Below are 115,343 nucleotides of genomic sequence, written 5' to 3' on the forward strand. Positions count from 1 at the left end.
CAACGGTTACCTGCCGGCCGGCTGGACCTGGGAGCAATACCGCGCCCGCGCCAAGACCGAACCGGCCGCTGTGATCAAGGCCGCCAAGCAATCGATGGCGGTGCACGTCAAAGCCATGCTGGACTTCCAGAGGCAAGGCATCCCGACCTTCGACTACGGCAACAACATCCGCCAGATGGCCCAGGAAGAGGGCGTCGAGAACGCCTTCGACTTCCCGGGCTTCGTGCCGGCCTACATCCGTCCGCTGTTCTGCCGTGGCATCGGCCCGTTCCGCTGGGCGGCGCTGTCGGGTGATCCGCAGGACATCTACAAGACCGACGCCAAGGTCAAGGAACTGATCCCGGACGACGCGCACCTGCACAACTGGTTGGACATGGCGCGCGAGCGCATCAGCTTCCAGGGTCTGCCGGCGCGGATCTGCTGGGTCGGCCTGGGCCAGCGCGCCAAGCTCGGTCTGGCGTTCAACGAAATGGTCCGTCGCGGCGAACTGTCGGCGCCGATCGTGATCGGTCGCGACCACCTCGACTCCGGCTCGGTCTCCAGCCCGAACCGCGAAACCGAATCGATGCAGGACGGCTCCGATGCCGTGTCCGACTGGCCACTGCTCAACGCCCTGCTCAACACCGCCAGCGGCGCGACCTGGGTGTCGCTGCACCACGGCGGCGGCGTCGGCATGGGCTTCTCGCAACACTCGGGCATGGTGATCGTCTGCGACGGTACTGATGAGGCGGCCGAGCGTATCGCTCGCGTGCTGCACAACGACCCGGGCACTGGCGTGATGCGCCACGCCGATGCCGGTTACCAGATCGCCATCGACTGTGCCAAGGAGCAAGGGCTGAACCTGCCGATGATTACTTCGGTTAAAGGAGCCTGAACATGACTGCACTGAACCTGATCCCTGGCCAACTGAGCCTGTCCCAACTGCGTGACGTCTATCAGCATCCGGTCAAGCTGACCCTCGATTACAGCGCTGCTGCACAGATCGAAGCCAGCGTCGCCTGCGTCGAGCAGATCCTCGCCGAGAACCGCACCGCCTACGGCATCAACACCGGTTTCGGCCTGCTGGCCTCGACCCGCATCGCCAGCGAAGACCTGGAAAACCTCCAGCGTTCGCTGGTGCTGTCCCACGCCGCCGGCGTCGGCCAGCCGATCAGCGATGAGCTGGTGCGCCTGATCATGGTGCTCAAGGTCAACAGCCTGAGCCGTGGTTTCTCCGGCATCCGTCGCGTGGTGATCGATGCCCTGATCGCCCTGATCAACGCCGAGGTTTACCCACACATTCCGTTGAAAGGTTCGGTCGGTGCATCCGGCGACCTGGCACCGCTGGCGCACATGTCGCTGGTGCTGCTGGGCGAGGGCAAGGCGCGCTACAAGGGCGAGTGGATGGAAGCGACCGAGGCGCTGAAAGTCGCCGGTCTGACCCCGCTGACGCTGGCGGCGAAAGAAGGTCTGGCGCTGCTCAACGGCACGCAAGTCTCCACCGCATTCGCCCTGCGCGGTCTGTTCGAAGGCGAAGACCTGTTCGCCGGTGCGCTGGCGCTGGGTGGCCTTACAGTTGAAGCGGTGCTTGGTTCGCGCTCGCCATTCGACGCCCGCATCCACGCCGCCCGTGGCCAGAAGGGCCAGATCGACACCGCCGCTGCCTACCGCGATCTGCTTGGCGAGCGCAGCGAAGTCTCCGACTCGCACCAGAACTGCGAAAAGGTTCAGGACCCGTACTCGCTGCGCTGCCAGCCGCAAGTCATGGGTGCGTGCCTGACCCAGTTCCGTCAGGCCGCTGAAGTGCTGGTGGTCGAAGCCAACGCCGTGTCGGATAACCCGTTGGTGTTTGCGGCCGAAGGCGACGTGATTTCCGGCGGCAACTTCCACGCCGAACCAGTCGCTATGGCCGCTGACAACATGGCGTTGGCCATCGCCGAAATCGGCTCCCTGAGCGAGCGTCGCATCTCGCTGATGATGGACAAGCACATGTCGCAACTGCCGCCGTTCCTGGTGGCCAATGGCGGGGTGAACTCCGGTTTCATGATCGCTCAGGTGACGGCAGCGGCCCTCGCCAGCGAGAACAAGGCGCTGGCTCATCCGCACTCGGTGGACAGCCTGCCGACTTCCGCCAACCAGGAAGACCACGTGTCGATGGCCCCGGCTGCCGGCAAGCGTCTGTGGGAAATGGCCGAGAACACTCGCGGGATTCTTGCGGTGGAATGGCTGGCGGCGGTGCAAGGTCTGGATCTGCGCAACGGCCTGAAGACCTCGACCAAACTGGAGAAGGCCCGGGGCATTTTGCGTCGCGAAGTGCCGTTCTACGAGAAGGACCGCTTCTTCGCGCCGGACATCAATGCGGCGAGCGAGCTGCTGGCGTCGCGCACGCTGAATGATCTGGTGCCGGCGAACCTGCTGCCGAGTCTGTAAGTGCCTCATCGCCAACAGGCTGTCTTCCACTCTGCGTGGAGGCCGGCCTGTTGGCGTTTCGATTTTTGCGTCGAATAAAAATAAATAAGGACGAAAAATGCAGCAGTCAGCAAAAGGTTTGAAACGCGGGCTCTCGGCCCGACACATTCGCTTCATGGCCCTGGGATCGGCGATCGGAACCGGGCTGTTCTACGGTTCTGCCTCGGCCATCCAGATGGCCGGCCCAGCGGTTCTGCTCGCTTACCTGATCGGTGGCGCGGCGGTGTTCATGGTCATGCGAGCCCTGGGCGAGATGGCGGTGCACAACCCGGTCGCCGGCTCGTTCGGGCAGTACGCGAGCACCTACCTTGGCCCCATGGCGGGCTTCATTCTCGGTTGGACCTACGCGTTCGAAATGGTCATCGTCGGCATGGCCGATGTGACGGCGTTCGGCATCTACATGGGCTTCTGGTTTCCGGAAGTCTCGCGCTGGATCTGGGTGCTGGGTATCGTTTCGGTGGTCGGCGGGTTGAACCTGTGCAACGTAAAGGTCTTCGGTGAAATGGAGTTCTGGCTGTCGTTGCTCAAGGTGGCGGCCATCGTCGCGATGATCCTCGGCGGCTTCGGCATCATGCTATTCGGCATCAGTACCGCCCCCGGTCAAGCCACCGATATCAGCAACCTGTGGACTCAGGGCGGCTTCATGCCCAACGGCGTGGGCGGCCTGATCGCCTCGTTTGCGGTGGTGATGTTTGCCTTCGGCGGCATCGAAATCATCGGTGTGACCGCCGGTGAAGCCAAGGACCCACATCGTGTGCTGCCCAAGGCGATCAACGCCGTACCGATGCGCATCCTGCTGTTCTATGTGCTGACGATGCTGGTGCTGATGTCGATCTTCCCGTGGCAGCAAATCGGCAGCCAGGGCAGTCCGTTCGTGCAGATCTTCGACCATCTGGGCATCAGCTCGGCGGCCACGATTCTGAACATCGTGGTGATCTCGGCGGCGGTATCGGCCATCAACAGCGACATCTTTGGTGCAGGCCGGATGATGTACGGCCTCGCCCAGCAAGGGCATGCGCCGAAAGGCTTCGCTCGCCTGTCACGCAATGGCGTGCCGTGGCTGACGGTAATCGTGATGAGCTGCGCGCTGTTGCTGGGCGTGTTGCTGAACTACCTGATCCCGGAAAACGTGTTCCTGCTGATCGCTTCCATCGCGACCTTCGCCACGGTGTGGGTGTGGCTGATGATTCTGTTCACCCAGGTGGCCATGCGTCGTTCCATGACGGCCGAGCAAGTGGCGCAACTGAAATTCCCGGTACCATTCTGGCCGTACGCACCGATGGCGGCGATTGCCTTCATGCTGTTCGTGTTCGGCGTGCTGGGTTACTTTCCGGATACTCAGGCAGCACTGATTGTCGGGGTGGTCTGGATCGGGTTGCTGGTGCTTGCGTATCTGACGTGGGTCAAGCCGGCGGCGGGGCAGGCTGCACGGGTGACCGGCGATCAGCCGGTTTCTCAGTCCTGACCTGATCGGGAAACATTCCGCGCCTGCATCGCGTTGTCGGGATGCAGGCACCCGGAATCGAATCACAGATGAATCGCAGCAGTCGCTGCGATTTTTTTATCCACTCCGAGGACACCATGGATCGCTTCCAGGAAATGCACATCTTCGCGACCGTTGCTCAGGAACAGGGCTTTTCCGCTGCCGCGCGACGCTTGGGTCTGTCAGCGGCCAGCGTCACCCGGGCGGTGGCGGCGCTGGAGCAGCGGATCGGTACGCAGTTGCTGATTCGCACCACTCGCAGCGTTCATCTGAGCGAGGCAGGTCAGCGCTACCTGGAAGACTGTCGGAGGATTCTTGCCGAGGTGCAGGAAGCGGAAGACTCTGCTGCCGGCAGCCACACCCAGCCCCGTGGGCAATTGACGGTGACGGCGCCGGTGTTGTTCGGCGAGCTGTTTGTCACACCGGTGATGGCGAGTTATCTGACGCAATACCCGGACGTTTCCATCAACGCCTTGCTGCTGGATCGCGTGGTGAGCATGGTCGAGGAGGGCGTCGATGTGGCGATCCGCATCGGTGAGTTGCCGGACAGCAATCAGCATGCGATTCGGGTTGGTGAGGTGCGGCGGGTGATTTGCGGCTCGCCTGGGTATTTTGCCGTTCACGGTCGGCCAACTCATCCACAGGCGTTGGCGGGTGCGCCGGTGGTGGCGACCTCGGCCATCGGCCAGATACGCAGTTGGCCGTTCCTGGAAGATGGCGAACCCTTGAGCGTCAGGCCCGAGCCTCGGCTGGTGGTCACCGCCAATCAGGCTGCGATTGCTGCCGCTTGCCTGGGGCTTGGGCTGACTCGGGTGCTGTCTTATCAAGTCGCGAGCAAGATCGCCTCCGGTGAGCTGGAAATCGTCCTCGCCGAGTACGAATTGCCGCCGTTGCCAATCCATGTGGTGTATCAGGGTGGGCGCAAGGCACCGACTCGAGTGCGCAGTTTTGTCGACTACGCCGTAAACGCCTTGCGCGAACATCCGGCTCTGAAAAACGCGGCGTTATTTCACCCAGAGAAATAATGGATTGCGTTTTCTGGTGATTCTGTTGTTTTTACGCTAGGCGGAAGATGGCTGCCATGGTTGTCGCCCATTTCGGGCGACGCAAACGTCCAGCGGAGTCGACCATGCAAGCGATCAAACTCTACAACTTCCCGCGTTCCGGCCACGCCCACCGCGTCGAGCTGATGCTGTCCCTGCTGCAATTGCCGACCGAATTGATCTTCGTTGATCTGGCCAAAGGCGAGCACAAACAACCTGATTACCTGGCGATCAACAGCTTCGGGCAAGTGCCGGCCATTGATGACAATGGTGTGGTGCTGGCCGATTCCAATGCGATTCTGGTGTATCTGGCGCAGAAGTACGGTAACGGTCGTTGGCTGCCGAGCGACCCGGTCGGCGCGGCGCGCGTCCAGCGCTGGCTGTCGGCAGCGGCGGGGCCGATTGCCTTTGGTCCGGCAGCGGCCCGCTTGGTTACGGTGTTCGGGGCGAAGCTGAATGCAGATGAAGCGATCACCCGTGCGCACAACCTGCTGAAGGTGATGGATCTGGAACTGGGCAAGACTCCGTTCCTGGTCGGCAGCGAGCCGACCATCGCCGACGTTTCGGCCTACAGCTACATCGCCCATGCGCCGGAAGGCAATGTGTCGCTGGACGACTACGGCAACGTGCGCGCCTGGCTGGCGCGGGTTGAAGCATTGCCCGGTTTCATCGGCATGCCACGCACTGTCGCCGGTCTGCAAACCAGCGCCTGAGGTTCACCATCCAGACTGCGCCGCTGGCGTGGGGGAGAGGTCGTCATGGAACGTTCACCCTGGCACGCCGGCGAGCGACAACTGCAAGTGCAGGTCGGCGTTGCCGAGCGCATGGAGGAATTCGGTCGCAAGGTGATTCGCACCTGGATGCCGGATCAGCACCGTCAGTTCTATCAGCAATTGCCCTTCATGCTGTTCGGCGCGGTGGATGCCGATGGGCGCCCGTGGGCCAGCGTGCTGGAGGGCGAGCCGGGTTTCGCTCACTCTCCCGAGCCGACGCAGTTGCACTTCGACAGCCTGCCCGCCGTTGATGACCCGGCGCAGTTACAGGCCGGTGCGGCCATCGGCCTGCTCGGCATCGAGTTGCACACCCGTCGGCGCAATCGCCTCAACGGCCACATTGGCAACCTGGGTACGAGCGGCTTCGACTTGACGGTCGATCAGTCCTTCGGCAACTGCCCGCAGTACATTCAGTTGCGCCAGTTCCAGCGAGTGCCGCTGACGGATCCGCAAACCCGGCGCGCCGAGCACTTCGACGGGCTTGATGACGCGGCGGTTGCGCTGATCGAAACGGCCGACACCTTCTTCGTCGCCAGTTATGTCGATGTTGACGGCGAGCGTTCGGTGGATGTTTCCCACCGGGGCGGCCAGGCCGGTTTCGTGCGGGTGGAGGGCAATCGCCTGACCATCCCGGACTTTGCCGGCAACCTGCATTTCAACACTCTTGGCAATCTGCTGCTCAATCCCCGGGCCGGCTTGTTGTTCATCGACTTTTCCACAGGCGATGTGCTGCAGCTCAGCGGCCGCACCGAGGTCATTCTTGAAGGACCGCAAATCGCAGCCTTCCAGGGCGCCGAGCGGTTGTGGACGTTCGAGGTGGAAAAAGCGGTGCGGCGTCCGGGCGCGTTGGCCCTGCGCTGGCGCTTCGACGGCATGTCGCCGACCAGTCTGCTGACCGGCACCTGGGCTCAGGCCGATGCACGTTTGCAGGCCCAGGCTCTGGGTGACAGCTGGCGGCCGCTGCGGGTGGCGCGGATTGAAGCGCAGAGCCGGCACATCCGTTCGTTCTACCTCGAACCCGTGGACGGCGCCGGCCTGCCGGTGTTTCAGGCCGGGCAACATCTGCCGCTGCGCTTCACTCTCGATGGCGAAGTGTTCATCCGTACCTACAGCCTGTCGGGCGCGCCGTCGGATGACTTCTTCCGGGTCAGCGTGAAGCGTGAAGGGCGGATATCGACGCATCTGCACGATCAGGTGCGCGTCGGCGACGTGCTGGAGGCGCGCTCGCCTCAAGGGCATTTCACCGTGGCGCCGCTGGAGCGTCGTCCATTGGTTCTGCTGGCGGCCGGGGTCGGCATCACGCCGTTGCTGTCGATGCTGCGCGAGGTGGTGTATCAGGGCCTGCGCACCCGTCGGATTCGTCCGACCTGGCTGATCCAGAGTTCCCGCAGCCTTGCCGACCAACCGTTTCGCGAAGAGCTGGACCGCTTGCTGGAGGACGCTGGCGATGCGGTGCGGGTGTTGCGCCTGCTCAGTCAACCGGAGCCTGATCTGGTGGAAGGCGAGGATTACGACCTGCACGGGCGCATTGACGGTGCCTTGTTGAGGAACCTTATCGACGAATTTGATCAGATCGATTTTGTGCTCTGCGGCCCCGGCGCTTTTACCCAGGGTCTTTACGACAGCCTGCGCGAACTGGACGTGCGCGACGACCAGATCCACGCCGAAACCTTCGGCCCTTCGACCCTCAAGCGCCAGGCCGATGCGGACGCCATCGTGATCGAACAATTGCCGGCCGCCACCACCTCGGTGCCGGTGGTCTTCGAGCGTTCGGCCAAGGAAGCGCGGTGGCAGCCCGAGGGCGGCAGTCTGCTGGAACTGGCCGAGAGCCGTGGATTGCGTCCCGAGTTCAGCTGTCGCGGAGGATCATGCGGCACCTGCAAGACGCGGCTGATCAGCGGCGCGGTGAATTATCCACAGCCCCCGGCCGAAGTGCCGGAGGAAGGGCAGGTGCTGATCTGCTGTGCGGTGCCGGCGCAAAGCGCCCAGCCGCTGGTGCTGGACCTTTAGCGGCCAAAGCGTACGACAGCGTCAGGTCTGTGGGCTTCTATCGTCAGGTGCAATGCCGGTGACTTCGCAAGTCCCGCTGGCGCTTGCAGCACATGGCGTGCAGTACGCTCAACCAGTTGCAGACTGGCTTCTCGCCAGCCAATCCATTGCCAGTCGTTCACATCGCGGTTGGCGGGGAACTCACCACTGCGCTCGAAGGCTGTCACCAGATCGGCGAGGCGCTGGGGGGCCTGCAAATCGAAATAGGCCATGAACTCCCCGCCGATCTCACGGAACACCGCAATGTCGCTGCCCATCGCAGGCAACCCGCGTTGCATGGCCTCGACCAAAGGCAGGCCGAAGCCTTCGACGTAAGAAGGAAACACCAATGCACTGGCGTGGGCATAGGCATGTTCAAGGCTGGTGTCGCTCAAGTCATTGAACATGAACAAGCGCTGGTTGAATTGTGGATGGTTGCGAACCCTGTTGAGCAGGGCGTCGCATTTCCAGCCGATGTTTCCGGCGATGCACAGTCGTGCGTTCGAACCGGCAGCCCAGGCTTGATCGAAGGCATCCAGCAGATATTCGTGGTTCTTGCGCGGCTCGATGGTACTGACCATCAGGAACACCGGTTCATGTGTCGTGAACACGCGTTTCAGGCGCGGTTCGACAACGGCATTGCGGCTCTGCAGATCCAGTTCCGATCCCAGGTGGAAATAGTCGAACCAGCGCTTTTCGGCCTGTGTCGAACCAATGCGCCGCTTCACTTCTTCGCGCAATTGATCGCGTACCGTGGCCGATATCGCCACATAGCCATCGGCGGTACGGGTGATCCAGTCGAACCACTTGCTGAAAACCTGCACCAGCCGCGTTTCGTAAAAATGAGGGTGAGTCAGGGGAATCAAATCGTAGATCACTGCAACGATGCCCACGCCTTCGCGTTTGAGCCGTTCGGCATGCTGGAAGAAATCCGAATGCCAGGACGAATCCAGCAACACCAGTTGATCGCCCGGCTGGTGCTGCAACGGCTCGCAACGTCGAGGCAATTGATAGCGGTTGTTTCTCTCGACAAGTCGCAGTGGGATACCGAACAGGGCGAACGCAGACAGTCGATAGCTGACGTACAACGCGCGGCGCGCCAGTTTTGTCCGGCAACTCCGGTCAACACGTTGATACAGTTGCCCGAAGCGGTGGGCCAGTCGTTCCAGGCGTTCGCCAAACGTCACGATGGCGTTTGACACTGGCGAGTCCAACGGAGCCAGACGGGTCACCCGGTACAGCTTGCCCTTGAGCAGGACCACCGGAATGCATTCGATACCTTCAGCGCTCGAAGGCAGTTGTTTGATGACATTGCGCACCACTCGCTGAATCCCTGAGTTGACGCTCGGGTTCTTGAATACGTGAGTGCATTCGACGAGCAGCCGAGTCATGGCGCACGCTCCATCAAGGCGTCAGACAATTGCAGCCGGCGCTCCACCAGACGCTTCGGTTTCGTCAGGTCGAAGGGCGAATCGGCAGGCAGCACATTCTTTGTCGAATCATCGAACATTGAACGCGGCTGGTTTTGTTGTCCCACAAGTTCGCTGAAACTCATGATGAACAGACTTCTTTTCAAACAGCGACCCCTTGGTCTTTAACTCTCACCTTTCCCTACAGGCTTGAAGGGATGTCTGTCAGACCGTTTGTAAATCCGGGTGCAAGACGGGTGAAGTCGTTGTTGTATTTGTTTGGTGACCAATCTGTGCCAATTGCGCAGCAATTTCAACCGGCCAAACCGTGACCGGTCAGTTCTCATCAGCGTAGCCCGGTTTTTTCTCGCCGGGCGGTTCACGAACCCTGAACGGATGTGTTTAGAATGCCCCTCGTCGCGGTTTCCCGAGCGTTGCCAGAATGGTTGCGTATCAGGGTGAAACTGACCACTAAAACAAGAACGACGACGTGCTTCGGGACACAGGATGAATGTCGGCCATACCGACCCGATCCGAGGCCTGGCCGTCATAGCGTGAGGCTGCCGGAATGGTGGTCGCACTGTGGGATGCCATGAATTTCATTCTCTACTCGGACGTCAACGACCGCTCCATCAGCCAGAGTCTCGGGCGTCCCGAATACAGCTACTACTTCGTGCTCAAGACCTATCGCCCGGTACTCGAAAGCCTGGGCCGGGTGCATGTGGTGTCTACCCGCAGCGAAGTCGATCCACTGTACCGACAGCTGCTCGCTGCCGGCGAAAGCAGTTTGTTCCTGTCCTTCACCCCGCCGCAGAATACCCCGACCGATCTGGAGTGCCCGACGATCTGCGTGATTGCCTGGGAGTTCGACTCCATCCCCGATGAGTCGTGGGACGGTGATCAGCGTCAGGACTGGACACAGATGCTCGCGCGGCAAGGTCGGGTCATCACGCTATCGAGCCACACCGCCAGGGCGATCCGCCGGGCCATGGGCGAAGACTTTCCGGTCCTGGTATTGCCGACGCCGCTGTGGGAAAACTTCGCGGCCATTCGTGAGCAACAGGTCAGCGCGCCGATCAACTCCGGAACGACCCTGGCGATCAAGGGCTGCATTTTCGACAGCCGTACGCTGGGGCTCTGTGCCGATGACTTGCTGCCCAAACCACTGACCGCCGAGCAACTGGCCGAGATCGAGGCACGGCGCCCGCCACCCCTGACACTCAAGCGTCGACTGGTCATTGCCCGCCATTACCTGCGTCTGTGGGCGCTGAACCCGAGCGATCAATCCAAGCCCATGGCCCGCGTGAAATACCTGCACCACGGCTACTGGGAAGGCTTTCGCGATCTGTTTTCGGACAAGGCCCATGCCTGGCTCGAACGACGCCTGCCGAGCATCGCCGGCCCCCACGAAGTGGCAGTGGACGAACCACCGCCGCTGAACCTGCCGGACACTTCGGCAGTGGTGGAAACCACCGTCGATGGCGTGGTCTACGTCACCGTGTTCAATCCCAGGGATGGCCGCAAGAACTGGCATCAACTGATCACGGCGTTCTGCTGGGCCTTTCGCGAAACACCTGACGCGACGCTGGTGTTGAAGATCACCCAGAACGATCTGGCGTCCTACTACAGCGAACTGATGACCTTGCTGGCGCAACTGACGCCGTTCGCCTGCCGGGTACTGGTGATGCATGGCTACCTGGACGATCCGCAATATGCGCGGCTCTACCAGGCCGCCAGTTTTTACGTCAACGCGTCACGTTGCGAAGGCCTGTGCCTGCCGCTGATGGAGTTCATGTCCAGCGGCAAACCGGTGATCGCTCCGGATCACACGGCGATGGAAGACTACATCGACGACGCGGTGGCCTTCGTCGTCCGGTCCAGCGAAGAGCTGACGATCTGGCCCCAGGACACCCGCATCATCTATCGCACCCTGCGTCACCGACCGGACTGGGGCTCGCTCAAGAGTGCTTACGAGAACAGTTACCGGATGGCCAAGGCGCAGCCGCAGGACTATCGCCGAATGTCGGTCGCCACCGTCGAACGCATGCACGACTACTGCTCGTTCGCCCCAGTGCAGCGGCGCCTGGCGGATTTTTTCGGCCTCGCGCCAAGCGCGGCCGATGCTGCGCCCGTGACGGAAAACGCCTCATGCTGATCATCATTCATTCGGAAACCAACCAACACACCATCGTGCAAAACCTTGGCCGTTCCGAGTACAGCTATTACTTCGTGCTCAAGGAATACCGGCCGGTGCTCGAACGCCTCGGACGCGTGGTGGAAGTAGCGGACCCGGCCCGCGAAGTCGACGCGCTGTATCTGGAATGCCTGACACGTGGCGAGCCATGCGTGTTCCTGTCGTTCTCGCCGCCCCATCGCACGCCGATCCACCTGGCTTGCCCGACATTGCCGGTATTCGCCTGGGAGTTCAGCACCATCCCGAACGAGCCTTTCGACGGCGAGCCACGCAACGACTGGCGCACGGTGCTGCGCGCCTGCGGTGCGGCAATCACTCACTCCAGCTACACGGTCAACGCGGTGCGCGAGGCCATGGGCGCCGACTACCCGATTGTCGCGGTGCCGGCGCCGGTGTGGGACCGCTTTGCCGCCCGGGGCGCACAGCTGCGAGATCATCCCTCGACGGGGCCGGTGCGCCTGAAGATCAAAGGGCTGGTGGCCGACAGTCGCCAGCTCGATCTCGATGCTTTTGGCCCGAAGCATCTGCGCCGTGGCAAAGGCATCGACTTCGAGGCGCCGGTCCGCGAGCAGGAGTTGTTGCTCGATGGCGTGGTGTACACCTCGGTGTTCAACCCTGGCGACGGGCGCAAGAACTGGGAAGACATGCTCAGTGCATTCTGCGTGACGTTCCGTGAGGTCGAAGACGCCACGCTGGTGTTCAAACTCACTCACCACGATGCCGAAGAAGCCCTCAGCGATATCCTTCATCACCTGTACAAGAACCAGTCCTACCGCTGCCGCATCGTGCTGATCTATGGCTACCTCGCGGACGCGGACTACGAGCGACTGGTGCAGGCCACTCGTTATGTGGTGAACACGTCCTACGGCGAAGGCCAGTGCCTGCCGCTGATGGAATTCATGTCCTGCGGCAAGCCGGCGGTGGCGCCGCGCACCACGGCGATGATCGATTACCTGAGCGAAGAGAACGCGTTCCTGGTCGAGTCCACGGACGAACTCACCGCATGGCCTCACGATCCGCGCAAGGCGTTTCGCACATTGCGCTACATGACCAACTGGGCGTCGGTCTGCGTCGCCTATCGCAACAGCTATGAGGTCGCGAAACACGATCCGCAGCGATATGCGCAAATGGCCGCCGGGGCGGTCAGCAGCCTGCAGGGATTCTGCAGCCAGGCGGTGGCCGAGCAGCGTTTGCAGGTCTTTCTCGCGAAGTTGTTCGAGCACCGGGCCGCTGCAGACACAACGGTGTCCCGGGCATGAGCGGCAAACGAATCCTGGACATCGAAGTACTGCGAGCGATCGCAGTGCTGGGTGTGCTGATTCATCATATGCAGGGCAGCCTGTTCACCGATCCGGTGCCATTGCTGGAAAAAATCCACGCCTGGGCCCAGCCGTGGTGGGGCGTTGACCTGTTTTTTGCCATTTCCGGGTTTGTCATCGCCCGCAACCTGATCCCGGCGCTGCAAGGTTGTTCGACCCGCCAGGAATACTGGGAGCAGACGCGCAACTTCTGGCTGCGCCGGGCCTTCCGTCTGTTGCCTTCGGCCTGGTCATGGCTGGCGCTGATGCTGCTTGCGTGCCTGTTTATCAATCGCTCCGGGGCTTTCGGCACGCTGTCCGCCAACCTGCAGGCGACGCTGGCGGGCGTGCTGCAGTACGCCAACTTCCGATTTGCCGACAGCTTTTTTCATTACGAGTACGGCAGCAGTTTCGTGTACTGGAGCCTGTCGCTGGAAGAGCAGTTCTATCTGCTGTTCCCGCTGCTGATTCTGGTATGCCGCAAGCATCTGGTCTGGGCGTTGCTGGCGCTGATCGCGGTGCAACTGTTCACCCTGCGCACGCCCCTGCTGATGGTGATCCGTACCGATGCGCTGGCCCTCGGCGTGTTGCTGGCAATGTGGAGCGCGCAGCCGTCCTGGCGGCGATGGGAGCCGACCTTCCTGCGTCGTCCGTGGGCCGGTGTGACTGTGCTGATCGTGCTGGCGCTGCTGTTGAGCTACATGGCCACCGACCGTTTCACCTTCGTCTCTTATCGGATCGGCTCGATTGCCGTGCTTGGCGCACTGCTCGTATGGATCGCTTCGTACAACCGCGATTACCTGCTGCCGGCCGGTAGAGTGCAGCGGCTGATGGCATGGATCGGCAGCCGCTCCTACGGCATGTATCTGATCCACATCCCGGCCTATCAACTGGTGCGGGAACTGATCTTCCGATTGCAGAGTGCCGGTCTGCCGAGTCCGGCGGGGCATCCGGTCGTGACGCTGCTGATTGCCGGTAGCCTGATCGTGCTGCTCAGCGAGCTGAATTATCGTTTCATCGAAATGCCGATGCGCAATCGCGGCGCCGCCCTGGTGCGCCGCCTCGGTACATCGCGCAACGCCATCCCATCCTCTGGAGCCACCTCATGCTGAGCCTTTTGAAGAAACTCACGGCGCCGACGTCCGTCCCGGTAGCCGCGCAGCCTGCTGCCGACAAAGTCGATCCGTATATGCTCGGCTTGCACGATGCAATGCTCAGTGGCTGGTTCAACCAGGAGACCGGCGAGCTGTTCAAAGGCTTTCCGGTGACCGCCGATGACACCTTGCTCGACGTCGGTTGTGGCGACGGTGGCAACGTCCATTTCTGTGGCATGCGCGGGGCGAAAATCATCATCGCCGACATCGATGGCGCCAAGGTCGAAGCCACCCGCCAGCGCTTGAGCGATACACCGGCCCGCGGCGTCGAGTGCCACGTCACCGACTGCAACCCGCTGCCGATCGCCGATGGCACCGCCACGCGCGTGGTGTCCACTGAAGTCATCGAACACGTCGATGACCCGGCACAGTTCCTTGCCGAACTGGTACGTGTCGGCCAGTCGGGTGCGCTGTACCTGCTGAGCGTGCCGCACCCCAGTTCCGAAGATTTGCAGAAAGACATCGCCGCACCGGAGTATTTCCAGAAGCCCAACCACATTCGCATCATCAGTGAAGAGCAGTTCAAGGTGATGGTCAGCGAGGCAGGGTTGGAGATCATCAGCCACAGCCAGTACGGGTTTTACTGGTCGATGTGGATGATGCTGTTCTGGGAAGCCAAGGTCGAATTCAGCAACCCGGATCATCCGCTGCTCAACCATTGGGCCGAGACCTGGCAAGCGGTGCTCGACTCGCCGCGCGGCGCGCAGATCAAGCAGGCACTGGATGCGGTGGTGGCGAAAAGTCAGGTGATCATCGCCCGCAAGCCCTGAGTGCTTTTGTGTAACCTTGCAGCCTGATGTTTCAGGGATCTGCAAGGTATGCGCTTTTTTATTGGGTGGTCAGCCGTGATGGCCATGTTGCTGCTGAGTGCCTGTGAACGCCAGGACGCCGCGCCGCTCGACCAGCAACTCTACGTCTGGCAACGGCAATGGACGCCGACCCATGAACTTGCCCTGAAGGACAGTCATGGCGACTTCTCGACGCTTCGGGTGTTGGCGCTGCAAGCCTTCCCGAATGCCGGATGGAGTCGGGCGCGAGTCGATTTCGCGCTGCTGAAGCAGGATGCCCGACCGCTGATTGCGGTGATTCGCCTCGACGGCCAGCTCAAGGCGCTCGACCAGCAAGCCGTCACGGCGCAGATCCTCCAGGTGCTCGCCGACTGGCAAGGGCGGGGGCTGACCCCGAGCGGCGTCGAGATCGACCATGACGCCGGCAATGCCCGATTGCCGGACTACACCAGGTTCCTCGTTCATTTGCGCGGCGCATTGCCGGCCAACCTGCCCTTGAGCATCACCGCGTTGCCCGCCTGGCTCGACAGCCCGCAATTACCGACGCTGCTGGCGACCGTCGACAGCAGTGTGTTGCAGGTGCACGCCGTCAGCGATCCGCGTCGTGGTCTGTTCGACCCCGAGCAGGCCCGGCGCTGGGCCAACGCCTGGGGGAGGGTGACCGACAGACCGTTCTACCTGGCGCTGCCCGCCTACGGTGTGGCGCTGTTGCCGGACGCCGGTGGCGCCCCGGTGGTGGAGAGTGAAGTCACGCTGGAACGCAGCGGCGAGCGACGCGAGTTGCTCGCCGATCCACAGCAACTGAGCCGGCTGGCCAGTGAATTACGCGAGGATCGCCCGGCACATCTGGCCGGTCTGATCTGGTTTCGCTTGCCGCTGGCCAACGACCGCAGGGCCTGGAGTCTGAGTACGCTGCGGGCGGTCGCCCGAGGTGATGCGTTGAGCAGCCGGCTCGGCCTGACGTTCACCGAACACAACGGCCTGCAAGACATCGCCCTGCGTAACGTCGGTAACCTCGACAGCGCCTGGCCCGCCCGCATCACCGTCAACGGCCGGGGTTGCGAAGGCGCTGACGCACTCGCCGGTTATGCATTGCAACAGACTGCGGATCTGCTTACCTTCACCCGCCTGCGCGACGGCCGATTGCCGGCGGGCGGGCAGCGTGCGATCGGTTGGGCACGTTGCGCAAATATTGATCAAGGAGGTTCGCATGTTGACCCGTAACTGGCCCCGCCATCTGCTTTGCCTGAGCCTCAGCCTGCCGCTGGGATCGGCGCTGGCCTGCGGCCCGGATTTCCCGATGCGTCTGCTCGACGATCGCGGGCAATCGCTGGCGGAACTGCCGGAGGGCAACTTCAGGTTCGAGATCAGTCGCCTCGGCAAAGCCATTCCCGGGCTGAAGAACGTCACGGCGGTCACCTACAACCCGGACGACACCTATGGCGAACCGAATGAGCCCGCTGAACTGCGCGAGAAGGCCGAGCAGCAGGGCCTGAGCGCGGAGCAGCAGGCGCTGGTCAAACAACTGCGCAGCCTCACCGATGCGCGTCAGGTCGAAGTGCAGGGTGCAAGCCTGCCGGCGGAACTGCGTCTGTATGTGGCGGGCGCCGTGGCATTCGGCGCTGGCGATCATCAACTGGCCGTCGAGTATTTCCGCCAGTTGCTGGCGCTGCCGGCCGATCAACGCGCGCTGCGCAGCACCTGGGCCGCTTACTCGCTGGGCCGGGCGTTCTTCGCCATGAGCAGCGAAGCGGGTGATGCGCTTGAGGCGTTGGAAAACGCCATCGAAGCCTTCCGCCAGACGCGGCAACTGAGCATCGACGGTTTCAGCGATCCGCTGGAGCTGGGCGTGGCCAGCCTCGGCGAAGAAGCACGAGCGCTGCGCATGGCGGGCAGTTGGGACAAAGCCATCGAGCTCTACGCCACGCAAAACCTGCACGGTTCGAACGTCGGCTACACCTCGTTGAAGCTGTTGATGAACGATCTGGCCGAAGAGCCGGAAGATCGGCTGGCAAAGTTGCTGCGTGGCAAAGCGGTGCAGCAATTGGTCACCGCCTCGCTGATCAGCCGGATCGGCTGGTCGTTCGGCGATGAGCCGCCGAACGAGAAAAAACTGATCAAGGCCTTGCAGGAAAGTACCCGTGGCAGCCTCGATAACGCGGATCGCCTGGCGGCCATGAATTATCAACAGGGCGATTACGCCAGCGCCAAGGCGTTCCTCGAACACGCCGGCGACAGCGGCCTGGCGTGGTGGCTGCGGGCGAAACTGGCGGTGCGCGACGGTGATAAAAACGCCGCTGCAGCGGCTTATGCCAAAGCCGCGCAAGCCTTCCCGCAGGACGAGTCCTGGGGTGAACGGCGTACCGCCGACTGGAATCTGGAATCCCTTCAGCCTAAATGCCGGGTCGAAGGTGAAAGCGCGATTCTGGCGCTGCAACGTGGCGAGTATCTGCAGGCGTTCGATCAGTTGTATCGCAGCCAGAGCATTTACTGGTTCGACGCTGCGACCGTGGCCGAGCGGGTGCTGACGCTTGATGAGCTCAAGCAGTATGTCGATGCCAAGGTTCCGGCGCCGCCCGCGCTGAGCCAGCAGGATCGAGACAATTACGTGCCGCTGCCGGTGGCCGCCAGCCTGCGCAATCTGCTGGGGCGACGCTTGTTGCGTGAGGGTCACTACGAAGAAGCGGTCGGCTATTTCGACAATCCCGATCTGCAGCACAAGGCCCGGCTCTACGGCCAGCAACGGATGAAAGCCGATTCGGCGTGGTGGCCGACCAAGCGTGCCAGTGCGCTGTTCAATGCCGCGTGGACGGCCCGCGAGTGGGGCATGGATATCCTGGGCTACGAAATGGCCCCGGATTACGCGACCTTCGGCGGCAACTACAGCCTGGAAACCACCGCGCTGAAGGTCGGGCCGCTGGTAAGCGAAGCCGAGGTGCAACGGCAGAAGGCCAGCGAAGCACAGCCGGATGAGCGCTATCACTACCGGTTCGTTGCCACGGCGCTGGCCAGTCGTGCGGCAGACAACCTGCCGCACACCAGCCAGGCATTCGCCGCCGTGCTGTGTTCGGCCGCCGGCTGGAACAGCAGCCTGGAAGAGCAAAGTGCGTTGTACAAGCGCTATGTCGATGAAGGGCCTTACGTTCCATGGGCCGTGGATTTCGGTCATCAGTGCCCGTATCCGGACTTCGAAAACGCCGACAAGCGCTATGTCACCCAAGTGACCGATTCGGTGCGCTCGACACTGCGTCCTTACAAGTGGCCGGTGATCGGTGCGATTGTCGCGTTCACGGCCGCTGCGTTGTTGCTGGTTACCCGCCGTCAGCGCAAGGCCCGTAAAACCTAAGCCTGCTGCACGAAGGTCAGGCGCACGGCAAAGCCGATCAACAGGCTGCCGAATAACCACTGCTGCACCCGTTGGGCCGTCGGGCTGTGTTTCAGCCAGCGGCCCAGCGCCGTGCCGAGCAAGGCATAGGCGCTGTCGAACAGCAATCCTGCGGCCACCAGCATCGCGCCGAGCGCCGCAAACTGTGTCAGCACCGGTGCGCCATCTGCCACGATGAACTGCGGCAGCAGCACCGAGCAGAACAGCAAGGCTTTCGGGTTGAGCAGATTGGTCAGCAGGCCACGACGGATCGCTGCGCGCCACTGCCCATGGCCGTCCGATACGGTGCCAGCGTTCAGATCCGGCAGCAGCGTGGTGCGCAGGCATTGAATGCCGATCCACAGCAAGTACGCGGCCCCGGCCATCCGCACCGCATCGAACGTCCACGGTGCAGCCTTGAACAGCGCCGCCAGCCCCAACGCTGCGAGCGCGACATGACAACCTCGGGCAACCGCCAACCCCACTGCCGTGGCCAGCGCTGCACCGCGACCCTGGCGGGCACCGGTCTGCAATAGCAGGATCATGTCCGGGCCGGGCAGCAGATAGACCACCGCCAAAGCCAGGAAAAACAGCCAGAGACTTGCCATGTCGCACCCCTTTCGTTGTCGATTCGGTGCAATCAGTCTATGACCGAGGGGCAGGGCAGGTGCTTGCGTAGTTCGCTTCTATAACCACGTGGATTGGCATAACCTGCTTTCTTTTCGCGCTTACACCATCAGGATCTGCCAACCATGAAACTCGACGCCTTCGATCGCAAGATTCTCGCCGCGCTGCAACGGGACGGGCGCCTGAGCAATGTGCAACTGGCGGACGAAATCGGTTTGTCTGCGTCGCCCTGCCTGCGTCGGGTGCGGATGCTAGAGGAGGCGGGGGTGATTCGCGGCTATCAGGCGAACCTGGACCGTGACGAGGTGGGGCTGGGCCTGACGGTGTTCGTCGGGGTCAAGGTGGAACGGCACAACGATGAACAGGCCGAGGCGTTTCACCGAGCGGTGACGGCGTTGCCGGAGGTTATTTCAGCGTTTCTTGTGTCCGGGGAATCGGACTTTCTGCTGCAAGTGGTGGTGCCGGATCTGCGCGCCTACGACCGTTTTTTAACCGGTTGTCTGCTGAAACTGCCGGGGGTGAGCGACATTCGCAGCAATTTCGCGATTCACACGGTGAAGACCCCGGGAGCGTTGCCGCTGGGACATCTGCCATCCTGATACTTCCCGCATTGCGCGGGAAGTATTCGCACAGTGCTTACATCTGCGTCGCCATGCCCTCGACATTCATCGCTGCCTGACGCAGCGCCTCGGAACGGGTCGGGTGAGGGTGACAGGTCAGGGCGATGTCTTCGGCCGACGCGCTGAATTCCATGGCCACGCAATACTCGCCGATCATTTCACTGACGCTCGGGCCGACCAAGTGCACGCCGAGGACTTCGTCGGTGTGCGCGTCGGCGAGGACTTTGGCAAAGCCCTCGGTCTCGTGATTGATCTTCGCCCGGCTGTTGGCAGTGAACGGGAATTTGCCGACCTTGTAGGCCCGGCCTTCAGCCTTGAGCTGCTCCTCGGTCTTGCCGACACTGGCCAGCTCCGGTCGGGTGTAGATCACGTTGGGAATCAGGTCGTAGTTGACCTCGCCCGCCTTGCCGGCGATCTGCTCAATGCAGGCCATGGCTTCGTCTTCGGCCTTGTGGGCAAGCATCGGCCCGGACGTGACATCACCGATCACCCAGACGCCGGGTGCTTCGGTGCGATGGTGTTTGTTGGCAAGCATGCCGCGTTTGTCGGTGCTCAGGCCGACGTTCTCCAGCCCCAGCCCCTGGGTGTAAGGGCGGCGACCGATGGCGACCAGCACGTAATCGGCTTCCAGCAGCTCGGCGGTGCCGCCGGCTGCCGGTTCGATGCTCAGTTGCACGCCGCTGGTCGAGGTTGTGGCGCTGGTGACTTTCGAACTCAGTTTGAAGCTGATGCCCTGTTTGCTCAGCGAGCGTTGCAGGGTCTTGCCGGCTTCGCCGTCCACGCCGGGGCAGATGCGGTCGAGGTATTCCACCACGGTCACTTGCGCGCCGAGTCGCCGCCAGACCGAGCCGAGTTCGAGGCCAATCACGCCGGCACCGATCACCACCAGACGCTTGGGCACTTCGCTCAAGGACAACGCGCCGGTGGAATCTAGAATGCGCTGGTTGTCGATCGCCACGCCGGGCAGGGGAGTGGGCTCGGAACCGGTGGCGATGACGATATCGGTGGCGGTCAGTTCGATCCGGTTGCCCTGATCGCCGGTTACGCTGACTTTTCCGGGGCCATCGATATGGCCCCAGCCCTTGATCCAGTCGACCTTGTTCTTGCGGAACAGAAATTCGATGCCTTTGGTCAGGCCGGCGACGCTTTCGTCCTTCTGCTTCATCATTTGCGCGAGGTTGAGCGTCGGTTTGACCTCGATGCCGAGGTTGGCGAATTCCGCGCCCATTGCCGCATCGTACAGTTCGGACGCGTGCAACAACGCCTTGGACGGCATGCAACCGACGTTAAGGCAGGTGCCGCCCAGTGTGGCGCGGCCCTCCACGCAAGCGGCCTTGAGACCCAACTGGCCGGCGCGGATCGCTGCGTTATAACCGCCGGGCCCGCCGCCCAGAATCACTACGTCATAGTTGCTCATGCGCTTACTCCTGGCTGAAGAATGCGGATCGCTAAAAATTACGTACGTAATATGTGCGTTTCCGGACATTTCGGTCAAGGCTTCAGGAACGCGACAGGTTCAGCGACTTTGAATGGTGCAAATGAGTACAAATATTTCACTACTTTCGTTATATCGTAACGAGTTAAGCAGTGAGCCAAGGGTTTTGGGGGGATATGCAAGTCGATCTGGACGTTGATGGCACGCAAGTGACCGGTCTGCCGCGCTTTCAGCAGGCGGCGACCCAGGGTCGCCGACTGCGCCGGTTGGCCATCGGTCTCGGTGGGTTGGCCGTGGCCGGGGTGGTGCTGGCGTTTTTTGTTGGTCTGTTCGCCTCTCAATCGCTTTGGCCGGCGCTGTTGGTCAATCAGAGCGCGGCGTTGCTGGTGCTGGTCGCCGGGCTGCAATCGTCGTGGTGGGTGGCTGATTGGCGAGCGCGGGTGATCAATCCGGTGGTACCGGTGACTGTTGTTGACGAGACGCCCGCGTCGGATGGCTGGTACGAGCGACTGCTGGATCGGCTTAGCCGACGCAGCCTGCATGTGCTGGGGCAGATTGGCGCGGCGACATTATGGCTCGGCGGTCTGGCGCTGTTGGCGTTGCTCGGCATCGAGCAGGTGTGGAATCTCACGCTGCAACCGACTGCAGTGGGTTTGTCCGCGTCTGTCAGCGCGGCGATCTCGCTGCTGCTGGCGTTCGGTCTGCTGGTGCTGGAGCGGCAACTGGCTCAGGAAAACCCGGCGCAATGGCCCGAGGCGGGAGCACTGGCGCAGTTGGTTCGAGTCGTCATCATCAGTCTGGTATTGGGTGCGCTGTGCTTGCTGTTTGCCAGCGAGAATTCCGTCTGGCCCGTGCGTTTGGCTGTGTTGATCGGCATCCTGCCGGGACTGGTCGCGTTGGAGTTGTTGCTGCGTGCCGTGTTGTCGCTGTTCAGTCCGCGTCGCGAACAACTTGAACCGGTGCTGCTGGCCCGCAGTTTCGTCGCCGATCTGCTACGTTGGCCGCCGCAACCGTTGCTCGCCTTGCAACACGAATTGCACAACCGTTTCGGTATTGATCTGCGGCAGATCTGGGCCTTCAGTTACATGCGCCGCGCATTCCTGCCGGTCTTGGTGCTGGTGGCGGCGGTGGGCTGGTTGCTTACCGGCATTCATGAAATTCCACTGCAAAGCCGTGGTATCTACGAGCGCTTCGGCAAACCGGTGCAGGTGTTCGGCCCCGGTTTGCATGCCGGCCTGCCGTGGCCGCTGGGCCGGGTGTTGAGTGTGGAGAACGGCGTGGTGCACGAACTGGCGACCAGTGTCGGCGAGAACCCGGCGCCGGTTCAGCCGGATCCGGCGGAAGGTCCGGCCCCGATTACCGCCAACCGCTTGTGGGATGCCAGCCACGTCAACGACAAATCCCAGGTCATCGCCAGCAGCCGTGGCGAGCAACAGAGTTTCCAGATCGTCAACATGGACGTGCGTTTCGTCTATCGCATCGGCCTCAGCGATCAGGCGGCATTGGCCGCGACCTACAACAGCGCGGATGTGCCGACGTTGATCCGCAGTACCGCGAGCCGGATTCTGGTCCACGATTTTGCATCGCGCACCCTCGACGGTTTGCTGGGGCAGGACAGGGTAGGGCTGGCTGACGAGATCGGCCGCGCGGTGCAAAACGATCTGCAGAAACTCGATAGCGGTGTAGAGATTCTCGCCACTGTGGTTGAAGCGATTCATCCACCCGCCGGTGCGGCCAACGCTTATCACAGCGTGCAAGCGGCGCAGATCGGTGCTCAGGCGTTGATCTCTCGCGAACGCGGTGCGGCGGCCGAAGCGAGCAATCAGGCGCAGTTGCAGGCCAGCCTCGCTCGCGACCAAGCCACCGCCAATGCCCACGAAACCAGCTCGACTGCCCGCGCGGCGGGCCTGAAATTCAGCGCCGAACAAAAAGCCTACGCCAGCGCCGGTCAGGCCTTCGTGCTGGAGCAATACCTCAGCCAGCTCAGTCAGGGACTGGGCAAAGCCAAACTGTTGGTGCTCGACCATCGTCTGGGCGGCAGCAGCAACGCGCCGACCATCGACCTGCGTACGTTCACGCTGCCGGCTGACCCGACGCCGGCGCGCACCACCGCTCAACCAGGAGCCACCCATTGAGCCAGTCGCATACTCACGATCACCATGACCATAGCGGTCACGACCATGCTCATGGCGGCCACCACCACGGGCATCACCACCATCATCATGGCGCGCCGGAAGAGGCGGGGCCTTTTCCGTGGCGACGCATGGGCTGGGCCGTGTTGCTGGTGGCGTTTGCCATCGCAGCGGCAAGTCTGGTGCAGGTGCGCTCCGGTGAAGCCACGGTCATCACCCGCTTCGGCAACCCGTCCCGAGTGTTGCTGGAGCCCGGTTTGAGCTGGCGCTGGCCGGCGCCGTTCGAAGCGGCGATCCCGGTGGATCTGCGCCTGCGCACCACCTCGAGCGGTTTGCAGGACGTCGGCACCCGCGACGGCTTGCGCATTATCGTGCAGGCGTATGTCGCGTGGCAGGTGCAGGGCGATGCGGACAACGTCCAACGCTTCATGCGTGCAGTGCAGAATCAGCCGGACGAAGCGGCGCGGCAGATTCGAACCTTTGTCGGCTCGGCACTGGAGACTACTGCCAGCAGTTTCGACCTGGCCAATCTGGTCAATACCGATGCCAGTCAGGTGCACATCGCTGATTTCGAAGCGCAGTTGCGTCAGCAGATCGATCAGCAGTTGCTCGCCACTTACGGCGTGCGCGTGGTGCAAGTAGGTATCGAGCGACTGACTCTGCCGTCGGTGACACTTACCGCGACGGTCGACCGGATGCGCGCCGAGCGTGAAACCATTGCTACCGAACGCACGGCCATTGGCAAGCGTGAAGCAGCGCAAATTCGTTCTGGTGCCGAGCGTGATGCGCGAATTGTGCAGGCTGACGCCACGGTGAAAGCGGCCGAAATCGAAGCGCAATCACGGGTCGAAGCGGCGCAGATTTATGGCCGTGCTTACGCCGGATCACCGCAGCTATACAACTTGCTGCGCTCGCTGGACACCCTTGGCACCATCGTTACGCCGGACACCAAGCTGATCCTGCGCACCGACGCCGCGCCGTTCCGTGTACTGGTGGATGGCCCACCGAATATGGATAGCAAGACCGGAACGCAGCCATGAGTGAAGTTCCACGTGGAACAAATTCGATGAACAGTCCGTGGATTCAGGCGGGACGCCTGGCGTTTTTTGCCCTGTACGCGGTGACAGTGCTGGCAGCCTTGGCTTGGGCATTTTCCAATGTTCGGCAGATCGACCCGCAGAATCGCGCGGTGGTCATGCATTTCGGTGCGCTGGATCGCATCCAGAATGCCGGGCTGTTGTTGGCTTGGCCGCAGCCGTTCGAACAGGTCGTTCTGCTGCCGGCGGCAGACCGGGTCATCGAGCGTCGAGTGGAAAACCTGCTGCGCAGTTCTGCTGCAATACAGGCGGATCGCGTCGCGACATTCGCTACACCGCTGAGCGATGCTCTGGCCGGTTCCGGCTATTTGCTTACCGGTGATGCCGGGGTGGTGCAGCTGGATGTGCGGGTGTTCTACAAGGTCACCGATCCATATGACTTCGTGCTGCAAGGCGATCACGTGCTGCCGGCACTGGATCGACTGGTGACCCGCAGCGCGGTGGCCCTGACAGCAGCGCGGGATCTGGACACCATTCTGGTGGCGCGACCGGAACTGATCGGCGCCGACAATCAAGCCGCCGAACGACGCGAACGACTGCGTGGCGATCTGGTGCAAGGAATCAACCGACGCCTGGCCGAGTTGAAGGCGAGCGGGCAGGGCATCGGTATCGAAGTGGCGCGGGTCGATGTGCAATCGAGTCTGCCCGAGCCGGCCGTCGGTGCTTTCAACGCTGTGCTTACCGCCAGTCAACAGGCTGACAAAGCGGTGGCCAATGCCCGCACCGACGCTGAAAAAATCACCCAGACCGCCAACGAACTGGCCGACCGCACATTGCAGGTCGCCCACGCCCAGGCCGGTGAGCGCCTGGCAAAGGCCTCCGCCGATACCGCGACTGTCATGAGTCTGGCCCAGGCCCGACAGCAGGGCACTGACCCGCAAATGCTGCTGCGCCTGTACCGCGAGCGGATACCGAAGATTCTCGGCCAGGCCGGTTCGGTCACCACAGTCGATCCGAAAGACGATTCCCGCCTGATCATTCAGGGAGCCAGTAAATGACCGCCACTACCGCCGCACCGAGTCTGTTGTCCTCGGCCGAGCAACGTCGCGCTGCGCGCCAACTGACCCTGGCGATGCTCGCCCTCGGCCTGCTCGGGCTTGGTTTGATCTGGCGCTGGTTGATGCCGGAGCAAACCGGTGTCAGTCAGTTGCTGCTCGGTGTTGCTTCTTTGTTGGTCGCGGTGCCGGTGATGCGCTCGGCGTGGTTCAGCTTGCGTTACCCGAGTCTGCATGGCATCACCGATCAATTGATCGCATTGGCGATGCTTGGTGCCTGGGCTACCGGCGACTTGCTCACCGCTGCGCTTCTACCGATCATTATGATCTTCGGCCATGTGCTGGAGGAGCGCAGCGTGATCGGCTCGCAAGAGGCGATTCATGCGTTGGGTCAGCTCACCCGCAGTCATGCACGAAAAGTCCAGGCGGATGGCACGGTCATCGAAGTCGATAACGGCACGCTCAAGGCCGGCGACACCGTTGAAGTCCGCGCCGGTGATCGGGTGCCGGCGGACGGTCGAGTGTTGTCAGGCCAGGCCAGCCTCGATACGGCGTCAATCACCGGTGAGTCGGTGCCGGTGGAGGCGGGCGTCGGAATGACCGTGTTCGGCGGTGCGATCAACCTCGATGGGTTGCTGCGTATCGAGGTGACCCGTACCGGCGATGAATCGACCCTGGGCAAGGTCATCGCCCTGATGCAGAACGCCGAGCGCTCCAAGCCACCGATCACCCGTCTGCTTGAACGCTACGCCGGCAGCTACATGGTGCTGGTGTTGCTGCTGGCGGCGGTGACCTGGTTTGTCACCAATGATGCGCAGGCAATGTTGGCGGTGCTGGTTGCAGCCTGTCCTTGTGCATTGGTGTTGTCGGCGCCTGCGACAGCGATTGCCGGTGTGGCGGTCGCGGCGCGGCACGGGATTCTGATCCGCAGTTCGGCCTTCCTTGAAGAGTTGGCTGACCTCACGTCCCTGGTGGTCGACAAGACCGGCACACTGACTTACGGCACGTTGCGTCTGCAGTCGATCAACAGCGCGCAGGAGGATCACGAATCGGTGATGGCGCTGGCTGCCAGTCTCGGTGCTGCCAGCAGTCACCCGGTCAGTCGTGCACTGGCCGGACTGGTACACGCGGACAACGTGCTGGTGCTGACCGATATTCACGAACGGCAAGGTTTGGGTGTGGTCGCCAGGACGGAACAGGGTGAAGCGGCACTCGGTCGTCCGGAGCTGTTTGCGCAACTGGGCATCCCGACAACTTCGATTCCCGCGCACGACGGCCCGATTGCCGGCCTGGCGTTGAACGGTGAATTCCTCGCCTGGCTGTTGCTGGCCGACAGCGTCAAACCTGAAGCGAAATTCGCCTTGAGCGAACTGCGCGAGTTGGGCCTCGGTCGGCAACTGTTGCTGACCGGCGACCGTCAGAGCGTGGCGCAAACTCTGGCGCGGGATGTCGGCCTGCATGAAGTCGAAGCCCAGGCGTTGCCCGAAGACAAACTCAATCGCGTATTGAAGGAAATCGACAACGGTTTCCGGCCGATGGTGGTCGGCGACGGCATCAACGATTCGCTGGCACTCAAGGCTGGTGTGGTGGGTGTTGCGATGGGGGCGGGCGGTGCTGACATTGCGCTTGCGTCCGCCGACATTGTGCTGATCGGCAGCGACCTGCGCCGGCTCGGCACCTGTGTGCGCCTGAGTCGCCAATGTCGGCGCACGCTGCAAGTGAACGTGATCATCGGTCTGGGCTGGACGCTGGCCATCGTGGTATTCGCCGCATTCGGCTGGTTGGGCGCGGCCGGGGCGATGATCGCTGCATTGCTGCACAATCTCAGCACATTGCTGGTGTTGGGGAATGCCGGTCGGTTGTTGCGCTTTCAGGAACCGCTGCTGAAGCTTGAAGAGCAGAACTGATCATTTTTCGAACTGTGCGCCGGTCTTGAAGTCTCCAGATAAGGCGCACTGAAGCACGGAGATCGGTGCCGTTGCAGCCAAGTTGGCTGATAGGTGGCAACTATCGAATCGATAGCCTGCTAATTTTCAAGGATGGTCTACCCTCAGATCAGACGTCTGAAACCAGGGGGATATTCCATGCTCGCGCAACTTCCACCGGCCTTACAGAATCTGCAGCTTCCGCTTCGCCTGCGACTCTGGGACGGCCATGAATTCAATCTGGGCCCGACGCCCAGCGTCACCATCGTGGTCAAGGACCCGTTGATGGTGTCCCAATTGACCCATCCAAGTCTCGACGCGCTGGGGGCGGCGTTCGTCGAGGGCAAACTGGAACTCGAGGGCTCGATCAGCGAGGTCATCCGGGTTTGCGACGAATTGAGCACGGCGCTGCTCGATGAAGACGAAGACAGTCAGCCGGTGCGAACCGTGCACGACAAGGAAACCGACGCCAAAGCCATTTCCTATCACTACGACCTGTCCAACGCGTTCTACCAGCTCTGGCTGGACAGTGACATGGCGTATTCCTGCGCCTATTTCGAAACCGGCAGCGAAACCCTGGAGCAGGCGCAACAGGCCAAGTTCCGGCACCTGTGTCGCAAGCTGCGTCTGCAGCCGGGCGACTACCTGCTGGACGTCGGCTGCGGCTGGGGCGGTCTGGCGCGTTACGCTGCCCGTGAGTTCGGTGCCAAGGTGTTCGGTATCACTCTGAGCAAGGAACAACTGGCGCTGGCTCGGGAGCGGGTTAAAGCCGAGGGCCTGGAAGACCAGGTCGAACTGCAGCTGCTCGATTATCGTGATCTGCCGCAGGATGGGCGTTTCGACAAAGTGGTGAGTGTCGGGATGTTCGAGCACGTCGGCCACGCCAATCTGGCCGAATACTGCAAGACCTTGTTCGGCGCGGTGAAAGAGGGCGGTCTGGTGATGAACCACGGCATCACCGCCAAGCACACCGATGGCCGTCCGGTGGGACGCGGTGCCGGCGACTTCATCGAAAAATACGTGTTCCCCAACGGCGAACTGCCGCACCTGGCAATGATCTCGGCCGAGATCAGCGAGGCCGGTCTGGAGATCGTCGATGTCGAAAGCCTGCGTCTGCATTACGCGCGCACGCTGGACCACTGGAGCGAACGGCTGGAGGACAACCTCGAAGCGGCCGGCAAACTGGTGCCGGATCAGGCCCTGCGTATCTGGCGACTGTACCTTGCCGGTTGCGCCTACGCGTTTGCCCGGGGCTGGATTAATCTGCACCAGATTCTCGCAGTAAAGGCCCACCCCGATGGCAGCCATGAACTACCGTGGACCCGTGATGACATCTATAACCCTTGAGCTAGAGAATCGGTGAAATCAGCCGGGCGATCCGCATGCCGAGTTGTTGCAGGCGGTGGATCTCCCGGCCTTCTTCCTTGGCGATTTCGTAGGCCTGGGCAAAGTCCTCGTTGAGCATCTGTTCCACGTGGCCGGCGAATTCACTGTCGACCGTCAGCAACATCACTTCGAAATTCAGCCGGAACGAACGGTTGTCCAGATTGGCGCTGCCGATGGCGCTGATTTCGCTGTCGACCAGCACCACTTTCTGATGCAGGAAACCCGGTTCATAGCGGAATACCCGCACCCCGGCGCGCACCGCTTCGAACGCGTAAAGGCTCGATGCGGCGTAAACGATGCGGTGATCGGGACGTGATGGCAGCAGTAGTCGCACGTCGACACCGCGCAGGACCGCGAGACGCAATGCGGCGAACACCGCCTCGTCGGGAATGAAGTAGGGGCTGGTGATCCATACGCGCTCGGTGGCGGCATGGATGGCTTCGACAAAGAACAGCGAGCAGGTCTCGTAGGCATCCGCCGGGCCGCTGGCCAGCAACTGGCAGAGCACGCCGTCGTCCGGGTAAACGTCTGGCAGGATCAGCGGCGGCAGCGTGCGTGCGGCCCAGAACCAGTCCTCGGCAAATGACTCCTGCATGCACGCAACCACCGGCCCGCGCACCTGAACGTGGGTGTCGCGCCATGGCGCCAAGGGTGGTTTTTCGCCCATGTATTCGTCGCCGACGTTGTGTCCGCCGACGAAACCGATCATTCCGTCGACCACCACAATCTTGCGGTGGTTGCGGAAATTCACCTGGAAGCGATTGAGCCAGCCGCTGCGGGTGGCGAATGCCTTGACCTCGACCCCGCCATCGCGAAGTGCCTGTACGTAACTGTGGGGCAGGGCGTGGCTGCCGATGCGGTCGTACAGCAAATGAATCGCGACACCTTCGGCGGCTTTCTTCAGCAGCAGTTGGCGCAGGCGCTGGCCGAGGCGATCGTCGTGAATGATGAAAAACTGGATCAGCACGGCTTCCCGTGCCTGCTCGATTGCGTGGAAAATCGCTTCGAAGGTGGCGGCGCCGTTGATCAGCAATTGCACTTCATTGTTGGCCAGGCACGGCATGCGACCCAATTTCGGCATCGCCCGCAACGAGTCGTAGGCATTCGAGGCGCGAGCGGTCAGGGCTTCTTCTACCCAGGGCCGCCAGTTCAGTTCGGAAACGGCCTGGCGCATCTGTTCGTTGGCCTGACGTCGGGCCTTGATATAACCGTCGAAGGTGCTGCGACCGAACACCAGGTAGGGGATGAGGGTGAGATAGGGAATGAAGATCAGCGACAGCGCCCAGGCGATCGCGCCTTGCGCCGTGCGGACGGTCAGCACCGCATGGATGGCGGCAATTGTGCCCAGGCTATGTATCAGCGCGATCAGATAACCGAAGATGTGCGGTCCAAAATAATCCATGGGGCAACCTTGCTCCTGAAGATTCAATGCTTAACAGACCATGTTCCTTTGCGCTTGTCGCTATTTTCTTTTTAGCCATGAAAGCAGGCCATGAACCGAAACAAGCGGCCGACGTCTAACGGCCACTACTGATCAGGAGTTTTGCAATGAACGTTCGTCTGCTGGGTTTGGCACTGGGTCTGGGGTTGGCCTTGCCGTTGGTGGCTCAGGCGCAAATGCTGCAGCCGGGGTTGTGGGAAATGACATCGAGCAATGTGAAGGTCGATGATCAGGCCATGGACGTGCAATCGATCCTCGGCCAGATCCAAGGCCAGATCACCCCGCAACAGCGGGCGGCACTGGAGAAGCAAGGGATCAACATCGGTGGCCAAGGCATTCGTGCCTGCCTGACGCCACAACAAGTAGCGACCAATGATATTCCGCTGGCCGACCCGCAGTCCGGCTGCAAACAGCAGATCACCGAGCGCAACGGCAACCAATGGAAATTCCGTTTCAGTTGCCCGCGAGCCTCGGGCACCGGTGTTGCAACGTTCGTCAGCGATCGTGAGTTCACCACCATCGCCAACGGCACGTTCAATGCCATCGGCATCAACCAGAAGGGCAGCCTGGAAACCCGCGCCGTCTGGTTGGGCCAGGACTGCGGCACCGTCAAACCAAGAGCCTGAAAATCGAACCGCCCCAACAATGTTGTGGGGGCGGTTTTTTCTAGCGCATGAACCGCAACGGCAATCCCTGACACCCGTCATGCAGCCGATTGTCGTGCCACGCAACCTGTCCCGACACCAGCGTCGTACTCACTCGATGGCGAAAGTTGTGACGGGCAAACGGCGTCCAACCGCACTGCGACAGGATCGGTTGTCGTGATACCGCGACACCCTCGGGCTCTGGCTGAATCAACACCAGATCGGCCCAATAACCCTCCCTCAAATAACCGCGATCCGGAATGGCAAACAGATCCGCCACCCGGTGGCTGGTCTTTGCCACCAGCGTGGTGATCGGCAGCACGCCATCCGCTACCAGTTCCAACAACGCCGGCAACGCATGTTGTACCAGCGGCAGTCCGGACGGTGCCTGGGCGTACGACAATTGTTTCTCCGCCCAGGTATGCGGAGCGTGATCGCTGCCGATCACATCCAGTCGATTGCTCAACAAGGCCCGACGCAGGGCATCGCGATCAGCCTCGCTTTTGATCGCCGGGTTGCATTTGATCTGGTTGCCGAAGTCCGGGTAATCGCGGTCATCGAACAGCAGATGATGCAGGCAGACTTCCGCCGTGATGCGTTTGTGCGCCAGTGGTTTGTCTTCGAACAGTTCCAGCTCTCGAGCCGTGGTCAAGTGCAGCACGTGCAGGCGAGTGCCATGGCGTTTGGCGAGATCCACTGCCAGCGAAGAGGAGCGATAACAGGCCTCGGCATTGCGGATCAATGCATGAGCATCGTGTGGAAGATGTTCGCCGAAGCGCTCACGCAGTTTTGCGCTGTTGGCGTCGATGCTTGGTGTGTGTTCGCAATGAGCCAGCAGGATCGTCGGCACCTCGGCGAACAAACGCTCCAGCGTCTTGGAGTCATCAACCAGCATGTTGCCGGTCGATGCCCCCATGAACACTTTGACCCCGGCCACTTCACTTGGATTGAGCGCCGCGACGGTGTCCAGATTGTCGTGACTGACGCCGAAGTGAAAGCCGTAGTTGGCCACTGAGTTGATCGCTGCCCGACGCTTCTTGTCGGCCAACGCTTCGAGGGTGAGGGTAGCCGGATTAGTGTTGGGCATGTCCATGAAACTGGTGATGCCACCGGCCACGGCTGCGCGGGATTCGGTGTAGATGCTGCCTTTGGCTGGCGAGCCCGGCTCACGGAAATGCACCTGATCGTCGATCATCCCCGGCAGCAACCATTGACCGTTGGCGTCGATTTCCAGCGTGGCGTTTTCACCTTCAATGCTACGACCGATCTTGACGATGCGACCGTGACTGACCAGCAGATCGGCGTAGAACTCATGCCCGTCATCAACCAGGCGCGCATTGCGAATCAGCACACTGTTCATGGGATCAGAACTCGTTCTGCAGGGCTTTGTAGCCGCGCACCAGATCAACGTTGGTGCGCGCCACGTCTTCGGAAAACTCCGAAGCGCTGACACTCACCGGAGGGAATTGCGAGAGGTCGGTGCCCGGCCCGATGCGGGTGGTGGAGGGCACGTAGAACGCATCCGGCAGATCCCGGCCATCGACCACCGAGTTGTGCCGCACCACGCAACCGTTGCCGACCACGCAGTTGAACAGCACGCTGTTGAAGCCGATGAACACCCGGTCGCCGACCTTGCATGGCCCATGCACGATCGAGCGGTGGGCGATGGAACTGAACTCGCCGATGGTTACCGCCGCGCCGGACTTGGAGTGGATCACCACGCCATCCTGGATGTTCGAATTGGCGCCGATGGTGATTGGCTCCATCTCGCCGGAGGCGTCCACTTCATCAGCGCGAATGACTGCGTAGGGGCCGACGAACACATTTTCGCCGATCACCACTTTGCCGCAGATGATCGCAGTTTTGTCGACGTAGGCAGACTCGGCAATTTGCGGCAGATCGCCGGAAGGATTTTTGCGGATCATGGTTGGCTCAGGGCGTCGTAAAGAGTGTTGAGGTTGTATTCGAACAAGCCGGCGAATGTGCTGGCCGGACCCGAAGCGGCGAGGGCGTCGGAGTACAGCGTGCCGCCGATGTGCGCGCCGCTTTCGTCGGCAATCTGTTTGAGCAAGCGTGCGTCCTTGATGTTTTCTATGAACACCGCTTTGACCTTGGCCTGACGAATCTGGGTGATCAGCGCGGCGACTTCGGCGGCGGAAGGTTCGCGCTCGGTGGACAGACCTTGCGGTGCCATGAAGTCGATCCCGTAGGCTTGTCCCAGATAACCGAAGGCATCGTGGCTGGTGACGATCTTGCGGTTGCCCTGCGGCAGGGAACCGAACTTGGACTTGGCTTCGGCGAGGAGGGCGTAGATCTGTTTCAGGTAAGCCTTGCTGTTACGTTCGTAGTCGGCTGTGTTCGCCGGGTCGGCGGCGATCAGTGCCTTGGTGATGTTGGCGACATACAGCTCGGTGTTGGCCAGGTTGTGCCAGGCATGAGGATCGGGAACGGTTTCTCCGTCTTCATCCAGAGAGCGGGGGATCACGCCATGGCTGGCACTGACGACGGTGGCCTTGGTGTCGGTACTGGTCACCAATCGGTCCAGCCAGGGTTCAAAACCCAGCCCGTTTTTCACGATCAGTTTTGCTTTCAGAAGTGCCTTGGCATCGTCCGGCGTCGGTTCGTAGGTGTGGGCGTCGGCGTCCGGGCCGACCATGTTGGTGATCTGGATATGCTCGCCGCCGACCTGATGCACCATGTCGGCGAGGATGCTGAAACTGGTGACCACCGGCAGTTTCTCCGCCGCCGACAACGACATCGATAGCATCAGGCTTAACAACACAAGTAGAGCGCGCATCGGGAAATACCTCATTGGGATGTGAGCAAGGGCGGGCGGCGCAGCAGGCCGTGAACCGGCCCGAGCACGACGGACAACAGGTAACCGATGCCCGCGACCAGCACGATGGCCGGACCGCTGGGCAGCGAGTAGTAGAACGACAGCAACAGGCCGAGCCATACCGACAGGCAACCGATCACGGCGGCGATAGCGATCAGGATCGGCAGGCGTCGGCTCCAGAAACGTGAAGCGGCGGCGGGCAGCATCATCAGTCCGACCACCATCAGCGCGCCGATGGCCTGGAAACCGATGACCAGGTTGAGCACCACCAGCGTCAGGAACACCCCGTGGGCGATCGGGCCGAGTCGGCTGACGGTGCGCAAAAAAAGTGGGTCGAGGGTGTCGAGCAGGAGCGGGCGGTAGATCAGTGCCATGGCCATCAGGCTCAGCAGCGAAACGCCCAACATGCCGTTGAGGGTCGGCCCGTCGACGGCCAGCGCCGAGCCGAACAGCAAGTGCAGCAGGTCGAGCCGTTTGCCGGCGATGCCCAGAATCAGTACACCGCTGGCCAAGGAGATCGGGTAGATCGCCGCGAGGCTGGCGTCCTCGCGCAGGCCAGTTCGGCGGGTGATCCATGCGGCGAGTCCGGCCATGCTCAGGCCAGCGCCGAGACCGCCGAGGGTCAGCGCGGGAAGACTCAGGCCGGCAAACCAGAAGCCGAGTGCGGCACCGGGAAGGATGCCGTGGGCGACGGCATCGCCGATCAGGCTCATGCGTCGCAGGATCAGGAATACACCCAATGGCGCGATGCTGCACGCGAGCAGGAGACCGCCGAGCAGTGCCCGACGCATGAACACGAACTCAAGGAACGGTTGCCAGAAATGCGCGGCGGCGTGCATCAGGCCACCTGCACGTTGGGTGTTTGCTGGATCAGTTCAACACTGGGGCCAAACACACAGCCGCTGTGTTTGATCAGCAGCGTTTGTGGAATGTGTTGACGGACGGCGGCGAGGTCGTGGCAAACCATCACCAGCGTCCGGCCTTGCGCATGCCAGGTGTGCAGGTGTTGCCAGAGTAATGCTTGACCCAGTTCGTCGAGGGCGGCATGGGGTTCGTCGAGCAGCAGTAATGGCGTGTCGGCCAGACTCAATCGGGCGAGCAGGGCGCGTTGCAATTCACCGCCGGAGAGGGCCATCAATGGGCGCTGCTCCAGGCCGCTCAAGTGCCAGTCTTCAAGTGACTGAGTCAGCCGTTGTGTGCGCAGTTGGGTTGAAAGTCGGCGGCCCCAGAAACCGGCGGCGACCAGTTCCTGAAGGCTGATCGGGAATTGCCGATCCAGGTGCTGTTGCTGGGGGAGGAATGACAAACCACTTTGGCGAGGGACGCCTAATGCGACGGCGCCAGCCAAAGGCCTCTGTAATCCGGCGATGACTTTCAGCAGGCTGCTTTTACCGCTGCCGTTGACACCGATGATGGCGGTCAGGCTGCCGCGTTCCAGTTGGAGGCTCAGCGGTGGCGTGAGCGGTTGGCCGGGTGCGCCCCAACTCAGAGACTGCAGGCGGATCATGCGGTCTCCCGGCGCCAGCGACTTTCAGCGACTGCATCGTGGGCGTGGAGGCTTTCGGCGTGGATCACGCACAGGTGGAATTCGCGGATGCCGGGTGAACGACGCAGTGCCAGATTCAGACGGCGAGCGGCGTCTTCGCAGAACATCAGGTTCTGGCCATTAGCGAGGGCGAAGGCTTGTTCGTCGGCGCGTTTCACGGCGGTTTGTACCGCGGTGCCGAGGGCTGCTTCGGCATCGTTGATGGTTGAGGTCAGTGGCAAACCATCGACAAATTCATCCAGGTGCAGATGCAGTCGCGCGGTACTGCGTTGGCTGTGGGGCGTTGCGACGATCCCTTGAGTCGAGCCCAACCAAGCCAGAACCTCGGCATGTTGCAACGGCTTGTTGGCGAAATCGTCGACGAATTGCTGCTGGATCAATTGCCTCGCCAGAGCGGCAGAGCAGGGGCAAGTAGAGGAATAGGCCACCTCGATTTTCAGTTCCACGTGGAACACTGTGTTTTTCAGAGTGGCTGCAATGGTCACCGGATAGGTTTTCCATCCTGCCAATGGGCTGACCAATGCGGGCCTTCTGAGCAGCAAGTCCGTATGAATATTCAAATAGGCGCTGGTGGCCAGGCCATCATGGCTATCGAGAAAACGCTGCAAAACCTGCTGCAAAAGTGCGGGAGTGAGGTTTTGTTGTTCCAGCATTTCCAGCGCGAGGTACAACCGTGACATGTGAATCCCACGGGCCTCGCCGTCATCCAGGCTGACACCCGCATCGGCTTTTGCTGCCAGGCGTTGGCCCTCGATAAAGACAGGTAGAGCGATACCACGCATTCCCACCCAATCAAGCGGCAAGGCTTGGCGGGCGGCTTGCGCGGCGATATCCGGCAGCGTCAGCGCATTCATGTTCAGTACCATCGTGTTGATTGGATTTGATGTTACATTATAACAATTCAAATCACGATGCCTTTTTCATTAACGGGCTTTCATATGCACAGACGTCATTTGCTTAATCTGATGTTGGCCAGCGCTGCGCTGGCTTTTCCATTCAGTGTCAGCGCTACACAAATTCGCAATGCACGCCTCTGGCGTTCGGATGACAAGCTTCGACTGGTCTTCGATTTGAGCGGGCCAGTGAGCTACAAGACGTTTACGTTGAGTGCACCGGATCGTCTGATCATCGACTTGAATGGTGCCAACTTGAGTGGTGATTTCAGTCAGTTGGCGCTCAGCGAAACGGTCATTCGCAGCATCCGTTCCGGGCATTTTGGGAAGGGTGATACTCGAATCGTTCTGGATTTGAATCGCCCGGTTCAGCTCAATACCTTCCTGCTGGCGCCTCAGGATGGGCAAGGGCATCGCCTGGTTCTGGACCTTTTGGGCGATTCAAAAGTGGCAGCTCCAAGCGTTCCACGTGAAACACCGGGGAAAACCAATCATCCAAAACGAGACATTATTGTCGTGGTCGACCCTGGTCATGGCGGTAAAGATCCGGGCGCAGTGGGTGCAAAAGGCGAGCGCGAGAAAGACGTTGTGCTCTCCATTTCACAGCTACTTGCCCGCCGGCTGAAGCGGGAAAAGGGCTTCGATGTGAAGCTTGTGCGCAACGACGACTTCTTTGTACCGCTCCGCAAGCGGGTCGATATTGCTCGCCAGCACAAGGCCGACATGTTCATTTCGGTGCACGCAGATGCCGCGCCGCGTCTGACCGCTTCGGGCGCTTCGGTGTATTGCCTGTCTGAAGGGGGCGCGACGTCGGCCACTGCGCGCTTTATGGCGCAGCGGGAAAACGGTGCGGATCTGCTCGGTGCAACCAGCCTGCTGAATCTGAAAGACAAGGACCCGATGCTCGCCGGGGTCATCCTCGATATGTCGATGAGCGCCACGATCGCCGCCAGTTTGCAGTTGGGCAGCACGGTGCTGGGGAGTCTGGCGGGCATCACCACGCTGCATCAAAAGCGTGTGGAACAGGCAGGATTTGCGGTACTGAAGTCACCCGATGTGCCGTCGATTCTGGTGGAAACCGGGTTCATTTCCAACGCGCGGGACAGTCAGCGACTGGTCACCGCTCGCCATCAGCAGGCGGTTGCTGACGGATTGTTCGAAGGGTTGCAGCGCTATTTCCAGAAAAATCCACCTGCCGACAGCTATATCGCCTGGCAGCAGGAGCAGAAATCAGCGCGTGTCTAGCAGCCCGTGAGTCGGCTACAAGTGAACTTCCCGGTGCTTCCGCCGGAGCTGGAGAAGCGATTGATCGTTGTCCAGCCCACCCGGCGGTTGTAACCGACCCAGGCCTCGCCGTCGGAGGCGATCCCGGTGAAGAACGTCAGTTGCCCATAGATGCTGTTGGTTTGCGCCCAATAACGTTGGCCAATCTTCTCGAAACCTCGCAGGTAAATCGTCTTGCCGGCCGTGTTGACGCTGTAGGCGTTGCCATTGGCATCCACACACGCCAGCAGATTCGCGCTGCGCGTGCAGTTGGCGAGCCCTGGGACTTGTGCCCATGCATCGAACGTCAGCAGAGCCAGGCCAACGAGTGAGAATTTCAGCGCAGTTTTCATGAGATCACTCGACGGCGAAGTGTTTCCAGCTTCCAGCCCTTTGTCATTTCCGGCAAGAAGAAAGTGGATCTTTAATATTGTTATACTATAACATAAATTCGATCGAGCTTTCCGTGGCTCCTGTTTTCAAGCGTCTGCTTCTCTGATTGTCTCGTCGAAGCCCAAGAACGCCTGCCGCAGAGAGCGTTTCCTGTGTTTAGCTACCGTTTGATGAGGTTTACCCCATGTCTTCCCCACTTCCCGTGACCGTTTTATCCGGCTTTCTCGGCGCCGGAAAAAGTACACTTTTGAATTACGTACTACGTAACAGAGACGATCTGCGTGTGGCGGTGATCGTCAACGATATGAGCGAAATCAACATTGATGGCAGCGAAGTTCAGCGTAATGTCGACCTGAACCGTGCAGAAGAAAAACTCGTCGAGATGAGCGACGGTTGTATCTGCTGTACGTTACGCGAAGACCTTCTAGAGGAGGTCGCCAAACTGGCACGGGAAGGCCGATTCGATTATCTGCTCATCGAATCCACCGGCATTTCCGAGCCATTGCCGATAGCCGAGACCTTCACCTTCCGCGACGAGCAGGGCCAAAGCCTCGCGGACATAGCCCGCCTCGACACCATGGTCACTGTAGTCGACGGCCTGAATTTCCTGCCTGATTTCCAGGCTGCCGAAAGTCTGGCCTCCCGTGGCGAAATCCTCGGTGAAGAAGATGAGCGCTCGATCACCGATCTGTTGATCGAACAGATCGAGTTCGCCGACGTTCTGTTGATCAGCAAGATCGATCTGATCAGCAGCCGAGAACGGGAAGAGCTGATGGCGATCCTCAAGCGGCTCAACGCGAACGCCGAGATCATCCCGATGGTGATGGGCGAAGTGCCGCTGGAGAAGATCCTCAACACCCACCGTTTCGACTTCGACAGGGCTGCAACGGCCCCGGGCTGGCTCCAGGAATTGCGTGGCGAACATGTGCCGGAAACCGAGGAGTACGGCATCGCGTCCACGGCTTACCGCGCGCGCCGACCCTTTCACCCTCAGCGCTTTTTCGACTTCATCGATCGACCTTGGCTGAACGGTAAGTTGCTGCGCTCCAAAGGCTTCTTCTGGCTCGCAAGCAAACCCACGGATGCCGGCAGTTGGTCGCAGGCGGGCGGTTTGATGCGCCATGGTTTCGCCGGGCGCTGGTGGCGTTTTGTACCGAAAAATCAGTGGCCACAGGATCAGGAAAGCACCGCTGCGATCATGGAAAACTGGACCGCCAGCGTAGGAGACTGTCGCCAGGAACTGGTGTTTATCGGCCAGAACATCGATTTCGCACAACTTAAGTCAGCCTTGGACGACTGCCTGCTCACCGATGCCGAGATGGCGCTTGGTGTCGAAGGCTGGCGATTGCTGGCTGATCCGTTCGGCCCCTGGCATGACGAGGCCGCGTGATGCTTGCCCTCAAACCGCTGCAAAGCAAAACACGTCATCAAGTTCTCGGCCCGACTCCGCAAGCGCTGGCGAGCATTCTGGAAGATGAAATAAACCTCGCTGTCTGGCAGCGGCAACTACCGCTGCATGTCGCCGATTTTGCGAAGTTGTTGGTGTCACTCAACGAGCCTTATGCCGAAGCGCTGAGCCTCGAATTACCCGACGAAGACACCGAGCCGGACCTGTCCGGACTGGCCAGCGGATTCCGTGACCTGGAAGGCTACGAAGGTTTTATCGCCGACTTGAAATGGCTGGTCGGCGCCTTCGCCTGCCTGCTCGGTGCGCGACGGATCGGCTTGCGGCTGCGTGTGCTGGACAAGGCGATGTGCCCGCGTTTTCACGTCGATCATGTGCCCGTACGACTAATCACCACCTACGCCGGTATTGGCAGCGAGTGGTTGAAGGAAGGGGAAATGGATCGCCGGCAACTGGGAAAACCGCTGGCCGAGCCGCAGGAAAAATCGCGGATTCAGCAACTGGTCAGCGGTGAAGTGGCGATGCTCAAAGGGGAGAAGTGGCACGGTAACGAAGGTTTCGGGCTGATCCATCGCTCTCCTCAACCGGCGCCGGGCGAACGGCGTCTGATGCTGACCCTGGACTGGCTCGGCTGATGCCTCAAGGCTCGAGCCAGCTACCCTGGCTCTGGCTTTCGCAGTACGGCTTCAAGTAGGCCGCATCAGTGGCCACGCCGTAATAGTGGATATCCTGGCGATAAGGCATATTGGCGACTTGCGCGTTGCTGCACACGCCAAACGCTCCGGCAGGGCACTGATCGACATACTGCACGTCGACTTTTTGCCCCGCCAGCGTGGGTTGGCAGAAGCCGTCATTGAACAGTTTCTCCGGGATGTTGCGGTTCTGCTGGCAGACCTTCACGTCGAGGCGTTCCGCCTGGCTGTGCACTACACAGGCCTGGGCCAGCGCTTCGCCCGACACCAACGCCAACAGCAACGACCATCCCATCCACCGCATTCCCGACCTCCAGAAAACCTTGATCATGTTGCAGAACATTCCCACCCACGTCATCGCAGGCCCCTTGGGCGCCGGCAAGACCAGCCTGATCCGCCAGCTCATGGCGCAGCGACCGGCCGGTGAGCGCTGGGCGGTACTGATCAACGAGTTCGGCCAGATCGGCCTCGACGCTGCGCTGTTGACGCGGGAGGCCGATGGTATCGCACTGGGCGAAGTGGCCGGGGGCTGTTTGTGTTGCGTGAACGGTGCGCCGTTTCAGATCGGGCTGGGACGATTGCTGCGCAAGGCTCAGCCGGATCGCCTGTTCATCGAACCTTCCGGACTGGGGCATCCGGCGCAGTTGCTGCAACAACTGAGCGAAGCGCCATGGCAAGGCGTTCTCGCGGTTCAACCCTGCGTGCTGGTGCTGGACGCCCAGGCATTGGCGTCAGGCAAGACGCTACCGCCAGCACAGCGGGAGGCGCTCCCGAATGCCGGTTTGCTGGTATTGAACAAGGCGGAAACCATCGATGAATCCCGGCGAGAGCAGATTGCTCGTCAGTTGCCGTCCGTCAGGCTGATCTGGACGCAGCAGGCATCGTTGCCCCTGAGCGAATTGCCGGGTGTGACAGCTCAAGCGCAAGCGAGTGTGGATAAGTTGATTACGTCCAAGGGGCTGGCGCAGATGCCGGCCATTTGGAGCGATCCGGCTTTGCCGATTTGCCTGAGTCAGGCGCAAGAGGGCGGTTGGAGCATCGGCTGGCGCTGGCACCCAAGCCAGACATTTGACGTGATTCGCATCACTCAGTGGCTGGAATCCCTGCAATGGCGCCGGGCGAAGCTGGTTATCCACAGCCAGGACGGCTGGCGGTCAGCCAATGCGCTGGATAATACCAAGCTGGACTGGCAGCCCAGCGAGTGGCGCAAGGACTCTCGGATCGAGCTGATTTTCGACCGGCCGCAGGCGATCGATGAGTTGCAGGCAGGACTGGCCGGCTGTCGGATTCAAGTGGCCTGATTCAAGGCTTCCACTTGGTGTGTTCCTGGCGCCACTGGCTCAGCTCGATCACTTGCGCGGTCGGCTTGGCTACTTCCACCACTGGCGGGGTGTCGTCGAATGGTGCCGGGTAGGGCGCCAGTTCGATCTGCGCACTGTTGGGGCCGAACTGGGTGATGGTGCCGTTGTGGCGAGTTTCGCCGGTCACGGTGAATTCGAAGTTGTAGACCCGGGCCAGGCGTCGACGACCGCTGGCATCCTTGATGAAACCGATCTTCTTCAGCGCCACGTTGCCGTCGAGCAGTTCGACGCCGACATTCACGCAATGCTGCTTGACCCGTTCCAGCGCCCGCTCACGCAGGCCGTGGTTGTGCCACAGCCACGCGCCGGCAACGGCGAACAGCATCAGCACGAAAATGTTTTCCAGGGTCAGCATCAACAAGAAACTCCAAAAGTTGGCATCAGCTTAACTGCGTCGCCGGTCTGTCGTACAGGCTGCGTTTCGTCGCATACTGCGCGGCTTGAATTTCAATCGTTTTACGGAAAACCCCGAATGAAACGTACGCCTCATCTGCTCGCCATCCAGTCCCATGTGGTGTTCGGCCATGCCGGCAACAGCGCTGCGGTTTTTCCGATGCAGCGGGTCGGGGTCAATGTCTGGCCACTCAACACCGTGCAGTTCTCCAACCACACTCAGTACGGCCAGTGGGCCGGGGAAGTGCTGGTACCGCAGCGGATCCCGGAACTGGTTGAAGGTATCGCCGCCATCGGTGAATTGGGCAATTGCGACGCAGTGCTGTCCGGTTATCTCGGCAGTGCGGCGCAGGGCCGGGCGATTCTCAGCGGTATAGAGCGGATCAAAGCGGTCAATCCAAAAGCGCTGTACCTGTGCGACCCAGTGATGGGCCATCCGGAGAAGGGTTGCAGTGTGCCGGCTGAGGTCAGCGATTTCCTGCTCGACGAAGCCGCGGCGGTGGCGGACTTCATGTGCCCGAACCAGCTCGAGCTGGACAGCTTCTCCGGGCGTAAGCCGCAGTCGCTGTTCGATTGCCTGGCGATGGCGCGGGCGCTGCTGGCGCGTGGGCCGAAAGCAGTGCTGGTCAAGCATCTGGATTACCCGGGGAAACCGGTGGATGGCTTTGAGATGTTGCTGGTGACGGCCGAAGGCAGTTGGCATCTGCGTCGCCCGCTGTTGGCGTTTCCGCGGCAACCGGTCGGTGTGGGCGATCTGACGTCCGGCCTGTTCCTGGCGCGGGTGCTGCTCGGCGACAGTCTGGTGGCGGCGTTTGAATTCACCGCAGCGGCGGTGCATGAAGTGCTGCTGGAAACCCAGGCCTGCGCCAGTTATGAACTGCAACTGGTGCGGGCGCAGGATCGGATTGCGCATCCGCGGGTGAAGTTCGAGGCCACGCCGATCAGCCTCTGATCATTGCGGCGCTCGCAGGCATCGCCCGCGAGCGCTCTTTCACTCAGGCGTCGCCCTTGATTTCCTGATAGCGCTTCTCCAGCTCCTGGCGAATCTGCCGGCGTTGCTGGGCCTGCATGTAGCGACGTTTGTCTTCGCTGTTCTGCGGTTGCAGCGGCGGTACGGCGGCCGGTTTACGCTGATCGTCCACCGCGACCATGGTGAAGAAGCAGCTGTTGGTGTGACGCACCGAGCGCTCGCGGATGTTCTCGGTGACCACTTTGATGCCGACTTCCATCGAGGTGTTGCCGGTGTAGTTCACCGACGCGAGGAAGGTCACCAGTTCGCCGACATGGATCGGCTCGCGGAAAATCACCTGATCCACCGACAGGGTCACCACGTACCGGCCGGCATAACGGCTGGCGCAGGCGTAGGCCACTTCGTCGAGGTATTTGAGCAGGGTGCCGCCGTGGACATTGCCAGAGAAGTTGGCCATGTCGGGGGTCATCAGTACCGTCATCGACAGCTGGGCGTTTCCGGGTTCCATAACGTTCTCACGGGTCAAGGCAGGGTTGCTGGAAGATGCACCTCTGCGGGTGCCTGGTCGCTTTTCAAAACCACCGTTATCGGGACGCCGGGCAACTGGTCGCCGTCACGCCCGGATCGATCTGTTTCCATATATTGCACCGCCTTTCAGCCGTAAGTCGCGGTGTTACCCTTCAAAAGCCCACCCCAAGGGCGATTCCTACACCTAAAGCGGATTTTTACTCAGCTCGCCCAGACGTTTTCAGACGCCTGCCGCGAGCATCGTCATTCAAGGAGCCCACGCCATGCATGCCATCAGCTTTATTCAGGATCTGGCAGTGATCATGCTGGTCGCAGGCGTGGTGACCGTGTTGTTCCACCGTTTCAAGCAACCGGTGGTGCTCGGCTACATCGTCGCCGGCTTCATCATCGGCCCGCACACGCCGCCGTTCGGCCTGATCCACGACGAAGAAACCATCAAGACCCTCGCCGAGCTGGGGGTGATTTTCCTGATGTTCTGCCTGGGCCTGGAGTTCAGCCTGCGCAAGCTGTTCAAGGTCGGCGCCACGGCATTCATCGCGGCGTTCCTGGAAATCATCCTGATGATCTGGATCGGCTATGAAATCGGCCGCTGGTTCGACTGGAATACCATGGATTCGCTGTTCCTCGGCGCGATCCTGGCGATTTCCTCGACCACCATCATCGTCAAGGCACTCAACGACCTGAAGATGAAGAACGAGCGCTTCGCGCAGCTGATCTTCGGCGTGCTGATCGTCGAGGACATTCTCGGCATCGGCATCATCGCCTTGCTGTCGAGCATTGCGGTCAGCGGCACGGTGAGTTCCGGCGAAGTGTTTTCCACGGTCGGCAAGCTCTCACTGTTCATGATCGTAGCCTTGGTCGTCGGCATCCTGTTGGTGCCACGACTGTTGGCCTACGTGGCGAAGTTCGAAAGCAACGAAATGCTGCTGATTACCGTGCTCGGGTTGTGCTTCGGCTTCTGTCTGTTGGTGGTCAAGCTTGAGTACAGCATGGTGCTTGGCGCATTCCTGATCGGCGCGATCATGGCCGAGTCGCGACAATTGCTGAAGATCGAGCGCCTGATCGAGCCGGTTCGCGACCTGTTCAGTGCGATCTTCTTCGTCGCCATCGGCCTGATGCTCGACCCGATGATCCTTCTGCAATACGCGTGGCCGATTGCGGTGATCACCGTGGCCGTGGTGCTGGGCAAGATGTTGTCCTGCGGCCTCGGTGCGTTTATCGCCGGCAATGACGGACGCACCTCGCTGCGGGTCGGGATGGGGCTTTCGCAGATTGGCGAATTCTCCTTCATCATTGCCGCGCTGGGCATGACGCTGCAGGTGACCAGCAACTTTCTCTACCCGGTCGCCGTGGCCGTCTCGGTCATAACCACGTTGCTGACGCCGTACCTGATCCGTGCCGCCGATCCGCTGTCGATAAAGCTGTCCGCCGCCATGCCGCAGCGTCTCGGGCGGGTGTTCGGGATGTATGGCGAATGGCTGCGCAGTATTCAGCCGCAGGGTGAGGGCGCGATGCTGGCCTCGATGATCCGGCGGATTCTGCTGCAGGTCGGGGTCAATCTGGCGCTGGTGATCGCGATCTTCTTTGCCGGCGCTTTCTTTGCCGGGCGCCTCTCGATCTGGATGCAGGACTGGATCAGCGATCCGAGCTGGCAGAAGGCGTTGATCTGGGGCGTGGCATTGCTGGTGTCGTTGCCGTTCCTGATCGCGGCCTATCGCAAGCTCAAGGCGCTGTCGATGCTACTGGCGGAGATGGGCGTGAAGCCGGAGATGGCCGGGCGTCACACACAGCGAGTGCGCCGGGTGATCGCCGAAGTGATCCCGATCCTCTCGCTGCTGGTGATTTTCCTGCTGCTGGCAGCCTTGTCGGCCAGTATCTTGCCGACCAACAAGTTGCTGGTGCTGGTCGCCGTGGTCGCGGCCGCCGTGGCGGCGCTACTCTGGCGCTGGTTCATCCGGGTGCACACGCGGATGCAGGTGGCCTTGTTGGAAACCCTCGACAATCACAAGGAATCGTCAGGGCATTGATCCTGCGGGGCGGCTGGGGGATCAGCTTTCCAGCCAGACGTCCCGCGCCCAGTGCCAGACCGATTCCCAGGACTCTTCGGTGATCAGCTCTTCTTCGCCGGACCACAGCACCACGGTGCCGTCTTCTTCGACGCAGTAGTAGTTGTCGCCGTCCTGGCAGATCGGGATCAGGTCGCGCGGCACGCCGGCGTCCCAGGCGTTGGCCGCCACATCCGGCAGATAAGTGTGGGATTGTGGGTCGGTGACAGTCACCGGCTCCAGGCTGCCGTAAACCACGTCGCTGACGGTCAGCAGAAACTCTTTGAAGACGAACGGGATGTTGATGAAGAGTTCCTCTTCGACTTCCACCAGTTGATCTTCGTCAGGCAACTCCAGGGGAACCGGTACGGGTTCGTTGGCTTCGCGCAGTTGTTCGATGATTTCTTCCACGTCCGGGATCCTCTTGCTTGAATGGCGCGGTTTATATGGGCCGGTTTATACAGTAGCTCGCTATAGATGCAACCGCGAAATAGAAAACCCCGGCCGAGGCCGGGGTTTTTATTGCTGCGGGTAAAACGTCGGACGTGATCAGCCGTTCTGGCGGATACCGGCGACCAGCCAAGGCTGGTTGTCGCCCTGCGGACGTTCCATGTTCCAGCTTTCGCTGAACACTTCGCCCTGGTCGAAACGCGAGGTTTTCGATACGCCGGTGAAGGTCAGAGTCGCGATGGTCTTGTCCGCACGATCATCCACGCCATCCAGTTGTACCTGGAGGTTGTCGATGTAGGTGGACTGGAAACCGTCACCCAGGTCCGCACGCTCACGCTTGAGGAACTCAAGCATTTGCGGGGTCACGAACTCGGCGATCTTGTCCATTTCGTTGGCGTCCCAGTGCTGCTGCAGCGACTGGAAGTGGCTGCGGGCGGCTTCAATAAAGCGCTGCTCGTTGAACCAGGCCGGTGCGTTGATCACCGGACGGGCGGCAGCCGGAGCGGCCGAGCCACCGAAGATCGAACCCATGGCGGCAGGTTTCTGCTCGAACACTTCACGCTGCATCGGCGCGCCGGCCGGAGCGAACTGCTCCTGCTGCTTGCGGCGACGAGCGGCGATGAAGCGGAAGATCACGAACGCGATCACGGCCATGATCAGGATGTCGAAGATCTGCATGCCCTGGAAGCCGCCGCCCATGAACATGGAAGCGAGCAGGCCACCGGCGGCGATGCCGGCCAGAGGGCCGAGCCATTTGGAAGCGCCGCCAGCCTTGGCAGCAGCGCCCGCGGCACCGGCAGCACCAGCGGTCGCAGCAGCGCCGCCCATGACTGGAGAAGAAGGAGCCATCTGGCTGGTCTGGTGCGTCGGCGCAGCACCGGCGCTTTTGCCACCACCAAAGCGCTTGGCGTTGGCGTCGAGGCTCATCGTCAGGCCGATGCACAACGCCATGGCGATGCTAAGAAAACGTTTCATAAAGGGAATTCCCGTTTGTGGAGACACGCGCGCCATGTTGCACAGCTGAAGTGTCACTGGCTAGCGAGAGAGTGTTTCGGGCTTTTGCCTGACAGGTTACGTTCAGCTCGGTCGAGGCAATAAGGCCATGTACTTTTGTCTGTAGGAAAAGGAGGTAGGTTCAGTGGGAAATTGATCAGCGTCGAAACGCCAACATCACCACGCCAGCCGTGATCAGGCCAATGCCGCCCCATTGCCGCAGGTCGAGTTTCTCGCCCAGCAGGATCACGCCGAGCACCGCCACGAGCACCACGCTGAGCTTGTCCACCGGGGCGACCAGCGAGGCTGGTCCGACTTTCAATGCCCGGAAGTAGCACAGCCACGAAGCGCCGGTACCCAGGCCCGACAGCAGCAGGAACAGATAGCTTTTGGCAGAGATCGATCCCAGGGACTGATATTGACCCGTGGCGTATAAAATCAAGGCCAGACTGACGAGTACCACGATTGTGCGCAGGAGGGTGGCGAAGTCGGAGTTGACGTTTTCGATGCCGACCTTGGCGAAGATCGCCGTCAGCGCGGCGAAGGTGGCCGAGAGCAGGGCCCAGAATGTCCAGGAGGAAAAGAAGCCAGAGCCCATGTCTCGTACCTTTCAGGATTGAACCGTTGCCGGTTGATCGTTCCCACGCAGACGGTGCAACGCCTCAACGTGGGAACGATGAGCAGCTTTAGATCGCTTCCAGCTTCGCGTAACCCAGCATCAGCCACTTGCTACCTTCGCTGAAATTCACCTGAACCCGTGCCTGAGCGCCGGCGCCCTCGAAGTTGAGGATCACACCGTCACCAAAGATCGAGTGCCGCACGGCCTGGCCGAGGCTCAGACCCGTTTCCGGAATCTCGGCGCCACTGAACAGGTTGCTGCCGCTCATCGACTGGTTGCCGCCGAACGGTCGGCTGACGCTGTTCGACAGGCGCACTTCCTGAATCAGGCCTTTCGGCACTTCCCGAACGAATCGCGACACCTTGTTGTAGGTTTCGCTACCGTACAGGCGTCGGGTTTCAGCATAGGTCATCACCAGGTTCTGCATGGCCCGGGTGATGCCGACGTAAGCCAGACGACGCTCCTCTTCAAGGCGGCCCGGTTCTTCCAGGCTCATCTTGTGCGGGAACAGGCCTTCTTCCATGCCCACCAGGAACACGTAAGGGAATTCCAGGCCCTTGGCACTGTGCAGGGTCATCAACTGAATGCTGTCTTCGTGTTCGTCGGCCTGAGTGTCGCCGGCCTCCAGCGACGCGTGGCCAAGGAACGCCGCCAGTGGCGTCAGGTCTTCGTCTTCTTCGGTGTTCTCGAAGTTGCGCGCGGCGCTGACCAGTTCCTCAAGGTTTTCCACCCGGGCCTGGCCTTTCTCGCCTTTTTCCGCTTCGTGGTAGGCGATCAAACCGGACTGCTCAATGACGGTCTGGGTCATCAGGTGCAACGGCATCTCGGCGCACTTGGCGGCGAGGTTCTCGATCAGCTCGATAAACGCACCGAGTGCGCCGGCCGCACGACCGGTCAGACCTTTGTTGGCCACCAGCTGGCGCATGGCTTCCCACATCGACACATCGCTGTGGCGCGCATGTTCACGGATGGCTTCGACGGTCTTCTCGCCGATGCCGCGAGCCGGGACGTTGATCACCCGTTCCAGCGCCGCATCGTTGCCGCGACCTTCCAGCAAACGCAGGTAGGCCATGGCGTTCTTGATTTCCGCGCGCTCGAAGAAGCGCTGGCCGCCATAGATGCGGTATGGAATGCGCTCGCGCAGCAAGGCTTCTTCCAGAACGCGGGATTGGGCGTTGGAGCGGTAGAGAATCGCGATATCACTGCGAGCCAAGCCGGTTTTCAGCGCGCTTTCGATGGTTTCGACAACGTAGCGTGCTTCGTCGTGTTCGTTGAACGCGGCGTACAGGTTGATCGCTTCGCCGTCACCGCCATCGGTCCAGAGTTCTTTGCCCAGACGTCCGGTGTTGTTGGCGATCAGGGCGTTGGCCGCTTTCAGGATGCCGGCGGTGGAGCGGTAGTTTTGCTCCAGACGGATGGTCACCGAATCCGGGAAGTCGGAAGAGTACTGGTGGATGTTCTCGATTTTCGCGCCGCGCCAGCCGTAGATCGACTGGTCGTCGTCGCCGACCACCATCAGGCTGTCGCCGCCCTTGCCCAGCAGACGCAACCAAGCGTACTGCACGGCGTTGGTGTCCTGAAACTCGTCCACCAGAATGTGTCGGAAGCGCTTTTGGTAATGCGCCAGCAGGCCCGGGTGGTCGCGCCACAGGTCGAGGGCGCGTAGCAGCAATTCGGAGAAGTCGATGACGCCGGCACGCTGGCACGCCGCCTCGTACGCTTCATAAATGCCGCGCATGGTCGCCAGGAACAGATCGCCGCTGGCCTGAATGTGTTGCGGACGCAGACCTTCGTCTTTCTGCCCGTTGATGAACCACTGGGCCTGACGGGCCGGCCAGCGTTGTTCGTCCAGCCCCAGCTCGCGGATCACCCGCTTGACCAGCCTTTGCTGGTCGTCGCTGTCGAGAATCTGGAAGGTCTGGCTCAAGCCTGCTTCCTGCCAGTGCGCCCGCAGCAAGCGGTGCGCCAGGCCATGGAAGGTGCCGACCCACATGCCGGCCGGATTGATACCCAGCAATTGCTCGATGCGGTGACGCATCTCGGCAGCGGCCTTGTTGGTGAAGGTCACCGACAGGATCGAGTGGGGCGAGGCGTTTTCGACCTGGATCAACCAGGCGATACGGTGCACCAGCACTCGGGTCTTGCCTGAGCCGGCACCGGCCAGGACCAATTGACGACCAACGGGAGCCGCTACGGCCTGGCGTTGGGCATCGTTGAGGGAGTTCAGCAGAAGGGAGAGATCATCGCGCATCGGGGCATTCTAGGGTGCGCCGCATGCCCGGGCAAACCGAGCTTTGCATTAGCCGATGAAAGTGCTGCCAATGACGACCGGTCGGTCACCGGCTACAGGCGTTGGCCCGTGTGGCGTCGGGGCTTTTGCGGGTGACGGGAGGTCGAAACGTTTCGGCGAAATTATGATCTGGAGCAGTTTGGCAAGTGGTTGGGCTTGTGTATGCTCCGTCCACGTTTCCGGGCGCATGCTCACACTTATAAGAACAAGAACGTTGCCTATGACCCTCAGCTTCGACCTGTCGGGCCCCTCTGTGGAACCCCGGGTGATCCGCAAGCATTACGCCACCCAGATGGCGGTCGAGCGCACGCGCCTTCTTTATCAGGGTTCGCTGTTGCCCACCCTGTTCATGTTGATCAATGGTCTGGTTTGCGCCGGTTTGCTCTGGAGTCCGCAGCGCTACTTCGTGGTCAGCGTCTGGATGGTGTGGCTGCTGTCGCTGGTGGCGCTAAGGGTGATTCAGGTTGCAGCGTTCGATTCGGCGATCCCCGACCGTCAGGCCCAGCCGATCTGGGGCCGAATGTTCCTGCTCGGTTCGACCATGACCGGCCTGACTCTGGCCGGCGCCGGCATCGCCCTGGTCCCGGCCGACAACTTCATGCAACAAGCCTGGGTGTTCGGCCTGATCGGCGCCGCGACCTTGTCGGCCAGCGTGGCTTACGCCGTGAGCATTCCGGCATTCCTTTCCTTTACCTTGCCGTGCTTGCTGCCGGCCATCGGCTATCTGTTCTGGGGCGGTGACGAACTGGCGCGGGGCTGGGGCTGGCTCGGGCTGATCCTGCTAGGTTCTCTGAGTGTGGTGGCGTGGCAGGTCAATCGATTGATCGACCGCGGTTTGCTGCGGCGCTTCCAGAATCAGCACCTGATCGAACACCTGCAACAGGCGCAATCGCGCAGTGAACAGCTCAATCAGGAGTTGGCGAAGGAAATCGAGCACCGCCGCTGTGCCGAAGGCAAGTTGCGCGAAGCCCAGGTCGAACTGGAGGACCGGGTCGCCCAGCGCAGCCGTGAACTGGACGTCGCCAACCAGGCGCTGAGCAAGAGCGAGGCCCGCCTGGCGCTGGCGTTGAAGGCCAGCGAGCTGGGGCTGTGGGACTGGAACCTGCAGACCGACGAAGTTCACCACACGCAGATTCAGGAACTGTTCGGCATTGACCCGGAATACGTCACCGGGCTGCTCAGGCATCTGCGGCCACGCTTGCACCCGGAAGACGTGCCGGCCCTCAAGCGAGCGTTGATCGAGCATCTGAAGGGACGCACCGAGGATTATCAGATCGAGTACCGCGTGCGCCATGGTGACGGCCACTGGGTCTGGATCGAAGACCGAGGGCGCGCGGTGGAGCGCGATGACAGCGGGCGGGTGATCCGCATGGTCGGCACCCGGCGCGACATCAGTGTCAGCAAAAGCCTGGAGGCCCAGCAGCAATTGGCGGCAACGGTATTCGAAGCTGCCAGCGAGGGCATCGTGATCCTCGATCCGAATTATTCGCTGATCGCCATCAATCAGGCCTTCAGCCGGGTCACCGGTTACGACATCGACGACATGCTCGGACGCAACGTCGTTGAACTGCCCTGCAGTCGCGATGCCCGCCGACATTACGTCGCGATCCGTCACGCGCTGGAGCAGCACGGCAGCTGGCAGGGCGAACTGGTGGAGACCCGCAAGAACGGCGAGTTGTACCCACAGTGGCTGCAATTGAATGCGGTACGCGACAGTCGGGGAAATGTCAGCCATATCGTTGGCTTCTTCGCCGATCTGTCGGCAAGACGCGAATCCGAAGAGCGTATGCGTTACCTGACTCACTACGACGAACTCACCGGCCTGGCCAACCGCTCGTTGTTCCGCGAACGCCTGCACGAAGCCCATCAGCGCGTGCGGCAGGGCGGACGGCGGAGTCTGGCACTGCTGCACATCAATCTGGATCGCTTCAAGCTGCTCAACGACAGCCTGGGCCATGAGATCGCCGACCAGTTGTTGCAAAGGATGTCGCGGCGTCTGGTCAGTGCCTTGCCGGAAGCCGACACCATCGCCCGGTTGTCCGGTGACGAGTTCGCGGTGTTGTTTGATGCCTACGGCAACCTGTCGAGTCTGGCGCGGGTCGCCACGCGGTTGTCGGCCAAGCTGCGTCTGCCGCTGACGGTGGAAGGGCATGAACTGGTGGTGAGCGCCTCGATGGGCATCAGTATGCTGCCGGACAACGCCCGGGAGATTTCCGCGCTGGTCAGCCAATCGAACATGGCCATGCAGCACGCCAAGCATCTGGGCGGCAACAACTTCCAGTTCTACACCGACAGCCTGCAAGCCAGCACGCTGGAGCGTTTGCAGCTGGAAAACCAGTTGCGCAAAGCCATCGAGGACAAGCAGCTCAACGTCTTCTATCAACCGAAACTTTGCCTGGCGACCGGCCGCCTTAACGCGGCGGAAGCGCTGGTGCGCTGGGATCACCCGATCATGGGCCGGGTGCCGCCGGGGGACTTCATCGGCCTGGCTGAAGAGACAGGATTGATCGGGCCGATCGGCGAGTTCGTGCTGCGCCAGGCCTGCTGGCAAGCCTGCGAATGGCAGCGTCAGGGGCTGGAGCCGATCCGGGTTTCGGTGAATCTGTCGGTGCATCAATTGCGCCAGGGCAAGCTGGTCAGTCTGGTGCGCCAAGTGCTGGAGGAAACCGGCCTGGCGCCGCACTACCTCGAGCTGGAACTGACCGAAAGCCAGCTGCTCGACAGCGTCGAACACATCATCGCCACGTTCCAGCAGCTGCGGGATCTGGGAGTGAAGCTGGCCATCGACGATTTCGGCACCGGCTATTCGTCGCTGAGCTATCTGAAGCGGATTCCAGTGGATTACGTGAAGATCGATCAGGCGTTTATTCGCGGGTTGGGAGAGGGCAGTGAGGACGCGGCGATCACCCGTGCGATCATTGCCATGGCCCATGGGCTGTCACTGAAAGTAGTGGCGGAAGGCGTTGAGCGACAAGACCAGCTTGAGTTCTTGAAGACCGAGGGTTGCGACGAGGTGCAGGGCTATCTGATCAGCCGCCCGGTGGAGGCTGCCGGTCTGGCCGGGTTGTTGCGTCAGCAGGAAATTCCCCGGTAAAGGGCTACATGCAGCGCATGTCGCCTGATCCGGGGCGATCCAGTTACGCATTGAGCAGGCAAAATGCCGATTCATGTAGTATAACTACAAGCTTGCTACATCCCCGGCATCTGGCCAAAGCACATCTTTCCATAACAAGAGTCCAGCCCCTTGAATCTGCTGCAACACATCGCCCAGTCACGTCACCTGTTACGCAAGTCGGAGCTCAAGGTCGCCGACCACGTGCTGCTTGACCCTGCGGCAGTGATGCACAGTTCCATGGCCGACCTGGCCCACAGCGTTGGCATCAGCGAACCGACCATCGTGCGCTTCTGCCGTGCCATCGGTTGTTCCGGTTTTCAGGATCTGAAACTCAAACTCGCGCAAAGCCTCGCGGCCGGCGCCAGTTTCGGTCAGTTCGCGATCCATGAAGACGACTCCGTCGCTGACTACAGCCTGAAGATTTTCGACACCACCCTGCACACCCTGATGGAGGTTCGCGAGAAACTCGATCCGCTGGAGTTGCAGCGAGCCGTGACGCTGATGTCCCAGGCCCAACGCGTCGAGTTCTATGGTTTTGGTGCGTCTGGCGCGGTGGCGGCGGATGCGCAGCACAAGTTCTTCCGTCTGCTGCTGACCGCTGCGGCCTATTCCGACCCGCACATGCAGGCGATGTCGGCAGTGACGCTGAAGCCGACCGATGTGGCGATCTGCATTTCCCAGTCCGGCCGCTCAAAAGACTTGCTGATCACCGCCAATCTGGTTCGCGAGAGCGGTGCATCGCTGATTACCTTGTGCCCGAGCCAGACACCGTTGGCCGAGCTATCGACCGTCAACCTGGCGATCGATGTTCACGAAGACACCGAAATCTACACCCCGCTGACCTCGCGTATTGCCCACCTGGTGGTGATCGACGTTCTGGCCATGGGCGTGGCCATGGCGCGCGGGCCGAGCCTGGTCAACCACCTCAAGAGCGTCAAGCGCAGCCTGCGCAGCTTGCGGTTGTCGCCAAAATCGGTGAAAGCGCTGGACGACTGAAAGTCATGGGGCGAAGGCAATCTTCATCTGCCTGTAACCCCGTCGAAGCCAAACCGTCATCCCTCGCGCCTATCGTGAAACTCCCGTAATCGCCTTGGGAGACTCGAAATGGCTCAGCCTTACGAAGAACGCAACAGCGCCGCGAAAACCCGTCGTCAGCAGGAAGACCAGCGCCGCATGGAGTTTCGCCGCGCCATCGAAGATCGCTTCGAACTTCGTCAGCTTCAGAGCGAAATCAGCGATTTTCCCGAGGATATCGAACTCAACTACTGGCAGGCAGCTCCCGCAACTTCCCGTCGAAGCGCTCAACCAGCGCGCTGATCTGAACCCGTTCGCTGCGGATAAACGCCAGGAAGGCGTGCGCCACCGGTGACAGGCGTTTGGCCTTGGCCTGCACCAGGCACCAGCTGCGCAACAGCGGTAACTCTTCGACCGGCAGCTCCACCAGGCCGCCAGTCGCCAGCTCCAGGTTCAGGGCGTGGCGAGTCAACAGCGCCAGGCCCAGACCCGCCAATATGCATTCACGCTGAGCTTCCGCCGACGCCACTTCCTGGGTCTGGGTGAAGTGCACGCGCTTCTCCTTGAAGTACTCCTCGCAAGCCAGTCGCGTTCCCGAGCCGGACTCGCGAATCAGCAGAGTGTAGGGTTCGAGATCTTGCAGGCGCAGCGGCCCCATGTGTGCCAGCGGATGGTCCGGTCGGGCGGCCGCCACAATAGGGTTGTTGAGAAAGGGGAGAAATTCCAGGCCCATGTCCTGCGGCACCATCGACATGATCACCAGGTCGTCGCGGTTGTCGGAGAGGCGACGAATCACCTGGCCACGGTTGACCACCGTCAGTTGCAGGTTCACTTCCGGGTGCTGGCGTTTGAACGCTGCAAACAGGTGCGGTACGAAGTATTTGGCGCTGGATTCCACCGCCAGTTTCAACTGACCCTGCAGCGAGCCCTGCATGTCCGACAGCTGCATGTCGAGGTTTTCCAGGCGGCCGAAGATGTCGCGGCTGGCGCGCTGGAGTGCTTCGGCGGCCTCGGTCATGTAGAGTTTTTTGCCGACGTAATCGAACAACGGCTGCCCGATCAGCTCTTCGAGCTGACGAATCTGTAGGCTGACGGCCGGTTGTGTGAGAGACATTTCCTCGGCTGCGCGGCTGTAGGAGCGTAAATCACACACTTCGTTGAAGATCTGCAATTGGCGCAATGTCATACGCATCAAGGACTTACGCATTTTCTACCGACTCTGGCCGCTGGCTGGTGCGTTGACTATAAGTCTTTACTTATGCCTGACCCAATTTTTATTCATTTTTGTTAATCCCTTGTGAGCGCTAGTGTGAAGCCGCGACCAGATTGAAACATTTGGTCACGCGTCGACCTGGGTCTAGCAGGTCGTGGGTACCACCGGCTCAAGGGAACCTCCAAGTGATAACAAAGATCCTGATCGCCAACCGTGGTGAGATTGCCGTACGAATCGTGCGTGCCTGCGCCGAGATGGGCATTCGCTCGGTTGCGATTTTTTCCGACGCCGACCGCCATGCCTTGCATGTGAAGCGTGCGGACGAGGCCCACAGCATTGGTGCCGAGCCGCTGGCCGGTTACCTGAATCCGCGCAAGCTGGTGAACCTGGCCGTGGAAACCGGTTGCGATGCACTGCACCCAGGCTACGGTTTCCTTTCGGAAAACGCCGAACTGGCAGAGATCTGCGCCGAACGCGGGATCAAATTCATCGGTCCGTCGGCGGAAGTCATCCGCCGCATGGGCGACAAGACTGAAGCGCGCCGCAGCATGATCAAGGCCGGTGTGCCGGTTACTCCGGGTACCGAAGGCAACGTCTCGGGCATTGAAGAAGCGTTGAGCGAGGGCGACCGCATCGGTTATCCGGTGATGCTCAAGGCCACTTCCGGTGGTGGCGGGCGCGGTATCCGTCGCTGCAACAGCCGAGAAGAACTCGAACAGAACTTCCCTCGCGTCATTTCCGAAGCCACCAAGGCCTTCGGTTCGGCCGAAGTGTTCCTGGAAAAGTGCATCGTCAATCCCAAGCACATCGAAGCGCAGATCCTTGGCGACAGCTTCGGCAACGTGGTGCACCTGTTCGAGCGTGACTGCTCGATCCAGCGCCGCAACCAGAAGCTGATCGAAATCGCCCCGAGCCCGCAGCTGACCCCGGAACAGCGCGCCTACATCGGCGACCTGTCGGTGCGTGCAGCCAAGGCTGTGGGCTACGAGAACGCCGGCACCGTGGAGTTCCTGCTCGCCGAGGGCGAGGTGTACTTCATGGAGATGAACACCCGGGTGCAGGTGGAACACACCATCACCGAAGAAATTACCGGGATCGACATCGTCCGCGAACAGATCCGCATCGCCTCCGGCCTGCCGCTGTCGGTGAAACAGGAAGACATCCAGCATCGCGGTTTTGCGTTGCAGTTCCGGATCAACGCCGAAGACCCGAAAAACAACTTCCTGCCGAGCTTCGGCAAGATCACCCGTTACTACGCCCCCGGCGGACCGGGCGTACGGACCGATACGGCGATCTATACCGGCTACACCATTCCGCCGTTCTACGACTCGATGTGCCTGAAACTGGTTGTGTGGGCACTGACCTGGGAAGAGGCGATGGACCGTGGCCTGCGCGCCCTCGACGACATGCGTCTGCAAGGCGTGAAGACTACCGCCGCGTATTACCAGGAAATCCTGCGCAACCCGGAATTCCGTAGCGGCCAGTTCAACACCAGCTTCGTTGAAAGCCACCCTGAACTGACCAACTACTCGATCAAGCGCAAACCCGAAGAGCTGGCCCTGGCCATCGCCGCCGCCATTGCCGCCCACGCAGGCCTGTGAGGAATAGAACAATGACTAAAAAGATTTTCGTAACCGACACCATCCTGCGCGACGCCCACCAATCGCTGCTCGCCACCCGCATGCGCACCGAAGACATGCTGCCGATCTGCGACAAACTGGACAAGGTCGGCTACTGGTCGCTGGAAGTCTGGGGCGGCGCGACCTTCGACGCCTGCGTCCGCTTCCTGAAAGAAGACCCGTGGGAGCGCCTGCGCCAATTGCGCGCCGCGCTGCCCAACACCCGTCTGCAAATGCTCCTGCGCGGTCAGAACCTGCTGGGCTACCGCCATTACAGCGATGACGTGGTCAAGGCGTTCGTCGCCAAGGCTGCGGTCAACGGCATCGATGTGTTCCGCATCTTCGACGCCATGAACGACGTGCGTAACCTGCGTGTGGCGATCGAAGCGGTGAAGGCTGCCGGCAAACACGCCCAGGGCACCATCGCCTACACCACCAGCCCGGTGCACACCATCGACGCGTTCGTCGCCCAGGCCAAGCAAATGGAAGCCATGGGTTGCGACTCGGTGGCGATCAAGGACATGGCCGGTTTGTTGACCCCGTACGCTACCGGTGAACTGGTGCGTGCGCTGAAAGCCGAACAGTCGCTGCCAGTGTTCATCCACTCCCACGACACCGCCGGCCTGGCAACCATGTGCCAGCTCAAGGCGATCGAGAACGGTGCCGACCACATCGATACCGCGATCTCCAGCTTCGCTTCCGGCACCAGTCACCCTGGCACCGAATCCATGGTTGCTGCGCTCAAAGGCACCGAGTTCGATACCGGCCTGAATCTGGAGCTGCTGCAAGAGATCGGTCTGTACTTCTACGCCGTGCGCAAGAAATACCACCAGTTCGAAAGCGAATTCACCGCCGTCGACACCCGTGTTCAAGTCAACCAGGTACCGGGCGGGATGATTTCCAACCTGGCCAACCAGTTGAAAGAGCAGGGCGCTCTCAACCGCATGAACGAAGTGCTGGCGGAGATCCCGCGCGTGCGCGAGGACCTCGGCTTCCCGCCTCTGGTAACTCCGACTTCGCAGATCGTCGGCACCCAGGCGTTCTTCAACGTGCTGGCTGGCGAGCGTTACAAGACCATCACCAACGAGGTGAAGCTCTACCTGCAGGGTGGCTACGGCAAGGCGCCGGGCACCGTGAACGAGAAGCTGCGTCGCCAGGCTATCGGCAGCGAAGAGGTCATCGACGTACGTCCGGCCGACCTGCTCAAGCCGGAAATGACCAAGCTGCGTGCCGATATCGGTGCACTGGCCACGTCTGAAGAAGACGTGCTGACCTTCGCCATGTTCCCGGACATCGGCCGCAAGTTCCTCGAAGAACGTGCTGCCGGCACCCTCACCCCGGAAGTGCTGCTGCCAATCCCGGAAGCGGGCAAGGTGGCTTCGGCCGGCGGCGAAGGCGTACCGACCGAATTCGTCATCGACGTTCACGGCGAAACCTACCGCGTGGACATCACCGGTGTCGGCGTCAAGGCCGAAGGCAAGCGTCACTTCTACCTGTCCATCGACGGCATGCCGGAAGAAGTGGTGTTCGAGCCGCTCAACGAATTCGTCGGCGGCGGCAGCAGCAAGCGCAAGCAAGCTTCGGCACCAGGTCACGTCAGCACCACCATGCCGGGCAACATCGTCGATGTGCTGGTCAAGGAAGGCGACACCGTCAAGGCGGGCCAGGCTGTGCTGATCACCGAAGCGATGAAGATGGAAACCGAAGTCCAGGCTGCGATTGCCGGCAAGGTCACCGCCATCCATGTTGCCAAGGGCGACCGGGTGAACCCGGGCGAAATCCTGATCGAGATCGAAGGCTGAGATAACGGCCTCGATACAACGCTTTAAACCTCGGGGGGGCATGTGCTCCCCTTTTTTTTTGCTTTCAAAGTGCTGCCGCACCGTGCGGCAGCAACCGTCTGGACTTAGAACGCCATTCGCCACTGGCCTGATACGCCGTGGTTTCGGCTGTCGGTACCGATCTCACCCGACAAACCAACACCGAGTGTGTGGCTGGACGAGACGGCCAGATCCAGCCCGGTGTCGAGCGTCAGGCTGTTGCGATCCAGCTCTGCGCCGTAAACGGTGTAGTCATGGCCGCCGGTGACCAGACGTTGCCGGGTGCTGGTGTAGGTCTCGCCATAAACGTGTTTCCACCCCGCGCTGAATCGTGGTGTGAGGCGCATGCCGTTATCCAGCGTGCTGACTTTCGCCATGCGCAGGCCGACGGTGGTGTTGAAGTTGCCCTGGGATTGATCATCCACCCTGAGCGCCGCCGCCCCGCCTTTTTCGGTGTAGCCGTCGCGCTGGTAGCGTTGATAGCCGAAGCTGGCAAAGGGTTCGATGCTGATGTTGGCCTGCCCCAGGTTGTATCCCGACTCGATGAACGCTTGCTGGGTAGTGGCCTGGTAGTTGCCTTTCAGTCGGTCATGGAAGCGGCCGAACGCGACTTCGCGGCGGGTACTGCCTTCATGGTTGCTCCAGGTCGCGCCGAGCCGAAGTGACAACGGACCGGTCTGGCGCAAGGCGTAAGCGCCGAGGTGCCAACTGTCGAGGTCGCCGTCCAGCTCCTTGCTGTCGATGCGCGTGTCGGAGGTGCCGCCCATCAAGCCCAGTCGCCATTCTTCGTCCAGGCGCCAGTCCGCGCCTAGCAGCAGTCCTTTGGTGGAATGCTGCATGGGCTCCACATCGCGATCCAGTTTCCCGCTGTGGCCGAGGGCCTTCAGCCAGACCCTGCCGTTCTCGGCGTTTCCGGCCGCGTGGCGAGGTGCGTTTGGTTGATTGTCATGCAGGTTATCGAGTTGGTGCATGGCCGACAGCAAGCTGGCGCTGACCGGTGTGACGCTGCTCAAGGTTGCCTTGGCGAGGTTGGCGTTGCTGCCACCGGCCAGTTGATCGAGGGCAAGGGCGGCCGTGGTTTCGTCGGCAGCGAGCAGGGCTGCAACGGCTGGGTTGCCTGGAGGTGGAGGGGAATCCGTTGACGGCGGCTGGTCCACCACTTGGGTTTGTTGAGCTGCGGGCGTTTCCGCCAGAACCGGTTCCGGTAAGGGCGCTGGTTTTTCCAGGCTTTCTTCGAGCGCGCTGCCGCTCTCTGTCGTGGCGACTTTCCTGGATGGAATATCGTCGGATGTGTGAGCGGGTAGCGCCGGAATCTCAGTGCTGGCGGGGATTGCTTCCAGTGGCGGAGCGATCCTTTCCTCACGCACTGTTTCTTCAGCGAGATTAAGCGGAGCAGTTTTTTCTTTCTTCTTGCGCGCAGGCTTGGATTTCACCTCGTCCATGACGGGCGCGTCGGGCTCCGACTGTTCCGCCAGCGAAAATTCTACGCAACCGACTGCCAGCGCAACCGCCAGGACAAGATGTTGGAACTTGTATTTGCATTGAATGGGCATTCAGTTCGACCTATCGAAAGATGAGGCCAAACTGTAAAAGTCGATGCCGGTGCGCCGATGCCGGGCGATTCCGAACCGTGTGCAGGCGATGACGTCTGCTTTTGTAGCCCGGTCAGTGACGAGTGATGAGCCCGCCCCTGTTTACCCGATCCACCAGACGCCTTTGCCTACAACACTCGCTGAAGTATCGATTGGCGAAATCTCAAAAACTCATCTGCCACTGCCCGATCAACCCGTGATTTCGGCTGTTGCTGCCAATCTCGCCGGTGTATCCGAGCCCCAGCGTATGTCGCGCCGAAACGCCCAGATCCAGCCCTGCTTCCAGCACCAGGCTGTCACGATCCAGCGAGCTGCCATCGACGCTGAATGCGGTGCCGCCAACGACAAATGCCTGACGGGTCGAGCTGCTGACATCGCCGTAGGTGTGCTTCCAGCCGGCGGCCATCCGCGGAGTCAGGCTCATGCCATTGTCCAGCGAGCTGAGGTGCGCAAGGCGTACGCCGAAGGTACTGCTGAAGTTGTCCTGGGTCTGGCTGTCGACCTGCAAGGCCGCCGCGCCACCCTTTTCCTGATAACGGTCGCGGTGATAGCGCTGGTAACCGAGGCTGGCGAATGGTTCGGCGCTGAGTCGGCCAGTGCCCATGGCGTAGCCGAGTTCGGCGAACGCTTGCTGGCTGTCGGCGTCGTAATCCCCCTTGGGACGATCGCTGAAACCATTGAATGCGATGGTGCGCTTGCTTTCGCCCTGATGGCCGCTGTACGCCGCGCCCAAGCGCAGAGCCAGCGGGCCGTTTTGATGCAGCGCATAAACACCGGCGTGCCAGCTCTCGACATTGCCGTCGACGCCGGTGGCGTCCAGGTCGGTCTTCGAATAGCCGCCGAGCACGCCCAGACGCCACTGCGGATTGAGTGCCCAATCGGCACCGAGCACGCTGCCTTTGGTGCGCTGTTCCAGACCGCTTCTGCCGTGTTCGCCATCCAGCTTGCCGTAGCCGCCGATGGCCTGCAGCCAGAGCCGGCCCCGGGCGTTCGGGTCATTCAGGTTTCGCGCTTCGGACGGTACGCCGTTGGCGGCGAGAATCGGTGTGTCGCGTTGATCGAGGCCGACCATCAAGCCGGGACTGCCGCCCATTTGCTGCATCGCCGAGAGCATGCTGCTGCCGACCTGGCTGCTGGCACCGAGAGTGGCGCTGGTCAGGTTGGCGTTGCTGGTGCCGGCCAGTTGCTCGATGGCCGCGCCTGCGCTGCTTTGAGTGGTGTTGAGCAAGGCGTTGTACAGCACGTTGTTCTTGCCCATCGAAGCCAGGCTGTTGGCGGCGTTGCTGCCGTTGCCGGTGACGGCGAATTCATTGAACGCCACGTCATTGCGGGTGTAGGTCAGATCGACCTGAGTCGACGTGTAAGCGAGGGTTGGCGTGAGGAACGCGTAGTCGCTGGTGACCGCGCCAAACGTGCCGTTGACCCGCGCAGCCTGCAGCACCGTGTAATGGCTCTGCCACGGATACGTGCCGCTGCCGGGATTGACCGCCAGCGTCGCGCCGTTGAGGTTGGCGGTGCCGCCGATCTGAACCGGCGCGCTGCTGCCATCGGCATTGACGCCGTAGGCGAGAGTGGATGCGCTGCCCATGTTCAAGTCGTGCACGACGGTCGCGGTGCCGAGGCGGGTGTCAGTGCGCAGCTTGCCATTCACGTTGAGGTTGCCCACTGAACCACCGCCGGCATACACGCCGCCGGGGTCTACGGTCAGGTTGCCGGCGATGCCGCCCTGGTTGATCAGGGTCGAGCCGTTGCGCACGGCACCGCCGTCACTGAAATCGCCGCTGCCGGTGAGGGTCCAGGCGCCTTGCTTGACCTCCAGCCATTCAAAGTTGCGGCTCGCACCGAAGCTGCCGCCCGCCGCGTCGTCCATCACCACGCGGTCATAACCAGTGCCGCCATCGACCACGCCGATAAACCGGCTGCTGTTGCGCAGTGTCAGGCTGTCGTTGCCACCGCCCAGATCCAGCGCCAGGCCGTTGCTGCCGCTGATCGTGCCACCGTTGATTACGTTGTCGGCGAACTCACCGACGAACTTCACGCCGAAACCGTCGAGCCCTTGAATGGTGCCGTAGTTTTCCAGCATGGTGGCCGCCAGCCCCGAACCACCGCTGCCGTCATCCACCAGAATGGCGCTGTTGGCGCCGCTGATCAGTGCGCCTTTGGCGTTGAGGATGTAACCGCCGCCCAGAGCGATGCCTTCACTGCCGTTGGCGAAACCACCCTTGTCCACGCCGCCGGCGCCGACGCCTTGAATGGTGCCGTAGTTTTCGATGTGGGCGATCTTGTCGATGTCCACGCCGTCGCCGTCGCCATTGGGTTGCAACCCGGAATACGCGCCGGTGATGGTGCCGTGGTTGATCACCGTGCCGTCGCCATCGGAACCGAAACCGGAACCGTTGCGCCCGGTGATCTGCCCGTAGTTGACCAGCGTCGCGCCGAGGTCGGTGGTGATGCCATGTCGGCCACCGGAAATCACGCCGTAGTTGGTCACGCTGACGCCGGTCGCGGTGTCGATATCGATGCCGTCGAACTTCTCGTCGGCGTTGTGCGAGTCACCGGTGGAGATCTCGCCGTAGTTGCTGATGGTCGCGTTGGCGCCAGTCTTCATTCCGTCGCTGGCGTCCCCACGAATCAGCCCGCCCGCGCGGTTGATGATGGTGGTTTTGACCCCGTCGCTGCGCAACGCATCCAGATCCAGGCCTTGGCCTGTGGTCGAGCGAATGGTGCCGCTGTTGTCGATCAACAGGCTGCCGTTGACGAAGTTGCTGTCGATGCGGATCGCATCGTTGGAACCGAGAATTTGCCCGCTACTGCGGTTGTAGATCGCGTAATTGCGTGCCTGGGTCAGATCGCCGCTGCTATCGATGGCCCGGCCGCCGGTGGAGATGATCTTGCCCGCGTTATCGATGATCACGCCGGCAGCGCTGGTGCTGTCCTTGAGGCTCACGGCCTTGCCGCTGTTGGTGATGCTGCCCGGCACCGAAATCGTCAGGGTGTCACTGCCGCCCAATGTCTGTGACGCGGTGGTGGCGGTGTCGATCACGACATTCTTGCCATGGGCGGCACTGGTGGCGATCAACAGGGCGGTGGCGAGCGACAGGCGCTGAGGCGGGAGCGGCATGGGGAGAACGTCCTTTTAGTTATAAGTGAGGGCGTTCTGTATAGCGGAGCGGGTTTACAGAATGATGTCTGGGCTATGTGCATTCTTTTGCAGATATGTCTGCGAGTTGAGTGCTTCATCTGCAATTGGTTGCAGATGAAGCAATAACAGACAGGAAGCGCCCTCCAACTTCTGCAGTCGCCGTCGGGGGCTTCCTTCTTTGCGTTTACATACTCAGCCGCGGCACTCGACCAACCCTTTCACCTGCCCCTCGGCCGTCTGATTCTCGTCGCTCAACCAGCGCTCGAACCCGGCCGCAATCGCCGGCCATTCCGAATCCAGAATCGAGTACCACGCGGTGTCGCGATTCTGGCCCTTGACCACCATGTGCTGGCGGAACACGCCTTCGAAGCTGAAGCCCAACCGTTCGGCCGCATATTTGGAGCGGGCATTGCCGTTGTTGCATTTCCATTCGAGGCGGCGGTAGCCGAGGGCGAAGGATTCTTTGGCCAGCAGGTAGACCGCCTCGGTGCTTTTCGGCGAGCGCTGCATCGGGGCGCCGAAGGTGACGTGGCCGATTTCGATGCGGCCCTGGGCCGGGACGATCGACATCAGGCTGAGGATGCCTTGCACCTGGCCGCTGGCGCGGTCGATGACGCTGAAGAAATACGGGTCGCTGTGGGCGGCGTGGTTGTTCAGCCAGTCATTGAAGGCGCTGCGCTCCGGGAACGGGCCGTAGGGCAAGTAATCCCAGAGTTTCGGGTCGGCGCCCGGGCCTTGCAGGGCGCTGAACAGGTCGTCACCGTGGCGCGCCGGGTCGAGTTTTTCCAGGCGGATGAAGCGACCTTCGATCAGGGTGGAGGAGGGTGGCGGAACGCCTTTCCAGTCGGCGAGTGAAATCGTCATGCACGTGGCTCCTTAAATGGCTTTGCGAAACTGGATGAAACCCGGGCGCTCGGCGATGCGCTCGTAGAGCTGGATCGCGGTGGCGTTGGTTTCGTGGGTCAGCCAGTGCACCTTGCAGCAACCGTCGGCCTTGGCGGCGGCGTAGACGTGTTCGATCAGCAGACGACCGACGCCAGTGCCACGGGTTTGCGGCTCCACCAGCAGGTCTTGCAGGTAGCAGGAGTTCTCGATGCTCCAGTTCGAACGATGGTAGATGAAGTGCACCATGCCCACCGCTTTGCCGTCAGCCCAGGCGAGGGCGGCGTGGGTCGGTTCGTTCGGGTCGAGAAAACGCTGCCAGGTGCTTTGGCTGACGGCCTCCGGGAGCTCGGTGTTGTAGAAGCGCAGGTAGGCCTGCCACAGCGGCCGCCAGGCCGCGTGATCGGCGGCGCTGACCGGACGGATGTCGATCTGATTCATGGTGATTTTCCTTAACGCATCAAGTGAGCGAGGGTTTGATCGTTGATGTCGGGGCTGGCGGCCAGCCCTTCGCGCACGCCGGCGATATCTTCGGCGCTGCGGTTCTGACTGAGCTTGCGCTTGCCTTCGAGCCGGTCTATCGGAATGGCGAACCCGACGATGGCCTTGAGCATGCCGTCGATGTAATCGGCCGGCGCATCGTCGACTGACCAGGGCTGGGCGCGGCCGGCCTCATGGCGATCAGTGAGGGTGCTGACGATGTCCAGCAGGCGACCGCCATCGCTGAAGGTTTCGGCGTGACCATAGGCGTGTACGGCGATGTAGTTCCAGGTCGGCACGACTTTGCCGTGCTCGGCCTTGCTCGGGTAGAAGCCCGGGCTGACGTAGGCGTCGGCACCGGGGAAAATCAGCATCGCCTCGGCGCCGTCACGCAGGTCTTTCCACTGCGAGTTTGCCTTGGCCAGATGCCCGTAAAGCGTGCCGTTCGGACCTTGTTCTCGATGCAGCAGCACCGGCACATGACTGGCCTGCAAGCCCTGCTCACCGTGGGTCACCAGGATGGCGAGGCGAGTGGCAAGGATCAGTTCGTGCAGTTGGGACAAGTCGTCGATGGCAAAGGCGTGGGGCGTGTACATGGAGATATTTTCCTTGGCGAATGCCTGCATCGTAGGCAGGCTATTGGTCTGTTGTAAGAGCCATTGATGACCAATTTCATAGGTCCATTGTCATGCCCGATTCGACCACGCTGTCGCTGCCGTTCAATCCTGCCGGCATTGAACTCGACCGCCGCAAAGGCCTGAGCCGCCAGCTCTATCAAGCCTTGCGCCTGCGAGTGCTCGACGGGCGACTGGCCGGCGGCACGCGGCTGCCGGCCAGTCGCGATCTGGCGGCAGCGCTGGCGATCTCCCGCAACAGCGTGGTGCGTGCCTACGATCAGCTGTATGCCGAAGGCTTCATCGAGAGTAGGGTCGGGGACGGCACTTATGTGGCGCAGTTGCCACAATCGACGAGACCGGCGAAAAAACTATCCACAAAAGTATCCACAGGCTTTTCAACAGGCTTACCCACAGCCTTATCCACAAAGTCAGTCGATTTCACTGGTGATTTATCCAGCAAAGTTATCCACAGCGGTGCGATGCAGCGGCTTGAACAGAACCATTTGCCGACGCCGCCGAGTGGTCCGCCACGGGCTTTCAGGGTGGGGGTTCCGGCGTTCGACCTGTTCCCGTTCGACGTCTGGGCCAAGCTGAACGCGGCGTTCTGGCGTAAACCCGACTTGCAGCAACTGTGTTACGGCGATCCGGCGGGCGATGCGCGCCTGCGTGGTCTGATCGCCGCTTATTTGCGCAGTTCGCGCGGCATGCAGTGCTCGGCTGAACAAATTGTGATCACCAGTGGCGCGCAACAGGGAATCAGCCTTTGTGCACAGTTGCTGGTGGAGCCTGGCGCCGGGGTGGGCATCGAGAATCCCGGCTATCGCGCAGCGGGTCATGCGTTCGCGCTGGCTGGTGGTCGGCTGCATGGCATCGCCCTGGACGAAGAGGGCATCGACTGTGCGGCACTGGCGGCCGCCGAAGATTGCCGGGTGGCGTATGTCACGCCGTCTCATCAGTACCCGACCGGGGTCGTGATGAGCCTGGCGCGCCGTCTGGAATTGCTGGCCTGGGCCGAGCGCACCGGCGGCTGGATCGTCGAGGACGACTACGACGGCGAGTATCGCTATACCGGCGCGCCGCTGGCTCCGTTGGCAGCACTCGATCGGCAGGGCCGTGTGCTCTACGTCGGCACTTTCGGCAAAGTCGCGTTTCCGGCGCTGCGTCTGGGCTATCTGGTCTTGCCGCCGGGGCTGGTTGAAGCTTTTGCTCAGCGGCGAGCGGTGGATGTGCGGCATTCCGAAGTGAGCACTCAGGCGGTGATGGCCGAGTTCATGGCAGCTGGACACTTCCAGCGACATATCCGGCGGATGCGGCGGGCAGCCCTGAGCCGGCGCAACGCCCTGATTAACGGCTGGCCTCAAGGTCTGGCCGGTGTCGGCGAGCTGCCGGCGGTGTCGGCCGGACTGCATCTCACGGTGGCAGTCGACAGCGTCGCCCGTGAACAACAATTGATCGAACAGGCCGCCAGTGTCGAGGTGGAAGTCCACGGCTTGAGTCGTTATTGGTTGCCGGATTCGACGACCCCGATCGATCAACGCGCCGGTCTGGTGCTGGGTTTTGCTGCGGTTCCGGAGCCGGCGATCGAGTCGGCTCTGGCCCGTTTGCGGCAAGCCTGGGGTGAGTGAACGCGGAATAATGGTACCAAAGACCCGCCAACGCGGGTCTGGGATGGACGGGGATACTTCAGGTACCGGACTTGATCTTGGTCCACGCCCGGGTCCGTGCCCGCTCCGCATCCCGTGGCAACGGTTGCAGGGTGTACAGCGTATTCATCGCCGCATCGGTCGGGTACAGGTTGGGGTTGTTGCGGATGGCCGGGTCGACATGTTCGGTGGCGTCCTTGTTCGGGTTCGGATAACCGACGAAGTCGCTGACCGGCGCGATCACCTGCGGTTGCAGCAGGTAATTGATGAAGGTGTAGGCGTCCTGCGGGTTTTTCGCGCCTTTCGGGATGGCGAGCATGTCGAACCAGATCGGCGCCCCTTCTTTCGGCAGGCGCATATCGACCACCACACCGTTCTTCGCCTCTTTGGCGCGGTTGGCGGCTTGCGAGAAACTGCCGGAATAACCGACCGCGACGCAGATGTCACCGTTGGCGATATCGGCCATGTACTTGGACGAATGGAAGTAGGTCACGTACGGGCGAATCTTCATCAGCAAGGCTTCGGCCTTGGCGTAGTCCGCCGGGTTCTTGCTGTTGGGATCCAGGCCGAGGTGTTGCAAGGCCAGCGGCAGGATCTCCGACGGCGAGTCGAGCAGGGCGACGCCGCACTGCTTGAGCTTGCTGATGTTCTCCTCCTTGAAGATCAGATCCCAGCTGTCCACCGGCGCGTTGTCCCCCAAGGCCGCCTTGACCTTGGCCGGGTTGAAGCCGATCAGAATGGTGCCGTACATGTACGGCACGGCGAACTTGTTGCCCGGATCGTTGGCCTCGATCAGCTTCATCAGTTTTGGATCGAGGTGGTTCCAGTTCGGTAACTGGCTGCGATCCAGCGGCTGGAACACCCCGGCCTCGATCTGCTTGGCCAGGAACACGTTGGACGGCACCACCACGTCGTAACCGGAGTTGCCGGTCAGCAGCTTGGCTTCCAGTGCTTCGTTGGTGTCGAAGATGTCGTAGACCAGTTTGGTCTGGCTGTTCTGCGACTTGAAATCCTCCAGTGCCTTGGGGGTGATGTAGTCGAACCAGTTGTAGACGCGCAGGGTACGTTCTTCAGCGTGGGCGGCGCCGCTCAGCAGTGCTGCACAGAGCACGGGGACGATGAAATGCTTGAGACTTTTCATGACTCGAAACCTTCCAGCACGTTCACCGCATTGATGCCGATTTCCTCTACCGCGTAACCACCTTCCATGACGAACAGGGTCGGTTTGCCGAGGGCGGCGATGCGTTTGCCCATGGCCAGGTAGTCCGGGCTGTCGAGCTTGAATTGCGAGATCGGGTCGTCCTTGAAGGTGTCGACACCCAGCGACACGACAATGATGTCAGCGCCGTAGTTTTCGATCTCCGCGCAGGCCTGATCCAGCGCCGCACTCCAGACATCCCAACCGGAGCCGGCCGGCAACGGGTAGTTGAAGTTGAAGCCTTCGCCGGCCCCTTCGCCGCGTTCGTCTTCGTAGCCGAGAAAGAATGGAAATTCCGCTTCCGGATGGCCGTGGATCGAGGTGAACAGCACGTCGCTGCGCTGGTAGAAAATCGATTGGGTGCCGTTGCCGTGGTGGTAGTCGACGTCGAGGATCGCAACCTTCTTGTGGCCCTGATCGAGGAATGCCTGGGCGGCGATAGCGGCGTTGTTGAGGTAGCAATAACCGCCCATCAAATCGCCGGCGGCGTGGTGTCCCGGCGGACGGCACAGGGCGAAGGCGCCACGGGCGCCGCGCTGGATTTCCGCTTGTGCAGTCAGCGCCACTTGCGCCGCGCTGTAGGCGGCTTGCCAAGTGCCGGCAGTGATCGGCGCGCCGCCGTCGAAGCTGTAATAGCCGAGCTGACCGTGCAGGCTGGTCGGTTTGACCTGACGCAAGGTGCGCGCCGGCCAGGTGTAGGGCAGCAAGTCGCCGTCGGTGTTGAATTCGGTCCAGCGCGCCCAGGCGCCTTTGAAGAAGTCGAGGTAGTCGCGGCTGTGGATGCGCTCGATCGGCCCGAGGCCGAAATCCTTCGGCGCCTCGACCGGGCCGAGGTTTTGGTTTTTTACCCGTTGCAGCACGTGGTCGGCGCGGGACGGCATCTCGAAGCAAGGCTTGAGTTGCCCGTCGATCAATTCGCAGCGGCCATGGTGCAGGTGGTGATCGTCAGAGTAGATCGTCAGCATTTGTTGTTCTCCGCAGGGCTGATTCGGTTGACCCCAGTGTTGCGGCGCGGGGCGAATCGGAGAACGGCCAGAGAGGCCAAAAGGGGATCGATATGGCCAAAAGTACTGACCTGATATCGCCCCTCAACGGTTTAACCGTGTGGACGGAACTGACTCGGCGCCACGCCGCTCCAGCGCACGAAGGCATGGCGGAAGCTCGCGGTCTCGCTGAAACCGAGGGTTTCGGCAATGCGGTAAATCGGCAACTGGTCTTCGCAAAGCATCTGCTTGGCCCGTTCGAAGCGCAGTTCGTCGAGCAGCTCCTGATAGCTGCAACCCATGTCTTTCAGGTGCCGGCGCAAGGTGCGCGGCGAGCAGTTCATCTGCTGCGCCAGGCCCTCCAGCCCCGGTGCGGCATTGAGTTGCGCAGTGAGCAACTGGCGGATTCGCCCCAGCCACGCCTGCCGGCCGGTGAACTCGGTGTTCTGCTTGCGGCAACGTTCGGCCATGGCCTGATGGGTAATGATGTCAGCCAGCGGCAACGCTTGATCGAGCCAGCGCCGGTCGAAGGCGAAGGCGTTGTCCTTGGCGCCGAAGTGCAGGGGCGCCTTGAAGTGCTCGGCGTAGCTGTCGCGATAGTCCGGCGCGGTGTGCTCGAAGCGGGTGGCGAGCAGCGGTAGTGGATGACCGAGCAAGTCGTCACAGATGACTTTCAGCGACACCAGACAGAACTCGGCATTGAACACTGCCATCGACGGACTCTCGCGGTAGTCGGCGGCGACGAACCAGACACGCTCGCCGTCGTCTTCCAGGCTCAGCTCGAAAAGTGTTCCCAGCAACGCCGGATAACGGATCGCCAGCCGCAAAGCGTCACCGAAGGTGGCACAGGTCAGCAGCGCGTAACCGAGGATGCCGTAGCAGGAAACATGCATGCGCCGGCCCAGTTCCAGGCCGATGTCATGCTTGAGCGCGACCGCGTTGGCACAGACCTGCATCTCCTGATTGGTGGTGATGCGGGTGTCGGCCCGGCTCAGATCCGCCGCGCTGATGCCACTGCCGGCGAGCAGTGCTTCGCTGGACAAGCCTTCAGACTTGAACGTGTTGAGGATCAGCGAGACCGCATTGAGCGTGGTGAGGTGGGAGTGGAGCATAGGATCTTCCAGCCTTGGGGTGCTGGAAATGGCAGCAAGTTGCATGCCGGACGAAGAGTCAATTGTGGGAGCGGGCTTGCTCGCGAATGCGTTGTGTCAGACGACATCAACGTATCTGATATACCGCTTTCGCGAGCAAGCCCGCTCCCACAGGATGATGACGTGGTCTCAGACCAACTCGCCGCACAGGTCGAGTTCGACCAGACGCCGTACTTCAGCCGTCTCAAGGCCTGCCCCCAGCAAAGCGTTCAGCTTGCCGAACGCCGCCTCACGAGTCATGCCGCCACCGGACAACACGCCAACGCCACGCAAGCGGCTGCCGGCTTCGTAGATATCCAGTTCCACACCGCCTTCATGGCACTGCGTAACCGCAACCACCACCACGCCCTTATCCCGCGCCCGGCCGAGGCTGGCGAGGAACTCCGGGTTGTCGCTCGGCCCGGTGCCACTGCCGTAGCATTCCAGCACCAGACCTTGAATGCCGCTGTCGAGCAGGCCGTCGATGATCTCGGCGCCGATGCCCGGGAACAGCGGCAACACCGCCACCCTGGCCAGTTGCTTGGGCTGGTTGTAGCTCAGCGCGGCTGGCAGGGACGTGGCTTTCACGCCGCCGCCCTGACGTTCCAGACGTTTGAACGGATGACGGCCGAAGCTGCGCACTTTTGCGCAACGGGTCGGCGCCAGCAGTTCGCCGTGGAAATACAGATGCACACCCGGCGCCAGGCCGTGGCCGAGGGCGACCAGCGCGCCGCTGAGGTTTTCCCAGGCGTCGCTGTCGGTAACACCCGCCGGCAGCATCGAGCCGGTGAAGCACACGCGGGCATGCAGGCCGAGCAACTGGAAGCTCATGGCGGCGGCGCTGTAGGCCAGGGTATCGGTGCCGTGCAGGATCAGCACGCTGTCGCAGCCTTGCACATCGACGGCGTCGACGACGGCTTCGCGCAGTTGCTGCCAGTAGGCCGGGGTCATGTTGGCGCTGTCGATCAGCGGCGACATCTCGCGAAAGCGCCACTGCGGTACGACCAGTTCAGGCTGGCTATGCAGGTAGTCGCGCATCCGCGCTTCAAAACCGGAGGCCGGGGCCAGACCGTTGGCGCTGGCCTGCATGCCGATGGTGCCACCGGTGTACAGCACCATGACGTGCTGGGCGGCAGGGTAAGTCGAGGAATTCATGGGGAGTTCTCCTGAACGAAGACAGCAGGCGGTCGAGCATGACGCTGACCGCCGCTTGTGTCACGCCGGGCGCAGGACCTGCGCCCGGTTTTTTCCCGATCAGCGTTGCGCTGCTGGGATGCCTTGCGCCTGAACGTCAGCCTTGGCAGCCGCCGACGGGCTGGTTGGCCAGGCCTTCAGGTCCAGGTCAAGGTCGGCGAATTTGCTGGAGTCGAACACGGGTTGATCGACACCGGCGCGGCGTTGTTCGTCGTAGTCGCGCATCACACGCATGCCAACCTTGAACAGCAGGGCCAGGGCCACCAGGTTGACGAAGGCCAGGCAGGTCATGGTGATGTCGGCGAAGGCGAACACGGTCGACAGGTCCTGCATCGAACCCCAGACCACCAGCGCCAGCACCAGACCGCGGAACGTCATCAACGCGACACGGTTGCGGGTGAGGAACTGCAGGCTGTTTTCGCCCAGGTAGTAGTTGTAGAGGATGCAGGTGAAGACGAACAGCGACAGCGCGACGCTGACGAACATGCGGCCCCAGTCACCGACCACGGCGGCCAGCGAGTTCTGGGTGAGGACGATGCCGTCACCTTCGAAGCCCGGGGTGTAGAAGCCCGACAGCAGGATCAGCAGCGCGGTGCAGGTGCAGATCACGAAGGTGTCGAGGAACACGCTGAACGCCTGAACCACGCCCTGGGCACCAGGGTGCTTCACGGCCGCCACGGCGGCGACGTTCGGCGCACTGCCCAGGCCCGCTTCGTTGGCGAACACGCCACGCTTCACGCCCATGACGATGGCGCTGCCGAGCAGTCCACCGAAGGCCGGGTCGAGACCGAAGGCGCTCTTGAAGATGGTGACCAGCATGGCCGGTACGTGTTCGATCTGGGTGCCGATCACGTACAGGGTCACGGCGATATAGGCCAGGGTCTTGATCGGTACCAGCAGGTCGGACACCGAAGCAATACGCTTGATGCCGCCGATGAAGGTAATGGCCAGCAGCACCGCCAGGACGATACCGGTGTGTTGCGGGTCAAAGGCAAAGGCGTTTTGCAGCGAGTGAGTCACGGTGTAGGACTGCAGGCCGATGAAGGCAAAGCCGTAGGTGACCAGCAGCAGGATCGAGAACACCACCGCCATGCCCTTGAGCTTCAGGCCGTGCTGGATGTAGTAGGCCGGACCACCACGGTACAGGCCGTCGCCATCGGCGCGCTTGTAGACCTGGGCCAGGGTACATTCGAAGAAGCTGCTGGACATGCCGACCAGTGCGGTCACCCACATCCAGAACACCGCACCCGGACCACCCAGGGTCACGGCGATACCGACACCGGCGATGTTGCCTGCACCGACGCGGCCGGCGAGGCTGAGCATCAGGGCCTGGAACGAGCTGAGTTGCCCGGCGCTGCCTTTGAGGCTGTCGCGGAACACCGCGAACATGTGGAAGAAGTGGCGCAATTGAACGAAACGCGAGCGAATCGTGAAGTAGCTACCGAGCCCGACAATGAGCACGATCAGTACTTTCCCTGAGAGGAAGTCGTTGATGACTTCGAGCATGGATTTTTCCTCGCTGTTTATTGTGTAAGCAAATGCTGGATGGTCGGAAACACCGCGTTACACCGGTGTGCGCGCGGCACAACGGGCGAGGCGAGGGTTTCGTCCCGGATCCATATCGCGGGTTTGTTATTAGTTCGGGTTTCGCATGGGTTATGGCCTCGTTACCGACGACCGCTCACGCGAAGAGGGGCGGCACTATACCGATCAGTGCGGCGCCCGTCTGCACGGTTGTGGTGCAAGCGACGAAACGAGGCTTTGAAACACCCGACGTTACCGGCGTCGGGTTTGTGTGAAAGCTGATTTGTGGTCAGCTTCCATACATACGGTTCTCAGGTTCAAACAGTTAAAAAAAAGGGCTTGGGGAATGATCCCCAAGCCCTCAAAAGGTGAGAGGTGTCTAGTCCCTCGACCTGGTGAGCGGTGCTACAAGTAACGCGTCGAATCAGGCCTTCAGAGGCACCAGACGCGGAGCAATCATGTTTTCCGGGCGCAGGATGTCGGCGAGCATGGCGTCGTCGAGCAGACCTTCTTCGCGCACCAGTTCCAGCACGCCGCGGCCGCTTTCAAGGGCGATACGGGCGATGCGGGTGGCGTTTTTGTAGCCGATGTACGGGTTCAGTGCGGTGACCAGACCGATAGAGTGTTCGACCAGTTCGCGGCAGCGCGCTTCGTTGGCGGTGATGCCGACGATGCAGTGCTCGCGCAGCATGTCCATGGCGCGTTGCAGCAGACGGATCGAGTCGAGGATCTTGAAAGCGATCAGCGGCTCCATCACGTTCAGTTGCAGTTGGCCGCCTTCGGCTGCCATGGTCAGCGCCAGATCGTTACCGATGACCTGGAAGGCCACCTGGTTCACGGCTTCCGGGATGACCGGGTTGACCTTGCCTGGCATGATCGAGCTGCCTGGCTGACGCGCCGGCAGGTTGATTTCGTTGATGCCGGTGCGCGGGCCGCTGGACAGCAGACGCAGGTCGTTGCAGATCTTCGACAGCTTGACCGCGGTACGCTTGAGCATGCCGGAGAACAGCACGAAGGCGCCCATGTCGGAGGTGGCTTCGATCAGGTCGGCGGCTGGAACCAGCGGCTGACCGCTGATCAGTGCCAGACGCTGTACGGCCAGGGCCTGATAGCGCGGGTCGGCGTTGATGCCGGTACCGATCGCGGTGCCGCCCAGGTTCACTTCGGTCAGGACTTCCGGAGCCAGTGTTTTCAGACGGGCCAGGTCTTCGCTCATGGTGGTGGCGAAGGCGCGGAACTCTTGACCCAGGGTCATCGGTACGGCGTCTTGCAGCTGGGTACGGCCCATCTTCAGGACGTGATTGAATTCTTCACCTTTGGCCGCGAACGCCTGAATCAGGCTGTCGAGGCTGGCCAGCAGCGCGTCGTGACCCAGCAGCAGACCCAGACGGATCGCGGTCGGGTAGGCGTCGTTGGTCGACTGCGCCATGTTCACGTCGTCGTTCGGGTGCAGGTACTGGTACTCGCCTTTCTGGTGACCCATCGCTTCCAGAGCAATGTTGGCGATCACTTCGTTGGCGTTCATGTTGGTGGAGGTACCGGCGCCACCTTGAATCATGTCGACCACGAACTCTTCGTGGAAATCGCCGCGGATCAGACGTGCACAGGCTTCGCTGATGGCAGCGTGCTTGGCTTCGCTCAGGTGACCCAGCTCACGGTTGGCGTCAGCAGCGGCCTGTTTGACCATTGCCAGACCGACAACCAGCTTCGGGTAGTGCGAAATCGGAACGCCCGAGAGGCGGAAGTTGTTCACCGCTCGCAGGGTCTGGATGCCGTAATACGCTTGAGCAGGGACTTCCAGGGAGCCAAGCAGGTCGTTTTCTGTGCGGAATGATGCAGCGGAGGACATGATAGAAATCATCTCGATATGGACCCGGTCTGTGCCGGAACGCTGCGAATGCTAGGCTTGTGGGAGTTTTTGGGCCAATGCTGTTAAACACTGCCCTATGCACATTCGGCATAATGCCCGTGTGACGCCGCGTGTGCGGCAGACGTGTGACCTGTTTTGGTGCGTGTCCGGGAGGACGTGATGAATCTGGAAAGCAAATGGCTCGAGGACTTCAGTGCCCTGGCCGCCACCCGCAGCTTCTCGCAGGCGGCCGAACGGCGCTTCGTGACCCAGCCGGCTTTCAGCCGGCGGATCCGCAGCCTGGAAGCGGCGCTGGGCCTGACGCTGGTCAACCGATCGCGCACGCCGGTCGAGCTGACGGCAGCGGGGCAACTGTTTCTGGTGACCGCGCGCACCGTGGTTGAACAGCTCGGTGAAGTGCTGCGCCATTTGCATCACCTGGAAGGCGGGCAGGGCGAAGTGATCCAGGTCGCGGCGGCGCACTCGCTGGCGCTCGGTTTCTTCCCGCGCTGGATCGCGCAACTGCGCACCGAAGGCCTGAACATCGCCACACGGCTGGTGGCGACCAATGTTGGCGACGCGGTGCATGCACTGCGCGAAGGTGGTTGCGATCTGATGCTGGCGTTCTACGACCCGGACGCGGCCATGCAGATGGACCCGGAGATTTTTCCGTCGCTGCACCTGGGCCAGACCGAGATGCTTCCGGTGTGCTCGGCGGACGGCAACGGCAAACCGTTGTTCGATCTGGAAGGCGAGGCCAGCGTGCCGCTGCTGGCCTACAGCGCCGGGGCGTTTCTCGGGCGCTCGGTAAATGGTTTGCTGCGCCAGCGTCAGCTGCGCTTCACCACGATCTATGAAACTGCCATGGCCGACAGCCTTAAAAGCATGGCCCTGGAAGGATTGGGCATCGCCTGGGTTCCGCAACTGAGCGTGCGTGCCGAACTTGCCCGGGGTGAACTGGTGGTCTGTGGTGGTCCCCAATGGCACGTGCCACTGGAGATTCGACTGTATCGCTGCGCACTGGTGCGCAAGGCCAACGTGCGGTTGTTGTGGCGCAAGCTGGAGGGCGGTGCGGCGAGTGGCAATAACTGAATGAAAGCGGAGACGAATCCTGTGTTTCGCCTCTGCCAAGTCGGATGAGCTTGATTAAAATACGGGAGCTCGTGGGGATGCGGCAGGTTTGCATCAGTCTCAATCGTCGTCCCAGTCGACTTCGGGGCGCGGCACGGCTCGCTGTGCAATCGGTTTATCCAGGTAATTGCGAATGTTTTCTCTATTTTTATCACTGAAGCGCTTGGCGTTGCTTCGAAGTGGTGAGAAGTCATCATCCGTCATGATTGTTTCGCTCCACCAGCCGTTGTACAGGATTTCGCTGTCTTCATGAGTTGCGCCGAACATGTGGCCTGCTTCGTGAGCAGGAACCATGTCGCTTCTTATCGAGGCTAAACTCGCGTAACCCTTGTTTTGTGCAATTCCCATTGTGCTCTGATTTATATTGTCGCGGGTCAGCAGTAGGTACTTGTTGAATCTGGTGTGTGAGTCTTTCAGGAGCTGGGAGCCGAAATGGCTTCTTAATTTTTCTGCCCAAGCGTCCAAAGAACCGGCGGCAGACATTTTTTTATAATCAAAGCCACTCAAGGTTTCTGCTTCTGACGGGCTGAACATATTGACTGATAGCTTGCGCCCGGAGAGTTCCTGGATTTCGTCGGTAAACCAGGAAAAATGGGTATTGTACAAGCCCCGTCTGCTGTCGTCCGATAAGTCCTCATGGATGAAGACATTCAGTGTTAAAGGCTGTTTGGCCATGTTCGGATCCTTTGGATGATTTCAATTGACTTGATAGTGACGGGCAGGCGTGATGGTGCCGACTGTCCCGCCATTGCGGTTTCGGAAGTGCTTTTAATATAGATTTGTTGCTGTGCAATATAAGTTGTTTGTTTTTGGCTTTTTAGTGGGTTCTTTGTTTTTTAAGTTCGAGTTTGGTTGTATATCATTTAAATTTTATTGTGGCTCCTGGGGATGTTTTGATTTTTATTACATGAAGTCATGCGGTAATTTGAGTACGCACTCCATTCGACCTGTTGATCATGTTTTTCGCGTGAAAAAACGAAGCCATATTCTTGAACCTCGAGTCAGCAAAATGTGTGTTTCCGGACAGATGACAGATGGTCGCATCGGGGGCTGTTTATTGCTTTCTTTGCGGTATACTGCGCGGCCTTCGGCCGGTTCGTCCGGCCATTTTTCCTACAACAAGCCACGCAATCTGCGTGGCTTGTTGTTTTTGACGCGCCTGCGGGCGCCCAGAGAGAAGAGGCGCGACGATGAGTGCACTGGTTGGCGTGATCATGGGCTCCAAGTCCGATTGGTCCACCCTTAGCCACACCGCCGATATGCTGGAAAAGCTCGGCATCCCGTACGAGGTCAAGGTGGTTTCTGCCCACCGCACCCCGGATCTGCTGTTCCAGTACGCTGAAGAGGCCGAAGGCCGCGGCATCGAGGTGATCATCGCCGGTGCCGGTGGTGCGGCCCACCTGCCAGGCATGTGTGCGGCCAAGACCCACCTTCCGGTGCTGGGTGTACCGGTGCAGTCAGCCATGCTTTCGGGCGTCGATTCGCTGCTGTCGATCGTGCAGATGCCGGCCGGCATTCCGGTTGCCACCCTGGCCATCGGCAAGGCGGGCGCGATCAACGCCGCATTGCTGTCGGCGAGCATCCTGGGCGCCAAGCATCCACAGTTCCACGCGGTACTGAAAACCTTCCGTGCCGAGCAGACGGACAGCGTCCTGGACAATCCAGACCCACGTATTGCCTGAGGTTGTTGAGATGAAGATCGGTGTAATCGGTGGCGGCCAGTTGGGTCGCATGTTGGCCCTGGCGGGCACCCCGCTGGGTATGAACTTCGCTTTCCTCGACCCTGCGCCGGACGCTTGCGCCGCTGCGCTGGGCGAACACCTGCGGGCCGATTACGGCGATCAGGATCACCTGCGTCAACTGGCCGATGAAGTCGATCTGGTGACTTTCGAGTTCGAAAGCGTCCCGGCTGAAACCGTGGCGTTCCTTTCGCAATTCGTACCGGTCTACCCGAGCGCCGAAGCCTTGCGCATCGCTCGTGACCGCTGGTTCGAGAAAAGCATGTTCAAGGACCTGGGGATTCCGACCCCGGCGTTCGCCGATATCCAGTCGCAAGCCGATCTGGACACCGCCGTCGCTGCGATCGGTCTGCCGGCGGTGCTGAAAACCCGCACTCTGGGTTACGACGGGAAGGGCCAGAAAGTCCTGCGCAAGCCGGAAGACGTGGTCGGTACGTTCGCCGAGCTGGGCAGCGTGGCCTGCTTGCTGGAAGGCTTCGTGCCGTTCACCGGCGAAGTGTCGCTGATCGCCGTGCGTGCCCGCGATGGCGAGACGAAGTTCTATCCATTGGTGCACAACACCCACGACAGCGGCATCCTCAAGCTGTCGATTGCCAGTACCGATCACCCGTTGCAGGCCCTGGCTGAAGACTACTCCAGCCGCGTCCTCAAGCAGCTGGACTATGTCGGCGTGATGGCGTTCGAGTTCTTTGAAGTCGACGGTGGCCTCAAGGCCAACGAAATCGCCCCGCGCGTGCACAACTCCGGGCACTGGACCACTGAAGGCGCCGAGTGCAGCCAGTTCGAAAACCACCTGCGGGCGGTTGCCGGTCTGCCGCTGGGTTCGACCGCCAAAGTCGGCGAAAGCGCGATGCTCAACTTCATTGGCGTTGTTCCGCCGGTCGAGAAAGTCATCGCGATCGACGATTGCCACCTGCATCACTACGGCAAGGCTTTCAAGGCCGGGCGCAAGGTCGGTCACGCCAACCTGCGCTGCAAGGACAAGGCGACCCTCGAGCAGCAGATCCTCAAGGTCGAAGCGCTGATCGCCGAGTAACGACAGTTTCATCTGGCAGCGGCGGAACCATTAAGGGCCGCCGTTCTCTGATGGCAGGATGCCAAAGTCTGACTAGGCTTTCGCATATCGACCAATTCAGAGGGAAATGCCATGGGAATTATCGGAACCATCTTTATCGGCCTCATCGTCGGCCTGCTGGCGCGGTTCCTGAAACCGGGCGATGACAGCATGGGCTGGATCATGACCATCCTGCTGGGTATCGGCGGTTCGCTGGCAGCCACTTACGGCGGCCAGGCCCTGGGCATCTATCAGGCGGGTCAGGGCGCAGGCTTCATCGGCGCGCTGGTCGGCGCGATCATCCTGCTGGTGATCTACGGCCTGATCAAAAAGAACTGATCCAAAGCGACAAAGCCCTCTCTGCCAAAACGGTGGAGAGGGCTAGAATGCTCGGCGATTTACTGTTTCCTTTTTCCTACGAGCATCTTCATGCGCCGTCTTCTGTTGACTCTCCTTTTGCTGGGCAGCGGTCTGGCCCACGCCGGCGAACTGCCGGAAACCGACTGGCTGGAACTGATGCCCAAGTCGGATCAGAAAGCCCTCGAGGCCATGCCTGAAATCGACCACAACTCTCCGGAAGCCACCGGCACCTTCACCCAGAAAGGCGGGATGAAACAGGCCAAGGGCTTGCCGGCGGTGATGTACTCGACCAAGACCGTGGCGTCGATGAACGACAAACATATCCGTATCGGTGGTTATCCGGTGCCGTTGGAGTCCGACGCCAAGGGCCGCAGCACGCTGTTCTTCCTCGTGCCGTACCCGGGCGCGTGCATCCACGTACCGCCGCCGCCGCCGAATCAACTGGTGCTGGTGCGTTATCCAAAGGGCCTGAAACTGGACGACATCTATACACCGCTGTGGGTGACCGGCACGCTGAAGATCGAAAAGGTCAGCAACGACCTGGCCGATGCGGCGTATGCGCTGGAGGCGGACAAGGTGCGGGTGGTGCAGGAAAAGGATCTGTAATCTCGAGCAGCAAAAAAAATCGCAGCCCCAGGGCTGCGATTTTTGTTTTCAGAGTGGCTGGCTGCTGACGCTGACGCCCATGGTGTGGCTGGCCTTCGGTGCCAGGGTCACCACATCGTCCATCACGTTCGCCGTCTCGATGCACAGCATGCGCTGCCAGCCATCGTTGTCCATGTCGCTGAACGCGGCGGCGCGGTCGATCCACGGGTTCCAGATCACCGCCGTGCGTGAACCGGTAGCGGTCAGCATAATCCGCCGTTCCCAAGCCGGGTCGACGATGCTCAGTTGCGGCGGAGCGTCGAGGTAGATGCGGTCGGTTTCCCCGGCAAAGCACAGGTCGCCTTGCTGGGTGTGGGTGTTCCAGTTATCCAGCGTCTCGATGTAATCCAGGCCGTCCACGCCTTCGACGCGCACGTTGCGTACGTCGCTGACCGCGAAATAGCTGTGCAGCGCCTGGCTGATGCTGACGGTGTCGGCGCCACGATTGTGGCTGGTCAGGCTGATGTGCAACTGATCGTCGAGGCGCAGGGTCAAGGTCAGGTCGACCTGGTGGGGCCAGCCCGGAAAACCATCTTCTGGGTAGGGCAGCGTGAATTCCACTTTCAGGCTTTCGCCCTCGGTTTCGATACCGCCCAGTTCCCAGTCCATCGCCCGGACAAACCCGTGAGCGGCGGCCGGCTCTTCGCTGACGCGCATCGCCTGCACACTCTGCGGGTTACGGGCGAAGACGCCGAACCACGGCCAGCACACCGGCACGCCGGCGCGGATGCTCTTGCCGGCCTTGAACACCGCCTTGTCGTTCAGCCAGATCAGCGGCGGCTGGCCATCCACCTGATAACTGAGGATGTGCGCGCCTTGCTGGGCCACCAGCACTTCGGCCTGACCGTGGCGGATGCGCCAGCAGTTCAGTTCATCCAGTTTCACGGCTTCAACGTTGGGCGTGTTCATGGGACAACTCTCGAATCAGCAACTTGGGACGACTATCGACCTTGAAACGGCCACGAGGTTTAACGTGCGCGTGGCGGAACCGAACGGGTGCGACCGCTGCCATCGATGGCCACGAACACGAACACCGCTTCGGTCACTTTACGCCACTCGCTGGACAGCGGATCGTCGCTCCACACCTCGACCATCATCTGGATCGAGCTGCGGCCGATTTCCAGGGTCTGGGTATAGAAGGACAATTGCGCGCCGACCGCCACCGGCACCAGGAACGCCATGCGGTCGATGGCAACGGTCGCGACACGGCCACCGGCGACGCGGCTGGCCATTGCAGTACCGGCCAGGTCCATCTGCGCCACCAGCCAGCCGCCGAAAATATCGCCGAAGCCGTTGGTTTCGCGGGGAAGCGCAGTGATTTGCAGGGCCAGGTCGCCTTGCGGGATCGGATCTTCTTGTTCGAGCTCTATCATGCCGGGGGTGCCTCTGACCCGTGACTCTTCGTTGGGTATTGCTGGTGGTAGCCGTCTTCAGGAAAAACGATTCAGCACCGAACATACTACGTTCGTCACGTTTTCCATAAGGCGTCTAAAGGGGAAACTCTGCGAAACCGGCTGGATACACGCGCCAAGGCGACCAACGACGTTTTCGCACAGCAACCCCCTACAGACCGGAGCAAGGTTGCGAGTATATCGGTCGGTAGACTCCGCGACGACCGTCCGGTTCTCATTTCGACCGTCAAATACGCGCCTCTATGTGCTTTTTCGAACAATTTGCTATGGTGCCGAACCTGCCCGAGCCACAGCCAGCGTTGTTGTGGCGGCAGATCCGACTATAAGAGAAGACCTTGCCATGACCACAGCGCCCTCGAGCCTCGCGCAGCCCGACCAACCTGCACGACCGTTGACCCGCAATGACTACAAGACTCTGTCGCTATCGGCCCTGGGCGGTGCGCTGGAGTTCTACGATTTCATCATCTTTGTGTTCTTTGCCACCGTGGTCGGCAAATTGTTCTTCCCGGCCGACATGCCCGAGTGGCTGCGCCTGATGCAGACCTTCGGCATCTTCGCCGCCGGTTACCTCGCGCGGCCGTTGGGCGGGATCGTGATGGCGCACTTCGGCGACCTGCTGGGGCGCAAGAAGATGTTCACCCTGAGCATTTTCATGATGGCCGTGCCGACCCTGATCATGGGCCTGTTGCCGACCTACGCGCAGATCGGCATGTGGGCGCCGATCCTGCTGTTGTTGATGCGCGTCATTCAGGGTGCGGCGATTGGCGGTGAGGTGCCGGGGGCGTGGGTCTTCGTTTCCGAACACGTACCTGGAAAGCACATTGGTTATGCCTGCGGCACCCTGACCAGCGGCCTGACCGCCGGGATCCTGCTGGGCTCGCTGGTCGCCACCGCGATCAATAGCATCTATACGCAAGTGGAAGTCTCGGATTACGCCTGGCGGATTCCATTCCTGCTCGGCGGCGTGTTCGGCCTGTTCTCGGTTTACCTGCGTCGCTGGCTGCACGAAACCCCGGTGTTCGCCGAACTGCAACAGCGCAAGGCCCTGGCCGAAGAAGTGCCGCTGCGCGCGGTGCTGCGTGACCATCGCGGTGCGATCGCCATCTCGATGCTGCTGACCTGGCTGCTGTCCGCCGGCATCGTCGTGGTGATCCTGATGACCCCGACCGTGCTGCAGACGGTCTATCACTTCTCGCCGACGATGGCGCTGCAATCCAACAGCCTGGCCATCGTCTTCCTGAGCCTGGGCTGCATCATTTCCGGCGCGCTGGCGGATCGCTTCGGTGCCGGTCGCGTTTTCGTGTTCGGCTGCCTGGGGTTGTTGATCAGCTCTTGGACCTTCTATCACAGCCTCGCCGATCACCCGGACTGGCTGTTCCCGCTGTATGCGCTGACCGGTTTCCTGGTCGGCACCATCGGTGCGGTGCCGTACGTGATGGTCAAGGCGTTCCCGCCGGTGGTGCGCTTCAGCGGTCTGTCCTTCTCTTATAACGTCGCCTACGCGATCTTCGGCGGCCTGACCCCGATGGTGGTCAGCCTGCTGCTGAAAGAAAGTGCGATGGGGCCTGCCTATTACGTGGCCGTGCTGTGCGGGATGGGGATCCTGGTCGGCGCCTGGCTGTGGAGCAAGGGCCGCTGATTCATCCCACACGTTCGGTTACATCTGAAAGGCCAGCCTTCCGACAGGGATGCTGGCCTTTCATCCAATTGTCATATTTCAGCCATAGAGTGTTCACACGGCCTGCTGATACTTGGCCCCGACTTAACACCCCCTATCTGCTAGGAGTAAGGCATGAAACTGAAGCGTTTGATGGCGGCAATGACTTTTGTCGCTGCTGGCGTTGCGACCGCCAACGCGTTCGCCGCTGTTGACCCGTCGATCCCGAGCTACACCAAGACCACTGGTGTGTCGGGCAACCTGTCCAGCGTCGGCTCCGATACCCTGGCCAACCTCATGACCTTGTGGGCCGAGAACTACAAGAAAGAATACCCGAACGTAAACATCCAGATTCAGGCCGCTGGCTCCGCCACCGCGCCACCTGCGCTGACCGAAGGCACCTCCAACCTGGGCCCGATGAGCCGCAAGATGAAGGACACCGAACTGGCGGCCTTCGAACAGAAATACGGCTACAAGCCAACCGCTATCCCGGTTGCCGTGGACGCCCTGGCTGTATTCGTACACAAGGACAACCCGATCCAGCACCTGACCATGGAACAGGTTGACGCGATCTTCTCGTCCACCCGTCTGTGCGGCGCCAAGGCCGAAGTGAAAACCTGGGGCGACCTGGGCGTGACCGGCGACCTGGCCAACAAGCCGGTTCAGCTGTTCGGTCGTAACTCGGTATCCGGCACCTACGGCTACTTCAAGGAAGAAGCCCTGTGCAAAGGCGACTACAAGCCTAACGTCAACGAACAACCAGGCTCGGCTTCGGTCGTGCAGTCGATCAGCTCCTCGCTGAACGGCATCGGTTACTCGGGCATCGGCTACAAGACCGCCAGCGTGAAAACCGTTGCTCTGTCGAAGAAAGGCAGCACCGATTTCATCGAAGACACCGAAGAAAACGCCCTGAACGGCAAGTACCCGCTGTCGCGTTTCCTGTACGTTTACGTCAACAAAGCCCCGAACAAGCCTCTGGCCCCGCTGGAAGCCGAGTTCGTGAAACTGGTTCTGTCGAAACAGGGCCAGGAAGTGGTAGTGAAAGACGGCTACATCCCGTTGCCAGCCAAGGTTGCTGCAAAAGCACTGGCTGACCTGGGTCTGCAGGAAGGCGGCGCTGAAGTCGCAAAAAAGTAACAAACTGAGTCAGGGGTGAACCCCGCCTGACTCATGTGTGGGGCCCGGCCCGCAAGCGGCCCGGCCCCCACACTCCCCGAATTCTTCTATCCACTGCCAGTGCCCTGCTGGCGGCGGATTTGGTGCGTCACTGCATTGTCATCTTTCTGTCATACAGGATCGCTAGGGTGTGCGCATGAATGATCTGGCCAATTCCAAAATGACTACGAACCCTCCCAAGCGCATTGACTTCAATACGCCTGAGTTGCAACGCAAGCGCCGCATTCGCGCGCTCAAGGATCGCTTCACCCGCTGGTACGTCCTCGTCGGCGGTCTGGCGGTACTGGCAGCCATCACCCTGATCTTCTTCTTCCTCGCCTACGTCGTTGCGCCACTGTTCAAGGGCGCTGACCTGACTGCGAAAGACGCTATCACCCCGGCCTGGATGCAGGACGCCGGCAAGCCACTGATGATTTCGCTCGAAGAGCAGAATCAGGTGGCCATGCGCGTTTCCGACAAGGGCCAGGCGCTGTTCTTTGATATCGACAGTGGCGCTGAATTGAAGCGCGTCGATCTGCCGTTGCCGGCAGGCACCAGTGTGACCTCCATCGGCGAAGACCAGCCGGGCCATCCGTTGGTGGCCGTGGGTCTGTCCAACGGTCAGGCGCTGGTGTTCCGTCACACCTATAAAGTCAGCTACCCGGAAGGCAAGAAAACCATCACCCCGGCGATCGAGTTCCCGTACGGCGAGACGCCGATTGCGCTGAACGAAAGCGGCGGTGCGCTGGAGCACGTCAGCCTCAACGCCTCCGACTCGACCCTGATGCTGGTCGGCTCCACCGGTTCGCAACTCAATGTGTTGTCGCTGACCAGCGAAGAAAACATGATGACCGGCGAAGTCACCAACGAGCAGAAGCGCATTGATCTGCCGCAGATGACTGAACCGGTTAAAAACATCTTCGTCGACCCGCGCCAGCAATGGCTGTATGTGGTTAACGGTCGTGCTCAGGCCGACGTGTTCAGCCTGCGCGACAAGAGCCTCAACGGTCGCTACAAGCTGCTGGAAAACGCCGACGCGCAAGTCACTGCCGCCACTCAACTGGTGGGTGGCATCTCGCTGATCGTCGGCGACTCCACCGGTGGCCTGGCCCAGTGGTTCATGGCCCGCGACACTGATGGCGAGCTGCGCCTGAAGCAGATCCGCACCTTCCAGATGGGCAAGACGCCGATCGTTGAAATCACCGCTGAAGAGCGTCGCAAAGGCTTCCTCGCACTGGATGCCAGCGGCAAGCTTGGCGTGTTTCACAGCACCGCGCATCGCACCTTGCTGGTTGATCAGGTGGTCGAAGGACAGGGCCTGTTCGGTCTGTCGCCACGCGCCAACCGTGTGATCGTCGAGGCCGGCGGCAAGCTGCAACCGCTGTTGCTCGACAACCCGCACCCGGAAGTATCGTGGAGCGCGCTGTGGAGCAAGGTCTGGTACGAGAACTACGACGAGCCTAAATACGTCTGGCAATCGACTGCGGCCAACACCGATTTCGAACCGAAACTGAGCTTGTCGCCACTGACCTTCGGCACCCTGAAAGCCGCGTTCTACGCGATGCTGCTGGCGGCACCACTGGCCGTTGCCGCTGCGATCTACACCGCGTACTTCATGGCCCCGGGCATGCGCCGCAAGGTCAAGCCAGTGATCGAGCTGATGGAAGCGATGCCGACGGTGATCCTCGGCTTCTTCGCAGGTCTTTTCCTCGCACCGTATGTGGAAGGGCATCTGCCGGGCATCTTCAGCCTGCTGATGCTCCTGCCGATCGGCATCCTGGTGGCCGGTTTCACCTTCAGCCGCCTGCCTGAGTCGATCCGCCTGAAAGTCCCGGACGGCTGGGAGAGTGCGCTGCTGATCCCGGTGATTCTGTTTGTGGGCTGGCTGTCGCTGTACATGAGCCCGTTCATGGAGAACTGGTTCTTCGGCGGTGACATGCGCATGTGGATCTCCCACGACCTGGGCATCACCTACGACCAGCGCAACGCACTGGTGGTCGGTCTGGCCATGGGCTTCGCGGTGATCCCGAACATCTACTCAATCGCCGAAGACGCCGTGTTCAGCGTGCCGCGCGGCCTGACCCTGGGCTCGCTGGCCCTCGGTGCCACGCCGTGGCAGACCATGACTCGCGTGGTCATCCTGACCGCCAGCCCGGGCATCTTCTCGGCACTGATGATCGGCATGGGCCGTGCGGTCGGTGAAACCATGATCGTGCTGATGGCCACTGGCAACACCCCGGTCATGGAAATGAACCTGTTCGAAGGCCTGCGCACCCTGGCCGCCAACGTTGCGGTGGAAATGCCGGAGTCGGAAGTCGGCGGCAGCCACTACCGCGTGCTGTTCCTCTCGGCGCTGGTGCTGCTGTTGTTCACCTTCGTCATGAACACCCTCGCGGAACTGATTCGTCAGCGTCTGCGCAAGAAATACTCGTCGCTTTAAGAAAGGTAGAAGTCTGTGAAGCAGAACTCCCTGAATGGATGGTTCAAGAGCGGCGCCCCGGGCGTCTGGATCAGCGGTGGCGCGGTGTCCATCGCGGTCATCATGACCATTGGCCTGCTGGCGGTGATTGCCGTGCGTGGTCTGGGTCACTTCTGGCCGGCGGACCTGATCCACGCCAGCTACAACGTCCCTGGCCAAGGCAATCACCTGGTCATCGGCGAAGTGGTGCAGAAGGAAGAAGTGCCCCGCGCACGCCTGAAGAGCGCCGGCTTGCCGGTGCCTGACCAGGGCCCGGAATTCATGACCCGCGAGCTGATCAAGGTCGGCAACCGCGACCTGAACGGCAACGACTTCACCTGGATCGTCGGCGAGTGGCTGATTGACCAGAAGAACCCGCCGGAGCTGATGGCGCTGGAGCGTCGTGAGTGGGGCAACTTCTACGGCTACCTGGTCAACGTCAAACAGGACGGCAAAGTGATTGCCGAGGGCGAAGCGGCCTGGCCCGAGCTGCAAGCGCGGATCAACCGCGTGAACGGCCTTGCCGCGCAGCTCAAGACCCTGGAAAAAACCGACATCGGCGCGATCAACGCCGGTCTCGAGCGCATCCGTCTGCACGGTCGCAAACTGGAACTGGAAGGCAAGCTCGACGCCACCGCGCAAGCGGACATGGACGCCGAACGTGCCGAGCTTAACGCCCGCTATCAGGACGTCGAAGCCCGTCTGGCCGATCTGCACGCGCAATTCAACCGCGACGCTTTGACCGCTCGCGATGCCAACGGCAAGGAAATCGAAATCGGCCTGGGCAAAGTGGTTCACGCCTACCAGCCGAACGCGATGGGCACCTTCACCAAGGTCGGCTTCTACTTCAACAAGGTTTGGGAGTTCCTGTCCGACGATCCGCGTGAAGCGAACACCGAAGGCGGGATTTTCCCGGCGATCTTCGGCACCGTGATGATGACTTTGATCATGGCGATGATCGTGACCCCGTTCGGCGTGCTGGCGGCGGTCTACCTGCGTGAATACGCCAAACAGAACACCCTGACCCGGGTTATCCGGATCGCGGTGAACAACCTGGCGGGTGTTCCTGCGATTGTTTACGGCGTGTTCGGTCTGGGCTTCTTCGTTTACGTGCTGGGCGGTTCGCTCGACCGTCTGTTCTTCCCGGAAGCGCTGCCGGCACCGACCTTCGGTACGCCGGGTCTGCTCTGGGCGTCGCTGACCCTGGCGCTGCTGGCGGTGCCGGTGGTGATCGTGGCCACCGAAGAAGGTCTGGCGCGGATCCCGCGCACCGTGCGTGAAGGCTCGCTGGCCCTCGGCGCGACCAAGGCTGAAACCCTGTGGAAGATCGTTCTGCCGATGGCCAGCCCGGCCATGATGACCGGCATGATCCTCGCGGTGGCCCGCGCCGCCGGTGAAGTGGCGCCGCTGATGCTGGTGGGTGTGGTGAAACTGGCGCCGTCGCTGCCGGTTGATGGCAACTACCCGTACCTGCACCTGGATCAGAAGATCATGCACCTGGGCTTCCATATTTATGACGTCGGCTTCCAGAGCCCGAACGTTGAAGCCGCGCGACCGCTGGTGTACGCCACCGCGTTGCTGCTGGTGCTGGTGATTGCCGTGCTCAACTTGTCGGCGGTGTGGATTCGTAACCACCTGCGCGAGAAGTACAAGGCGCTGGACAGCTGATCGCCGTTACAAGAATTGAAGGGCTGCCGGCCTGATTCCCGGCAGCCAACCGAACCGAATTTGTTAGCACAGGGGATCTCCCATGCAGCACGAAACACATACCCACGGCATCAACATGTCTGCCCTGGGCCGCGACAAGCAGAGCCTGAACCTCGAGCAGGAAACCGTGGCCATCGAAGTGCCGGGCCTGAGTCTGTTCTACGGCGAGAAACAAGCGCTGTACGACGTCAGCATGAACATCCCGAAACAGCGCGTGACCGCCTTCATCGGCCCGTCCGGCTGCGGCAAGTCCACGCTGCTGCGTACCTTCAACCGCATGAACGACCTGGTGGACGGCTGCCGCGTCGAAGGCGCGATCAACCTCTACGGCAATAATATCTACCGCAAGGGCGAGGACGTGGCCGAGCTGCGTCGCCGGGTCGGCATGGTGTTCCAGAAGCCCAACCCGTTCCCGAAAACCATCTACGAAAACGTGGTCTACGGCCTGCGCATCCAGGGCATCAACAAGAAGCGCATCCTCGACGAAGCCGTCGAGTGGGCGCTGAAAGGCGCGGCCCTGTGGGACGAAGTGAAAGACCGCCTACATGACTCGGCACTCGGCCTGTCCGGCGGTCAGCAACAGCGTCTGGTGATCGCCCGCACCATCGCCGTGGAACCGGAAGTGCTGCTGCTCGACGAACCGTGCTCGGCCCTCGACCCGATCTCGACCCTGAAAGTCGAAGAGCTGATCTACGAACTCAAATCCAAGTTCACCATCGTCATCGTGACCCACAACATGCAGCAGGCGGCGCGGGTGTCCGACTACACCGCGTTCATGTACATGGGCAAACTGGTGGAATTCGGCGACACCGATACCCTGTTCACCAATCCGGCCAAGAAGCAGACCGAAGACTACATCACCGGTCGTTACGGCTAGCAGACACTGGTTGTCGCTCACTGAATTGACGCTGCGGCCCGCCGCACCTTACCGGACGCTCCAAGGACGCCAACATGATTAGTAAAGAAGGCCTTACCCATCACATTTCCGCGCAGTTCAACGCCGAACTGGAAGAAGTGCGCAGCCACCTGCTGGCCATGGGCGGGCTGGTCGAGAAGCAGGTCAACGACGCGGTCACCGCGCTGATCGAGGCCGACTCGGGCCTGGCCCAGCAAGTGCGCGAGATCGACGACCAGATCAACCAGATGGAACGCAACATCGACGAAGAATGCCTGCGCATTCTGGCCCGTCGTCAGCCGGCGGCGTCCGACCTGCGTCTGATCATCAGCATTTCCAAGTCGGTGATCGATCTTGAGCGCATCGGCGACGAAGCGACCAAGATCGCCCGTCGCGCGATCCAGCTTTGCGAAGAAGGCGAGGCACCGCGCGGTTACGTCGAAGTGCGCCACATCGGCGACCAGGTGCGCAACATGGTCCGCGATGCGCTGGACGCCTTTGCCCGCTTCGACGCCGACCTGGCGTTGTCGGTGGCGCAGTACGACAAGATCATCGACCGCGAATACAAGACCGCCCTGCGTGAGCTGGCGACCTACATGATGGAAGACCCGCGCTCTATCTCGCGGGTCTTGAGCATTATCTGGGTGCTGCGTTCGCTGGAGCGGATCGGCGACCACGCGCGCAATATTTCGGAGCTGGTGATCTACCTGGTGCGCGGCACCGACGTGCGCCACATGGGCCTCAAGCGCATGAAGGAAGAAGTTGAAGGGACAAGCGGCGAAACCGCTAATGTTCCGGGCGATGCTGACGATAAGTAAGATTGCCTGAGAAAAGCGCCCGGCCCTTTGGCCGGGCGTTTTTGTTTCTGCTTTTCAGAAGGCAGATCCGAGTTGAAGAGCGAATTAAAAAGCAGCACCCGCGAACGAAAAGTCCCGGCGTGACTGAAGAGTTTTGGCAATGTGCCATCAGCCAGCGTTATGCTTGCCGGGATTTTAATAGGGGTGTTGGATGAGCAAGATCAGTGTGTTGGTCGTGGACGATGCATCGTTCATTCGTGACCTGGTGAAAAAGTGCCTGCGTAATTACTTCCCGGGGATCCGCGCCGAGGACGCCATCAACGGCAAGAAGGCTCAGGCCATGCTGGCCAAGGAAGCCTTCGACCTGGTGCTGTGCGACTGGGAAATGCCGGAAATGTCCGGCCTCGAACTGCTGACCTGGTGCCGTGAGCAGGACAACCTCAAGACCATGCCGTTCATCATGGTCACCAGCCGGGGCGACAAGGAAAACGTCGTGCAGGCGATCCAGGCCGGCGTCACCGGATACGTCAGCAAGCCGTTCACCAACGAGCAACTGCTGACCAAGGTCAAGCAGGCCCTGAACAAGGTCGGCAAGCTCGACACCCTGATGAACAGCGCTCCGACCAAGATGAACTCGGCATTCGGTAACGACTCGCTGAGCGCGTTGACCGGCGGCAAGGCTGCCGTGGTCGGTTCCGCACCGGCTGCTGCTGCGGCCAACCCGCTTGCCAAGCCTGCCGCTGCGGCCCCGGCACCTGCCGCCGCGCCACAGCGTGGCCTGCTCAACAGCCCGCCCGTGAAAGCCCCGGCAGCCTCCAGCGCTCCGGCCGGTGGTCGCGGTCAGGGCCAACTGCGCCTGCCGAGCGGCACCCAGCAATGCGTGATCAAGGCCCTGAGCATCAAGGAAGCGCTGTTGGTGGTGAAACGCACCGACACCCTGCCGCAGATCCTCGACAGTGCCGTGCTCGATCTGGAGCAGGGCGACAACGCCGAAATCGCCCGCCTCAACGGCTACCTGCATGCCGTCGTCGCCCACGAGCCGAAACCCGACAGCGACTGGTTGCAACTGACCTTCCGCTTCGTCGACCAGGACGCGCAGAAGCTCGACTACATCTCCCGCCTGATCGCCCGCGGCACGGCGCAGAAGCACTTCGTTCCGGGCGCGTAAGCGTCGAGGCGAAAAAGGTCGCAGCCTGGGTCAGCCCCGCAAAGGAGAGTATTCCTATGCGTGAGCGGCCCCGGGCTGCGGCCTTTTGTTTTGTGCTGTGCCAAATTTGAAACATCTGTCGACTAGCCTGGTCTGCTTCAGCTGCTAGGCTCATTCCCAGGCCTTACTCGACAGAACTTTTGCCCATGCTCCTGCGCCTGCTGTTTTTCTGTGGTCTGTTCATGGCCTCCACCTCGACTGTGGCCATGACGATCTACAAATCCACCGATGCCAACGGAGTGGTTTCGTACAGCGACCGTCCGAGCAAAGGCTCCCAGGTGTTCGTGTTTCAGGACCGGATGGTCGAGAGGCTCGAGCGTCAGGTCTATCTCGACATCAAGAAGCAGAAGGGCACGGACGTGGTATTCGTGCGCAACGACCTGTATGCACCGGTGGAGGTCGCGCTGGCGTTCACCGGGATGAGCAATGTGCGCGGTGCGCCGACGGAAACGATCCGCCGGGTACTGCCGGCGCGCAGCAATACGCGGCTGGCGCTGCTGACGGCGGTGTCCGGTGGCAAGCCGCTGGTGTACACGCCGATGTTCCAGTATTCCCTCGGTGACCCCGCAGGTGCGGCTCAGAGCTATCGCTATCCGTTTCCGTGGCGGGGCGGACCGTTCCGTCTGAGTCAGGGCGCCAATGGCGATTACAGCCACTACGGGCCGAAGAACAAATATGCGATGGATATCGCCATGCCGGTCGGTACGCCGATCATCGCGGCCCGGGCTGGCGTGGTGGTGAAGACCGAGAATTCCCAGAGCGGGCGCGGTACCGATCCTTCCGGCAATTTCGTACGGATCCTGCACGACGACGGCACGATGGGCGTGTACCTGCACCTCAAGCAAGGGTCGGTGAGTGTGCGGGAAGGGCAGCGAGTGGCGGTGGGCAGTCCGCTGGCGCTGTCCGGCAACACCGGCAACAGCAGCGGCCCGCACCTGCACTTCGTGGTGCAGCGCAATACAGGAGGGGGGCTGGTATCGATTCCGTATCAGTTCAACCAGCCGCTGGGGGCATTGCCCAACTTTGCGTTGGGCAAGCGGTAATCCCCGTCAGTCGAGCATCAGCACCTTGGCCAGAATGATCTTCGGGCCTTTCATCTTCTTGATGATGATCCGCAGGCCTTCGACTTCCAGCACTTCTTCCTCTTCCGGTACTCGTTTCAGGGTTTCGTAGATCAGCCCGGCGAGAGTTTCGGCTTCGATGTGGTCCAGGTCGATACCCAGCAGGCGCTCGACCTTGAACAGCGGCGTATCGCCCCGCACCAGCAGTTTGCCTGGCTGGTAGGCGAGGATGCCGCGCTCGGCCTTGCGGTGTTCGTCCTGGATGTCGCCGACCAGCACCTCCAGCACGTCTTCCATGGTCAGGTAGCCGATGATGTTGCCGTCGGCTTCTTCAACCACCGCGAAGTGCGAGCCGCCCTTGCGGAACTGCTCAAGCAACTGCGACAGCGGCATGTGCCGCGATACGCGTTCCAGCGGTCGGGTCAGTTCGGCGAGGTTGAACGACTCTGGAATGTGATCCAGCGCTGCCAGTTCCAGCAGCAGGTCCTTGATGTGCAGCAGGCCGACGAACTCCTTGCGCTCGCTGTCGTACACCGGATAGCGGCTGAACTTGTGGCGACGGAACATCGCCAGGATTTCTTTCAGCGGGGCGTTGAACTCGAGGGTGATCAGGTCTTCCCGGGAGTTGGCCCAGTCGACCACTTCCAGTTCGCCCATTTCCACCGCCGAGGCCAGCACGCGCATGCCTTGGTCGCTTGGGTCCTGGCCGCGGCTGGAGTGCAGGATCAGTTTCAGTTCTTCACGGCTGTAATGGTGCTCGTGATGCGGGCCGGGCTCGCCTTGCCCCGCGATGCGCAGGATGGTGTTGGCGCTGGCGTTGAGCAGGTAGATCGCCGGGTACATGGCCCAGTAGAACAAGTACAGCGGCACCGCCGTCCACAGCGACAGCAATTCGGGTTTGCGGATCGCCCAGGATTTGGGTGCGAGTTCGCCGACCACGATGTGCAGGTAGGAAATGATGAAGAACGCGGTGAAGAACGAAATGCCTTTGACGACTTCGGCCGACTGCACGCCGACCGCGCTCAGCAGCGGCTCGAGAATGTGCGCAAACGCCGGCTCACCGACCCAGCCCAGGCCGAGGGAGGCGAGGGTGATACCGAGCTGGCACGCCGAGAGGTACGCATCGAGCTGACTGTGTACGGTGCGCAGGATATGCCCGCGCCAGCCGTGCTGTTCAGCGATGGCTTCGACCCGGGTCGAGCGCAGTTTGACCATGGCGAACTCCGCCGCAACGAAGAAGCCGTTGAGCAGAACCAGGATCAGAGCGAAAAGAATCATGCCGAAATCGGCGAATATTGTTGCGAGGGACAAGCCAGGGGAAGGGTCCATGATGGAGTTATGCGGGTTCCGTGTGATTCGTAAGAGATAAGAAATCGCGCCTGATAGGCAGGCGCAAGTCAGCCAATGTAGCGGCTGACCTGGCGATTGCCTAGTCCGGCATTACTCAGCGGCGCTGATGAGCCGTGCCTGGGCGACCTGCGCCGGGGCGAAATGGCAGGTGAACGTGCTGCCGTGGCCGGGCACGCTGCTGATCTCCATCCGCGCACGATGGCGCAGCAACACGTGTTTGACGATGGCCAGGCCCAGGCCCGTGCCGCCGGTGTTGGAGTTGCGACTGGAGTCGACGCGGTAGAAGCGTTCGGTCAGGCGCGGCAGGTGTTTGCTGTCGATGCCGATCCCGGAATCCTGCACGCTCAGGTGCGCGCCCTGATCGTCGCCCCACCAGCGGATGCGGATATTGCCTTCGGCCGGGGTGTATTTGACGGCGTTGAACACCAGGTTGGAAAACGCGCTGCGCAGTTCCGCCTCGCTGCCCTTGAGCAGGATGCTGGCGTCGGCTTCCAGGGTGATTTTCTGATTTTTCGACCCCGACAGCTGCTGTGCATCGCTCTTGATCGACTGCAACAGGGTGTCGATGTGCACGGGCTGGTTGTCCGACGGGTAATCGGTGGCTTCCAGCTTGGCCAGCAGCAGCAAGTCATTGAGCAGGGTTTGCATGCGCCCACCCTGTTGCTGCATCTGCTGCAGGGCACGGCTCCAGCGCGGGTTCACTTCCTCGACGTTGTCGAGCAGGGTTTCCAGATAGCCGCAGATCACCGTTAGCGGGGTGCGCAGCTCGTGGGAGACGTTGGCGATGAAGTCTTTGCGCATCTGTTCCAGTTGATGGATGCGCGTGACGTCGCGCACCAGCATCAAGTGTTCGTTGTTGCCGTAGCGCGTGAGGTACAGCTGGATGCGCACGCGGTCGTTGGTCGGCGAAGGGATTTCGAGCGGTTCGGCGTAGCTTTCCTGCTCGAAGTATTCCTTGAAGCGCGGATGGCGGACCAGGTTGGTCACCGGCTGGCCGCTGTCTTGCGGGGTTTTCAGGCCGAGCAGGGTTTCGGCGGCGCGGTTCCACCATTCCAGGTTGCCGTCGCTGTCGAGCATGATCACCGCGTCTTTCAACGCAGCGGTGGATTCCTGAACGCGGTCGATCACCGCTTGCAGTCGCCCGCGTACCCGTTGGTCGCGGCGTTGCAGGTGGTAGATGCTGTCGAACACTTCACCCCACAGACCGTAGCCGTCGGGTGGTGCTTCATCGGGTTGGTGCAGGCGCAGCCATTCGTGCAGGCGCAGCAGTTGCTTGAGCGTCCAGGCCAGGTACAGGCCCAGCCCCGCCGCGAGGCTCCAGCCGTAGTAGCCGGTGATCAGGCCGATCACCAGGCAGCCGGTGACCAGCAACAGCATGTGGCGAATCAGGGTGCCATGCCAGTTTTGATTCACGGGAAATACGGTCCTTGTCAGCGAGTCTGGCGGTCGGCTCAGGCCTTGGTGGAGAACCGATAGCCGGTGCCGCGCACGGTTTGTACCAGATTTTCGTAGGCGTCGCCGAGGGCCTTGCGCAGGCGCCGGATGTGCACGTCGACCGTGCGCTCTTCAACATAGACGTTGCCGCCCCAGACCTGATCCAGCAACTGACCACGCGTGTAGGCGCGTTCCTGGTGGGTCATGAAGAATTGCAGCAGACGGTATTCGGTCGGGCCCATCTCGGCCGGACGGCCGTCGATGGTCACGCGGTGGCTGATCGGGTCGAGCAGCAGGCCGCCGACTTCGATCGGCGCTTCGCCATCGGTCGGGCCGGCGCGGCGCAGCACGGCCTTGAGGCGTGCCACCAGTTCGCGTGGGGAAAACGGTTTGGTGATGTAGTCGTCGGCGCCGACTTCCAGGCCCTGGATCTTGTTGTCTTCTTCGCCCTTGGCGGTGAGCATGATGATCGGGATGTCCCCGGTCAGTTCGTCACGCTTGAGGCGGCGGGCCAGCTCGATGCCGGAGGTGCCGGGCAGCATCCAGTCGAGCAGGATCAGGTCCGGTTTGCGGTCGACGATAATGGCGTGCGCCTGCTGCGAGTTCTCTGCCTCGAGGCAGTCATAGCCGGCCATTTCCAACGCAACGGCGATCATTTCGCGAATGGGCGCTTCGTCGTCGACGATCAGAATGCTCCTGCCAACCATGCCTTAATCCTCTTGTCATTTAACTGTCTTGCGCCGCATTAGATAACGGAATTATTGCAGTCGTGTGACAGTATTTTAGTCCGGCGGCGATTGTGCAAATCCTGAACTAAGCTCTAAGTCCGAATCCTGACAACCACAAAAGAAGGTTTCCATGACTCAAATGACTGCTTCCTTTAAAACTCTGCTGATGGCCGCTGCCCTGACCCTGCCCGGACTGGCGATGGCGGCCGAACCGGCGATGATGAAAGACGGCATGATGGTCGACCACAAAGGCATGACCGTTTACACGTTCGACAAGGACGCTGGCGGCAAGTCGATGTGCAACGACAAATGCGCCGAGAACTGGCCTCCGATGATGGCACCGGCAGGTGCGAAGGCAGAGGGCAAGTGGACGGTGATCAAGCGCGATGACGGCAAGATGCAGTACGCCTACGACGGCAAGCCGCTGTATACCTTCAAGATGGACGCCAAACCAGGTGACATGATGGGTGACGGCAAGATGGACGCGTGGCACGTGGTTCACGAGCACAAGTAAGCCATCGGCAGTGAAACAGCATCGCGGCCCGCAGGCATTGCCTCGGGCCGCGATGCTTTGAGGTCAGCGCAACGCGTAATCCAGCACGATCCCGACGAAAATCGCCAAACCGGCCCAGTGGTTGTGCAGGAACGCCTTGAAGCAGCGCATCCGGTCGCGATCACGGGTGTACCAGAACTCCCAGGCATAGCACCCGGCCGCCACCAGCAGGCCGAGGTGGAACCACATCCCCAACTCGAACTTCGATCCGGCCAGCAACAGGCAGCCCAGCGACAGGGCCTGCAAGGTCAGGATGATCACCCGGTCCGCCTCGCCGAACAGGATCGCCGTGGATTTCACTCCGATCTTCAAGTCATCGTCGCGGTCGGTCATCGCGTAATAGGTGTCGTAGCCCACCGTCCACAGCAGGTTGGCGATCCACAGCAGCCAGGCAGTCACTGGCAGCTCACCGGTTTCGGCGGTGAACGCCATCGGCATGCCCCAGGAAAACGCCGCACCCAGCACTACCTGCGGGTAATAGGTGTAGCGCTTCATGAACGGATAAGTGAACGCCAGCGCCAGGCCACCCAGCGACAGCCAGATCGTCGCGGCGTTGGTGCACAGCACCAGCAGGAAGCTCATGCCCATCAGCAGGGCGAAGAACACCAGCGCCTCTTTCGAGCTGATCCGGCCAGCAGCGAGCGGGCGTTCGGCGGTGCGCTTCACATGGCCGTCGACCTTGCGGTCGGCCCAGTCATTGATGACGCAGCCGCCGGCACGAGTCAGCACCACACCAAGGACGAAAATCACGACGTTGGCCAGCGACGGCGAACCTTTACCGGCAATCCACAGCGCCCAGAGTGTCGGCCACAGCAGCAGGTAAATGCCGATCGGCTTGTCCATGCGGGTCAACTGGATGAAGTCCCAGGCGCGCGGGTTCAGGCGATTCAGGGATTTGAGCAGGCTTTGATACATCAGCAGTTCTCCGGACGGGCGCGGACGGCTTCCCACAGCGTAGGCAGGAAAATCTCCGCCACCAGTACGCTCAATGCACCACGGTCGAAACGCGAACGACGACCCCACAGACCGATGGCCCGGGAATCCTCGGGCAGCCAGTGTTCCGGGTAATGGCAGACTTCGATGGCGCGCCGCTGGAACGCGTGATCGCAGAACAGCAGTTCGCCCAGCGAGCGGCTGCCCAACTCATCCATATGCAACCCGTCGCCCTGCAAGGCGCTGCGCGAGGCCACGCTGCGGGCGAACACCCACGCCTCGCCATGCCCGCGCAAATACACCTCGCGCACCCAGCCTTCGCTGCCTTCGGCCAGGTCCAGCGCCGCGCATTCGTCGTCACGCAGGGTCTGCCAGCCCTCGAACAGCGGCGTGACACTGAAACCGTCATCGGACAGGCGCGTCAGCCGGCGGGTCAGGGAGCCTTCGTCGAACAGCCAGTCGAGCGTGGACGTGTCGAGGAGGGGTGTCAGGTGGCTTTGCGGGCGCCACAACGGGGCGTTTTTGAGTTGCACAATGAGTCATTATTGGCAGCAAATGAGGCGGCGAGCTTACCATGGCGCACCGCGAATTTGATTGATCCGGGCCGCCATTGCGCCGAACAGGCTTGCATCTGGCCGGTACCATCAGTACAAAACGCCCTGAGCCGGACGGCAGCGCTGCACCATCGACCGTCCGCGCCGGCTAAAGCCTGAACCCTGAGGAAGTACCTGAATGAAAAAGTGGCAATGTGTGGTCTGCGGCCTGATCTATAACGAAGCCGACGGCTGGCCGGATGATGGTATTGCGCCGGGCACCCTGTGGCAGGACGTGCCGGAAGACTGGCTGTGCCCGGACTGCGGCGTCGGCAAGATGGACTTCGAAATGATCGAAATCAACTGAGAAAACACTGAGGAGTAGGGCATGAGCGCACCTGTCGTAATCGTTGGCACCGGGCTTGCGGGTTACAACCTGGCCCGCGAGTTTCGCAAACTCGATGGCGAAACCCCGCTGCTGCTGATTACCGCCGATGACGGTCGTTCCTACTCCAAGCCGATGCTCTCCACCGGCTTTGGCAAGAACAAGGACGCCGACGGCCTGAGCATGGCCGAACCGGGCGCCATGGCCGAGCAGTTGAAGGCCGAGATCCGCACCCACACCCGCCTCAGCGGCATCGACCCGGGCCACAAGCGCCTGTGGATCGGCGAGGAAGCGGTGAGTTATCGCGACCTGATCCTCGCCTGGGGCGCCGAAACCGTGCGTGTGCCGATTGAAGGCGATGCTGGGGATCTGGTGTTCCCGATCAACGATCTCGAAGACTACGCACGGTTTCGCGCGGCCGTGGCGGGCAAGCGTCGGGTGTTGCTGCTCGGTGCCGGTCTGATCGGCTGTGAGTTCGCCAACGACCTGATCCTCGGCGGCTACGAAGTGCAACTGGTTGCGCCGTGCGAGCAGGTGATGCCGACCCTGTTGCACCCGTCCGCTGCCGCAGCGGTGCAGGCCGGGCTGGAAAGTCTCGGAGCCCGTTTCCACCTCGGCCCGGTGCTGACCCGTTTGCAGAAAGTCGCGGATGGGCTGGAAGCACACCTCTCCGACGGTCAGGTCATCCCGTGCGATGTGGTGGTGTCGGCCATCGGCCTGCGCCCACGGATTGATCTGGCAGCGGCTGCCGGCATCCAGACCAACCGCGGTGTGGTGGTCGACCGTCATCTGCAAACCTCTCACGCCAATATTTACGCCTTGGGCGACTGCGCCGAGGTCGACGGGCTGAATCTTCTGTACGTCATGCCCCTCATGAGTTGTGCGCGAGCGCTGGCACAGACCCTGGCCGGCAACCCGACCGTGGTGAACTACGGACCGATGCCGATCACCGTGAAAACCCCGGTCTGCCCGTTGGTGGTTTCGCCGCCGCCACGGGGCCGTGAAGGTGTCTGGACCGTCGAAGGGCAGGGCGCCGACGTCAAGGCGCTGTGTCACGATGTGCAAGGGCAATTGCTCGGTTACGCCCTGACTGGCGCGGCGGTGATGGAAAAACTTGCGCTGAACAAGCAGCTTCCGGCCTTGCTGGCGTAAATACCGGTCGTTCTGTCGGAATCACCCCGCTTTTGCCCCCACAAAGGTCGCGGGGAGACTGGCGCCGCCCTTAACCGCGTGCCATCCTCACTCCCGTCTGCCGCAGAGTAGAGCCTGCGGCGCCTTGGGCGCTGTTCCAACGAGAACAGCACGGACATAACAACAAAAAACCGACTCAAAGGGGCTTCACTAATGCGTAAACCAGAACTCGCCGCTGCAATCGCTGAAAAAGCAGATCTGACCAAAGAGCAGGCCAACCGCGTTCTCAACGCCGTTCTCGAAGAAATCACCGGCGCCTTGCACCGCAAGGACAGCGTCACGCTCGTCGGCTTCGGCACCTTCCTGCAACGCCATCGCGGTGCCCGCACCGGCAAAAACCCGCAAACCGGTGAGCCCGTCAAAATCAAGGCCAGCAACACTGTTGCGTTCAAGCCGGGCAAGTCGTTGAAAGACAGCGTCAATCCATAATTGCGGCGAACTCCCTGAATAGCGGGGAGAGCCGTAGTGAAAAAATGGGCACTCCGATTGCGGTCGGGTGCCCATTTTTTGTGGCTGTATGTCGAGTTATTTACGTCGGAAACAGGCTTTTCCGTTTCCAAAGTTGACGGCGAGACAGTCAGGTTCGATGACGAGTTGCAGATCGTTGAACAACACAGAGAGATCGCCGTTGGCAGGGTCAGGATAGGTTTGCCAGTCCAACGTCGCCCATCGAGTTTCCGGCATCACAGTGAACCATTCGATGTCATCAGGCGAATTTTGAGTATGCAGACCGATTTTCTCCAGTGTCTTATTTGGGGAGAAGGGTTGTGTCAGCTTGGTCTGCTGCGAATCTGGCCAGACCTGCTTCAACGTCGAGCCATCTTCGAATTGCCAATAAACATCCACCGGCTGGATAGCGGGTGGTGAGATCGGGTCGAAGTGATACAACGTCAACCAGTAGTTATGGGCAACTCGCTGTTGCTCTTCCTGTGACAGATATCGGCTGGTAGTCGCCAGATCAAATCCGGTGGGTTGTTCGAACGTTAAGGGCTGGTTTTTTCGTTTCTTCCAGCCAATGTTGAAGGCGCGGCTATCCGGCGAAACATCGAACCATTGATCTGCCCCGTGATTGTGATCTGTGCCAAAACCAATTTTCTTCAACGTTCTCTTGGGATCGAAAGGAAGCCAGAGGTCAGTTTGTTGATTTGAACTCAATACTAATTGGCCTCGCGGACCTGAATTGAACTCAAAATAGACAGTCACGGGTTTCAGGGGCGGTGGCGGAGGTTGGCGATCGTACCGTAGCTCTAAAACGTAGCTTTCTTTAGCCAACTCATTTTTTTCGTTGTCGGCATACTCCTTGATTTCGACCAGCGTTCTCTCGCGTGAAAGATTGTAGGAAAGCTTCTTTGCTGGTTGGGCGGCAGGCCCTTGCTCCAGCATCAAAGTGTTTTCCTCGACATACCAATTTCCCTTGGTGACACCGCCAGCCGAACCATAGGCGATACCGGCAGAAAAGGTGCCGTCCTTACGCAGCAACAACTCCGCGCCCATCTCCATTGCACCTTGAAGGTAATAATGGCCGTCCAGTGTGCGGACATCTGCGTGACTCTGGCTGAAGGGAAAGCTCAAAAATGCTGCCATCAACAACTTTTTCAACTCCATGTAATCACTCTCCTTACCAGCTTCCGTAGGGGATGCCGTATTTTTCGATGTAGGTTTTGGATGCGTCTTTGAGAGGTCGATGTTGACCTCCGGATTTACCGTCATAGGGACCTTTGGGATTGATAGTTCCTTCGACTCGGGTAATTTCGACTGACTTCAAGCACGGCCCACTTAGCCATACCTTGGCGATGCCGCCAGGCGCCAAGCCGATACCTATGCGGTCGCGGTAGTCCGTGATCCATTTGCCATCCAGTCTGCAGTACGCCTTTTCCGGTTTGCGCATGATTTCCCGCGCAGATTCGGGAATCACAATGTAGGCCTCATAGGTTTGAGGCTCAGCCAGTGATTGCCATCGCACATAGATCAAGCGGGGAAGATCGGCACCCGTGACGTCACGTCCGGCGCCGCTGCCGGGGCTGTCAGGCCAGCCTGCGGGCTTGCCCTTGTTGTCGGCGGGGGTGTTCACCGAGGCAATCCCGGCTCCGGCGCGTTTGAACACACGTTCACGGATATCCACCACGTCGGCCGTTTCAATCCAGACCTCCATGTAGGCGGGTGCTCCGAAGCCGAGGTACCAGGGCCGTTTGGTGATCGGTTGTGCATGACTTTGAGTGCAAAGCACCAACAGCAATCCGAAGACGAACCCCGTGTGTTTTTTGACGGGCCGAGTGAATTTATTCATGGGGGTGCACCACTCGTTGTTTGTTCTTTGTTGGGCGGTTGATGAAAACAACGCTCCAGTCGCTGTTGTTGAAATCTTTGGCTGCGTTCCAGTGCGCAGATAGGTGGATATAGCGGCTGCGTAACAAAGCCCGTTCTTTGATGGTCAGTCCCTCAACGGATGAATTTCCAAGCGCATAAGCCTCAAGCTTGGTGTGGATCGGGATCAGTTCCTCAGGTAGCGAAAGTTTTGAATCGTTTTCGTCAATCGCTTCAAATGGCACACCATGTCTGACCCCCAGCTCACGCATGATGCGTAAATACACCAGCGACAACTCACCGTGTACCGGGCGTTCAATCATGGCCGCAGCATAAACCCGCTTCTGGGGATCCGGTGTGGAACTGCCCCTTTCCGATCGTTGAATTACAGGGGTTTCCCAGAGTGCAACACGCAGTTGATTGCCTGGAGCGTCATCTTCGATGACGCCTTTCGTATACCAGGCAAACGCCTCCTTTTCGGCAGCGACATAAGCTGCGCTACGGGTCGCTTCGTGGCTTTGGCTGATGGTGCTGGTGACCGGACTGCTCAACAGAAGTTTCTCCTTGGCTCTGGGCAGATAACCACCTCCCAGATCCGAGTGGGCGCCGGGTAATACCAGATCAATCTCACCCAGGCTGTTAAGGGCAAAGTTCTCGCGATATTCATCACGAGCCACCAGGTGCACCATTTTGTTGGCGCAACCCTCAGGCAGCTTCAAGTCCAGCCCGGGATTTCTGCTGTTGGCGCCTGTGAAGTCGAGTAACCATGGATTGGTGATTGCCGCGACGGTATCAAACAGACCAATGAAATTGATGCCGATACTGGATTGTGGATCCCAGTCAAAGCTACTTGCTAAAGACGGAGAGCCCGCTGGCAGCGCTTTTGCAAGAATGCTGCCCTTGCCTTTGAGCAGCTCGTTTGCGAAGTGCCGTGCAGCGGCGGCGCCTCGACTGAAACCGAAAATATCGAACTCGATTCTTTCTATTAGCGCGTTGGGGTTGTTTTTTATCAGTACCCGCATTTGCTTCATGATTTTTTCAGGGCTCTGCTCCACACGAGCCAGGACACCCGTTTCGCCTCGTCCGGTTGCCTGGGCGTAAAGTGAATCGCCTCCATCAGCTGTCGTACCAATGCCTTCGATGTATACGCGCAAGGAAGCCTGTTTCGTTTTCTCCGGCAATACCTCGAAGGCATGGTCCGTATACAGCTCATGCAAACGCACAATATTGCTCACATCATTGCCATAACTGTTATCCGGCGAGTTGCCATTTCCGTCATAGCCATAAGTGGCGCAGTGCTTCTGGATCTCTTCGGCCGCCTCCGCCAGATTGGCATCTGGCGCATAGCAAGCCGCGACCGTTTCGCTGTTGGCCTTGTTGTTCCCCGTCCCATCGAAAAACACGCCAATCCGCAACGTAATCCCGGCAGGCGTTTCATCCTCCAGCTCGACTTCTTCTTCCTCTTCTTCGAGCTCGCTTTCCTCTGGGGAGGGTTGCGAGGCGTTCGTCTGTCTCGCTGCCGGATTACCCGTGGCCTGCGACACAAAACGCTTGGCAGATTCATCCCTGGATACCTCGCCGCCCGTCACAATCTCGGTACTGCTGAAGATCCCGCCCTCGTCGATCACGATGTGATGACCGCCTGCTTTCAGCGTGATGCTGGCGCCCGCATCCAGCACCACATTGGCACCGGCCTTGATCTGCACGTGCTGTCCTGCCTCGACGGCAATGACCTTGCCGACAGATGTCTGGCTGCTGCCCTGGATGCTTTCCCGTCGATCGCGTCCGACCTCCAGTCGACTGTCATGGAGGATCTGCCGCTCCATGTCTCGTTGGGCGCGCAGGTAAACCAGTTCCTGGCCGGCGCGGTCTTCTAGCGTCAGTTCGTTGTAGCCGCCGGTGTCGGGTGAGCTGCGACTGCGCAGTACGGTGCGGGTCTTGTGCTCGGGCAATCTGTAAGGCGCGGGTGTGAGTTTGTTGATCACGCAACCGGTAATCAGTGGTTGATCGGGGTCGCCCTCCAGAAAGGTCACCACGACTTCCATTCCGACGCGGGGAAGGGTCATTGCGCCAAAACCGTTTCCGGCCCAGTTCGACGACACTCGTACCCAACAACTGCTGCGTTCGCAGTTCAGCTCGGCCCGGTCCCAGTGGAATTCGATCTTCACGCGACCGAACTCATCGCAGTAGATCTCTTCACCTTTTGGCCCGGTTACCCGAGCCGTCTGGCTCACCAACGGAGGACGGCGCGCAGATAGAGGCGGGCGGAAAACCACTTCGGCAGGTATGGCGCGGAAGCTGTTGCGATATCCCTGGGTAAAACCGTCTGCAGAAGCGGTTTCGTGTGTAGCGTGTTCCTCCAGAACTTGAGGTTGTCGCCCGGTGTGCGTGACTTCGAGTAATTGCCACAGCCCATTGCATTGCTTGCGAGGATGTTTGGTCAGTTCGAACAGGTGGCCACAGCGCAGGGTTGGCTGGTTGCTCTGACCCTCGGCTGTTTCATAGTCGGCGCGATGGCGTTCCAGGGCCTGACGGGCAAGTTGTTTGCCGCGTTTTTCGTTCTCCATCGCCAGCGGATAGCGATAGTCCTCAAGCCCGGGTGTGAAATCGGCGACAAAGCGGCTTTCAAGCAGCAGGTGCGGGCGCTTCAGGTCGTAGTCCCGACGGGTGACGCGGCTGGTACGTGTTCGGGCGTGCCAGGAAAACCGGTGGACCACCGGGTGCTCCGCCACCATCGCGCTGTCGTGCCGGTAGGTTGTTGCGTGCAATGTCTGCAGGAACACCGTGTCATCGGTGAACACCAGCAAATGCCTCTCCACAGAATGCTGGTGATGCCATGTGATGCCGTCTTCGGCGCACAGGCGCTGGATGAACTCGAAATCGCTTTCACCGTACTGGGTGCAGTATGCGCGTGGTGGCAAGGTCCGGACATGGAACCTGAACGCATCGGCAAGGATGCCGTGCCGTTTGAGCACTTGGGTGATGATTTGCGGGACAGTCTGGTTCTGGAAAATCTGTTGATCGTGACTGAACTGCAAATAGTGGAGGACTGGAACCAGTGTCAGGCCATAGTGCGACAGGCGCTTTCCCGACTCGCCGGCCTGTACATCCTCGATGCACCCGTGAATACCTTCGCCATTCAGTCCGAAGCGCAGGAACGCCGGCTGACCAAGCAAAGGTTCCATGTCGAAATCATGAACCTCGCAGACGAGTTCTACCTTGATGGCATACAGCGTGCCGACGGCCTCGGAACCCTCGAAAGCCAACACCTTGAAGTCGTTGCGAACGGCGGGAATCTGCAGCGTAAAGCGCGCAGAAATGACAGCTCCAGACATACGCTTGTCCTTAAGCAGAGAGGGAAATTTGGCGTGATGTCGAAACCCTCCCTGGTCAGCGCACGCGAACATTGGCCGGCACGCTAACAAGGCATGAAACAGATTTATGTAAGAAGAGTCCCTGGTTTAAGTCGGAACATTCCGTGTTGTAAAACAGCGTCAGGGTTGTGGGAAATGCCTGTGGGAAAGTGATTCAAGGCGATAACGCCCCCTGCGATAGTGCTGTCTGTGCAGGTATTCCAACAATATTCAACGTATGAATTGCCATCAATTTGATGGCACTTTTACTGTTTGTAGTTGTCGCCAGTCATTTGTTAATAGATGAGCGTGTATTTTCGGAAGCGTCCTACTTCAAATTTTTTTCGTTTTTGTCATGCTTTTATCCGTATTTATGGAACGGGCGTGCCATCACTGTTGCTGGCTTTCACTGGGCGCTCTAGATCAATGCTTACGGGGCAGAATGCCGAAAATGTGAAATATAAACCGATATCAGGGAAAACCCTGCGACATATAGGGCGATCTCCTACACACCCCAATGAACACTTCGTCTTGTTGTTTAATCAGATGCTTGCTAGTGGCCATCATACTGATTACGATGCGCGCACTTGAAAGAGCAAACACTCAATTGGATGAGTTTTCCCACTGCTCTTCGATACTGTCCCGCGCCGCTGCAATTCCAATAGGCGCACGACCGTAATCCAAATAAAGGCCATGGATGTCCTACTCGAGCAAACTTTCCGCCCATTACCTCGAACTCGCTAAAGTCTCTGTTTCCAAAGAGAATTTTGCGGGCGAAGACGTTCGTTTCTCGAGCGAGTTCGAGGCGCTGGAAAGCGAGCTGGCCAAAGCCTCGTCGATGCACGAAAGCGGGCAGATCGACTGGCTGAAAATTCGCGAAAACAGCGAAAACCTCCTGCGTACTCAATCAAAGGATTTGCGTGTCGGCGCCTGGCTGACCTGGTCGCTGTACCAGCGTGAATCCTTCCCCGGTCTGCTGGCCGGCCTCGGTTTTCTGCACCATTTGTCGGAAAACAACTGGGCCGAGATTCACCCGCTCAAACCCCGCACCCGGGCCGCCGCCATTGGCTGGCTGGTGCCGCGTCTGGAGCAGGTGATCACCGAGAACATCGCGATCAAGGAACAGCTGCCGATGTTCCGGCAGTTATCGGAGCATCTGTCCGGTCTCGACGCCGCCTGCACCGAGCATCTGGGCGATGATGCGCCGCTGCTGCTACCGCTTTCCCGCCGCCTGAAAACCATGATCCAGCGCGCCGCCGACAACCAGCCGGCTCCCGGCGTGGTGGGCGCGGCGGTGGCACAGGTCAAACAGGCCGCCAGCCAGTTGCTGGCGCCCGGCGCGCCGATCGACAACGAGAAAGAAGCCCACAAGGCCCTGCGCGCCCAGCAGGAAAGCGCCCGTCCGTTGTGCGCCTGGTGGCTCAAGCAGAAAGCCACCGATCTGCGCGCCCTGCGCCTCAACCGCACCTTGCTGTGGATGACGATCGACGCCGTTCCCGAGCGCAATGCCGAGCAGATCACCGTGCTGCGCGGGTTGCCGGTCGACAAGCTCAAGCAGTATCAGGACCGTTTCGATCAGGGCAAATACGCCGACCTGCTGGTGGAACTGGAGGCGAGCCTGGCGAAGGCGCCATTCTGGTTCGATGGCCAGAGGATGGTCTGGGAATGTCTCCAGAACCTCAACGCCGAGCTGGCCATGCGCGAAGTGGAAATCCACTTCGCGCTTTTGATTCAGCGCCTGCCCGGCATCATTGAGCTGCGTTTCCATGACGGCGCGCCGTTCGCCGATCCGTCCACCCGGGCGTGGATCGCCGCCAACGTCATGCCGCACCTGCAAAGCGCCAGCGCGCCGCGCAAGGTCGAAACCGAAAACGCCGAAACCCAGCCAGCCTGGGAAAAGGCTCTCGAAGAAGTCCAGCCGATCCTGCGCAAGGAAGGCCTCAAGCCCGCCGTGCAGATCCTCAAGCAGGGCCTGCAATCGGCACACGGCGGTCGCGAACGCTTTTTCTGGCAGTTCGCCCTCGCGCGGCTGTGCTTCCTGGCCAAGAAATACGAACTGGCCAAGAACCAGCTCGAAACCCTCGATCAGACATTACAGGACTCAGGCCTGCACGCCTGGGAGCCCGATCTTGCATTGGAAGTGCTGCACCTGCTGCACAGTTGCTGCGAGTTGTTACCGCAGAACCATGCCGTACGTGAACGCAAGGAAGAGATTTATCGCAGGCTGTGCCACCTCGACCTCGAAGTGGTACTCGAATAGGCCCCAGGGCCACAACCGCAAGGAGAAAAGCCATGGCCAAAGAAGGCTCGGTAGCCCCCAAGGAACGCATCAACGTCACCTTCAAACCCGCCACCGGCGGTGCTCAGGAAGAGATTGAACTGCCGCTGAAGCTGCTGGCAATCGGTGACTACACCCACCGCAAGGACGATCGCAAGATCGAGGATCGCAAGCCGATCAGCATCGACAAGATGACCTTCGACGAAGTGCTGGCCAAGCAAGAGCTGGGTCTGACGCTGAGCGTGCCGAACCGTCTGCAGGAAGATGGCGAGGCCGACGAGCTGGCCGTGCAACTGCGCGTCAACTCCATGAAGGACTTCAACCCGGCCAGCCTGGTCGAGCAAGTGCCTGAGCTGAAAAAACTGATGGAACTGCGCGACGCGCTGGTGGCCCTCAAAGGCCCGCTGGGTAACGCACCTGCGTTCCGTAAAGCCATCGAAGGCGTGCTCGCCGACGATGAATCCCGCGGTCGCGTACTCGGTGAGCTGGGCCTGAACGCCGCAGCCCCGGACGCTTGAGACTCCAGCAGCCAAGGAAGCCAACACAATGAGCACTAGCGCAGCACAACAGAACGCCGCCGAAAACGGCGAATACAGCATCCTCGACAGCATCATCGCCGAAACCCGCCTGACGCCGGACGACGAAGCCTACGACATCGCCAAGCGCGGTGTGTCGGCGTTCATCGAAGAGCTGCTCAAGCCGCAGAACAACGGTGAGCCGGTCAAGAAAGCCATGGTTGACCGCATGATCGCCGAGATCGATGCCAAGCTCAGCCGTCAGATGGACGAAATCCTGCACCACCCGGACTTCCAGGCGCTGGAATCGTCGTGGCGTGGCCTGCAACTGCTGGTCGACCGCACCAACTTCCGCGAAAACATCAAGATCGAAATCCTCAACGTCTCCAAGGACGATCTGCTGGACGATTTCGAAGATTCGCCGGAAGTGATGCAGTCGGGCCTGTACAAGCACATCTACACCGCTGAATACGGCCAGTTCGGTGGTCAGCCGGTTGGCGCGATCATTGCCAACTACTACATGTCCCCAAGCTCGCCGGACGTGAAGCTGATGCAGTACGTGTCCAGCGTAGCCTGCATGTCCCACGCGCCGTTCATCGCCGCCGCCGGCCCGAAATTCTTCGGTCTGGAAAGCTTCACCGGTCTGCCGGACCTGAAGGATCTGAAAGATCACTTCGAAGGCCCGCAATTCGCCAAATGGCAGAGCTTCCGTACTTCGGAAGACTCCCGCTATGTCGGCCTGACCGTTCCGCGTTTCCTGCTGCGTAACCCGTACGACCCGGAAGAAAACCCGGTCAAATCGTTCGTGTACAAGGAAAACGTTGCCAACAGCCACGAGCACTACCTGTGGGGCAACACCGCTTACGCGTTCGGCACCAAGCTCACCGACAGCTTCGCCAAATTCCGCTGGTGCCCGAACATCATCGGCCCACAGAGCGGCGGCGCGGTTGAAGACCTGCCTCTGCACCACTTCGAAAGCATGGGCGAAATCGAAACCAAGATTCCTACCGAGGTTCTGGTTTCCGACCGTCGTGAATACGAACTGGCCGAGGAAGGCTTCATCTCCCTGACCATGCGTAAAGGCTCCGACAACGCGGCGTTCTTCTCCGCAAGCTCCGTGCAGAAGCCGAAGTTCTTCGGCATCAGCGCAGAAGGCAAGGCGGCAGAGCTGAACTACAAGCTCGGCACCCAACTGCCGTACATGATGATCGTCAACCGCCTAGCTCACTACCTGAAAGTGCTGCAGCGCGAGCAACTCGGTTCGTGGAAAGAGCGTACCGACCTCGAGCTGGAACTGAACAAGTGGATCCGCCAGTACGTGGCCGACCAGGAAAACCCGAGCGCCGAAGTACGTGGCCGTCGTCCGCTGCGCGCTGCGCAAGTGATCGTCAGCGACGTTGAAGGCGAGCCGGGCTGGTACCGCGTCAGCCTGAACGTGCGTCCGCACTTCAAGTACATGGGTGCCGATTTCACCCTGTCGCTGGTTGGCAAGCTGGACAAAGAGTAAGAGCGACTCATGGACGGATACGGCAGCCTTTTCGAGCGCCTCAACGGCGACGCGGAACAGCGCAAGGGCAAGAGCCTCGAGGCTTCGGCCATGGCGTCGGTGGCTGCCCATCTGGCCAAAATGCTCAGCACCCGGGCCGGCAGCGTGCAAACGCTGTCCGACTACGGGTTGCCCGATCTCAATGACATGCGCCTGAGCCTGCACGACTCCCTGAGTCAGGCCCGCCTGGCCATCGAAAGCTTCATCGAGGCCTACGAACCGCGCCTGAGCAACGTGCGTGTCATTTCCCTGCCGCGTGACCACGACCAGCTTCGCCTGGCCTTCAGCATCGAAGGCCTGCTGGAAGTCGAGGGTTTCAAGCGTCAGGTCAGTTTTGCCGCGCGCCTGGATGGCAGCGGTCAAGTGAAGGTCAACTAAGGAGAACCCCGATGTCTGGCAAACCGGCAGCACGCGTATCCGACCCCACCGCTTGCCCGCTCCCCGGTCACGGCACCAACCCGATTGCCGCCGGTTCCGGCGACGTGTTCTTCGACGGCCTCCCGGCCGCTCGCCAGGGCGATGCTTCGGCGTGTGGTAGCGCATTGGTCGGCGATCTGGCGACGACGGTTCTGATCAACGGCAAGCCGGCTGCCACCGTTGGTTCGGTCGGGGCCCATGGCAACAAGGTCACTGCCGGCTCCGGGACGGTAATCATCGGGAATTCGCATACGCCCGCACCATTCTCGGGGCTGGCAGCGGTTGCGGTCGCCGCTGCTCTGGAGTACCGACTGGGTCTGAAGTCGGGTGGCAACTCGGTTTTGACCCCGCTGGAAATACCGGACTTCGATGAACTGAAGTCCGGAACATCGAAAAACCGCGAGCTGGTCGACTTTGTCGTCGAGAACCGGATGGACGCGGCAGATAGTGTGAAGCTGGAAGTGCTGGACGGTGAAAAGCCGGTCTACACCGAAGCCAATACCGCCCCGTTCTTGCCCCCTGGCAAGCACCCGTGGCAATGGGATGGGTACGACACTGCCGGCATCCTCGACACCAAAATCCTGAAAAGCCCGAACCTCAAAGTTCGTCTGACCGCGACCGGAGCGGGCAAGCAGCAAGTCACCGAAGTGAAGCTCACTTGTTCGGCTGAAGAGGTGAAGTGGGTCGATGTGCGTATTGATCGCAATGCCAAGACCGTGGAAGTAACGCTGCGCCCGAGCTTCTCGAATGGTGGCAGCAGTGGTTCTACGCCTGGCCTGGTGCCTACGCCGTTCAGCACTTTGCTGGGTTGGGCCAAGGAAGGCATCGAATTGTATTGGTCACGCAATGGTTCGCGCGGTGGTGGTATCGCCGAAGGGATCACCACCAGCAAAGGGGTCTACAAAGTCACGGTCAAGGCCGAGGTCAACGTCGAGCCTAAGGCCGGGAACTTCCCGTTGATTGACTCGTTGTCAGCGGACTTCGGTCGTTCGACCAGCCTGGCAATTGCCCGGAAGGTTTACCACAACGCCGGCTATGCCTTTGACCAACTCGTCAAGCGTCAAGGCCTTGCGGCTGCGGATGCTGCCAACTATGCACAGGAAGAGTTCAAAGAGACCTCGGCCCATGAGTTCGGGCATCTGATTCTCAACGAATACGGTGGCGGACTGATCCCGAATTACTCGTGGACGCACAAAGAAACGTCAACGTTGATGCAAAACCCCAAGGCAAACCATCCGACACCGAGCACGGGGGAGGTGGATGTAATGCATTACTTCAGCAGCTACACCCAGTCGGCCGCCAGCCTGCAGAAGCGCATGGCCGCTTCTGAACAAGACGTGAAAAGCCTGCTCTGGCTGGCCAGGGTTGAATTCGATGACTAGGTTCGCCGGTTTCATTCTGCTGTTTGTCTCCCTGTACGGCTGCGCAGCGCAGCAGGTCTACAACAACCATGTGTACATGGAAAACCGTTGTGGCCAGCCACTCGAGATGAAGGTTTCCAACAGCTCGAACATGCACTCACTGGATCGCAACCTGACCGTTGCAACAGGCGCTCGTGCGCTCGTGGCGAGCTTTGCCTCTTACGGTGAAGACGTGATCGAACAGATCCCGAGCAACTATCAGCTGACCATCAACGACGCTGCGGGCAGTAAATCCATTGACGCTACTCAGTTGAAACAGCGCCTGGCCGTTGTCGAGAAAGTCACTGAAGGAACCCAGCGCGAGTGGACGATCCGCGAGGCTTCGATCTGCCCATGAAACTGCCAGGAATGATCTACATGTCGAGCTGGGCGGGCCTCTCATTGGCTGCCTGTACTGTCCAACAGGTTTACCGCAATGACGTGTACCTGCAGAACACTTGTGGAGTACCGCTGGAGCTGACGTTGGCAAACGACTCCAACTACGACGATCAGCCACGCAGCTTCACGTTGGCTCCGAATGAACGCAACTCCGTCGCCAACTATCAATCCTTCGGCGAAGACGTATTGGGTCAGATCAGCCACCGATACAACCTGATGCTGAAAAGCCCAACGGCCAGTAAAACCATCGATGCGCAAGCGTTGCGCAAAGCGATAGCAGGCGTTGAAAAGACCGAAGAGAAAGCAGTTCGCTCCTGGACGCTCGATGACGGGGCTTTCTGCCCGTGAAGCGCCTTGGCGCTGATCACCCACCCGGTTTTCTTGAAAAAACGATAAACAGGTAACTCTCCGTGTCCTTTAACCACTACTACCAAAGCGAACTCACCGCACTGCGCCAACTGGGCCGCCGTTTCGCCGAGCGTAGTCCGGCGTTGGCGCCGTTCCTGGGGCAGGCCGGGCGGGATCCGGATGTGGAGCGGTTGCTGGAAGGCTTTGCGTTTCTGACCGGGCGCTTGCGCCAGAAGCTCGATGACGAGTTGCCGGAGCTCAGCCATTCGCTGATGCAGTTGCTGTGGCCGAACTACATGCGCCCGCTGCCGGCGTTCAGCATTTTGCAGTTCGATCCGCTCAAGCGCTCGGGGCCGGCGCTGAAGGTCGAGCGTGATACGCCGATTGAAAGCGTGCCCATCGAAGACGTGCGTTGCCGTTTTCGCACCTGCTACCCGACCGAAGTCATGGCGCTGGATCTGGCCGCGCTGAACTACTCGGTGAAGGGCGACGGTTCGTTGCTCAGCCTGCGCCTGGAGATGAGTGCCGATGGCCACCTCGGCGAACTGGAGCTGAGCAAGCTGCGTCTGCACTTTGCCGGCGAGCGCTACATCAGCCAGATGCTCTACCTGAGCCTGCTGCGCAACCTCGACGGTATCGAACTGATCCCGCTCGACGGTGCCGGCAAGCCGATCGATGGCGTGAGCGGCAAGCCGATGGCGTTCAAGATTCCGGGCGACCGGGTCAAGCCAGTGGGCTTTGCTGAAGAAGAAGCGTTGATCCCGTATCCGCTGAACACCTTCCGGGGCTATCGCTACCTGCAGGAATACTTCGCTTTCCAGGACAAGTTCCTGTTCGTCGATGTCCACGGTCTGGATATCCTCAAGGCGCTGCCGGAAGACACCCTCAAGCAGATGCGCGGCCTGGAATTGCGCTTCGATATCCGCAAGAGCGGCATCATGCGCATGCGTCCGACGACGGATAACGTGAAGCTGTTCTGCACGCCGATCGTCAACCTGTTCAAGCACGACGCGCTGCCGATCCGCCTCGACGGCAAACAGGACGAATACCTGCTGCTGCCGGCTGAATACGATCTGGAAAACTGCGGCGTGTTCTCGGTGGAGACCGTGACCGGCTGGAAGCCCGGCGGCCTCGGCTATCAGGAGTACGTGCCGTTCGAATCCTTCGAGCACGACCCGAGTTTCGACGTGCCCAACAGCCGTCCGCATTACAGCATCCGCCAGCGTTCGTCGCTGCTGCACGATGGTCTCGACACCTATCTGAGCTTCGGTATCCGCCACACCGAGGCCCACGAAACCCTGTCGATCGAGCTGGTCTGCACCAACCAGAACCTGCCGCGCAAACTCAAGCTCGGGCAGATCTGCATGGCCTGCGAAGAGACCCCGGAGTTCCTGAGTTTCCGCAACATCACCCCGGCCACTTCCAGTTTCGCGCCGCCGCTGAACCGTGACTTCCTGTGGAAGCTGATCAGCAACATGTCGCTTAACTATCTGTCGCTGGCCGACGTCAATGCACTGAAGGTGATTCTCGAAACCTACGACCTGCCGCGCTACTACGACCAGCACGCGGAGAAGGTCAGCAAGCGCCTGCTCGGCGGCCTCAAGCACATCAAGCATCACCACGTGGACCGCTTGCACCGTGGTCTGCCGGTGCGCGGTCTGCGTACCGAACTGACCATCGACCCGGAAGGGTATATCGGTGAGGGCGACCTGTTCGTCTTCGCTTCGGTTCTCAACGAGTTTTTCGCGCTTTACGCCAGTCTCAATTCATTCCATGAGCTGCGGGTAAAAAGCACACAGGGAGAGGTGTACCAATGGACACCACGTATGGGCCTGCAGCCCCTGCTTTAAGCGGGCTGACGAAGGTAATACGCGAGTACTCGCTGTTTCAGGCCGTGCTGCTGGTGATCGACCGGCTGCGCGATGCGCACCCGTACCTGAGCGAAGACGACCTGTACGACCAGCTGGAATTCCAGGCCAACCCGAGCCTTGGATTTCCGCGCAGCGATGTCGATCGCGTGGAGTTTTTCGAAGAGCACGGACAGATGCGCGCGCGGCTGCGGTTCAACCTGATCGGCCTGGTCGGTTCCGGTTCACCGCTGCCGGCGTTCTACGGCGAACAAGCCCTGGGCGACAGCGAAGACGGCAACCCGACGCGCAACTTCCTCGACCTGTTCCACCATCGCCTGCAACGGCTGATGCTGCCGATCTGGCGCAAGTACCGCTATCGCGCGAGCTTCCAGAGCGGCGCGGTCGACCCGTTTTCGTCGCAGCTGTTCGCTCTGATCGGCCTCGGCGGCGACGAGATCCGCAAGGCCAAGGAGCTGAACTGGAAACGCCTGCTGCCTTACCTCGGCCTGCTTAGCCTGCGCGCGCACTCGGCGGCGTTGATCGAAGCGGTGCTGCGTTACTACTTCAAGCACGAAGACCTGGTCATCGAGCAGTGCATCGAGCGCCGCGTAGAGATCCTCGAAGAGCAGCGCAACCGCCTCGGCTTCGCCAACAGCGTTCTGGGTGAAGACCTGGTGCTGGGCGAACGCGTGCGCGACCGCAGCGGCAAGTTCCGCATTCACATCACCGAACTCGACTGGGAGCGATTCCACGAATTCCTGCCCATCGGTTTCGGTTACCAGCCGCTCTGCGCGCTGGTGCGGTTCACCTTGCGTGACCCGCTCGATTACGACATTCGCCTGGTGCTGCGCCCGGAAGAAATCCGCGAACTGCGCATTGGCGAAAAGAACGACTGTCGCCTGGGGTGGACCAGTTGGCTGGGCTGCGAAAAAGCAGACGGCGTGGTGACCCTGGGCAGCAAAATTCATTAAGGACGTGAGCCATGATCAACGTAGACCTGCAACAACTCATCCAGGCGCTGGACGCCGAAACCCGTCGCGATCTGGAGCGTTCGGCCGAGCGCTGCGTGGCCCGTGGCGGCAGCAAGATTCTGGTCGAAGACTTGCTGCTCGGCCTGCTGGAGCGTCCGAACGGTCTGCTCTCCCGTGCACTGCAAGATGCCGACGTTGATGCCGGCGAACTGAGCGCCGCCCTGCAGTCGCGGGTCGAGCACAGCGCTTCGCGCAACCCGGTGTTCGCTCCAGAGCTGGTGCAGTGGCTGCAAGACGCGTTGCTGGTGGCCAACCTTGAACTGGGCCAGACCTCGGTCGAAGACGCGGCGCTGATCCTCGCGCTGCTGCGCAATCCGATGCGCTACGCCGGCAGCCGTTATCAGCCGCTGCTCGCCAAACTGAACATTGATCGCCTGAAAGAATTCGCCCTGTCGCAACAGGAGCAACCAGCTGCCAACGGTAAGCCGGCCGCTCAGGGCGAATCGCTGCTGCAGCGCTTCACCCACAACCTGACGCAACAGGCCCGCGACGGCAAACTCGACCCGGTGCTGTGCCGCGATGGCGCGATCCGCCAGATGGTCGACATCCTCGCCCGTCGCCGCAAGAACAACCCGATCGTGGTCGGTGAAGCCGGTGTCGGTAAAACCGCCATCGTCGAAGGCCTGGCCTCGCGCATCGCTGCCGGTGAAGTGCCGCAAGTGCTCAAGGGCGTCGAGCTGCTGTCGCTGGACATGGGCCTGTTGCAGGCCGGCGCCAGCGTCAAAGGTGAATTCGAGCGTCGTCTGAAAGGCGTGATCGACGAGGTCAAAGCCTCGCCGAAGCCGATCATCCTTTTCATCGACGAAGCCCACACCCTGATCGGCGCGGGCGGCAATGCCGGCGGTTCCGACGCGGCCAACCTGCTGAAACCGGCGCTGGCCCGTGGCGAACTGCGCACCATCGCCGCGACCACCTGGGCCGAGTACAAGAAATACTTCGAGAAGGACCCGGCGCTGGCCCGTCGTTTCCAGCCGGTTCAACTGCATGAACCAACCGTGAGCGAAGCCGTGACCATCCTGCGTGGCCTGGCTCAGGTCTACGAGAAGAGCCACGGCATCTACCTGCGTGATGACGCGGTGGTGTCGGCAGCGGAGCTGTCCGCCCGTTACCTCGCCGGTCGGCAACTGCCGGACAAGGCCGTCGATGTGCTCGACACTGCGTGCGCCCGCGTTCGCATCAGCCTCGCCGCCGCCCCGGAAAGCCTGGAGCGCCTGCGTGGTGAACTGGCTGAAGGTGGCCGTCAGCGTCAGGCCCTGCGCCGCGATGCCGAAGCCGGCCTGCTGATCGACCACGAAGCGCTGGATGCTCTGGAAGCGCGCCTGGACGAAGCCGAAGCCGAGATGGTCGCACTGGAAACCCTGTGGACCGAACAGAAGCAACTGGCCGAGCGCCTGCTGGAGCTGCGTCAGCAACTGGCCAAGGCTCGCGAAGCCGCCGCCGTCGAGCCGACCGTCAGTGTTGAAGAGGACGCCGAAGGCACCGTGATCGAAACTCTCGCTGCCGAAGTCGCGGAAGGCCAGAGCGTCGAAGCGCTGGAGGCC

Annotated in this window: 99 protein-coding genes and 1 pseudogene (1 of these 100 running past the window's edge); 58 read left to right on the forward strand and 42 right to left on the reverse strand. The window is 60.9% G+C overall.

Going from position 1 to position 115,343, the window contains the following annotated elements; translation table 11 throughout:
* The 6 genes from hutU to CAF87_RS09940 form a co-directional block, all read left to right on the forward strand.
* Positions 1–874, forward strand: an 874-nt coding sequence (gene hutU, locus CAF87_RS09915) for a urocanate hydratase (protein WP_085731277.1), incomplete at its 5' end; no start/stop codon positions are given.
* Positions 875–876: 2 nt separating this feature from the next.
* On the forward strand, positions 877–2,409 hold the full coding sequence (hutH, locus tag CAF87_RS09920) for a histidine ammonia-lyase (protein WP_085731278.1): 1,533 nt from the start codon (positions 877–879) through the stop codon (positions 2,407–2,409).
* A gap of 97 nt (positions 2,410–2,506) precedes the next feature.
* Complete coding sequence (locus CAF87_RS09925) at positions 2,507–3,913, forward strand: amino acid permease (RefSeq protein WP_085731279.1); 1,407 nt, start codon at positions 2,507–2,509, stop codon at positions 3,911–3,913.
* Positions 3,914–4,029: 116 nt separating this feature from the next.
* Complete coding sequence (locus CAF87_RS09930; RefSeq protein ID WP_085731730.1) at positions 4,030–4,956, forward strand: LysR family transcriptional regulator; 927 nt, start codon at positions 4,030–4,032, stop codon at positions 4,954–4,956.
* A gap of 104 nt (positions 4,957–5,060) precedes the next feature.
* The gene (locus tag CAF87_RS09935) at positions 5,061–5,687 is read left to right on the forward strand and encodes a glutathione S-transferase family protein (protein WP_085731280.1); all 627 of its coding nucleotides are present in this window, start codon (positions 5,061–5,063) and stop codon (positions 5,685–5,687) included.
* Positions 5,688–5,732: 45 nt separating this feature from the next.
* A complete protein-coding gene (locus tag CAF87_RS09940; RefSeq protein ID WP_085731281.1) occupies positions 5,733–7,757 on the forward strand; it encodes a pyridoxamine 5'-phosphate oxidase family protein in 2,025 nt (674 codons plus the stop codon).
* Here CAF87_RS09940 and CAF87_RS09945 read toward each other — a convergent pair.
* The gene (locus CAF87_RS09945; RefSeq protein WP_085731282.1) at positions 7,754–9,166 is read right to left on the reverse strand and encodes a glycosyltransferase family 1 protein; all 1,413 of its coding nucleotides are present in this window, start codon (positions 9,164–9,166) and stop codon (positions 7,754–7,756) included. The genes CAF87_RS09940 and CAF87_RS09945 overlap by 4 nt on opposite strands.
* Positions 9,163–9,330 (reverse strand): hypothetical protein, encoded by a 168-nt coding sequence (locus CAF87_RS29260; protein WP_170929583.1) that lies wholly within the window; start codon positions 9,328–9,330, stop codon positions 9,163–9,165. The genes CAF87_RS09945 and CAF87_RS29260 overlap by 4 nt, the downstream gene beginning before the upstream one ends.
* Positions 9,331–9,776: 446 nt before the next feature.
* On the opposite strand from CAF87_RS29260, the gene CAF87_RS09950 reads away from it, so the two are divergent.
* Genes CAF87_RS09950 through CAF87_RS09975 form a run of 6 tightly spaced genes read left to right on the forward strand, consistent with a single transcriptional unit; the run spans position 9,777 to position 17,964 of the window.
* Positions 9,777–11,339, forward strand: coding sequence for a glycosyltransferase (locus CAF87_RS09950; protein WP_256576000.1), 1,563 nt, complete (start codon positions 9,777–9,779; stop codon positions 11,337–11,339).
* Positions 11,333–12,637: a glycosyltransferase gene (locus CAF87_RS09955; RefSeq protein WP_085731284.1), complete on the forward strand. Its 1,305-nt coding sequence runs from the start codon at positions 11,333–11,335 to the stop codon at positions 12,635–12,637. The genes CAF87_RS09950 and CAF87_RS09955 overlap by 7 nt, the downstream gene beginning before the upstream one ends.
* The gene (locus CAF87_RS09960) at positions 12,634–13,788 is read left to right on the forward strand and encodes an acyltransferase (RefSeq protein WP_085731285.1); all 1,155 of its coding nucleotides are present in this window, start codon (positions 12,634–12,636) and stop codon (positions 13,786–13,788) included. Before CAF87_RS09955 ends, CAF87_RS09960 begins: the two co-directional genes overlap by 4 nt.
* Positions 13,782–14,600 carry a class I SAM-dependent methyltransferase gene (locus tag CAF87_RS09965; protein ID WP_085731286.1) on the forward strand — a complete coding sequence of 273 codons (819 nt, stop codon included), beginning with the start codon at positions 13,782–13,784 and terminating at the stop codon, positions 14,598–14,600. Before CAF87_RS09960 ends, CAF87_RS09965 begins: the two co-directional genes overlap by 7 nt.
* Positions 14,601–14,648: 48 nt before the next feature.
* Entirely contained in the window at positions 14,649–15,842 is a 1,194-nt protein-coding gene (locus tag CAF87_RS09970) for a DUF3142 domain-containing protein (RefSeq protein WP_085731287.1), read from the forward strand.
* Entirely contained in the window at positions 15,829–17,964 is a 2,136-nt protein-coding gene (locus CAF87_RS09975; protein ID WP_085731288.1) for a hypothetical protein, read from the forward strand. The genes CAF87_RS09970 and CAF87_RS09975 overlap by 14 nt, the downstream gene beginning before the upstream one ends.
* On the opposite strand, the gene CAF87_RS09980 is transcribed toward CAF87_RS09975, so the two are convergent.
* Complete coding sequence (locus CAF87_RS09980; protein WP_085731289.1) at positions 17,961–18,590, reverse strand: LysE family translocator; 630 nt, start codon at positions 18,588–18,590, stop codon at positions 17,961–17,963. The genes CAF87_RS09975 and CAF87_RS09980 overlap by 4 nt on opposite strands.
* A gap of 144 nt (positions 18,591–18,734) precedes the next feature.
* Between CAF87_RS09980 and CAF87_RS09985 the strand changes: the two genes are divergently transcribed.
* The gene (locus CAF87_RS09985; protein ID WP_007954205.1) at positions 18,735–19,208 is read left to right on the forward strand and encodes an Lrp/AsnC family transcriptional regulator; all 474 of its coding nucleotides are present in this window, start codon (positions 18,735–18,737) and stop codon (positions 19,206–19,208) included.
* A 37-nt stretch (positions 19,209–19,245) separates the two neighbouring features.
* Here CAF87_RS09985 and lpdA read toward each other — a convergent pair whose 3' ends face one another.
* Complete coding sequence (gene lpdA / locus CAF87_RS09990; RefSeq protein ID WP_085731290.1) at positions 19,246–20,646, reverse strand: dihydrolipoyl dehydrogenase; 1,401 nt, start codon at positions 20,644–20,646, stop codon at positions 19,246–19,248.
* A gap of 194 nt (positions 20,647–20,840) precedes the next feature.
* Here lpdA and hflK (CAF87_RS09995) point away from each other — a divergent pair, with 194 nt between their 5' ends.
* The 5 genes from hflK (CAF87_RS09995) to cfaB all read left to right on the forward strand — a co-directional run bounded on the left by hflK (CAF87_RS09995) (position 20,841) and on the right by cfaB (position 28,160).
* Positions 20,841–22,799 (forward strand): protease modulator HflK, encoded by a 1,959-nt coding sequence (hflK, locus tag CAF87_RS09995; protein ID WP_085731291.1) that lies wholly within the window; start codon positions 20,841–20,843, stop codon positions 22,797–22,799.
* Positions 22,796–23,836, forward strand: a complete 1,041-nt coding sequence (hflC, locus tag CAF87_RS10000; protein ID WP_085731292.1) for a protease modulator HflC — start codon at positions 22,796–22,798, stop codon at positions 23,834–23,836. The genes hflK (CAF87_RS09995) and hflC overlap by 4 nt, the downstream gene beginning before the upstream one ends.
* Positions 23,833–24,891: a protease modulator HflK gene (gene hflK, locus CAF87_RS10005; protein ID WP_085731293.1), complete on the forward strand. Its 1,059-nt coding sequence runs from the start codon at positions 23,833–23,835 to the stop codon at positions 24,889–24,891. The genes hflC and hflK (CAF87_RS10005) overlap by 4 nt, the downstream gene beginning before the upstream one ends.
* Positions 24,888–26,795, forward strand: a complete 1,908-nt coding sequence (locus CAF87_RS10010) for a heavy metal translocating P-type ATPase (RefSeq protein WP_085731294.1) — start codon at positions 24,888–24,890, stop codon at positions 26,793–26,795. Before hflK (CAF87_RS10005) ends, CAF87_RS10010 begins: the two co-directional genes overlap by 4 nt.
* A gap of 177 nt (positions 26,796–26,972) precedes the next feature.
* Positions 26,973–28,160, forward strand: coding sequence for a C17 cyclopropane fatty acid synthase CfaB (gene cfaB / locus CAF87_RS10015; protein ID WP_085731295.1), 1,188 nt, complete (start codon positions 26,973–26,975; stop codon positions 28,158–28,160).
* Between the two features lies 1 nt (position 28,161).
* On the opposite strand, the gene cls is transcribed toward cfaB, so the two are convergent.
* The gene (cls, locus tag CAF87_RS10020) at positions 28,162–29,601 is read right to left on the reverse strand and encodes a cardiolipin synthase (RefSeq protein ID WP_085731296.1); all 1,440 of its coding nucleotides are present in this window, start codon (positions 29,599–29,601) and stop codon (positions 28,162–28,164) included.
* 146 nt (positions 29,602–29,747) lie between these two features.
* On the opposite strand from cls, the gene CAF87_RS10025 reads away from it, so the two are divergent.
* On the forward strand, positions 29,748–30,266 hold the full coding sequence (locus CAF87_RS10025; RefSeq protein ID WP_085731297.1) for a DUF3617 domain-containing protein: 519 nt from the start codon (positions 29,748–29,750) through the stop codon (positions 30,264–30,266).
* A 40-nt stretch (positions 30,267–30,306) separates the two neighbouring features.
* Here the strand turns inward: CAF87_RS10025 and CAF87_RS10030 are convergent, their stop codons facing one another.
* Genes CAF87_RS10030 through folE2 form a run of 6 tightly spaced genes read right to left on the reverse strand, consistent with a single transcriptional unit; the run spans position 30,307 to position 35,520 of the window.
* A complete protein-coding gene (locus CAF87_RS10030) occupies positions 30,307–31,644 on the reverse strand; it encodes a dihydroorotase (protein ID WP_085731298.1) in 1,338 nt (445 codons plus the stop codon).
* A 4-nt stretch (positions 31,645–31,648) separates the two neighbouring features.
* Entirely contained in the window at positions 31,649–32,209 is a 561-nt protein-coding gene (locus CAF87_RS10035; RefSeq protein ID WP_085731299.1) for a carbonate dehydratase, read from the reverse strand.
* Positions 32,206–33,081 (reverse strand): metal ABC transporter substrate-binding protein, encoded by an 876-nt coding sequence (locus CAF87_RS10040; RefSeq protein ID WP_085731300.1) that lies wholly within the window; start codon positions 33,079–33,081, stop codon positions 32,206–32,208. The genes CAF87_RS10035 and CAF87_RS10040 overlap by 4 nt, the downstream gene beginning before the upstream one ends.
* Before the next feature lie 11 nt (positions 33,082–33,092).
* A complete protein-coding gene (locus tag CAF87_RS10045) occupies positions 33,093–33,959 on the reverse strand; it encodes a metal ABC transporter permease (protein ID WP_085731301.1) in 867 nt (288 codons plus the stop codon).
* Positions 33,959–34,627: a metal ABC transporter ATP-binding protein gene (locus CAF87_RS10050; protein ID WP_085731302.1), complete on the reverse strand. Its 669-nt coding sequence runs from the start codon at positions 34,625–34,627 to the stop codon at positions 33,959–33,961. The genes CAF87_RS10045 and CAF87_RS10050 overlap by 1 nt, the downstream gene beginning before the upstream one ends.
* Positions 34,624–35,520, reverse strand: coding sequence for a GTP cyclohydrolase FolE2 (gene folE2 / locus CAF87_RS10055; protein WP_085731303.1), 897 nt, complete (start codon positions 35,518–35,520; stop codon positions 34,624–34,626). Before folE2 ends, CAF87_RS10050 begins: the two co-directional genes overlap by 4 nt.
* A gap of 84 nt (positions 35,521–35,604) precedes the next feature.
* Between folE2 and CAF87_RS10060 the strand changes: the two genes are divergently transcribed.
* Positions 35,605–36,804, forward strand: coding sequence for an N-acetylmuramoyl-L-alanine amidase (locus tag CAF87_RS10060; RefSeq protein WP_085731304.1), 1,200 nt, complete (start codon positions 35,605–35,607; stop codon positions 36,802–36,804).
* Here the strand turns inward: CAF87_RS10060 and CAF87_RS10065 are convergent.
* Positions 36,801–37,175, reverse strand: coding sequence for a glutamine synthetase (locus tag CAF87_RS10065; protein WP_085731305.1), 375 nt, complete (start codon positions 37,173–37,175; stop codon positions 36,801–36,803). The two genes, CAF87_RS10060 and CAF87_RS10065, sit on opposite strands and share 4 nt — an antisense overlap.
* A 224-nt stretch (positions 37,176–37,399) precedes the next feature.
* Here CAF87_RS10065 and zigA point away from each other — a divergent pair, with 224 nt between their 5' ends.
* A complete protein-coding gene (zigA, locus tag CAF87_RS10070; RefSeq protein WP_085731306.1) occupies positions 37,400–38,605 on the forward strand; it encodes a zinc metallochaperone GTPase ZigA in 1,206 nt (401 codons plus the stop codon).
* A complete protein-coding gene (locus CAF87_RS10075; RefSeq protein ID WP_085731307.1) occupies positions 38,605–39,255 on the forward strand; it encodes a DUF1826 domain-containing protein in 651 nt (216 codons plus the stop codon). Before zigA ends, CAF87_RS10075 begins: the two co-directional genes overlap by 1 nt.
* 4 nt (positions 39,256–39,259) lie before the next feature.
* Here CAF87_RS10075 and CAF87_RS10080 read toward each other — a convergent pair whose 3' ends face one another.
* Positions 39,260–39,616, reverse strand: a complete 357-nt coding sequence (locus tag CAF87_RS10080) for an NADH:ubiquinone oxidoreductase (protein ID WP_085731308.1) — start codon at positions 39,614–39,616, stop codon at positions 39,260–39,262.
* Between the two features lie 25 nt (positions 39,617–39,641).
* On the opposite strand from CAF87_RS10080, the gene CAF87_RS10085 reads away from it, so the two are divergent.
* On the forward strand, positions 39,642–40,613 hold the full coding sequence (locus CAF87_RS10085) for a GTP-binding protein (RefSeq protein WP_085731309.1): 972 nt from the start codon (positions 39,642–39,644) through the stop codon (positions 40,611–40,613).
* A 1-nt stretch (position 40,614) separates the two neighbouring features.
* On the opposite strand, the gene CAF87_RS10090 is transcribed toward CAF87_RS10085, so the two are convergent.
* Entirely contained in the window at positions 40,615–41,028 is a 414-nt protein-coding gene (locus tag CAF87_RS10090) for a DUF3301 domain-containing protein (RefSeq protein WP_085731310.1), read from the reverse strand.
* A 117-nt stretch (positions 41,029–41,145) separates the two neighbouring features.
* Here CAF87_RS10090 and pdxY point away from each other — a divergent pair, with 117 nt between their 5' ends.
* The gene (pdxY, locus tag CAF87_RS10095) at positions 41,146–42,018 is read left to right on the forward strand and encodes a pyridoxal kinase PdxY (RefSeq protein WP_085731311.1); all 873 of its coding nucleotides are present in this window, start codon (positions 41,146–41,148) and stop codon (positions 42,016–42,018) included.
* Between the two features lie 43 nt (positions 42,019–42,061).
* Here the strand turns inward: pdxY and CAF87_RS10100 are convergent, their stop codons facing one another.
* On the reverse strand, positions 42,062–42,544 hold the full coding sequence (locus CAF87_RS10100) for an acyl-CoA thioesterase (RefSeq protein WP_003229693.1): 483 nt from the start codon (positions 42,542–42,544) through the stop codon (positions 42,062–42,064).
* A 283-nt stretch (positions 42,545–42,827) separates the two neighbouring features.
* On the opposite strand from CAF87_RS10100, the gene CAF87_RS10105 reads away from it, so the two are divergent.
* The gene (locus CAF87_RS10105) at positions 42,828–44,591 is read left to right on the forward strand and encodes a cation:proton antiporter (protein WP_085731312.1); all 1,764 of its coding nucleotides are present in this window, start codon (positions 42,828–42,830) and stop codon (positions 44,589–44,591) included.
* Positions 44,592–44,612: 21 nt separating this feature from the next.
* Here CAF87_RS10105 and CAF87_RS10110 read toward each other — a convergent pair whose 3' ends face one another.
* The 4 genes from CAF87_RS10110 to uvrD form a co-directional block, all read right to left on the reverse strand.
* Entirely contained in the window at positions 44,613–45,020 is a 408-nt protein-coding gene (locus CAF87_RS10110; protein WP_007995855.1) for an SMI1/KNR4 family protein, read from the reverse strand.
* Between the two features lie 138 nt (positions 45,021–45,158).
* Complete coding sequence (locus CAF87_RS10115; RefSeq protein ID WP_085731313.1) at positions 45,159–46,034, reverse strand: Tim44 domain-containing protein; 876 nt, start codon at positions 46,032–46,034, stop codon at positions 45,159–45,161.
* A 175-nt stretch (positions 46,035–46,209) separates the two neighbouring features.
* Entirely contained in the window at positions 46,210–46,650 is a 441-nt protein-coding gene (locus CAF87_RS10120) for an EamA family transporter (RefSeq protein WP_016984014.1), read from the reverse strand.
* Between the two features lie 88 nt (positions 46,651–46,738).
* The gene (uvrD, locus tag CAF87_RS10125) at positions 46,739–48,922 is read right to left on the reverse strand and encodes a DNA helicase II (protein ID WP_085731314.1); all 2,184 of its coding nucleotides are present in this window, start codon (positions 48,920–48,922) and stop codon (positions 46,739–46,741) included.
* A gap of 259 nt (positions 48,923–49,181) precedes the next feature.
* Between uvrD and CAF87_RS10130 the strand changes: the two genes are divergently transcribed.
* The 3 genes from CAF87_RS10130 to CAF87_RS10140 all read left to right on the forward strand — a co-directional run bounded on the left by CAF87_RS10130 (position 49,182) and on the right by CAF87_RS10140 (position 53,393).
* Positions 49,182–52,055, forward strand: a complete 2,874-nt coding sequence (locus CAF87_RS10130) for a bifunctional diguanylate cyclase/phosphodiesterase (protein ID WP_085731315.1) — start codon at positions 49,182–49,184, stop codon at positions 52,053–52,055.
* 150 nt (positions 52,056–52,205) lie between these two features.
* The gene (hexR, locus tag CAF87_RS10135) at positions 52,206–53,072 is read left to right on the forward strand and encodes a transcriptional regulator HexR (protein ID WP_007954250.1); all 867 of its coding nucleotides are present in this window, start codon (positions 52,206–52,208) and stop codon (positions 53,070–53,072) included.
* A 108-nt stretch (positions 53,073–53,180) separates the two neighbouring features.
* Positions 53,181–53,393 (forward strand): PA3496 family putative envelope integrity protein, encoded by a 213-nt coding sequence (locus CAF87_RS10140; RefSeq protein ID WP_085731316.1) that lies wholly within the window; start codon positions 53,181–53,183, stop codon positions 53,391–53,393.
* On the opposite strand, the gene CAF87_RS10145 is transcribed toward CAF87_RS10140, so the two are convergent.
* On the reverse strand, positions 53,335–54,297 hold the full coding sequence (locus tag CAF87_RS10145; RefSeq protein ID WP_085731317.1) for a LysR family transcriptional regulator: 963 nt from the start codon (positions 54,295–54,297) through the stop codon (positions 53,335–53,337). The two genes, CAF87_RS10140 and CAF87_RS10145, sit on opposite strands and share 59 nt — an antisense overlap.
* A 191-nt stretch (positions 54,298–54,488) precedes the next feature.
* Here CAF87_RS10145 and CAF87_RS10150 point away from each other — a divergent pair, with 191 nt between their 5' ends.
* Both CAF87_RS10150 and oadA read left to right on the forward strand, forming a co-directional pair.
* On the forward strand, positions 54,489–55,904 hold the full coding sequence (locus CAF87_RS10150; RefSeq protein WP_085708794.1) for an acetyl-CoA carboxylase biotin carboxylase subunit: 1,416 nt from the start codon (positions 54,489–54,491) through the stop codon (positions 55,902–55,904).
* 11 nt (positions 55,905–55,915) lie between these two features.
* Positions 55,916–57,724 carry a sodium-extruding oxaloacetate decarboxylase subunit alpha gene (gene oadA, locus CAF87_RS10155; RefSeq protein WP_085731318.1) on the forward strand — a complete coding sequence of 603 codons (1,809 nt, stop codon included), beginning with the start codon at positions 55,916–55,918 and terminating at the stop codon, positions 57,722–57,724.
* Positions 57,725–57,828: 104 nt separating this feature from the next.
* On the opposite strand, the gene CAF87_RS10160 is transcribed toward oadA, so the two are convergent.
* From CAF87_RS10160 to CAF87_RS10180, 5 genes are all read right to left on the reverse strand, one after another.
* The gene (locus CAF87_RS10160) at positions 57,829–59,184 is read right to left on the reverse strand and encodes an autotransporter domain-containing protein (RefSeq protein ID WP_371850979.1); all 1,356 of its coding nucleotides are present in this window, start codon (positions 59,182–59,184) and stop codon (positions 57,829–57,831) included.
* Positions 59,185–59,497: 313 nt separating this feature from the next.
* Positions 59,498–62,455 carry an autotransporter domain-containing protein gene (locus tag CAF87_RS10165; RefSeq protein ID WP_085731320.1) on the reverse strand — a complete coding sequence of 986 codons (2,958 nt, stop codon included), beginning with the start codon at positions 62,453–62,455 and terminating at the stop codon, positions 59,498–59,500.
* A gap of 213 nt (positions 62,456–62,668) precedes the next feature.
* Positions 62,669–63,340: a GNAT family N-acetyltransferase gene (locus CAF87_RS10170; RefSeq protein WP_085731321.1), complete on the reverse strand. Its 672-nt coding sequence runs from the start codon at positions 63,338–63,340 to the stop codon at positions 62,669–62,671.
* Positions 63,341–63,352: 12 nt separating this feature from the next.
* Positions 63,353–63,799, reverse strand: coding sequence for a GNAT family N-acetyltransferase (locus CAF87_RS10175; protein WP_085731322.1), 447 nt, complete (start codon positions 63,797–63,799; stop codon positions 63,353–63,355).
* An 11-nt stretch (positions 63,800–63,810) separates the two neighbouring features.
* Positions 63,811–64,434, reverse strand: coding sequence for an FMN-binding negative transcriptional regulator (locus CAF87_RS10180; protein WP_085731323.1), 624 nt, complete (start codon positions 64,432–64,434; stop codon positions 63,811–63,813).
* A 92-nt stretch (positions 64,435–64,526) separates the two neighbouring features.
* On the opposite strand from CAF87_RS10180, the gene CAF87_RS10185 reads away from it, so the two are divergent.
* Complete coding sequence (locus CAF87_RS10185; RefSeq protein WP_085731324.1) at positions 64,527–66,080, forward strand: PLP-dependent aminotransferase family protein; 1,554 nt, start codon at positions 64,527–64,529, stop codon at positions 66,078–66,080.
* 58 nt (positions 66,081–66,138) lie between these two features.
* On the opposite strand, the gene CAF87_RS10190 is transcribed toward CAF87_RS10185, so the two are convergent.
* The 6 genes from CAF87_RS10190 to aspA all read right to left on the reverse strand — a co-directional run bounded on the left by CAF87_RS10190 (position 66,139) and on the right by aspA (position 73,976).
* Positions 66,139–67,239 (reverse strand): polyamine ABC transporter substrate-binding protein, encoded by a 1,101-nt coding sequence (locus CAF87_RS10190; protein WP_085731325.1) that lies wholly within the window; start codon positions 67,237–67,239, stop codon positions 66,139–66,141.
* On the reverse strand, positions 67,236–68,261 hold the full coding sequence (locus CAF87_RS10195) for a histone deacetylase family protein (protein WP_085731326.1): 1,026 nt from the start codon (positions 68,259–68,261) through the stop codon (positions 67,236–67,238). The genes CAF87_RS10190 and CAF87_RS10195 overlap by 4 nt, the downstream gene beginning before the upstream one ends.
* Before the next feature lie 131 nt (positions 68,262–68,392).
* Entirely contained in the window at positions 68,393–69,391 is a 999-nt protein-coding gene (locus tag CAF87_RS10200) for an AraC family transcriptional regulator (RefSeq protein WP_085731327.1), read from the reverse strand.
* Between the two features lie 168 nt (positions 69,392–69,559).
* Positions 69,560–70,564 (reverse strand): asparaginase, encoded by a 1,005-nt coding sequence (locus tag CAF87_RS10205; protein ID WP_085731328.1) that lies wholly within the window; start codon positions 70,562–70,564, stop codon positions 69,560–69,562.
* A gap of 99 nt (positions 70,565–70,663) precedes the next feature.
* Positions 70,664–72,109 (reverse strand): sodium:alanine symporter family protein, encoded by a 1,446-nt coding sequence (locus CAF87_RS10210; protein WP_085731329.1) that lies wholly within the window; start codon positions 72,107–72,109, stop codon positions 70,664–70,666.
* A 442-nt stretch (positions 72,110–72,551) separates the two neighbouring features.
* Positions 72,552–73,976, reverse strand: coding sequence for an aspartate ammonia-lyase (gene aspA / locus CAF87_RS10215; RefSeq protein ID WP_085731330.1), 1,425 nt, complete (start codon positions 73,974–73,976; stop codon positions 72,552–72,554).
* Positions 73,977–74,156: 180 nt separating this feature from the next.
* Between aspA and CAF87_RS10220 the strand changes: the two genes are divergently transcribed.
* Positions 74,157–75,068 carry a LysR substrate-binding domain-containing protein gene (locus CAF87_RS10220; protein WP_085731331.1) on the forward strand — a complete coding sequence of 304 codons (912 nt, stop codon included), beginning with the start codon at positions 74,157–74,159 and terminating at the stop codon, positions 75,066–75,068.
* Between the two features lie 99 nt (positions 75,069–75,167).
* Here CAF87_RS10220 and CAF87_RS10225 read toward each other — a convergent pair whose 3' ends face one another.
* Positions 75,168–75,782, reverse strand: a complete 615-nt coding sequence (locus CAF87_RS10225; RefSeq protein WP_085731332.1) for a hypothetical protein — start codon at positions 75,780–75,782, stop codon at positions 75,168–75,170.
* A 515-nt stretch (positions 75,783–76,297) separates the two neighbouring features.
* On the opposite strand from CAF87_RS10225, the gene purE reads away from it, so the two are divergent.
* The 4 genes from purE (at position 76,298) to CAF87_RS10245 (ending at position 78,866) form a co-directional block, all read left to right on the forward strand.
* Positions 76,298–76,789, forward strand: a complete 492-nt coding sequence (gene purE, locus CAF87_RS10230; RefSeq protein WP_007954291.1) for a 5-(carboxyamino)imidazole ribonucleotide mutase — start codon at positions 76,298–76,300, stop codon at positions 76,787–76,789.
* A 10-nt stretch (positions 76,790–76,799) separates the two neighbouring features.
* Positions 76,800–77,882 (forward strand): 5-(carboxyamino)imidazole ribonucleotide synthase, encoded by a 1,083-nt coding sequence (locus tag CAF87_RS10235; RefSeq protein WP_085731333.1) that lies wholly within the window; start codon positions 76,800–76,802, stop codon positions 77,880–77,882.
* A gap of 111 nt (positions 77,883–77,993) precedes the next feature.
* A complete protein-coding gene (locus CAF87_RS10240; RefSeq protein ID WP_085696742.1) occupies positions 77,994–78,239 on the forward strand; it encodes a GlsB/YeaQ/YmgE family stress response membrane protein in 246 nt (81 codons plus the stop codon).
* A 90-nt stretch (positions 78,240–78,329) separates the two neighbouring features.
* Positions 78,330–78,866: a DUF3299 domain-containing protein gene (locus CAF87_RS10245; RefSeq protein ID WP_085708811.1), complete on the forward strand. Its 537-nt coding sequence runs from the start codon at positions 78,330–78,332 to the stop codon at positions 78,864–78,866.
* A 48-nt stretch (positions 78,867–78,914) separates the two neighbouring features.
* On the opposite strand, the gene CAF87_RS10250 is transcribed toward CAF87_RS10245, so the two are convergent.
* Positions 78,915–79,814 carry a D-hexose-6-phosphate mutarotase gene (locus CAF87_RS10250; protein WP_085731334.1) on the reverse strand — a complete coding sequence of 300 codons (900 nt, stop codon included), beginning with the start codon at positions 79,812–79,814 and terminating at the stop codon, positions 78,915–78,917.
* A gap of 59 nt (positions 79,815–79,873) precedes the next feature.
* A complete protein-coding gene (locus CAF87_RS10255; RefSeq protein WP_003229628.1) occupies positions 79,874–80,278 on the reverse strand; it encodes an acyl-CoA thioesterase in 405 nt (134 codons plus the stop codon).
* Between the two features lie 379 nt (positions 80,279–80,657).
* Here CAF87_RS10255 and CAF87_RS10260 point away from each other — a divergent pair, with 379 nt between their 5' ends.
* From CAF87_RS10260 to CAF87_RS10295, 8 genes are all read left to right on the forward strand, one after another.
* Positions 80,658–81,956, forward strand: coding sequence for an MFS transporter (locus tag CAF87_RS10260; RefSeq protein WP_085731335.1), 1,299 nt, complete (start codon positions 80,658–80,660; stop codon positions 81,954–81,956).
* 153 nt (positions 81,957–82,109) lie between these two features.
* On the forward strand, positions 82,110–83,111 hold the full coding sequence (locus CAF87_RS10265; RefSeq protein ID WP_085731336.1) for a phosphate ABC transporter substrate-binding protein PstS: 1,002 nt from the start codon (positions 82,110–82,112) through the stop codon (positions 83,109–83,111).
* 424 nt (positions 83,112–83,535) lie between these two features.
* Positions 83,536–85,569, forward strand: a complete 2,034-nt coding sequence (locus CAF87_RS10270) for an ABC transporter permease subunit (protein WP_170929587.1) — start codon at positions 83,536–83,538, stop codon at positions 85,567–85,569.
* A 15-nt stretch (positions 85,570–85,584) separates the two neighbouring features.
* Positions 85,585–87,255 carry a phosphate ABC transporter permease PstA gene (pstA, locus tag CAF87_RS10275; RefSeq protein WP_085731338.1) on the forward strand — a complete coding sequence of 557 codons (1,671 nt, stop codon included), beginning with the start codon at positions 85,585–85,587 and terminating at the stop codon, positions 87,253–87,255.
* An 82-nt stretch (positions 87,256–87,337) separates the two neighbouring features.
* Positions 87,338–88,171, forward strand: coding sequence for a phosphate ABC transporter ATP-binding protein PstB (gene pstB, locus CAF87_RS10280; protein WP_065258233.1), 834 nt, complete (start codon positions 87,338–87,340; stop codon positions 88,169–88,171).
* Positions 88,172–88,245: 74 nt separating this feature from the next.
* Entirely contained in the window at positions 88,246–89,007 is a 762-nt protein-coding gene (gene phoU, locus CAF87_RS10285) for a phosphate signaling complex protein PhoU (protein WP_007954334.1), read from the forward strand.
* A gap of 190 nt (positions 89,008–89,197) precedes the next feature.
* Positions 89,198–90,154, forward strand: a complete 957-nt coding sequence (locus CAF87_RS10290; RefSeq protein WP_085731339.1) for a response regulator — start codon at positions 89,198–89,200, stop codon at positions 90,152–90,154.
* Between the two features lie 185 nt (positions 90,155–90,339).
* Positions 90,340–91,236 carry a M23 family metallopeptidase gene (locus tag CAF87_RS10295; RefSeq protein WP_085731340.1) on the forward strand — a complete coding sequence of 299 codons (897 nt, stop codon included), beginning with the start codon at positions 90,340–90,342 and terminating at the stop codon, positions 91,234–91,236.
* A gap of 6 nt (positions 91,237–91,242) precedes the next feature.
* Here the strand turns inward: CAF87_RS10295 and CAF87_RS10300 are convergent, their stop codons facing one another.
* From CAF87_RS10300 to phoB, 3 genes are all read right to left on the reverse strand, one after another.
* The gene (locus CAF87_RS10300) at positions 91,243–92,583 is read right to left on the reverse strand and encodes a hemolysin family protein (RefSeq protein WP_007954342.1); all 1,341 of its coding nucleotides are present in this window, start codon (positions 92,581–92,583) and stop codon (positions 91,243–91,245) included.
* A 111-nt stretch (positions 92,584–92,694) separates the two neighbouring features.
* The gene (gene phoR, locus CAF87_RS10305) at positions 92,695–93,981 is read right to left on the reverse strand and encodes a phosphate regulon sensor histidine kinase PhoR (protein ID WP_256576007.1); all 1,287 of its coding nucleotides are present in this window, start codon (positions 93,979–93,981) and stop codon (positions 92,695–92,697) included.
* Between the two features lie 74 nt (positions 93,982–94,055).
* Complete coding sequence (phoB, locus tag CAF87_RS10310) at positions 94,056–94,745, reverse strand: phosphate regulon transcriptional regulator PhoB (protein WP_003229608.1); 690 nt, start codon at positions 94,743–94,745, stop codon at positions 94,056–94,058.
* A 151-nt stretch (positions 94,746–94,896) separates the two neighbouring features.
* Here phoB and CAF87_RS10315 point away from each other — a divergent pair, with 151 nt between their 5' ends.
* Entirely contained in the window at positions 94,897–95,280 is a 384-nt protein-coding gene (locus tag CAF87_RS10315) for a hypothetical protein (RefSeq protein WP_085731342.1), read from the forward strand.
* Between the two features lie 63 nt (positions 95,281–95,343).
* Here CAF87_RS10315 and ubiA read toward each other — a convergent pair whose 3' ends face one another.
* Together ubiA and CAF87_RS10325 are read right to left on the reverse strand one after the other, a co-directional pair.
* Positions 95,344–96,234 carry a 4-hydroxybenzoate octaprenyltransferase gene (ubiA, locus tag CAF87_RS10320; protein ID WP_085731343.1) on the reverse strand — a complete coding sequence of 297 codons (891 nt, stop codon included), beginning with the start codon at positions 96,232–96,234 and terminating at the stop codon, positions 95,344–95,346.
* A complete protein-coding gene (locus tag CAF87_RS10325; RefSeq protein ID WP_085731344.1) occupies positions 96,234–96,785 on the reverse strand; it encodes a chorismate lyase in 552 nt (183 codons plus the stop codon). Before CAF87_RS10325 ends, ubiA begins: the two co-directional genes overlap by 1 nt.
* 199 nt (positions 96,786–96,984) lie before the next feature.
* Between CAF87_RS10325 and CAF87_RS10330 the strand changes: the two genes are divergently transcribed.
* From CAF87_RS10330 to CAF87_RS10340, 3 genes are all read left to right on the forward strand, one after another.
* A complete protein-coding gene (locus CAF87_RS10330; protein WP_007954349.1) occupies positions 96,985–97,152 on the forward strand; it encodes a rubredoxin in 168 nt (55 codons plus the stop codon).
* 21 nt (positions 97,153–97,173) lie between these two features.
* The gene (locus CAF87_RS10335; protein WP_085731345.1) at positions 97,174–98,322 is read left to right on the forward strand and encodes an NAD(P)/FAD-dependent oxidoreductase; all 1,149 of its coding nucleotides are present in this window, start codon (positions 97,174–97,176) and stop codon (positions 98,320–98,322) included.
* 192 nt (positions 98,323–98,514) lie between these two features.
* Positions 98,515–98,790, forward strand: a complete 276-nt coding sequence (locus CAF87_RS10340) for an HU family DNA-binding protein (protein WP_003213368.1) — start codon at positions 98,515–98,517, stop codon at positions 98,788–98,790.
* 96 nt (positions 98,791–98,886) lie between these two features.
* Here CAF87_RS10340 and CAF87_RS10345 read toward each other — a convergent pair whose 3' ends face one another.
* Genes CAF87_RS10345 through tssI form a run of 3 tightly spaced genes read right to left on the reverse strand, consistent with a single transcriptional unit; the run spans position 98,887 to position 104,000 of the window.
* Positions 98,887–99,966, reverse strand: a complete 1,080-nt coding sequence (locus tag CAF87_RS10345; protein ID WP_085731346.1) for a hypothetical protein — start codon at positions 99,964–99,966, stop codon at positions 98,887–98,889.
* Between the two features lie 13 nt (positions 99,967–99,979).
* Positions 99,980–100,648, reverse strand: coding sequence for a DUF2931 family protein (locus tag CAF87_RS10350; RefSeq protein ID WP_085731347.1), 669 nt, complete (start codon positions 100,646–100,648; stop codon positions 99,980–99,982).
* Positions 100,641–104,000 (reverse strand): type VI secretion system tip protein TssI/VgrG, encoded by a 3,360-nt coding sequence (gene tssI / locus CAF87_RS10355; RefSeq protein ID WP_085731348.1) that lies wholly within the window; start codon positions 103,998–104,000, stop codon positions 100,641–100,643. The genes CAF87_RS10350 and tssI overlap by 8 nt, the downstream gene beginning before the upstream one ends.
* A 715-nt stretch (positions 104,001–104,715) precedes the next feature.
* On the opposite strand from tssI, the gene tssA reads away from it, so the two are divergent.
* The 10 genes and pseudogenes from tssA to tssH all read left to right on the forward strand — a co-directional run.
* Positions 104,716–106,278, forward strand: coding sequence for a type VI secretion system protein TssA (tssA, locus tag CAF87_RS10360; RefSeq protein WP_085731349.1), 1,563 nt, complete (start codon positions 104,716–104,718; stop codon positions 106,276–106,278).
* 32 nt (positions 106,279–106,310) lie between these two features.
* A complete protein-coding gene (gene tssB, locus CAF87_RS10365) occupies positions 106,311–106,814 on the forward strand; it encodes a type VI secretion system contractile sheath small subunit (RefSeq protein WP_003229587.1) in 504 nt (167 codons plus the stop codon).
* A 28-nt stretch (positions 106,815–106,842) separates the two neighbouring features.
* Positions 106,843–108,318, forward strand: a complete 1,476-nt coding sequence (tssC, locus tag CAF87_RS10370) for a type VI secretion system contractile sheath large subunit (RefSeq protein WP_085731350.1) — start codon at positions 106,843–106,845, stop codon at positions 108,316–108,318.
* Positions 108,319–108,327: 9 nt separating this feature from the next.
* Positions 108,328–108,735, forward strand: coding sequence for a type VI secretion system baseplate subunit TssE (gene tssE / locus CAF87_RS10375; RefSeq protein WP_064379801.1), 408 nt, complete (start codon positions 108,328–108,330; stop codon positions 108,733–108,735).
* Positions 108,736–108,746: 11 nt separating this feature from the next.
* Positions 108,747–109,040, forward strand: a pseudogene (locus CAF87_RS29480) (PAAR domain-containing protein); the annotation flags it as partial.
* 1,108 nt (positions 109,041–110,148) lie between these two features.
* Complete coding sequence (locus tag CAF87_RS10385) at positions 110,149–110,532, forward strand: hypothetical protein (RefSeq protein WP_085731352.1); 384 nt, start codon at positions 110,149–110,151, stop codon at positions 110,530–110,532.
* A complete protein-coding gene (locus CAF87_RS10390) occupies positions 110,499–110,921 on the forward strand; it encodes a hypothetical protein (protein ID WP_256576001.1) in 423 nt (140 codons plus the stop codon). The genes CAF87_RS10385 and CAF87_RS10390 overlap by 34 nt, the downstream gene beginning before the upstream one ends.
* A 62-nt stretch (positions 110,922–110,983) precedes the next feature.
* Positions 110,984–112,771 carry a type VI secretion system baseplate subunit TssF gene (tssF, locus tag CAF87_RS10395; RefSeq protein WP_085685957.1) on the forward strand — a complete coding sequence of 596 codons (1,788 nt, stop codon included), beginning with the start codon at positions 110,984–110,986 and terminating at the stop codon, positions 112,769–112,771.
* Positions 112,735–113,742: a type VI secretion system baseplate subunit TssG gene (gene tssG, locus CAF87_RS10400; protein WP_039765146.1), complete on the forward strand. Its 1,008-nt coding sequence runs from the start codon at positions 112,735–112,737 to the stop codon at positions 113,740–113,742. The genes tssF and tssG overlap by 37 nt, the downstream gene beginning before the upstream one ends.
* 11 nt (positions 113,743–113,753) lie before the next feature.
* A protein-coding gene (tssH, locus tag CAF87_RS10405; RefSeq protein WP_085731353.1) for a type VI secretion system ATPase TssH crosses the window boundary here: on the forward strand, positions 113,754–115,343 show its 5' portion. It continues 1,068 nt past the right edge of the window; only the first 1,590 of its 2,658 coding nucleotides appear in the window; it begins with the start codon at positions 113,754–113,756; the stop codon falls past the right edge of the window.

It is taken from the genome of Pseudomonas sp. R38(2017), from assembly GCF_002112395.1.
Classification (GTDB): domain Bacteria; phylum Pseudomonadota; class Gammaproteobacteria; order Pseudomonadales; family Pseudomonadaceae; genus Aquipseudomonas.

Excerpts from the sequence above, each read along its gene's own strand:
- CAF87_RS10090 (WP_085731310.1), bottom strand. The coding sequence starts at position 41,028 with ATGCTGACCCTGGAAAACATTTTCGTGCTGATGCTGTTCGCCGTTGCC.
- CAF87_RS10240 (WP_085696742.1), top strand. The coding sequence starts at position 77,994 with ATGGGAATTATCGGAACCATCTTTATCGGCCTCATCGTCGGCCTGCTG.
- CAF87_RS10260 (WP_085731335.1), top strand. The coding sequence starts at position 80,658 with ATGACCACAGCGCCCTCGAGCCTCGCGCAGCCCGACCAACCTGCACGA.
- CAF87_RS10185 (WP_085731324.1), top strand. The coding sequence starts at position 64,527 with ATGCCCGATTCGACCACGCTGTCGCTGCCGTTCAATCCTGCCGGCATT.
- CAF87_RS09925 (WP_085731279.1), top strand. The coding sequence starts at position 2,507 with ATGCAGCAGTCAGCAAAAGGTTTGAAACGCGGGCTCTCGGCCCGACAC.
- zigA (WP_085731306.1), top strand. The coding sequence starts at position 37,400 with ATGTCTTCCCCACTTCCCGTGACCGTTTTATCCGGCTTTCTCGGCGCC.
- CAF87_RS10040 (WP_085731300.1), bottom strand. The coding sequence starts at position 33,081 with ATGCGCGCTCTACTTGTGTTGTTAAGCCTGATGCTATCGATGTCGTTG.
- CAF87_RS09975 (WP_085731288.1), top strand. The coding sequence starts at position 15,829 with ATGTTGACCCGTAACTGGCCCCGCCATCTGCTTTGCCTGAGCCTCAGC.
- phoR (WP_256576007.1), bottom strand. The coding sequence starts at position 93,981 with ATGCTGTTGCTGGTCACCGGCTGCCTGGTGATCGGCCTGATCACCGGC.
- CAF87_RS09950 (WP_256576000.1), top strand. The coding sequence starts at position 9,777 with ATGAATTTCATTCTCTACTCGGACGTCAACGACCGCTCCATCAGCCAG.
- CAF87_RS10085 (WP_085731309.1), top strand. The coding sequence starts at position 39,642 with ATGTTGCAGAACATTCCCACCCACGTCATCGCAGGCCCCTTGGGCGCC.
- CAF87_RS10035 (WP_085731299.1), bottom strand. The coding sequence starts at position 32,209 with ATGATCCGCAAAAATCCTTCCGGCGATCTGCCGCAAATTGCCGAGTCT.
- CAF87_RS10235 (WP_085731333.1), top strand. The coding sequence starts at position 76,800 with ATGAAGATCGGTGTAATCGGTGGCGGCCAGTTGGGTCGCATGTTGGCC.
- CAF87_RS10145 (WP_085731317.1), bottom strand. The coding sequence starts at position 54,297 with ATGCGTAAGTCCTTGATGCGTATGACATTGCGCCAATTGCAGATCTTC.
- CAF87_RS10290 (WP_085731339.1), top strand. The coding sequence starts at position 89,198 with ATGAGCAAGATCAGTGTGTTGGTCGTGGACGATGCATCGTTCATTCGT.
- CAF87_RS10130 (WP_085731315.1), top strand. The coding sequence starts at position 49,182 with ATGACCCTCAGCTTCGACCTGTCGGGCCCCTCTGTGGAACCCCGGGTG.
- cfaB (WP_085731295.1), top strand. The coding sequence starts at position 26,973 with ATGCTCGCGCAACTTCCACCGGCCTTACAGAATCTGCAGCTTCCGCTT.
- tssA (WP_085731349.1), top strand. The coding sequence starts at position 104,716 with ATGTCCTACTCGAGCAAACTTTCCGCCCATTACCTCGAACTCGCTAAA.
- hflK (WP_085731293.1), top strand. The coding sequence starts at position 23,833 with ATGAGTGAAGTTCCACGTGGAACAAATTCGATGAACAGTCCGTGGATT.
- aspA (WP_085731330.1), bottom strand. The coding sequence starts at position 73,976 with ATGTCCTCCGCTGCATCATTCCGCACAGAAAACGACCTGCTTGGCTCC.
- CAF87_RS10385 (WP_085731352.1), top strand. The coding sequence starts at position 110,149 with ATGACTAGGTTCGCCGGTTTCATTCTGCTGTTTGTCTCCCTGTACGGC.
- CAF87_RS09965 (WP_085731286.1), top strand. The coding sequence starts at position 13,782 with ATGCTGAGCCTTTTGAAGAAACTCACGGCGCCGACGTCCGTCCCGGTA.
- CAF87_RS10045 (WP_085731301.1), bottom strand. The coding sequence starts at position 33,959 with ATGCACGCCGCCGCGCATTTCTGGCAACCGTTCCTTGAGTTCGTGTTC.
- CAF87_RS09970 (WP_085731287.1), top strand. The coding sequence starts at position 14,649 with ATGCGCTTTTTTATTGGGTGGTCAGCCGTGATGGCCATGTTGCTGCTG.
- CAF87_RS10295 (WP_085731340.1), top strand. The coding sequence starts at position 90,340 with ATGCTCCTGCGCCTGCTGTTTTTCTGTGGTCTGTTCATGGCCTCCACC.
- CAF87_RS10195 (WP_085731326.1), bottom strand. The coding sequence starts at position 68,261 with ATGCTGACGATCTACTCTGACGATCACCACCTGCACCATGGCCGCTGC.
- CAF87_RS10115 (WP_085731313.1), bottom strand. The coding sequence starts at position 46,034 with ATGAAACGTTTTCTTAGCATCGCCATGGCGTTGTGCATCGGCCTGACG.
- CAF87_RS10210 (WP_085731329.1), bottom strand. The coding sequence starts at position 72,109 with ATGCTCGAAGTCATCAACGACTTCCTCTCAGGGAAAGTACTGATCGTG.
- CAF87_RS10190 (WP_085731325.1), bottom strand. The coding sequence starts at position 67,239 with ATGAAAAGTCTCAAGCATTTCATCGTCCCCGTGCTCTGTGCAGCACTG.
- CAF87_RS10025 (WP_085731297.1), top strand. The coding sequence starts at position 29,748 with ATGAACGTTCGTCTGCTGGGTTTGGCACTGGGTCTGGGGTTGGCCTTG.
- CAF87_RS10250 (WP_085731334.1), bottom strand. The coding sequence starts at position 79,814 with ATGAACACGCCCAACGTTGAAGCCGTGAAACTGGATGAACTGAACTGC.
- CAF87_RS10350 (WP_085731347.1), bottom strand. The coding sequence starts at position 100,648 with ATGAATAAATTCACTCGGCCCGTCAAAAAACACACGGGGTTCGTCTTC.
- CAF87_RS10105 (WP_085731312.1), top strand. The coding sequence starts at position 42,828 with ATGCATGCCATCAGCTTTATTCAGGATCTGGCAGTGATCATGCTGGTC.
- CAF87_RS10120 (WP_016984014.1), bottom strand. The coding sequence starts at position 46,650 with ATGGGCTCTGGCTTCTTTTCCTCCTGGACATTCTGGGCCCTGCTCTCG.
- tssB (WP_003229587.1), top strand. The coding sequence starts at position 106,311 with ATGGCCAAAGAAGGCTCGGTAGCCCCCAAGGAACGCATCAACGTCACC.
- CAF87_RS09930 (WP_085731730.1), top strand. The coding sequence starts at position 4,030 with ATGGATCGCTTCCAGGAAATGCACATCTTCGCGACCGTTGCTCAGGAA.
- CAF87_RS10160 (WP_371850979.1), bottom strand. The coding sequence starts at position 59,184 with ATGGACGAGGTGAAATCCAAGCCTGCGCGCAAGAAGAAAGAAAAAACT.
- CAF87_RS10050 (WP_085731302.1), bottom strand. The coding sequence starts at position 34,627 with ATGATCCGCCTGCAGTCTCTGAGTTGGGGCGCACCCGGCCAACCGCTC.
- CAF87_RS09955 (WP_085731284.1), top strand. The coding sequence starts at position 11,333 with ATGCTGATCATCATTCATTCGGAAACCAACCAACACACCATCGTGCAA.
- tssI (WP_085731348.1), bottom strand. The coding sequence starts at position 104,000 with ATGTCTGGAGCTGTCATTTCTGCGCGCTTTACGCTGCAGATTCCCGCC.
- CAF87_RS10270 (WP_170929587.1), top strand. The coding sequence starts at position 83,536 with ATGCAGGACGCCGGCAAGCCACTGATGATTTCGCTCGAAGAGCAGAAT.
- CAF87_RS29260 (WP_170929583.1), bottom strand. The coding sequence starts at position 9,330 with ATGAGTTTCAGCGAACTTGTGGGACAACAAAACCAGCCGCGTTCAATG.
- CAF87_RS10300 (WP_007954342.1), bottom strand. The coding sequence starts at position 92,583 with ATGGACCCTTCCCCTGGCTTGTCCCTCGCAACAATATTCGCCGATTTC.
- lpdA (WP_085731290.1), bottom strand. The coding sequence starts at position 20,646 with ATGAGCAACTATGACGTAGTGATTCTGGGCGGCGGGCCCGGCGGTTAT.
- CAF87_RS09960 (WP_085731285.1), top strand. The coding sequence starts at position 12,634 with ATGAGCGGCAAACGAATCCTGGACATCGAAGTACTGCGAGCGATCGCA.
- CAF87_RS10345 (WP_085731346.1), bottom strand. The coding sequence starts at position 99,966 with ATGGAGTTGAAAAAGTTGTTGATGGCAGCATTTTTGAGCTTTCCCTTC.
- phoU (WP_007954334.1), top strand. The coding sequence starts at position 88,246 with ATGATTAGTAAAGAAGGCCTTACCCATCACATTTCCGCGCAGTTCAAC.
- CAF87_RS10140 (WP_085731316.1), top strand. The coding sequence starts at position 53,181 with ATGGCTCAGCCTTACGAAGAACGCAACAGCGCCGCGAAAACCCGTCGT.
- CAF87_RS10175 (WP_085731322.1), bottom strand. The coding sequence starts at position 63,799 with ATGAATCAGATCGACATCCGTCCGGTCAGCGCCGCCGATCACGCGGCC.
- pstB (WP_065258233.1), top strand. The coding sequence starts at position 87,338 with ATGCAGCACGAAACACATACCCACGGCATCAACATGTCTGCCCTGGGC.
- CAF87_RS10330 (WP_007954349.1), top strand. The coding sequence starts at position 96,985 with ATGAAAAAGTGGCAATGTGTGGTCTGCGGCCTGATCTATAACGAAGCC.
- cls (WP_085731296.1), bottom strand. The coding sequence starts at position 29,601 with ATGGATTATTTTGGACCGCACATCTTCGGTTATCTGATCGCGCTGATA.
- CAF87_RS10225 (WP_085731332.1), bottom strand. The coding sequence starts at position 75,782 with ATGGCCAAACAGCCTTTAACACTGAATGTCTTCATCCATGAGGACTTA.
- folE2 (WP_085731303.1), bottom strand. The coding sequence starts at position 35,520 with ATGAATGCGCTGACGCTGCCGGATATCGCCGCGCAAGCCGCCCGCCAA.
- CAF87_RS10165 (WP_085731320.1), bottom strand. The coding sequence starts at position 62,455 with ATGCCGCTCCCGCCTCAGCGCCTGTCGCTCGCCACCGCCCTGTTGATC.
- hutH (WP_085731278.1), top strand. The coding sequence starts at position 877 with ATGACTGCACTGAACCTGATCCCTGGCCAACTGAGCCTGTCCCAACTG.
- tssC (WP_085731350.1), top strand. The coding sequence starts at position 106,843 with ATGAGCACTAGCGCAGCACAACAGAACGCCGCCGAAAACGGCGAATAC.
- ubiA (WP_085731343.1), bottom strand. The coding sequence starts at position 96,234 with ATGTATCAAAGCCTGCTCAAATCCCTGAATCGCCTGAACCCGCGCGCC.
- uvrD (WP_085731314.1), bottom strand. The coding sequence starts at position 48,922 with ATGCGCGATGATCTCTCCCTTCTGCTGAACTCCCTCAACGATGCCCAA.
- tssE (WP_064379801.1), top strand. The coding sequence starts at position 108,328 with ATGGACGGATACGGCAGCCTTTTCGAGCGCCTCAACGGCGACGCGGAA.
- CAF87_RS10100 (WP_003229693.1), bottom strand. The coding sequence starts at position 42,544 with ATGGAACCCGGAAACGCCCAGCTGTCGATGACGGTACTGATGACCCCC.
- oadA (WP_085731318.1), top strand. The coding sequence starts at position 55,916 with ATGACTAAAAAGATTTTCGTAACCGACACCATCCTGCGCGACGCCCAC.
- CAF87_RS10010 (WP_085731294.1), top strand. The coding sequence starts at position 24,888 with ATGACCGCCACTACCGCCGCACCGAGTCTGTTGTCCTCGGCCGAGCAA.
- CAF87_RS10340 (WP_003213368.1), top strand. The coding sequence starts at position 98,515 with ATGCGTAAACCAGAACTCGCCGCTGCAATCGCTGAAAAAGCAGATCTG.
- tssG (WP_039765146.1), top strand. The coding sequence starts at position 112,735 with ATGGACACCACGTATGGGCCTGCAGCCCCTGCTTTAAGCGGGCTGACG.
- CAF87_RS09940 (WP_085731281.1), top strand. The coding sequence starts at position 5,733 with ATGGAACGTTCACCCTGGCACGCCGGCGAGCGACAACTGCAAGTGCAG.
- CAF87_RS10335 (WP_085731345.1), top strand. The coding sequence starts at position 97,174 with ATGAGCGCACCTGTCGTAATCGTTGGCACCGGGCTTGCGGGTTACAAC.
- phoB (WP_003229608.1), bottom strand. The coding sequence starts at position 94,745 with ATGGTTGGCAGGAGCATTCTGATCGTCGACGACGAAGCGCCCATTCGC.
- CAF87_RS10205 (WP_085731328.1), bottom strand. The coding sequence starts at position 70,564 with ATGAATTCCTCGACTTACCCTGCCGCCCAGCACGTCATGGTGCTGTAC.
- CAF87_RS10170 (WP_085731321.1), bottom strand. The coding sequence starts at position 63,340 with ATGACGATTTCACTCGCCGACTGGAAAGGCGTTCCGCCACCCTCCTCC.
- CAF87_RS09935 (WP_085731280.1), top strand. The coding sequence starts at position 5,061 with ATGCAAGCGATCAAACTCTACAACTTCCCGCGTTCCGGCCACGCCCAC.
- CAF87_RS10255 (WP_003229628.1), bottom strand. The coding sequence starts at position 80,278 with ATGATAGAGCTCGAACAAGAAGATCCGATCCCGCAAGGCGACCTGGCC.
- CAF87_RS10180 (WP_085731323.1), bottom strand. The coding sequence starts at position 64,434 with ATGTACACGCCCCACGCCTTTGCCATCGACGACTTGTCCCAACTGCAC.
- pdxY (WP_085731311.1), top strand. The coding sequence starts at position 41,146 with ATGAAACGTACGCCTCATCTGCTCGCCATCCAGTCCCATGTGGTGTTC.
- CAF87_RS10075 (WP_085731307.1), top strand. The coding sequence starts at position 38,605 with ATGCTTGCCCTCAAACCGCTGCAAAGCAAAACACGTCATCAAGTTCTC.
- CAF87_RS09985 (WP_007954205.1), top strand. The coding sequence starts at position 18,735 with ATGAAACTCGACGCCTTCGATCGCAAGATTCTCGCCGCGCTGCAACGG.
- CAF87_RS10245 (WP_085708811.1), top strand. The coding sequence starts at position 78,330 with ATGCGCCGTCTTCTGTTGACTCTCCTTTTGCTGGGCAGCGGTCTGGCC.
- CAF87_RS10065 (WP_085731305.1), bottom strand. The coding sequence starts at position 37,175 with ATGAAAACTGCGCTGAAATTCTCACTCGTTGGCCTGGCTCTGCTGACG.
- CAF87_RS09980 (WP_085731289.1), bottom strand. The coding sequence starts at position 18,590 with ATGGCAAGTCTCTGGCTGTTTTTCCTGGCTTTGGCGGTGGTCTATCTG.
- CAF87_RS10030 (WP_085731298.1), bottom strand. The coding sequence starts at position 31,644 with ATGAACAGTGTGCTGATTCGCAATGCGCGCCTGGTTGATGACGGGCAT.
- hflK (WP_085731291.1), top strand. The coding sequence starts at position 20,841 with ATGCAAGTCGATCTGGACGTTGATGGCACGCAAGTGACCGGTCTGCCG.
- purE (WP_007954291.1), top strand. The coding sequence starts at position 76,298 with ATGAGTGCACTGGTTGGCGTGATCATGGGCTCCAAGTCCGATTGGTCC.
- CAF87_RS10315 (WP_085731342.1), top strand. The coding sequence starts at position 94,897 with ATGACTCAAATGACTGCTTCCTTTAAAACTCTGCTGATGGCCGCTGCC.
- CAF87_RS09945 (WP_085731282.1), bottom strand. The coding sequence starts at position 9,166 with ATGACTCGGCTGCTCGTCGAATGCACTCACGTATTCAAGAACCCGAGC.
- CAF87_RS10080 (WP_085731308.1), bottom strand. The coding sequence starts at position 39,616 with ATGCGGTGGATGGGATGGTCGTTGCTGTTGGCGTTGGTGTCGGGCGAA.
- CAF87_RS10060 (WP_085731304.1), top strand. The coding sequence starts at position 35,605 with ATGCACAGACGTCATTTGCTTAATCTGATGTTGGCCAGCGCTGCGCTG.
- CAF87_RS10200 (WP_085731327.1), bottom strand. The coding sequence starts at position 69,391 with ATGCTCCACTCCCACCTCACCACGCTCAATGCGGTCTCGCTGATCCTC.
- CAF87_RS10265 (WP_085731336.1), top strand. The coding sequence starts at position 82,110 with ATGAAACTGAAGCGTTTGATGGCGGCAATGACTTTTGTCGCTGCTGGC.
- CAF87_RS10220 (WP_085731331.1), top strand. The coding sequence starts at position 74,157 with ATGAATCTGGAAAGCAAATGGCTCGAGGACTTCAGTGCCCTGGCCGCC.